This is a genomic window from uncultured Microbacterium sp. (genome assembly GCF_900078385.1).
In the GTDB taxonomy this organism is placed as follows: Bacteria; Actinomycetota; Actinomycetes; order Actinomycetales; family Microbacteriaceae; genus Microbacterium.
Genome location: NZ_FLQR01000001.1, coordinates 504,304 through 617,362, shown reverse-complemented (window position 1 = coordinate 617,362; position 113,059 = coordinate 504,304). Strand labels below are relative to the sequence as shown.

The 113,059-nt window shown below is 71.6% G+C and carries 109 protein-coding genes and 2 tRNA genes (2 of these 111 running past the window's edge); 29 read left to right on the top strand and 82 right to left on the bottom strand.

Translation table 11 applies throughout. The features are described from left to right. A protein-coding gene (locus QZL85_RS03020; protein WP_295573411.1) for a long-chain-fatty-acid--CoA ligase crosses the window boundary here: on the top strand, positions 1-574 show its 3' end. 1,127 nt of this gene lie to the left of the window's left edge; the window shows 574 of its 1,701 coding nt (coding positions 1,128-1,701); the start codon falls outside the window, past its left edge; the stop codon is at positions 572-574. Here the strand turns inward: QZL85_RS03020 and QZL85_RS03015 are convergent. The 4 genes from QZL85_RS03015 to QZL85_RS03000 are packed head-to-tail and all read right to left on the bottom strand — an operon-like array spanning position 552 to position 5,491. Further along, positions 552-806: a YciI family protein gene (locus QZL85_RS03015; RefSeq protein WP_295573942.1), complete on the bottom strand. Its 255-nt coding sequence runs from the start codon at positions 804-806 to the stop codon at positions 552-554. The genes QZL85_RS03020 and QZL85_RS03015 overlap by 23 nt on opposite strands. A gap of 51 nt (positions 807-857) precedes the next feature. Further along, on the bottom strand, positions 858-3,170 hold the full coding sequence (gene ligA / locus QZL85_RS03010) for an NAD-dependent DNA ligase LigA (protein WP_295573409.1): 2,313 nt from the start codon (positions 3,168-3,170) through the stop codon (positions 858-860). A 28-nt stretch (positions 3,171-3,198) separates the two neighbouring features. Next, positions 3,199-4,296 (bottom strand): tRNA 2-thiouridine(34) synthase MnmA, encoded by a 1,098-nt coding sequence (gene mnmA, locus QZL85_RS03005; RefSeq protein ID WP_295573407.1) that lies wholly within the window; start codon positions 4,294-4,296, stop codon positions 3,199-3,201. 10 nt (positions 4,297-4,306) lie between these two features. Then, positions 4,307-5,491, bottom strand: a complete 1,185-nt coding sequence (locus QZL85_RS03000) for a cysteine desulfurase family protein (RefSeq protein WP_295573405.1) — start codon at positions 5,489-5,491, stop codon at positions 4,307-4,309. A 52-nt stretch (positions 5,492-5,543) separates the two neighbouring features. On the opposite strand from QZL85_RS03000, the gene glgX reads away from it, so the two are divergent. The 3 genes from glgX (at position 5,544) to glgB (ending at position 11,928) form a co-directional block, all read left to right on the top strand. After that, a complete protein-coding gene (gene glgX, locus QZL85_RS02995; protein WP_295573403.1) occupies positions 5,544-7,631 on the top strand; it encodes a glycogen debranching protein GlgX in 2,088 nt (695 codons plus the stop codon). A gap of 173 nt (positions 7,632-7,804) precedes the next feature. After that, entirely contained in the window at positions 7,805-9,772 is a 1,968-nt protein-coding gene (locus tag QZL85_RS02990; RefSeq protein WP_295573940.1) for an alpha-1,4-glucan--maltose-1-phosphate maltosyltransferase, read from the top strand. Then, positions 9,769-11,928 (top strand): 1,4-alpha-glucan branching protein GlgB, encoded by a 2,160-nt coding sequence (gene glgB, locus QZL85_RS02985; RefSeq protein ID WP_295573401.1) that lies wholly within the window; start codon positions 9,769-9,771, stop codon positions 11,926-11,928. The genes QZL85_RS02990 and glgB overlap by 4 nt, the downstream gene beginning before the upstream one ends. A 9-nt stretch (positions 11,929-11,937) precedes the next feature. Here glgB and QZL85_RS02980 read toward each other — a convergent pair whose 3' ends face one another. Further along, complete coding sequence (locus QZL85_RS02980; protein ID WP_295573399.1) at positions 11,938-12,879, bottom strand: tetratricopeptide repeat protein; 942 nt, start codon at positions 12,877-12,879, stop codon at positions 11,938-11,940. After that, positions 12,876-14,657, bottom strand: coding sequence for a glycosyl transferase (locus QZL85_RS02975; RefSeq protein WP_295573397.1), 1,782 nt, complete (start codon positions 14,655-14,657; stop codon positions 12,876-12,878). The genes QZL85_RS02980 and QZL85_RS02975 overlap by 4 nt, the downstream gene beginning before the upstream one ends. Before the next feature lie 164 nt (positions 14,658-14,821). On the opposite strand from QZL85_RS02975, the gene QZL85_RS02970 reads away from it, so the two are divergent. After that, entirely contained in the window at positions 14,822-15,901 is a 1,080-nt protein-coding gene (locus QZL85_RS02970) for an AI-2E family transporter (protein WP_295573395.1), read from the top strand. Positions 15,902-15,915: 14 nt separating this feature from the next. Here QZL85_RS02970 and QZL85_RS02965 read toward each other — a convergent pair whose 3' ends face one another. The 9 genes from QZL85_RS02965 to rpsB all read right to left on the bottom strand — a co-directional run bounded on the left by QZL85_RS02965 (position 15,916) and on the right by rpsB (position 22,628). After that, the gene (locus QZL85_RS02965) at positions 15,916-16,638 is read right to left on the bottom strand and encodes an alpha/beta hydrolase (protein WP_295573392.1); all 723 of its coding nucleotides are present in this window, start codon (positions 16,636-16,638) and stop codon (positions 15,916-15,918) included. 1 nt (position 16,639) lies between these two features. After that, a complete protein-coding gene (locus QZL85_RS02960; RefSeq protein WP_295573390.1) occupies positions 16,640-16,921 on the bottom strand; it encodes a hypothetical protein in 282 nt (93 codons plus the stop codon). A 4-nt stretch (positions 16,922-16,925) separates the two neighbouring features. Next, on the bottom strand, positions 16,926-17,636 hold the full coding sequence (locus tag QZL85_RS02955; RefSeq protein ID WP_295573938.1) for a lytic transglycosylase domain-containing protein: 711 nt from the start codon (positions 17,634-17,636) through the stop codon (positions 16,926-16,928). A 76-nt stretch (positions 17,637-17,712) separates the two neighbouring features. Further along, the gene (locus QZL85_RS02950; RefSeq protein WP_295573388.1) at positions 17,713-18,288 is read right to left on the bottom strand and encodes a DivIVA domain-containing protein; all 576 of its coding nucleotides are present in this window, start codon (positions 18,286-18,288) and stop codon (positions 17,713-17,715) included. After that, a complete protein-coding gene (locus QZL85_RS02945; RefSeq protein WP_295573935.1) occupies positions 18,285-19,262 on the bottom strand; it encodes a phosphatidate cytidylyltransferase in 978 nt (325 codons plus the stop codon). Before QZL85_RS02945 ends, QZL85_RS02950 begins: the two co-directional genes overlap by 4 nt. A 45-nt stretch (positions 19,263-19,307) precedes the next feature. Beyond that, positions 19,308-19,862: a ribosome recycling factor gene (gene frr / locus QZL85_RS02940; protein WP_295573386.1), complete on the bottom strand. Its 555-nt coding sequence runs from the start codon at positions 19,860-19,862 to the stop codon at positions 19,308-19,310. A 55-nt stretch (positions 19,863-19,917) separates the two neighbouring features. Beyond that, positions 19,918-20,637 carry a UMP kinase gene (pyrH, locus tag QZL85_RS02935; protein ID WP_028495451.1) on the bottom strand — a complete coding sequence of 240 codons (720 nt, stop codon included), beginning with the start codon at positions 20,635-20,637 and terminating at the stop codon, positions 19,918-19,920. Positions 20,638-20,725: 88 nt separating this feature from the next. Further along, positions 20,726-21,553: a translation elongation factor Ts gene (tsf, locus tag QZL85_RS02930; RefSeq protein WP_295573384.1), complete on the bottom strand. Its 828-nt coding sequence runs from the start codon at positions 21,551-21,553 to the stop codon at positions 20,726-20,728. Between the two features lie 70 nt (positions 21,554-21,623). Beyond that, entirely contained in the window at positions 21,624-22,628 is a 1,005-nt protein-coding gene (gene rpsB / locus QZL85_RS02925; protein ID WP_295573381.1) for a 30S ribosomal protein S2, read from the bottom strand. Between the two features lie 320 nt (positions 22,629-22,948). Between rpsB and QZL85_RS02920 the strand changes: the two genes are divergently transcribed. Then, positions 22,949-23,488: a murein hydrolase activator EnvC gene (locus QZL85_RS02920; protein ID WP_295573378.1), complete on the top strand. Its 540-nt coding sequence runs from the start codon at positions 22,949-22,951 to the stop codon at positions 23,486-23,488. A gap of 12 nt (positions 23,489-23,500) precedes the next feature. On the opposite strand, the gene QZL85_RS02915 is transcribed toward QZL85_RS02920, so the two are convergent. From QZL85_RS02915 to QZL85_RS02875, 9 genes are all read right to left on the bottom strand, one after another. Continuing rightward, positions 23,501-24,409, bottom strand: coding sequence for a tyrosine recombinase XerC (locus QZL85_RS02915; protein ID WP_295573375.1), 909 nt, complete (start codon positions 24,407-24,409; stop codon positions 23,501-23,503). Between the two features lie 54 nt (positions 24,410-24,463). Beyond that, on the bottom strand, positions 24,464-25,654 hold the full coding sequence (gene dprA / locus QZL85_RS02910; RefSeq protein ID WP_295573372.1) for a DNA-processing protein DprA: 1,191 nt from the start codon (positions 25,652-25,654) through the stop codon (positions 24,464-24,466). Next, on the bottom strand, positions 25,651-27,183 hold the full coding sequence (locus tag QZL85_RS02905) for a YifB family Mg chelatase-like AAA ATPase (RefSeq protein ID WP_295573369.1): 1,533 nt from the start codon (positions 27,181-27,183) through the stop codon (positions 25,651-25,653). Before QZL85_RS02905 ends, dprA begins: the two co-directional genes overlap by 4 nt. After that, the gene (locus QZL85_RS02900; RefSeq protein WP_295573366.1) at positions 27,180-27,542 is read right to left on the bottom strand and encodes a YraN family protein; all 363 of its coding nucleotides are present in this window, start codon (positions 27,540-27,542) and stop codon (positions 27,180-27,182) included. The genes QZL85_RS02905 and QZL85_RS02900 overlap by 4 nt, the downstream gene beginning before the upstream one ends. Before the next feature lie 96 nt (positions 27,543-27,638). Beyond that, positions 27,639-27,959 carry a DUF2469 family protein gene (locus tag QZL85_RS02895; protein ID WP_028495443.1) on the bottom strand — a complete coding sequence of 107 codons (321 nt, stop codon included), beginning with the start codon at positions 27,957-27,959 and terminating at the stop codon, positions 27,639-27,641. A 71-nt stretch (positions 27,960-28,030) separates the two neighbouring features. Continuing rightward, entirely contained in the window at positions 28,031-28,690 is a 660-nt protein-coding gene (locus tag QZL85_RS02890; RefSeq protein WP_295573363.1) for a ribonuclease HII, read from the bottom strand. Next, positions 28,687-29,442, bottom strand: a complete 756-nt coding sequence (lepB, locus tag QZL85_RS02885) for a signal peptidase I (protein WP_295573361.1) — start codon at positions 29,440-29,442, stop codon at positions 28,687-28,689. The genes QZL85_RS02890 and lepB overlap by 4 nt, the downstream gene beginning before the upstream one ends. 158 nt (positions 29,443-29,600) lie before the next feature. Further along, a complete protein-coding gene (gene rplS / locus QZL85_RS02880) occupies positions 29,601-29,948 on the bottom strand; it encodes a 50S ribosomal protein L19 (protein ID WP_295573360.1) in 348 nt (115 codons plus the stop codon). Positions 29,949-30,111: 163 nt separating this feature from the next. Next, a complete protein-coding gene (locus QZL85_RS02875; RefSeq protein WP_295573358.1) occupies positions 30,112-30,606 on the bottom strand; it encodes an MFS transporter permease in 495 nt (164 codons plus the stop codon). A 52-nt stretch (positions 30,607-30,658) separates the two neighbouring features. Here QZL85_RS02875 and map point away from each other — a divergent pair, with 52 nt between their 5' ends. Next, entirely contained in the window at positions 30,659-31,441 is a 783-nt protein-coding gene (gene map, locus QZL85_RS02870; RefSeq protein WP_295573356.1) for a type I methionyl aminopeptidase, read from the top strand. On the opposite strand, the gene trmD is transcribed toward map, so the two are convergent. From trmD to rpsP, 4 genes are read right to left on the bottom strand one after another with little or no spacing between them, the layout of a single operon-like run. Then, positions 31,421-32,128 (bottom strand): tRNA (guanosine(37)-N1)-methyltransferase TrmD, encoded by a 708-nt coding sequence (trmD, locus tag QZL85_RS02865; RefSeq protein WP_295573354.1) that lies wholly within the window; start codon positions 32,126-32,128, stop codon positions 31,421-31,423. The two genes, map and trmD, sit on opposite strands and share 21 nt — an antisense overlap. Position 32,129: 1 nt before the next feature. Next, on the bottom strand, positions 32,130-32,729 hold the full coding sequence (gene rimM / locus QZL85_RS02860) for a ribosome maturation factor RimM (protein ID WP_295573352.1): 600 nt from the start codon (positions 32,727-32,729) through the stop codon (positions 32,130-32,132). 1 nt (position 32,730) lies between these two features. Next, entirely contained in the window at positions 32,731-32,961 is a 231-nt protein-coding gene (locus QZL85_RS02855; protein ID WP_295573350.1) for an RNA-binding protein, read from the bottom strand. A 4-nt stretch (positions 32,962-32,965) separates the two neighbouring features. Next, entirely contained in the window at positions 32,966-33,385 is a 420-nt protein-coding gene (gene rpsP, locus QZL85_RS02850) for a 30S ribosomal protein S16 (protein WP_295573348.1), read from the bottom strand. 184 nt (positions 33,386-33,569) lie between these two features. On the opposite strand from rpsP, the gene QZL85_RS02845 reads away from it, so the two are divergent. Beyond that, entirely contained in the window at positions 33,570-34,733 is a 1,164-nt protein-coding gene (locus QZL85_RS02845) for a glutamate--cysteine ligase (protein WP_295573345.1), read from the top strand. Positions 34,734-34,749: 16 nt separating this feature from the next. On the opposite strand, the gene ffh is transcribed toward QZL85_RS02845, so the two are convergent. Both ffh and QZL85_RS02835 read right to left on the bottom strand, forming a co-directional pair. Beyond that, complete coding sequence (gene ffh / locus QZL85_RS02840; RefSeq protein WP_295573342.1) at positions 34,750-36,297, bottom strand: signal recognition particle protein; 1,548 nt, start codon at positions 36,295-36,297, stop codon at positions 34,750-34,752. A 12-nt stretch (positions 36,298-36,309) separates the two neighbouring features. Next, a complete protein-coding gene (locus QZL85_RS02835) occupies positions 36,310-36,918 on the bottom strand; it encodes a TetR/AcrR family transcriptional regulator (protein WP_295573339.1) in 609 nt (202 codons plus the stop codon). A 77-nt stretch (positions 36,919-36,995) separates the two neighbouring features. Here QZL85_RS02835 and lipB point away from each other — a divergent pair, with 77 nt between their 5' ends. Both lipB and lipA read left to right on the top strand, forming a co-directional pair. Continuing rightward, positions 36,996-37,649: a lipoyl(octanoyl) transferase LipB gene (gene lipB, locus QZL85_RS02830; RefSeq protein WP_295573337.1), complete on the top strand. Its 654-nt coding sequence runs from the start codon at positions 36,996-36,998 to the stop codon at positions 37,647-37,649. Next, positions 37,646-38,677, top strand: a complete 1,032-nt coding sequence (gene lipA, locus QZL85_RS02825) for a lipoyl synthase (protein WP_295573335.1) — start codon at positions 37,646-37,648, stop codon at positions 38,675-38,677. The genes lipB and lipA overlap by 4 nt, the downstream gene beginning before the upstream one ends. A 16-nt stretch (positions 38,678-38,693) precedes the next feature. Here lipA and QZL85_RS02820 read toward each other — a convergent pair whose 3' ends face one another. Genes QZL85_RS02820 through smc form a run of 3 tightly spaced genes read right to left on the bottom strand, consistent with a single transcriptional unit; the run spans position 38,694 to position 43,655 of the window. Then, entirely contained in the window at positions 38,694-39,194 is a 501-nt protein-coding gene (locus QZL85_RS02820; RefSeq protein WP_295573333.1) for a DUF2004 domain-containing protein, read from the bottom strand. 59 nt (positions 39,195-39,253) lie between these two features. Next, complete coding sequence (gene ftsY, locus QZL85_RS02815; protein ID WP_295573331.1) at positions 39,254-40,126, bottom strand: signal recognition particle-docking protein FtsY; 873 nt, start codon at positions 40,124-40,126, stop codon at positions 39,254-39,256. A gap of 16 nt (positions 40,127-40,142) precedes the next feature. Then, a complete protein-coding gene (smc, locus tag QZL85_RS02810) occupies positions 40,143-43,655 on the bottom strand; it encodes a chromosome segregation protein SMC (RefSeq protein WP_295573329.1) in 3,513 nt (1,170 codons plus the stop codon). 391 nt (positions 43,656-44,046) lie between these two features. Here smc and QZL85_RS02805 point away from each other — a divergent pair, with 391 nt between their 5' ends. Genes QZL85_RS02805 through QZL85_RS02795 form a run of 3 tightly spaced genes read left to right on the top strand, consistent with a single transcriptional unit; the run spans position 44,047 to position 46,510 of the window. Continuing rightward, positions 44,047-44,301: a hypothetical protein gene (locus tag QZL85_RS02805; protein ID WP_295573327.1), complete on the top strand. Its 255-nt coding sequence runs from the start codon at positions 44,047-44,049 to the stop codon at positions 44,299-44,301. A 35-nt stretch (positions 44,302-44,336) separates the two neighbouring features. Next, positions 44,337-45,425 carry a GNAT family N-acetyltransferase gene (locus QZL85_RS02800; RefSeq protein ID WP_295573325.1) on the top strand — a complete coding sequence of 363 codons (1,089 nt, stop codon included), beginning with the start codon at positions 44,337-44,339 and terminating at the stop codon, positions 45,423-45,425. Next, positions 45,422-46,510: a GNAT family N-acetyltransferase gene (locus QZL85_RS02795; protein WP_295573323.1), complete on the top strand. Its 1,089-nt coding sequence runs from the start codon at positions 45,422-45,424 to the stop codon at positions 46,508-46,510. Before QZL85_RS02800 ends, QZL85_RS02795 begins: the two co-directional genes overlap by 4 nt. Here QZL85_RS02795 and mutM read toward each other — a convergent pair. From mutM to QZL85_RS02765, 6 genes are all read right to left on the bottom strand, one after another. Next, a complete protein-coding gene (mutM, locus tag QZL85_RS02790; RefSeq protein WP_295573321.1) occupies positions 46,503-47,408 on the bottom strand; it encodes a bifunctional DNA-formamidopyrimidine glycosylase/DNA-(apurinic or apyrimidinic site) lyase in 906 nt (301 codons plus the stop codon). The two genes, QZL85_RS02795 and mutM, sit on opposite strands and share 8 nt — an antisense overlap. Positions 47,409-47,420: 12 nt before the next feature. Beyond that, the gene (gene rnc, locus QZL85_RS02785) at positions 47,421-48,113 is read right to left on the bottom strand and encodes a ribonuclease III (RefSeq protein ID WP_295573319.1); all 693 of its coding nucleotides are present in this window, start codon (positions 48,111-48,113) and stop codon (positions 47,421-47,423) included. A 17-nt stretch (positions 48,114-48,130) separates the two neighbouring features. Then, entirely contained in the window at positions 48,131-48,340 is a 210-nt protein-coding gene (gene rpmF / locus QZL85_RS02780) for a 50S ribosomal protein L32 (protein WP_028495421.1), read from the bottom strand. Between the two features lie 2 nt (positions 48,341-48,342). Then, on the bottom strand, positions 48,343-48,891 hold the full coding sequence (locus tag QZL85_RS02775; RefSeq protein ID WP_295573317.1) for a DUF177 domain-containing protein: 549 nt from the start codon (positions 48,889-48,891) through the stop codon (positions 48,343-48,345). A 64-nt stretch (positions 48,892-48,955) separates the two neighbouring features. Then, on the bottom strand, positions 48,956-49,453 hold the full coding sequence (gene coaD, locus QZL85_RS02770; RefSeq protein ID WP_295573315.1) for a pantetheine-phosphate adenylyltransferase: 498 nt from the start codon (positions 49,451-49,453) through the stop codon (positions 48,956-48,958). A 26-nt stretch (positions 49,454-49,479) separates the two neighbouring features. Continuing rightward, entirely contained in the window at positions 49,480-51,645 is a 2,166-nt protein-coding gene (locus QZL85_RS02765) for an ATP-dependent DNA helicase RecG (RefSeq protein WP_295573313.1), read from the bottom strand. A gap of 59 nt (positions 51,646-51,704) precedes the next feature. On the opposite strand from QZL85_RS02765, the gene QZL85_RS02760 reads away from it, so the two are divergent. Next, complete coding sequence (locus tag QZL85_RS02760; protein WP_295573312.1) at positions 51,705-52,286, top strand: 1-acyl-sn-glycerol-3-phosphate acyltransferase; 582 nt, start codon at positions 51,705-51,707, stop codon at positions 52,284-52,286. A gap of 4 nt (positions 52,287-52,290) precedes the next feature. Beyond that, complete coding sequence (gene rsmD, locus QZL85_RS02755; RefSeq protein ID WP_295573311.1) at positions 52,291-52,851, top strand: 16S rRNA (guanine(966)-N(2))-methyltransferase RsmD; 561 nt, start codon at positions 52,291-52,293, stop codon at positions 52,849-52,851. A 129-nt stretch (positions 52,852-52,980) separates the two neighbouring features. On the opposite strand, the gene thiL is transcribed toward rsmD, so the two are convergent. Continuing rightward, a complete protein-coding gene (gene thiL / locus QZL85_RS02750) occupies positions 52,981-53,964 on the bottom strand; it encodes a thiamine-phosphate kinase (RefSeq protein WP_295573308.1) in 984 nt (327 codons plus the stop codon). A gap of 22 nt (positions 53,965-53,986) precedes the next feature. On the opposite strand from thiL, the gene QZL85_RS02745 reads away from it, so the two are divergent. Continuing rightward, complete coding sequence (locus QZL85_RS02745; protein WP_295573306.1) at positions 53,987-54,457, top strand: DUF3515 family protein; 471 nt, start codon at positions 53,987-53,989, stop codon at positions 54,455-54,457. Between the two features lie 24 nt (positions 54,458-54,481). Here QZL85_RS02745 and QZL85_RS02740 read toward each other — a convergent pair whose 3' ends face one another. The 6 genes from QZL85_RS02740 to leuC all read right to left on the bottom strand — a co-directional run bounded on the left by QZL85_RS02740 (position 54,482) and on the right by leuC (position 60,844). After that, positions 54,482-55,564 carry a D-alanine--D-alanine ligase family protein gene (locus QZL85_RS02740; RefSeq protein ID WP_295573305.1) on the bottom strand — a complete coding sequence of 361 codons (1,083 nt, stop codon included), beginning with the start codon at positions 55,562-55,564 and terminating at the stop codon, positions 54,482-54,484. Beyond that, entirely contained in the window at positions 55,470-56,576 is a 1,107-nt protein-coding gene (locus tag QZL85_RS02735; RefSeq protein WP_295573303.1) for an NAD(P)H-dependent glycerol-3-phosphate dehydrogenase, read from the bottom strand. The genes QZL85_RS02740 and QZL85_RS02735 overlap by 95 nt, the downstream gene beginning before the upstream one ends. Before the next feature lie 13 nt (positions 56,577-56,589). Next, a complete protein-coding gene (locus QZL85_RS02730) occupies positions 56,590-57,354 on the bottom strand; it encodes a 1-acyl-sn-glycerol-3-phosphate acyltransferase (protein ID WP_295573301.1) in 765 nt (254 codons plus the stop codon). Between the two features lie 3 nt (positions 57,355-57,357). Next, positions 57,358-58,731: a UDP-N-acetylglucosamine 1-carboxyvinyltransferase gene (gene murA / locus QZL85_RS02725; protein WP_295573299.1), complete on the bottom strand. Its 1,374-nt coding sequence runs from the start codon at positions 58,729-58,731 to the stop codon at positions 57,358-57,360. 69 nt (positions 58,732-58,800) lie between these two features. After that, positions 58,801-59,397 carry a 3-isopropylmalate dehydratase small subunit gene (gene leuD, locus QZL85_RS02720; RefSeq protein WP_295573296.1) on the bottom strand — a complete coding sequence of 199 codons (597 nt, stop codon included), beginning with the start codon at positions 59,395-59,397 and terminating at the stop codon, positions 58,801-58,803. Between the two features lies 1 nt (position 59,398). Next, positions 59,399-60,844: a 3-isopropylmalate dehydratase large subunit gene (gene leuC / locus QZL85_RS02715; RefSeq protein WP_295573293.1), complete on the bottom strand. Its 1,446-nt coding sequence runs from the start codon at positions 60,842-60,844 to the stop codon at positions 59,399-59,401. 237 nt (positions 60,845-61,081) lie between these two features. On the opposite strand from leuC, the gene QZL85_RS02710 reads away from it, so the two are divergent. Both QZL85_RS02710 and QZL85_RS02705 read left to right on the top strand, forming a co-directional pair. Continuing rightward, on the top strand, positions 61,082-62,398 hold the full coding sequence (locus QZL85_RS02710) for an O-acetylhomoserine aminocarboxypropyltransferase/cysteine synthase family protein (RefSeq protein WP_295573291.1): 1,317 nt from the start codon (positions 61,082-61,084) through the stop codon (positions 62,396-62,398). Then, the gene (locus QZL85_RS02705; RefSeq protein ID WP_295573288.1) at positions 62,395-63,708 is read left to right on the top strand and encodes an LLM class flavin-dependent oxidoreductase; all 1,314 of its coding nucleotides are present in this window, start codon (positions 62,395-62,397) and stop codon (positions 63,706-63,708) included. The genes QZL85_RS02710 and QZL85_RS02705 overlap by 4 nt, the downstream gene beginning before the upstream one ends. A 52-nt stretch (positions 63,709-63,760) precedes the next feature. On the opposite strand, the gene QZL85_RS02700 is transcribed toward QZL85_RS02705, so the two are convergent. The 5 genes from QZL85_RS02700 to QZL85_RS02680 form a co-directional block, all read right to left on the bottom strand. Further along, a complete protein-coding gene (locus QZL85_RS02700) occupies positions 63,761-64,675 on the bottom strand; it encodes an ABC transporter substrate-binding protein (RefSeq protein ID WP_295573285.1) in 915 nt (304 codons plus the stop codon). Positions 64,676-64,705: 30 nt separating this feature from the next. Beyond that, positions 64,706-65,425, bottom strand: a complete 720-nt coding sequence (locus QZL85_RS02695; RefSeq protein ID WP_295573283.1) for an ABC transporter permease — start codon at positions 65,423-65,425, stop codon at positions 64,706-64,708. Beyond that, complete coding sequence (locus QZL85_RS02690; RefSeq protein WP_295573280.1) at positions 65,422-66,111, bottom strand: ABC transporter permease; 690 nt, start codon at positions 66,109-66,111, stop codon at positions 65,422-65,424. Before QZL85_RS02690 ends, QZL85_RS02695 begins: the two co-directional genes overlap by 4 nt. Further along, positions 66,108-66,935: an ABC transporter ATP-binding protein gene (locus QZL85_RS02685; RefSeq protein WP_295573277.1), complete on the bottom strand. Its 828-nt coding sequence runs from the start codon at positions 66,933-66,935 to the stop codon at positions 66,108-66,110. Before QZL85_RS02685 ends, QZL85_RS02690 begins: the two co-directional genes overlap by 4 nt. Positions 66,936-67,041: 106 nt before the next feature. Continuing rightward, positions 67,042-68,118, bottom strand: coding sequence for a TerC family protein (locus QZL85_RS02680; protein ID WP_295573274.1), 1,077 nt, complete (start codon positions 68,116-68,118; stop codon positions 67,042-67,044). Positions 68,119-68,339: 221 nt separating this feature from the next. On the opposite strand from QZL85_RS02680, the gene QZL85_RS02675 reads away from it, so the two are divergent. Both QZL85_RS02675 and QZL85_RS02670 read left to right on the top strand, forming a co-directional pair. Then, positions 68,340-68,900, top strand: coding sequence for an RNA polymerase sigma factor (locus QZL85_RS02675; protein WP_295573932.1), 561 nt, complete (start codon positions 68,340-68,342; stop codon positions 68,898-68,900). Then, positions 68,897-70,003 carry a DUF4349 domain-containing protein gene (locus QZL85_RS02670; protein ID WP_295573271.1) on the top strand — a complete coding sequence of 369 codons (1,107 nt, stop codon included), beginning with the start codon at positions 68,897-68,899 and terminating at the stop codon, positions 70,001-70,003. Before QZL85_RS02675 ends, QZL85_RS02670 begins: the two co-directional genes overlap by 4 nt. Positions 70,004-70,056: 53 nt before the next feature. Here the strand turns inward: QZL85_RS02670 and QZL85_RS02665 are convergent. Beyond that, positions 70,057-70,132: transfer RNA gene (locus QZL85_RS02665), tRNA-Glu, on the bottom strand. 98 nt (positions 70,133-70,230) lie between these two features. Here QZL85_RS02665 and QZL85_RS02660 point away from each other — a divergent pair. After that, complete coding sequence (locus QZL85_RS02660; protein WP_295573269.1) at positions 70,231-70,869, top strand: MBL fold metallo-hydrolase; 639 nt, start codon at positions 70,231-70,233, stop codon at positions 70,867-70,869. Positions 70,870-70,944: 75 nt separating this feature from the next. Here QZL85_RS02660 and QZL85_RS02655 read toward each other — a convergent pair whose 3' ends face one another. The 4 genes from QZL85_RS02655 to QZL85_RS02640 all read right to left on the bottom strand — a co-directional run bounded on the left by QZL85_RS02655 (position 70,945) and on the right by QZL85_RS02640 (position 75,086). Further along, positions 70,945-71,217: an HPr family phosphocarrier protein gene (locus tag QZL85_RS02655; RefSeq protein WP_295573267.1), complete on the bottom strand. Its 273-nt coding sequence runs from the start codon at positions 71,215-71,217 to the stop codon at positions 70,945-70,947. Positions 71,218-71,234: 17 nt separating this feature from the next. Then, positions 71,235-73,295: a fructose-specific PTS transporter subunit EIIC gene (locus QZL85_RS02650; protein WP_295573264.1), complete on the bottom strand. Its 2,061-nt coding sequence runs from the start codon at positions 73,293-73,295 to the stop codon at positions 71,235-71,237. 64 nt (positions 73,296-73,359) lie between these two features. Further along, the gene (pfkB, locus tag QZL85_RS02645) at positions 73,360-74,310 is read right to left on the bottom strand and encodes a 1-phosphofructokinase (protein ID WP_295573261.1); all 951 of its coding nucleotides are present in this window, start codon (positions 74,308-74,310) and stop codon (positions 73,360-73,362) included. Beyond that, a complete protein-coding gene (locus QZL85_RS02640; protein ID WP_295573257.1) occupies positions 74,307-75,086 on the bottom strand; it encodes a DeoR/GlpR family DNA-binding transcription regulator in 780 nt (259 codons plus the stop codon). Before QZL85_RS02640 ends, pfkB begins: the two co-directional genes overlap by 4 nt. 373 nt (positions 75,087-75,459) lie before the next feature. On the opposite strand from QZL85_RS02640, the gene QZL85_RS02635 reads away from it, so the two are divergent. After that, positions 75,460-77,391 carry a hypothetical protein gene (locus tag QZL85_RS02635; RefSeq protein ID WP_295573253.1) on the top strand — a complete coding sequence of 644 codons (1,932 nt, stop codon included), beginning with the start codon at positions 75,460-75,462 and terminating at the stop codon, positions 77,389-77,391. A 66-nt stretch (positions 77,392-77,457) separates the two neighbouring features. On the opposite strand, the gene QZL85_RS02630 is transcribed toward QZL85_RS02635, so the two are convergent. Beyond that, positions 77,458-78,231: a hypothetical protein gene (locus tag QZL85_RS02630; RefSeq protein ID WP_295573250.1), complete on the bottom strand. Its 774-nt coding sequence runs from the start codon at positions 78,229-78,231 to the stop codon at positions 77,458-77,460. 141 nt (positions 78,232-78,372) lie between these two features. Between QZL85_RS02630 and QZL85_RS02625 the strand changes: the two genes are divergently transcribed. Together QZL85_RS02625 and QZL85_RS02620 are read left to right on the top strand one after the other, a co-directional pair. Next, positions 78,373-80,385 carry a DUF262 domain-containing protein gene (locus tag QZL85_RS02625; protein WP_295573247.1) on the top strand — a complete coding sequence of 671 codons (2,013 nt, stop codon included), beginning with the start codon at positions 78,373-78,375 and terminating at the stop codon, positions 80,383-80,385. Positions 80,386-80,465: 80 nt separating this feature from the next. After that, positions 80,466-81,512, top strand: coding sequence for an alcohol dehydrogenase catalytic domain-containing protein (locus QZL85_RS02620; protein ID WP_295573244.1), 1,047 nt, complete (start codon positions 80,466-80,468; stop codon positions 81,510-81,512). Positions 81,513-81,549: 37 nt separating this feature from the next. On the opposite strand, the gene QZL85_RS02615 is transcribed toward QZL85_RS02620, so the two are convergent. Next, positions 81,550-81,621: transfer RNA gene (locus QZL85_RS02615), tRNA-Gln, on the bottom strand. Between the two features lie 74 nt (positions 81,622-81,695). Beyond that, complete coding sequence (gene gltX / locus QZL85_RS02610) at positions 81,696-83,210, bottom strand: glutamate--tRNA ligase (protein WP_295573241.1); 1,515 nt, start codon at positions 83,208-83,210, stop codon at positions 81,696-81,698. 85 nt (positions 83,211-83,295) lie between these two features. Here gltX and QZL85_RS02605 point away from each other — a divergent pair, with 85 nt between their 5' ends. Beyond that, positions 83,296-84,573, top strand: a complete 1,278-nt coding sequence (locus QZL85_RS02605) for an HNH endonuclease signature motif containing protein (protein ID WP_295573238.1) — start codon at positions 83,296-83,298, stop codon at positions 84,571-84,573. 21 nt (positions 84,574-84,594) lie between these two features. Here QZL85_RS02605 and QZL85_RS02600 read toward each other — a convergent pair whose 3' ends face one another. From QZL85_RS02600 to QZL85_RS02580, 5 genes are read right to left on the bottom strand one after another with little or no spacing between them, the layout of a single operon-like run. Next, positions 84,595-85,827, bottom strand: coding sequence for an MFS transporter (locus QZL85_RS02600; RefSeq protein ID WP_295573235.1), 1,233 nt, complete (start codon positions 85,825-85,827; stop codon positions 84,595-84,597). Further along, positions 85,820-86,587, bottom strand: a complete 768-nt coding sequence (locus QZL85_RS02595; RefSeq protein ID WP_295573233.1) for a fumarylacetoacetate hydrolase family protein — start codon at positions 86,585-86,587, stop codon at positions 85,820-85,822. Before QZL85_RS02595 ends, QZL85_RS02600 begins: the two co-directional genes overlap by 8 nt. 3 nt (positions 86,588-86,590) lie before the next feature. After that, complete coding sequence (locus QZL85_RS02590; RefSeq protein WP_295573231.1) at positions 86,591-87,691, bottom strand: branched-chain amino acid aminotransferase; 1,101 nt, start codon at positions 87,689-87,691, stop codon at positions 86,591-86,593. 52 nt (positions 87,692-87,743) lie between these two features. Beyond that, positions 87,744-88,796: a 3-isopropylmalate dehydrogenase gene (locus QZL85_RS02585; RefSeq protein ID WP_295573228.1), complete on the bottom strand. Its 1,053-nt coding sequence runs from the start codon at positions 88,794-88,796 to the stop codon at positions 87,744-87,746. After that, positions 88,759-90,345: an MFS transporter gene (locus QZL85_RS02580; RefSeq protein WP_295573225.1), complete on the bottom strand. Its 1,587-nt coding sequence runs from the start codon at positions 90,343-90,345 to the stop codon at positions 88,759-88,761. Before QZL85_RS02580 ends, QZL85_RS02585 begins: the two co-directional genes overlap by 38 nt. A gap of 34 nt (positions 90,346-90,379) precedes the next feature. Here QZL85_RS02580 and QZL85_RS02575 point away from each other — a divergent pair, with 34 nt between their 5' ends. Then, positions 90,380-90,925 carry a TetR/AcrR family transcriptional regulator gene (locus tag QZL85_RS02575; RefSeq protein ID WP_295573222.1) on the top strand — a complete coding sequence of 182 codons (546 nt, stop codon included), beginning with the start codon at positions 90,380-90,382 and terminating at the stop codon, positions 90,923-90,925. A gap of 4 nt (positions 90,926-90,929) precedes the next feature. Here the strand turns inward: QZL85_RS02575 and serA are convergent, their stop codons facing one another. The 4 genes from serA to QZL85_RS02555 form a co-directional block, all read right to left on the bottom strand. Continuing rightward, entirely contained in the window at positions 90,930-92,534 is a 1,605-nt protein-coding gene (gene serA / locus QZL85_RS02570) for a phosphoglycerate dehydrogenase (RefSeq protein WP_295573219.1), read from the bottom strand. A gap of 127 nt (positions 92,535-92,661) precedes the next feature. Next, positions 92,662-93,006, bottom strand: a complete 345-nt coding sequence (locus QZL85_RS02565; protein ID WP_295573216.1) for a hypothetical protein — start codon at positions 93,004-93,006, stop codon at positions 92,662-92,664. Continuing rightward, positions 93,003-93,491, bottom strand: a complete 489-nt coding sequence (locus QZL85_RS02560; protein ID WP_295573213.1) for a DNA polymerase III subunit gamma/tau — start codon at positions 93,489-93,491, stop codon at positions 93,003-93,005. Before QZL85_RS02560 ends, QZL85_RS02565 begins: the two co-directional genes overlap by 4 nt. Positions 93,492-93,533: 42 nt before the next feature. Further along, positions 93,534-93,881, bottom strand: coding sequence for a hypothetical protein (locus QZL85_RS02555; protein ID WP_295573211.1), 348 nt, complete (start codon positions 93,879-93,881; stop codon positions 93,534-93,536). 156 nt (positions 93,882-94,037) lie between these two features. Here QZL85_RS02555 and QZL85_RS02550 point away from each other — a divergent pair, with 156 nt between their 5' ends. After that, positions 94,038-98,204, top strand: coding sequence for a BTAD domain-containing putative transcriptional regulator (locus QZL85_RS02550; protein ID WP_295573208.1), 4,167 nt, complete (start codon positions 94,038-94,040; stop codon positions 98,202-98,204). A 90-nt stretch (positions 98,205-98,294) separates the two neighbouring features. Here the strand turns inward: QZL85_RS02550 and ilvC are convergent, their stop codons facing one another. From ilvC to QZL85_RS02520, 6 genes are read right to left on the bottom strand one after another with little or no spacing between them, the layout of a single operon-like run. After that, on the bottom strand, positions 98,295-99,320 hold the full coding sequence (gene ilvC, locus QZL85_RS02545; RefSeq protein ID WP_295573205.1) for a ketol-acid reductoisomerase: 1,026 nt from the start codon (positions 99,318-99,320) through the stop codon (positions 98,295-98,297). A 35-nt stretch (positions 99,321-99,355) separates the two neighbouring features. Then, positions 99,356-99,865 (bottom strand): acetolactate synthase small subunit, encoded by a 510-nt coding sequence (gene ilvN, locus QZL85_RS02540; protein ID WP_295573202.1) that lies wholly within the window; start codon positions 99,863-99,865, stop codon positions 99,356-99,358. A gap of 3 nt (positions 99,866-99,868) precedes the next feature. Continuing rightward, positions 99,869-101,668, bottom strand: a complete 1,800-nt coding sequence (locus QZL85_RS02535; protein WP_295573199.1) for an acetolactate synthase large subunit — start codon at positions 101,666-101,668, stop codon at positions 99,869-99,871. A gap of 41 nt (positions 101,669-101,709) precedes the next feature. Then, a complete protein-coding gene (gene ilvD / locus QZL85_RS02530; protein ID WP_295573196.1) occupies positions 101,710-103,416 on the bottom strand; it encodes a dihydroxy-acid dehydratase in 1,707 nt (568 codons plus the stop codon). Positions 103,417-103,445: 29 nt separating this feature from the next. Then, on the bottom strand, positions 103,446-104,210 hold the full coding sequence (gene otsB / locus QZL85_RS02525) for a trehalose-phosphatase (RefSeq protein WP_295573193.1): 765 nt from the start codon (positions 104,208-104,210) through the stop codon (positions 103,446-103,448). After that, the gene (locus QZL85_RS02520; protein ID WP_295573189.1) at positions 104,207-105,628 is read right to left on the bottom strand and encodes a trehalose-6-phosphate synthase; all 1,422 of its coding nucleotides are present in this window, start codon (positions 105,626-105,628) and stop codon (positions 104,207-104,209) included. Before QZL85_RS02520 ends, otsB begins: the two co-directional genes overlap by 4 nt. Positions 105,629-105,702: 74 nt before the next feature. Here QZL85_RS02520 and QZL85_RS02515 point away from each other — a divergent pair, with 74 nt between their 5' ends. Beyond that, positions 105,703-105,957, top strand: coding sequence for a hypothetical protein (locus tag QZL85_RS02515; RefSeq protein WP_295573186.1), 255 nt, complete (start codon positions 105,703-105,705; stop codon positions 105,955-105,957). 19 nt (positions 105,958-105,976) lie between these two features. Here QZL85_RS02515 and QZL85_RS02510 read toward each other — a convergent pair whose 3' ends face one another. From QZL85_RS02510 to QZL85_RS02495, 4 genes are read right to left on the bottom strand one after another with little or no spacing between them, the layout of a single operon-like run. After that, positions 105,977-106,099: a hypothetical protein gene (locus tag QZL85_RS02510; RefSeq protein WP_295573183.1), complete on the bottom strand. Its 123-nt coding sequence runs from the start codon at positions 106,097-106,099 to the stop codon at positions 105,977-105,979. Between the two features lie 39 nt (positions 106,100-106,138). After that, entirely contained in the window at positions 106,139-107,323 is a 1,185-nt protein-coding gene (locus QZL85_RS02505; RefSeq protein ID WP_295573180.1) for an acetyl-CoA C-acetyltransferase, read from the bottom strand. Beyond that, positions 107,320-107,973: a CoA transferase subunit B gene (locus QZL85_RS02500; RefSeq protein WP_295573177.1), complete on the bottom strand. Its 654-nt coding sequence runs from the start codon at positions 107,971-107,973 to the stop codon at positions 107,320-107,322. Before QZL85_RS02500 ends, QZL85_RS02505 begins: the two co-directional genes overlap by 4 nt. Before the next feature lies 1 nt (position 107,974). After that, on the bottom strand, positions 107,975-108,775 hold the full coding sequence (locus QZL85_RS02495; RefSeq protein ID WP_295573174.1) for a CoA transferase subunit A: 801 nt from the start codon (positions 108,773-108,775) through the stop codon (positions 107,975-107,977). A 101-nt stretch (positions 108,776-108,876) separates the two neighbouring features. Between QZL85_RS02495 and QZL85_RS02490 the strand changes: the two genes are divergently transcribed. After that, positions 108,877-109,683: an IclR family transcriptional regulator gene (locus QZL85_RS02490; RefSeq protein ID WP_295573172.1), complete on the top strand. Its 807-nt coding sequence runs from the start codon at positions 108,877-108,879 to the stop codon at positions 109,681-109,683. Here QZL85_RS02490 and QZL85_RS02485 read toward each other — a convergent pair. The 4 genes in view from QZL85_RS02485 to QZL85_RS02470 are tightly spaced (at most 22 nt apart) and all read right to left on the bottom strand, a layout consistent with a single transcriptional unit that may run on beyond the window. After that, positions 109,667-110,560, bottom strand: a complete 894-nt coding sequence (locus tag QZL85_RS02485) for an alpha/beta hydrolase (protein ID WP_295573169.1) — start codon at positions 110,558-110,560, stop codon at positions 109,667-109,669. The two genes, QZL85_RS02490 and QZL85_RS02485, sit on opposite strands and share 17 nt — an antisense overlap. Continuing rightward, a complete protein-coding gene (locus QZL85_RS02480; protein WP_295573167.1) occupies positions 110,557-111,309 on the bottom strand; it encodes a 3-hydroxybutyrate dehydrogenase in 753 nt (250 codons plus the stop codon). Before QZL85_RS02480 ends, QZL85_RS02485 begins: the two co-directional genes overlap by 4 nt. Continuing rightward, positions 111,302-111,958: a TetR/AcrR family transcriptional regulator gene (locus tag QZL85_RS02475; protein WP_295573929.1), complete on the bottom strand. Its 657-nt coding sequence runs from the start codon at positions 111,956-111,958 to the stop codon at positions 111,302-111,304. The genes QZL85_RS02480 and QZL85_RS02475 overlap by 8 nt, the downstream gene beginning before the upstream one ends. A 22-nt stretch (positions 111,959-111,980) precedes the next feature. Then, positions 111,981-113,059: the 3' portion of a class I adenylate-forming enzyme family protein gene (locus QZL85_RS02470; RefSeq protein ID WP_295573926.1), read on the bottom strand. The gene runs 478 nt beyond the window's last position; 1,079 of the gene's 1,557 nt are visible here — the last part of the coding sequence; its start codon lies beyond the right edge, outside the window — the gene reads right to left on this strand; the stop codon is at positions 111,981-111,983.

The window sequence follows — 113,059 nt, the reverse complement described above, 5'->3', positions numbered from 1 at the left end:
CAACCGCGTCCCCGGCACCGTCGGCCTTCCGCTCCCCGGGACCGAGTGCCGGGTCGTCGATCCCGACGAGCCGACCCGCGATGTGGCTCCGGGGCAGCCCGGCGAGCTCGTCGTGCGCGGCCCGCAGGTGTTCGGCGGCTACTTCGGCAAGCCCGAGGAGACCGAGTCCGTCTTCGTCGACGGCTGGTTCCGCACCGGCGACATCGTCACGATCGACGAGCAGGGCTTCGTCCGGATCGTCGACCGCATCAAGGAGCTCGTCATCACGGGCGGGTTCAACGTGGCGCCGACCGAGGTGGAGCAGGTGCTCCGTCAGCACCCGCGGGTCGCGGATGCCGCCGTCGTGGGCCTTCCGAGCGCCGCGTCCGGCGAGGAGGTGGTCGCCGCGGTCGTGCTGGACGGCGCGGGCGACGTGGACGTCGAGTCGATCCGCGCCTTCGCGCGCGGCATCCTGACGCCCTACAAGGTCCCCCGCCGTATCTTCGTCGTCGACGAGCTGCCCGTCTCGCTCATCGGCAAGGTGCTGCGCCGCCAGGTGCGGGAGTCGCTGCTCACTCTGACGTCGGGGAGCTGACCGCGACGGCGAACGGGTGCAGCGTCGCCGCGAAGACGCCTGCCGCGACCGCCGGATCGGCGGCGGTGATCGCCTGGGCCGCGGCGCGGTCGTCCGCCCCGAAGATCACGATCCCGAACGTGTCCGCTTCTTCCTGGGTGCGCCCCGCGAAGACGGAGGGTGCCGGCGTCGCGCAGCGCGACGAGGTAGACGACGTGCGCGGAGACGATCCGCTCCTCCTACGGCGTCGGATCCGTCGGCATCTCCGGCCGGGTCGGCTGGATGCGGGAGAGCCACTGCACGCTCATGCCCCCGACTCGAGTGCGGCCGGTCCCTGCTCGACGAGGATCTTGAACTGCGCCGCGTCGATGATGCGGATGCCGAGCTCCTCCGCCTTGCCGAGCTTCGAGCCCGCGCCGGGGCCGGCCGCGACGAAGTCGGTCTTCTTCGAGACGCTCGAGGCGGCCTTGCCGCCGGCGGCGATGATCGCCTCCTGCGCGCCTTCGCGGCTGTAGCCCTCGAGGCTGCCGGTCGCGACGACCGTGACGCCGTCCAGCACGCCGCCCGCGGTGCTGAGCGCGCCGGGTCCGGGGTGGCCGGGGATCTCGAGGCGGGCACCCGCGGACTCCCAGCGGTCGACGATCTCGCGGTGCCAGTCGACGTCGAACCACTCGATGAGGGAGTCGGCGATGATGCCCCCCACGCCCTCGACGGCCGCGAGCTCGTCGCGGGATGCCGCGCGGATCGCGGCGAGCGAGCCGAACCACTGCGCGAGCGCGCGGGCGGCGACCGGGCCGACGTGCCGGATGCTGAGGGCGACGAGGAAGCGCCACAGGTCCTTGGTCTTCGCCTTCTCCAGCTCATCGAGGAGGGTGAGCGCCTGCGCGGACGGCTGCGGGCCGGTCAGCCCCGCCTTCTTCTCGGCCGGGCTGGGATTGCGGCGGAACGGCGCGCGCGTCTTGACGGTGCCGTCCTCGTCCTCCTTCGGCAGTCCGGTCTCCGCGTCGCGGACGACGACCTCGATGGGGACGAGCTCGTCGAGGGTCAGCTCGAAGAGGCCGGCCTCCGTCTCGAGCGGCGGCGACTCGGGGCGGGAGGGCTGGGTGAGTGCGGCCGCGGTGACCTCCCCGAGCGCCTCGATGTCGAGGCCGCCGCGCGAGCCGACGTGCTCGACGCGGCCGCGCACCTGCGCGGGACAGGCCCGCGTGTTGGGGCAGCGCAGGTCGATGTCGCCCTCCTTGGACGGCGCGAGCGGGAAGCCGCATTCCGGGCAGTCCGCCGGCATGACGAACGCGCGCTCCGTGCCGTCGCGGAGCTCGACGACCGGGCCGAGCACCTCCGGGATGACGTCGCCGGCCTTGCGCAGCACGACGGTGTCGCCGATGAGGACGCCCTTGGCCTTGACGACGTCCTGGTTGTGCAGGGTCGCCTGCCGCACGACGCTCCCGGCGACGCGTGCCGGGGCCATGACCGCGAAGGGCGTCGCCCGCCCGGTGCGCCCCACCGACACGACGATGTCGAGGAGCTTCGTGTTCACCTGCTCCGGCGGGTACTTGTAGGCGATCGCCCACCGGGGCGCCCGACTCGTCGCGCCGAGTTCGTCGTGCAGCGCGAGCTCGTCGACCTTGACGACGATGCCGTCGATCTCGTGCTCGACGTCGTGCCGGTGCGCGCCGTAGTGGGCCACGAAGGCGAGCACGCCGTCGACGTCGTCGGACGTCCGGAAGTAGGGACTCGTGGGGAGCCCCCACCCGGCGAGGAGGGCGTACACCTCGCTCTGCGAGGCGACCGGCGGGTCCTGCCACGCGCCGACGCCGTGCACGAACAGGCGCAGCGAGTCCACGCGCGCCTGCCCGGCTTCGAGCTCCAGCCCGCTCTTCTTGTCGAGCTGCTGACGGAGGCCCCCGCTCGCGGCGTTGCGGGGGTTCGCGAAGGCCGGGAACCGACGCGCCGCGCTGCGGGTGGCCTTCTCCTCGTCGGTGCCGCGCGCGAGGGCGTCGGCGAGCACGCGGTCGCGGAGCCGCGCCTGGAGGGCGTTGAGCTCGTCGAAGGCGGCGACGGGGATGAACACCTCGCCGCGGACCTCCACGAGCGGCGGGTGGCCCGAGCCGCTGAGGCGCTGCGGGATGCCGGTCACCCGCAGGGCGTTGATCGTGACGTCCTCGCCGACCCGCCCATCGCCGCGGGTGGCGGCGGAGGTCAGCACGCCGTCCTCGTACCGCAGGCTGATGGCGAGTCCGTCGATCTTCAACTCGGTCAGCCAGCGCACGGGCCGCCCCGCCGACGCCTGCGCCTTGAGGCACCAGTCGCGAAGCTCCTCCTCGCTGAAGACGTTGTCGAGGCTCAGCATCCGCTCGGCGTGCTCGACGGGAGCGAACATCGACGACTCCGCCGCCCCGACGGAGAGGGTGGGCGAATCCTGGCCCTGCAGCTCGGGATGGAAGCGCTCGATCTCCTCGAGCCGTCGCATCCACCCGTCGTAGGTCGCGTCGTCGACGATCTCGGCGTCACGGCCGTAGTAGTTCTCCCGCGCCTCGACGATGAGCGTGGTCAGCCGTTCGGCTTCCGTCCGCGCTTCCTCGAGTGTCGCGGTCGTGGGGTCAGCGGCATCCGTCACCCGGCAAGTGTATGGCGGGGTGCCGACATCACACCGGCGCGGGGACCGCCGAGGTCGTGGTGTCGATCGTGAACTGGCCGATGACGCGCGTGCCCTCGTAGAGGACGGCCGTCTGCCCCGGCGCGACCCCGTCGAAGGGGACGGCGGGCTCGACGGCGATGACGCCGTCCTCGATGCGCGCGTGCGCGTCGACGGGCTCCGCGTGGGCGCGGATCTGCACCTGGCACGCGAAGGATGCGGCCGCCGGCGCACCACCCGCCCAGGTGAATCGCTCCCCCGCGATCGCCGCGGTCGCGAGTGCCTCCTTCGGCCCGACGACGACCGTGTTGCTGACGGGTCGCACTTCGAGGACGAAGCGCGGCTTGCCGTCCGGCGCCGGGACCCCGAGGGAGAGTCCGCGGCGCTGCCCGACGGTGTAGGCGTGCGCACCCTCGTGCGCCCCGACGACGGCTCCGGCACGGTCGACGATGTCGCCCGTGGCCGTGCCGACCTTGTCCGCGAGCCACCCGCGCGTGTCGCCGTCCGGGATGAAGCAGATGTCGTGGCTGTCCGGCTTCTGCGCGACCGACAGCCCCCGCTCGGCGGCTTCGGCGCGGACGAGCGCCTTGGACGGCGTCGTCCCGAGCGGGAAGTAGGTGTGTGCGAGCTGCTCGGCCGTCAGGACGCCGAGGACGTAGGACTGGTCCTTCGCGGCATCGGACGCACGGTGCAGCTCGCGTCCTCCCGGTCCGTCGACGAGGAGGGCGTAGTGGCCGGTGCAGACGGCGTCGAAGCCGAGTTCGAGCGCGCGCTCCAGGAGCGCGGCGAACTTGATCTTCTCGTTGCACCGCATGCACGGGTTGGGCGTGCGCCCGGCGCGGTACTCCGCCACGAAATCGTCGATGACGTCGTCGCGGAAGCGCTCCGAGAAGTCCCACACGTAGAACGGGATGCCGAGGCGGTCGGCCGCCCGCCGAGCGTCCATGGCGTCCTCGATCGTGCAGCACCCGCGACTGCCCGTCCGCAGCGTCCCGCCGGCGCGGGAGAGCGCGAGGTGCACGCCCACGACGTCGTGCCCCGCCTCCACGGCTCGTGCGGCCGCGACGGCGGAATCGACGCCACCGCTCATCGCCGCCAGGATCCGCATGGGTTCCAGTCTACGAGCGGTCGGCTGAGCGGGCGCCGGATGCGACGGCCCGCGCATACGCATCGGGCAGCGCCGCGAGGAGCAGGTCGACCTCCGCCGCCGTCGAGGTGCGGCCGAGCGTGAGGCGGAGGACCGAGCGCGCGGCCCGCTCGTCGCGGCCGAGCGCCAGGACGACGTGCGAGGGCTCGGTGACCCCCGCCTGGCAGGCCGACCCGGTCGAGGCGGAGATGCCCTGCTGGTCGAGGAGGAACAGGAGCGTCTCCCCCGCCGCGCCGGGGAGATGGACGTGGACGTTGCCGGGAAGCCGCCGGTCGGGGTCGCCGAGCAGCTCGGCGTCCGGGATGGCCCGGCGGACACCGTCGATCAGGCGGGTGCGCAGGAGCGTCAGCCGCTCCGCCTCGGCCGCGCGTTCGCCGACGGAGGCCTCCAGTGCGGCGGCGAACGCCGCCGCACCGGCGACGTCCTGCGTCCCGGAGCGGAGGCCGCGCTGCTGCCCGCCGCCGTGGACGAGAGCGGTGAGGCGCGCGTGGCGGGAGACGACGAGAGCGCCGGTGCCGACGGGGGCGCCGACCTTGTGGCCGGAGACGCTCAGCGCGACGAGGCCGCTCGCCGCGGCGCCGGATCCCCGCCAGCGGCCGAACGCCACCTCGACGTGCCCCGCCGCTCCCACGGCATCCAGGTGCAGCGGCACCCCGGCCCCGGCCGCCGCGGCCGACAGCGCGGCGGCGTCGTTGACCGTGCCCACTTCGTTGTTGGCGACGAGCGCCGTCGCGAGCGCGGCACCGGGCAGCGCGGCCGTGAACGTCGCCGGCGCGATGGCGCCGCGCGCATCGAGCGGCACGGCGCGCACGACGGCGGACTGGGCGCCCTCCAGCCAGCGCACGGCGTCCCACGTGGCATGGTGCTCGCCGTCCGGGAGCACGACCGCGTCCGTCCCCGCGGCGCGGGACCACCACAGGCCCTTGAGTGCGAGGTTCACCGCCTCCGTGCCGCCGGAGGTGAGGACGACCTCGACGGGATCGCAGTCGAGCGCCGCGGCGATCCGTTCGCGGGAGTCCTCCAGCACACGTCGCGCCTCCTGGCCGGAGCCGTGCACCGACGACGCGTTGCCGGTGATCTCGGCGGCCGCCAGCCACGCTGCGCGCGCCTCGGGCCGCAGCGGTGTCGTGGCCGCATGATCGAGGTAGACGGTCATCGCTCTCCCCTCGGCGTCACGAACGGCCTGCCGCCTAACTACTGTAGAGCGCATGGCCAGCCCGCAGCCGAGCGCCCCCGTCCTCGGCGCCCCCGACTTCCTCTCCCCACGCTTCGACGATCTCGGCGTCACGGTGCGCGACGGTGTCGGCACGTTGCGCGTGTGGTCCGGGCACGCCGACGCCGTCGAACTCGTCCTGTTCGACGCCGTGGACCTCGACTGGATCACCGACACACTGCCGCTCACGGCGGTGGGCGGCGGGGTGTGGGAGGTCACGACCCCGGCGCTCCGGCCCGGCACCCGCTACGCGATCCGCGTCGGCGGTCCGGTCGGCGCCGGCAGCACGTTCAACCCTGCGTCGCTCCTCCTGGAGCCGTACGCGAAGGGACTCGCGTGGGGCGGCCTCGACGACTGGCGCGCCGTCGTCGTCGACACCTCGTTCGACTGGGGTTCCTCCCGCAAGCCCGCCGTGTCGATGGATCGGACGGTCATCTACGAGGCCCACGTGAAGGGTGTGAGCAAGCGGCATCCCGGGGTCCCGCCCGCACTGCACGGCACGTACGCGGGTCTCGCGCACCCCGCGATGATCGAGCATCTGCTCTCCCTCGGTGTGACGGCCGTCGAGCTGCTGCCCGTGCACGCGTTCAGCACCGAGCCGCGGCTGCTCAACCTCGGGCTGCTGAACTACTGGGGCTACAACACGCTCAACTTCTTCACGCCGCACATGGGCTACGCGACCGCGGAGAGCCGCGCGGGCGGACCGGACGCCGTGCTGCGCGAGTTCAAGGGGATGGTCAAGCTCCTGCACGAAGCCGGTCTCGAGGTCATCCTCGACGTGGTGTACAACCACACCTCGGAGCTCGAGATGGGCGGCCCGCGCACGAGCCTGCGGGGCATCGACAACCGCGCCTACTACCGCCAGCACGACGACGGCGCCTACATCGACGTGACCGGCTGCGGCAACTCGCTCAACACCGCGACGGATGCCGCCTCCCGCCTCGTGATGGACTCGCTGCGCTACTGGGCGAACGACCTGCAGGTCGACGGCTTCCGCTTCGATCTCGCCACGACCCTGGGGCGGGACGCCGACCACGTCTTCACGCCCGAGCACCCGCTGCTGCGGGCCATCGCCGAGAATCCCGCGCTCGCGGGGGTCAAGATGATCGCCGAGCCCTGGGATGTCGGGATGGGCGGCTGGCACACCGGGAACTTCGGCGCCGGATGGTCGGAGTGGAACGACCGGTACCGCGACCGCGTGCGGAACTTCTGGCTGAGCGACGTCGACTACGCCCGCCGCGCGTCGACGGCTCCGGTGGGCATCGGAGGCTTCGCGACGCGGCTCGCGGGGTCGGCGAACACGTTCAGCGCGGAACGGGGTCCGCTCGCGAGCGTGAACTTCGTGACGGCGCACGACGGCTTCACGCTGCGCGACCTCGTCTCCTACGACGTCAAGCACAACATGGGCAACGGCGAGCACAACCGCGACGGCGCCGACACGAACCGCTCGTTCAACCACGGCGCGGAGGGCCCGACCGACGATCCGGACATCCTCGCGACGCGGCGGAAGGCCATGCGGAACCTCCTCGGCACGCTCCTGCTCTCGGCGGGGGTCCCGATGATCACCGCCGGCGACGAGTTCGGCCGCACGCAGCGCGGAAACAACAACGCGTACTGCCACGACTCGGCCCTGACCTGGCTCCCCTGGGAGCACGCGCCGTGGCAGAAGGACCTGTTCGCCCACGTCCAGCGCCTGCTGCAGGTGCGCCGCGACAACCCGGCGCTGCGGCCCACGCGGTTCGCGCACGAGGAGCGCGACGTGCCGAGCGCATCCGTGATCGACTGGTACGACGAGCACGGCGAGACGATGTCGATCGAGCGGTGGACCAATCCCGCGCACCGCACACTGCAGTACGACGCGCGATCCACCCCTGAGCTCGAGGATCCCAACCGCGTCCTCCTCATCGTGCACGGCGACGAATGCCCCATGACGGTCACCCTCCCCCGTATCCCCGGGGTGAGCCGGTTCGTGCCGCTGTGGTCGAGCCTCGACGAGCGCCCTTCGGACGACGGCGACGCGCTCGAGCCCGGCGACCGGGTGCTGATGCCGAGCACGGCGATGCGGCTCTTCCGGGCCGAGTGACCCGCGGCTCGCCGTCGCGACTGTCTCCGCGGACGCAACGGCGGTAGGTTCGAGAGGTGGCCACGACGACGCGTTCCTCCGCTCCTGCTTCCGTGCGAAGCGACGGTCAGATCCCGCTGCGGCCCGCCGGCGCCGCAGCCCCGCCCGCGGACACACGCGCCGGGCGCATCCCGCTGAGCCTCGCCCGGCCGGGCGTGCCGGACGGGCTGTACCGCCCCAAGGCGGTCGCCGGCGAGGCGGTGCCCTTCGGCGTCACCGCGTTCCGCGAGGGCCACGACATCATCGGCGTCCACGTGCGGCTGTTCGCTCCCTCCGGCGCGGAGACGCTGCACCGCCTGGCGGCGCTGCACGACGGTTTCGACCGCTGGCGCACCCTCATCGCCCCGCTCGAGCAGGGCGTCTGGAGATTCCGCTTCGAGGCGTTCGGCGACGACTTCGCGACGTGGGAGCACGCCGCCGACCTGAAGATCGCGGCCGGGGTCGACGCCCCGCTCATGCGGGAGATGGGCGCGACGCTCTTCGACCGGGCGGCCGCGGAGATCGCGCGACCGGTCGCCGAGCGGCGGGCGCTGTCGACGGCGGCCGCGACGCTGCGGGACGCGTCCGTCGACGATACCGGCGCGCTCCTCGTCGTCCGCGACCCCACGATCGCGCGCTTCTTCGCCGAGCGTCCCGTGCAGTCCCTCGTGACGGTGGGCGAGGACCGCGAGCTCCTCGTGGAGCGCGAGCTGGCCGGCGTCGGCGCGTGGTACGAATTCTTCCCGCGCTCCGAGGGCGCCCGACGGCTGAAGGACGGCTCCATCCGCAGCGGCACGTTCCGCACCGCGGTCAAGCGCCTCCCCGCCGTCGCCGACATGGGGTTCGACGTCCTCTACCTGCCGCCCATCCACCCGATCGGCGAGCGGAACCGCAAGGGCCCCAACAACACGCTCACCGCCGGCCCCGGCGACCCGGGGTCGCCCTGGGCCATCGGCTCCGCGGCCGGCGGTCACGACACCGTCCACCCCGACCTCGGAACGCTCGCCGACTTCCGCGCGTTCGTCCGCGCCGCCCGCACGGAGGGACTCGAGGTCGCGCTCGACCTCGCCCTGCAGGCGGCGCCGGATCACCCGTGGGTCACGAGCCACCCGGAGTGGTTCACGACCCTGCCGGACGGCTCGATCGCCTACGCGGAGAACCCTCCGAAGAAGTACCAGGACATCTACCCGGTCAACTTCGACAACGACCCCGACGGCATCCGCGCCGAGGTGCTGCGGATCGTCCGGCACTGGATCGCGCAGGGCGTGAAGATCTTCCGCGTCGACAACCCGCACACCAAGCCCCTGCAGTTCTGGGAGTGGCTCATCCGGACCGTGAACGCGGAAGAGCCGGACGTCGTCTTCCTGGCCGAGGCGTTCACACGTCCCGCGCCCCTCCAGGGACTCGCGATGGCGGGCTTCCAGCAGAGCTACTCGTACTTCACATGGCGGAACACGAAGGCGGAGCTCGAGGAGTTCCTCGGCTGGATCTCGGACGAGACCGCCGACTTCATGCGGCCGAACCTCTTCGTCAACACCCCGGACATCCTCACGGAGTACCTCCAGTACGGCGGGCGGCCGGCCTACAAGACCCGCGCCGCGATCGCGGCGACCGGCGCCGGCTCCTACGGCGTGTACGCCGGGTACGAGCTGTTCGAGAACGTGGCGCGCCCGGGCTCCGAGGAGAACATCGACAACGAGAAGTACGAGTACAAGGTGCGCGACTGGGCCGCCGCGGAGGCCGCCGGCGACTCGCTCGCCCCCTACCTCCGGCGCCTGAACGAGATCCGCCGTGCGCACCCGGCCGTCCGTCAGCTGCGCGGCCTCAGCATCCACTGGAGCGACGACGACGCGATCCTCGTGTACGTCAAGCATCTGCCCGCGGCACTCTCGCCGACCGGTGAGTCCGACACGATCATCGTCGTCGCGAACGTCGACCCGCACTCGATGCGGCAGACCACGGTCCACATCGACTCGTCGCAGTTCGGCATCCCGCGGGGACACGATTACGACGTCGAGGACCTGATCACCGGGGCGCAGTGGACCTGGAACCAGGACAACTTCGTCCGGCTCGACGCGTTCGCCGAACCCGTCCACATCCTCCACGTCAAGGGGCACCGATGAATCGACCGTCCGACTCCGTCCTGGACACCGTGGCGGCGGGCGCGTACTTCGCCCCGCACGACATCCTGGGCCCGCACGAGGAGGGGTCCGGCTGGCTCATCCGGGCGCGCCGCCCGTTCGCGAAGACGGTCACGGCGGTGCTCGCCGACGCGACCTCCGTCGAGCTCGCGCACGTCCGCAGCGGCGTGTGGGAGGGCCGCACCGCCGCCCAGCCGCGCGCCTACGACCTCGTCGCCACCTACGACGGGGGCCCGGACCATCGCGCGGACGACCCGTACCGCCACCTGCCCACGCTGGGTGAGCTCGACATCCACCTCATCCGGGAGGGACGACACGAGCAGCTGTGGCAGGTGCTCGGCGCGCACGTGCAGCACTTCTCCGGGGTCGACGGGGTCTCCTTCGCCGTGTGGGCGCCCAACGCGCGCGCCGTGCGCGTGACGGGCGACTTCAACTCGTGGGACGGCGCCGGCCACGCGATGCGCTCGATGGGCGCGAGCGGCGTGTGGGAGCTGTTCGTCCCCGGCCTCGCCGCGGGCACGTCGTACAAGTACGAGCTCCTCACCGACAGCGGCGCATGGGTCCAGAAGGCCGATCCGATGGCGCAGTGGGCCGAAGTGCCCCCCGCGACCGCGTCGGTCGTGACGGAGAGCCACTACACGTGGGCCGACGACGAGTGGATGACGGCACGCGCGCAGCAGAGCCCGCTCGACAAGCCGATGTCCACGTACGAGGTGCACCTGGGTTCGTGGCGCCCGGGTCTCGGCTATCGCGACGCGGCGGATCCGCTCGTCCACTACGTCCTCGCGCAGGGCTTCACCCACGTCGAGTTCATGCCCCTCGCCGAGCACCCGTTCGGCGGGTCGTGGGGATACCAGGTCAGCGGCTACTACGCCCCGACGAGCCGCTTCGGCACGCCGGACGACCTCCGCTACCTCATCGATCGCCTGCACCAAGCCGGCATCGGCGTCATCATGGACTGGGTGCCGGGCCACTTCCCGAAGGACGAGTTCGCCCTCGCCCGCTTCGACGGACAGGCGCTCTACGAGCATGCCGACCCCCGGCGCGGCGAGCACCGCGACTGGGGCACGCTCATCTTCGACTACGGCCGCAGCGAGGTCCGCAACTTCCTCGTCGCCAACGCGCTGTACTGGCTCGAGGAGTTCCACGTCGACGGTCTGCGGGTGGATGCCGTGGCATCCATGCTGTACCTCGACTACTCGCGGGAAGCCGGCGAGTGGGAGCCGAACGTGCACGGCGGCCGGGAGAACCTCGAGGCGCTGGGCTTCCTGCAGGAGGTCAATGCGACGGCGTATAAGCGCTACCCCGGCATCGCGATGATCGCCGAGGAGTCCACGAGCTTCCCGGGGGTCACCGCCCCGACATCGCAGGGCGGCCTCGGATTCGGGTTCAAGTGGAACATGGGCTGGATGAACGACTCGCTCGTGTACATGAAGCGCGACCCCATGTACCGCTCGCATCACGAGGGCGAGCTGTCGTTCTCGTTCGTCTACGCCTTCACCGAGAACTTCGTCCTGCCGATCAGCCACGACGAGGTCGTGCACGGCAAGGGCACGCTGTTCACCCGGATGCCGGGTGACCACTGGCAGAAGCTCGCGAACATGCGCGCGTACCTCGCGTACATGTGGGGGCACCCGGGCAAGCAGCTGCTGTTCATGGGTCAGGAGTTCGGGCAGCTGTCGGAGTGGTCCGAGGGCCGCGGGCTCGACTGGTGGATCCTCGACCAGCCGCCGCACCGTCAGCTGCACGACTTCGTCGCCGCGCTGAACCGCGTCTACCGCGACAACGCGCCGCTGTGGGCCCGCGACAGCGACGGCGCCGCGTTCCAGCGGCTGGGCGAGCCCTCGTGGAACCCGAACGTCATCGCGTTCGCACGCCGCGACCACCACGGCAACACGGTGGCCGTGGTCTGCAACTTCTCCGGCGCCCCGATCCACGACTTCGCGCTCGACCTCCCCGAGGCCGGCGAATGGGCGGAGCTGCTGAACTCGGACGCGCAGATCTACGGCGGGTCCGGTGTCGGGAACCTCGGGGTCGTGCACGCGGACGGGTCCGGGCGCGCCCACATGGTCCTGCCGCCGCTGGGCGTCCTGTGGCTCGGCCACCGCACGCCGGAGGACCGCGGTGACGCGGTCTAAGGGCGCGGTCTAGAACAGCAGGCTGGAGAGCCGGCCCCGCGCGCGGATGACGCGCGGGTCGGCCGTGCCGACGAGCCCGAACAGATCGAGGAGCCGCTCGCGCACCGGCGCGCGCTCGTCGCCGGGGAGCGCCGCGAACAGATCGAGGAGGCGTGCGAAGGCGTCCTCCACGTGACCGCCGGCGAGGTCGAGGTCGGCCGCCGTGAACTGCGCCGGGATGTCGGTCGGCGCGGACGCGGCCGCATCGCGGGCCGCCTGCAGGTCGACGCCCTGGATGCGCTCGAGGAGACGCACCTGGCCGAGGCCGGCGCGGGCGTCCTCGTCGCGCGGGTTCTCCGCGAGCGCCCGCTCGTAGGCGCTCACGGCGCGTGCGTAGTCGCCGGCCTCGATGGCGTCGAACGCCTCGAGGTGCAGCGGGGGGAGCTGAGGCTCCTCCTCCTCCGCCGCCGTCTCGGGCGCCGTCTCGAGGGGCACGGTCCCGGTGACGCCGTGCTGCGCCGCGAGCTGCAGCAGCTGCGCGAACACCTCGCGCACCTGCTGCTCTGGGACGGCGCCGGTGAACAGCGGCACGGGCTGGCCGGCGACGAGGGCGACCACCATCGGGATCGACTGCGCGCGGAAGCCCTGCGCGAGCTGCGGGTTCGCATCCACGTCGACCTTTGCGAGGACGAGCCGGCCGCCGAGCTCGCCGACGACCTCCTCCAGGATGGGGCTCAGCTGCTTGCAGGGCCCGCACCACTCCGCCCACAGGTCCACGACCACCGGAACGGTGCGCGAGAGCTCGAGCACCTGGCCGAAGGTCTCGTCGGTCGCGTCGAAGACGAGCGACGGCGCGGAGCCGGTCGGCGCGGCGCCCGCGGGCGCATCGGCTGCGGGCTGTGCGGCCCGCGCTCGAAGGGTGGACAGGTCGACGGCGCCGCGGAGGACGGCACCCGGAGCGATGTCGCTCACTTCTTCACCACCTTGGCGGAGAGGATGTTGGACGAGTAGCCCAGGAACCGGATGCTCTCGCTGGAGCTCTGGGCCGGGACGAAGAAGAACAGCTGGTCGGCGAAGGTCGTCGTGAAGCCCGTGGCGGACTGCGTCACGCCGGCGAGGGTCTTCACGATCGGGTTCGAGTCCACCTTGATGACCGCGTCGTCGTTCGTCGGGGTGACCGTGTCGCTCTCGTTGATCGTGACGGCGACGATGGCGCCGCTGTCGAGCGTCGCGAGCGCGACCGGGGCCTGCTCCCCCGCGGTGGCCGCGAACGAGAGCTTCCCGGTCTTCTGCCCGGTCTTGTTGAACTGCTCGAGACGGTCGGCGCGGTCCTTCGCGACCTCCGCCCGGAAAGTATCGGTCGCCTCGTCGAAGAACGACGTGAACTCGCTGTCGTCGCCCTTGTTCAGGATGTCGGCATAGGCCGCGGCGACCTGGTCCGGCGGGAGGACGAGGAACGGGGAGTTCGGCTCGACGGCCGTCGCGCCGACGTAGGCGGGTGCGACGTTCATGCTGGTGTCGGCGGCGAGGTTGGCGATGTACGTGAGCTTGTAGTCCGCCCACGCGTCTTCCTGCGACATCGCCATGATGGTCGACTGCTTGTCCTGCGGGTCGTCGACGACCGCCATGAAGGTCCGCGGCCAGCCGTCGAACGCCTGCGGCAGCACGATCGACAGGGCGCCGCTCGGGATCGGGTCCAGCGCCGGCTGGTCGTCCAGCTTGGCGCGCAGCTTGTAGTTGGTCCGCCGCTCCGCGAGGGCGGGACCTGCGAGGCGCGTCGCGGCGGCATCGGCATCCTGGGCCTCGTCGGCCTTCGCGACCTGTTCGGCGATGCGGGTGACGATGCGCTGCGCCTGCGTCTCCGTCACGGCGGGCTGTCCCTGCCCGTCCGGGACGATGACGGTCTCGGAGGGTGTCGGCGTCGGCGTACCGCCGAGCTGCGGCCACGCATCGGCGGTGCAGCCGGTGAACAGCAGTGCGGAGACCGCGAGGGCGGGCACGAGCGCGAACGCGCGCTTGCCCGCCGAGAGCTGACGGCGCGTCGGCGTGGCGCTGATGACGCCCTTGTCGGCGCCCTCGACGGCGAGATCGATGGGCTCGGTCGGGGTCAGCGGGAGGCCCTTCCGGCGAGGACCGCGCGAGCGACGCGCGTGGCGGAGACCGAGGATGTACAGGACGATGCCGGCGGCCATGACGATGCAGCCCCCGACGATGAGCGGTCCGGCCCACGGCGTCGTGACGCCCGTCGGCCAGGTGAGGGTGAGGCGGGACGGCGCGGGCTGCACGCCGTCGGCCGCGACGAGCATGCTCATGTCCTCGGGCAGCTGCAGGGAGGTCACGAGGACGTCCTCCTGCTGGAACTCGTCGAGCCACAGGTCGGAGCCGGACGGAGTGAGCGCGGCCGGCTCCTCGCCCTCCGGCAGGGCCGGCGCGGCGACGAACGAGGTCGACAGCTCGCCGTCGTCGTCGAGCGTGACCCGCACGTGGTCGCTCGTCGCGAGCCACTGCGTCATGTCGTTCGTGCGGCCGTACGCCGCGAAGATCTCCCCGTCGCCGCGCGCGCGGAAGGTCTGCGCGCCGCGGTGGCTGTTCAGGACGCTGCCGTCGACGAGGATGTACGGCGCGGTCTCGTCGATCTCGATCGCCTGGCTCTCGGTCTCGGGGCCCTGGAACACGGTGCGCTGGGCGATGCCGGCACCGATCATCAGCGTGGCCAGCACGAACGCGGCCACAGCCCACACGAAACGCACGAAACGACACCTCTCTGCGTCCGCAGCGCGCGCCGCGGATGCACAATCGACGTTCCAGACTAGCGAATACCGGCTGAATGTCGCCCGGGAGCGGGCGAGGCGCCGCCTGTGCGCGCCGCGCCTGCGTATCCTGACTCCACAGAGACCCCCCGGAAAGAGGGCCCGTGAAGATCCAGCATCCGTTCCGCACCGCACTGATCGCGACGCTCGGCGTCGGTGTCGGCATCCTGCTCATCACGAGCATCACGACGCTGCAGACGGTGCTGCTGTACGTGGGAACGGCACTCTTCCTGTCGCTGGGCCTCGACCCGCTCGTGTCCTGGCTGGAGCGGCGGGGACTCCCCCGCTGGGCTGCCCTCCTCGTGACGTTCGTCGGGGTCCTCGCCGTCTTCGCGGGGATCATCCTCATGGTCGTGCCGATCATCGCGGGACAGATCACGCAGCTCGTCACGCAGATCCAGACGCTGGTCGAGGATGCGGTCGCGGGCACGTGGGATCCCGTGAACGCCGCGAAGGAGTGGCTGCACGACATCTTCCCCCTGCTGAACGTCGACCAGGTGTTTCAGTACGTCTCGGACTGGTACGCCTCCCTCGACATGGGTGAGATCGGCTCGTCCGTGGGCACCACCCTGCTCGGCATCGGCGGGGGCATCATCGCCGCATCGACCGGCGCGATCATCGTGCTGATCCTGACGATCTACTTCACGTCCTCCACGCCGTCGCTCAAGGCCGCCGTCTACCAGCTGGTCCCCGCCTCCAAGCGTGAGCGGTTCGTCGACCTGTCCGAGCAGATCACGGACTCCGTCGGCTACTACGTCATGGGGCAGGGTCTCCTCGGCATCATCAACGGCGTCCTGAGCGCGATCTTCCTCAGCATCATCGGCGCCCCCTTCCCCGCCGTCCTCGCCGTCATCGCGTTCTTCTTCTCGCTCATCCCGCTCGTCGGCACGCTGACGGGCTCGGCGATCATCGTCCTGACCTGCCTCATCCCCGGGCTCGGATCGCCGCTCACGGCGCTCGTGGCGCTCATCTGGTACGTGATCTACATGCAGGTGGAGGCATACCTGCTGTCTCCGCGCATCATGAACCGCGCCGTCTCGGTTCCGGGAGCGGTCGTCGTGATCGCGGCCCTCGCCGGCGGATCGCTGCTGGGCCTGCTGGGCGCACTGATCGCGATCCCGGTGGCCGCCGCCATCCTCATCATCTACCGACAGGTCATCATCCCGCGGCAGAACGAGCTCTGATCAGCGCGCTCTGATCACTCGGCGGGCGCGCCGTGCCACTGGGTCGGCAGCGGCAGCGCGTCCGGGTTCACGGCCGCGACGATCTCGGTCAGCACACGCCGGGTCTGCGTCTCCCCGACCCACAGGTGCTTGCCGCCGTCCACCGCGATGACGGTGGCGTGGCCGATGGGAGCGAAGCGCCGCCGCGCCTCGTCCGGACGCAGATAGTCGTCGAACTCGGGCACCACGACGATGACGCTCCGCGGGGTGCCCTCCCACGCCGCGATGTCCTCGTCGGTGGCGCGGTGCAGCGGCGGCGAGAGCAGGATGATGCCCTCCACGTCGTGGTCGCGGCCGTACTTCAGGGCGAGCTCGGTGCCGAACGACCACCCCACGAGCCAGGGACGGGGCAGTCCGCGCTCCCGCACGAAGTCCATCGCCGCCGCGACGTCGAACGCCTCGGCGCGCCCGCCGTCGAACGCGCCGTCGCTCGTGCCGCGCGGCGAGCTCGTGCCGCGCGTGTTGAAGCGGAGCACGGCGAGGTCGGCGAGGGCGGGCAGGCGTCCCGCGGCCTTGCGCAGCACGTGGGAGTCCATGAAGCCGCCTGCCGTCGGCAGCGGATGCAGCGTCACGAGCGTCGCGACCGGTTCGGCGGTCGCGGGCAGCGCGAGCTCGCCGACGAGCGTCAGCCCGTCGAGCGTCTCGAGTTCGATGTCCTCGCGCCGCGCGGGCAGGAGGACGGGTCCGCGGATCTCCATGTCAGCTGATCCTCCAGCATGCCGTGTGCCAGTGTCGACGTGCCGCGAGGTCCGCGGCATCGCCCAGCACGCCGTCGGCGCGCCAGATGACGAGGTGCGCCGTGCCGGGCACGACGTCGCGCCCGCACCCGGGGCACGTATAGGTCTTCTGCGCCTGCGCGGCCGACACGGGCTGCACGGTCCACGTGGTGCCGCGGCGGGTCTCCGTGCGCTTCCAGCCGCTCAGGAGACGTTCGAGGGAGTCGTCGGCCGGCTGCGGCCGGCGACGGTTCGACCGCGGCATGCGCTCAGTACCAGCCCACGCTCTGCGAGTGGTCCCACGCGCCGCAGGGAGTGCCGTACCGGCCCTTGATGTAGCCGAGGCCCCACGAGATCTGCGTCGCGGGGTTGGTCTCCCAGTCCGCTCCGGCGGATGCCATCTTCGTGCCGGGGAGCGCCTGCGGGATGCCGTACGCGCCGCTGGAGGCGTTGTAGGCGTTCACCCGCCAGCCGGATTCCTTCTTCCACAGCGCGACGAGACACGCGAACTGGTCGTCGCCCCAGCCCCGCGCGGTGACCATCTCGTACGCGATCGCCTGTGCGCTGCCGGGATCCGGCGAGACGAACGGCGGGGACCAGGTCGATGCCGACGACCCGCTGCGCGTCTCCGCCTCCGCCGTGGGCGTCGGCGTGGGCGTCGGCTTCGGCTTCGGCTTGACGTAGACCGTGTAGGTCACGCCGGCCCGGTCGAGCGTCGCGCCCGTCGCGGCGTCGGCGACGTACGCCTGCGCGTCTTCGATGGAGCTCGCATACAGCGACACGGGATCCAGCTCGCTGGCCTCCGCCTGCGACACCGTCGCGCCGATCGGACCGATGTACGCCGCGACGAATCCAGCGACCGCGAGGGCCGCGAACACGGCCAGCACGCCCCGCCGGCGTGACCATCGGGCGCGTGCGGGCGCGGTGCGGGCGACGGGGCTCGCCGACGCCGCCACCTCTCGGGGTGACGCGGGGATCAGCTCGCCTTCGGAAGTCACAGTGCCGCGAGTCTACCGGCTGGCCGCGAGTCGTGTCATCCGGGGGTGGCCGAGGGTGTCAGCCGACGGCCAGCATGACCTCGACGACGGCGTCCAGGACGGCGTCGACCTGGTCTTCGCGGTAGCCGCGACGCTGCATGCGGAAGGCCACGCTGCGCACCTGGTCGACCGTGACGTGCTCGCCCGATTCGAGATAGCCGGCGATCTTGTCGGCCACGACGTCGACCTCGTCGATGCGGTAGCCGTAGGCCATCAGCCCCACACGCTCGAAGCGGTGACCGCGCGGACGAGTGAGACGGTCGAGGATCTCCTGTCCGAGGCGGCGGGAGCGGCCCACCCACCCGCGCGCACCGGCCCGCGAGAGCGCGTGCTCGCGCTCCCGGGCGGCGAACGCGTCTTCCAGGCGTCCGAGCGCCGCATCCACCGCGGCGATCTGATAGCCGTGCGCGACGAGAGGGAAGCCCACCTGGCGGATGTCGGCAGACCCGATGTGCGCGTCGTCCCCGTCCTCGAACGCGGCGCGCGCGGCGGCGAGGAACTCGTCGACCGCGGCGATGTCATAGCCCTTGAACCGGCCGGTCGCGAGCGGGAAGGGGGTCGACGCGGTCGTCTCCGTCGAGGGCTCGCCGGTCATGCGCCCACCAGCGGGAAGAAGAGGAAGTACATCGCGAGCGCCGTGATCGTCGACGGCAGGATCGAGTCGAGCCGGTCGAGGACTCCCCCGTGCCCGGGCAGCCAGGAGCTCATGTCCTTGATGCCGAGGTCGCGCTTGATCATCGACTCGCCGAGGTCTCCGACGGTCGCGGAGCCCAGGACGACGATGCCGAAGACGATCCCGACCCAGAACGGGACCTGCAGGAGGAACATCCCCATCAGCACCGCGGCGACGACGGCGGCGAGGGCCGCTCCCGCAAAGCCCTCCCACGTCTTCTTGGGGCTGATGAGCGGCGCCATCGGATGCCTGCCGAAGGCCAGCCCGCTCGCGTACGCGCCGGTATCGGCGGCCACGACCGTCGCGATCATCGTGAGGACCCACAGCTCGCCCTGCTCCTGTCGCAGCAGGACGAGGCACAGGCTCCCGAGGAACGGCACGTAGAGCGGCAGGAAGCCCGCCACGAGCGCGTCCGAGACGACCTGGCCGTAACGGCGGCCGTCACGCGCCGCCATCTGGGCCATGAGGCGCCAGACGACGGCCACCGCGACGGCGGTGAAGGTGATGACCCAGTGGGTCCAGTGGCCGACGAAGAAGCCGGCCAGCAGGATGACGGTGCCGGCCAGCAGCTGCACGACGAGGTCGACGCGCCTGCCGGCGGCCTGCAGGGCGCGGGTGAACTCGAACAGGCCGAGGAGGCACACCGGGATCGCGAAGAAGAGGAAGATCCACTTCACGAACAGCAGCGCGCCGAGGACGGCGGCGCCGATCGCGACGCCGATGAGGGTCGCGAGAAGCAGATTGCGGCCGGTCCGCTCGTTGATCCGCTCGTTGGCGTGCTCGAAGTCGGTCCGCGCCTTCTCGATCTGCAGCTCGAACTCCGACCGCGCGGCGCGGACATGCTGCTGGAAGGATGCCGGATCCACGGCGCGACGCGCGGCTCGCGTCGTCGGCATCCGTTCGTCCGGCGCCGGGTCGCCGGAGGGCTCGGTCATGGGAGCTCAGACCTCGAGGAGTTCGGCTTCTTTGCGCTTGAGAGCGTCGTCGATGGCGTCGACGCGGGCGCGCGTGAGCGCGTCGAGCTCCTTCTCCGCGCGGACGAGGTCGTCCTCGCCGACGTCGCTCTTGAGCGCGTCGAGGTCGTCCTTGCTCTTGCGGCGGATGCCGCGCAGGTGCACCTTCGCGTCCTCGCCCTTGGACCGGACGAGCTTGACGTACTCCTTGCGGCGCTCCTGTGTGAGCTCGGGGAGCGTGACGCGGACGAGGTTGCCGTCGTTCGTCGGGTTCGCACCGAGGTTCGGCGTGTCGCGGATGGCCTGCTCGATCGCCTTGAGCGCGGACTTGTCGTACGGCGTCACGATGATCGTGCGGGCCTCGGGGTTGTTCAGCGAGGCGAGCTGCGCGAGCGGGGTGGGCGAGCCGTAGTAGTCCACGAGGATCTTCTGGAACATCTGCGGGTTGGCGCGGCCCGTGCGGACGGTGGCGAAGTCCTCCTTCGCCGCCTCCACGGCACGGTCCATGCGCGCGGTCGTGTCGGCCAGGATGTCGGCGATCACGGTCACTCCATTCGTCGGTACGTCAGGTCGAGTCTAGTGCGGCGGGCCCTTCGGCTCAGACGGTGACGAGCGTGCCGATCCGCTCGCCGAGCAGCGCGCGGGTGACGTTGCCGGCCGGCTCCATCCCGAACACGCGCATGTCGATGCCGTTGTCCATGCAGAGGCTGAACGCCGTCGAGTCGACGACCTTGAGTCCCCGCTGCAGCGCGTCGCGGTAGGTGATCTCGTCGATGCGGCTGGCGGTGGCATCCGTCTTCGGATCGGCCGTGTAGACCCCGTCGACGCCGTTCTTGGCGACGAGGACCTCATCGGCGCCGATCTCGAGTGCGCGCTGGGCGGCGACGGTGTCGGTCGAGAAGTAGGGCAGGCCGGCACCGGCGCCGAAGATGACGACGCGGCCCTTCTCCATGTGCCGTTCGGCACGACGCGGGATGTACGGCTCGGCGACCTGGGTCATCGCGATGGCGGACTGCACGCGCGTGGCGGCACCGGCCTGCTCGAGGAAGTCCTGCAGGGCGAGCGCGTTCATGACGGTGCCGAGCATGCCCATGTAGTCGGCGCGCCCGCGGTCCATGCCGCGCTGGCTGAGCTCGGCGCCGCGGAAGAAGTTGCCGCCGCCGACGACGATGGAGATCTCCACGCGGTCAACGGCCGCCGCGATCTCGCGCGCGATCTGACCGACCACGTCCGGGTTCACTCCGAGCTGGCCACCCCCGAACGCCTCGCCGGACAGTTTCAGGAGGACGCGTCGGCGTCCGGTGTTCTCATCGATCACGGGGTGGGTCCTCTCGTCGCGTGTGCAGACTATCGAATGGCGGGCACGGGAAAGGGCCCGCATCCGAGGATGCGGGCCCTTTCCATGACTACGCGCCGACCTTGAAGCGGGCGAAGCCGGTGACGGTGATGCCGGCGTCCTGCGCGACCTTGGCGACGGACAGCTTGTTGTCCTTCGCGTAATCCTGATCGAGCAGGGCGACCTGCTTGAAGAACGCGTTGACGCGCCCCTCGACGATCTTCGGCAGGGCGGCCTCGGGCTTGCCCTCGTTGCGGGAGATCTCGGTGACGATCTCGCGCTCCTTGTCCACGTCGGCCTCGGGGACCTCGTTGCGGGACAGGTAGGAGGGGTTCGCGAAGGAGATGTGCTGCGCGATGGAGCGAGCCGTGTCGGCATCCTCGCCCGAGTAGGCGACGACGACGCCGACCTGCGGGGGGAGGTCCTTGCTCGTCTTGTGCAGGTACACCTGGAAGGCGTCGCCGGTGAGCGTCCGGACGCGCCGCAGCTCGACCTTCTCGCCGATGATGGCGGCCTCGTCGGAGATGAGCTGCTCGACGGTCTGGCCGTTCGCGTCGGCGGCGAGGGCGGCCTCGGCCGAGTCTGCGCCGGCAGCGGCAGCCGCGGCGAGCACCTTGTCGGCGAGGGCGATGAAGCGGTCGTTCTTGGCGACGAAGTCGGTCTCGCACGCGAGCTCGATCATGGTGACGGCGCCGTCGGTCTCGGCCGCGGCGACGAGGCCTTCGCTCGTGGAGCGGTCGGCGCGCTTGGCGTTGCCCTTCGCGCCCTTCAGGCGCAGGATCTCGACGGCCTTCTCGAGGTCGCCGTCGGCCTCCTCGAGCGCCTTCTTGGTGTCGACCATGCCCGTGCCGAGCTGCTCGCGCAGCGCCTTGATGTCGGCGATGGTGAAGTTTGCCATGGGTGGTGGCTCCTTGGTTCTGTGGTGTGGGGAGCCCCGGCGGGCGGATTGCGCCCGCCGGGGCGACGACTTACTTGGCGGCGGGGGCCTCGTCGGCGGCGTCCTCGGCCGGAGCCTCGGTCGCGGCGTCCTCGGCCGGAGCCTCCTCGGCGGGCGCCTCGTCGGCAGCGGCGTCCTCGGCCGGAGCCTCCTCGGCGGGCGCCTCGTCGGCGGCGGCGTCCTCGGCGGGCGCTTCCTCGGCGGGAGCCTCGTCGGCAGCAGGAGCCTCGGCGGCGACCTCATCGGCGACCGGAGCCTCCGCGGCGGCGTCGGCCGGAGCGGACTCGAGGAGCTCGCGCTCCCAGTCGGCCAGCGGCTCGGCGTCGGCGGCCTCGTCGGTGGGCTGGTGACGCTGGATGAGACCCTCGGCGGCGGCGTCGGCGATGATGCGGGTGAGCAGGCCCACCGAGCGGATCGCGTCGTCGTTGCCGGGGATCGGGTACTGGAACTCGTCCGGGTCGGCGTTCGTGTCGAGGATGCCGATCACGGGGATGCCGAGCTTCTTGGCCTCGTCGATGGCGAGGTGCTCGCGCTTGGCGTCGACGACCCACATGGCCGACGGCGTCTTCTGGAGGTTGCGGATGCCGCCGAGCGACTTGTGCAGCTTGTCCAGCTCGCGCTTCTTGAGCAGCAGCTCCTTCTTCGTGAAGCCGCTCTCGGCGGGGTTCTCGAAGTCGAGCTCCTCGAGCTCCTTCATGCGGGCGAGGCGCTTGCTGACCGTGGCGAAGTTGGTGAGGAGGCCACCGAGCCAGCGCTGGTTGACGTAGGGCTGGCCGACGCGGGTCGCCTGCTCGGCGATGACTTCCTGGGCCTGCTTCTTCGTGCCGACGAAGAGGATGGTGCCGCCGTGGGCGACCGTCTCCTTGACGTACTCGTACGCCTGGTCGATGTAGGCGAGCGACTGCTGCAGGTCGATGATGTGAATGCCGGAGCGCTCCGTGAGGATGAAGCGCTTGACCTTCGGGTTCCACCGGCGGGTCTGGTGCCCGAAATGGACGCCGCTGTCGAGCAGCTGGCGAATGGTGACGACGGCCATGGCCGTTCTCCTGTTCCGGCGCGCGGGGCGCCCTGTTTCGGTTGTTCTCGCCGGACCGGAAGGTCGGCGGGCCTGGTGCCCGGCGCACACCCACTCTTCCGCCGGAGCGGTGTGAGACCTGGGGTGTGGGATGCCACGCTGCAGCGGTCCTCGCGGATCGCCGCCGGCGCTGTGGGCACGCGGAGTCACCCCGACAAGCGAGGTGCGTCTTTCAGTGTATCAGCCACGCCGGTTCCTGCCCCGCAGGGACGGGGCCCCGATCGTCCACCGATCGGGCGATCGACCGCTGTCAGGATGGATGGACGGAGCAGGCTCCCGACATGATGCTCTCGGGACGCTGGGTGGCGGCCGGGCTGGCGGCCGTGATGACCCTCGCAGCCGGCACGGTCCCGCCTGCGCGCGGCGCGGCGGACGGAGTGCCGCAGACCGTCGACGCGGTCGACCGTGCGGCACTGAGCGGCTGGCGCTGGCCGCTGGACTCCTTCCGCATCGCGCGGCCGTTCTCCGCTCCGGCGCACCAGTACGGGCCCGGGCATCGCGGGATCGACCTGCAGCCGGTCGGCGATGAGGTCGTCCGCTCCCCTGCCGCGGGGGTCGTGGCCTTCGCCGGCCCGGTCGCCGGACGCGGAGTCGTCACGATCGACCACGGCGCAGGTCTCGTCACGACGCTCGAGCCCGTCGGAGCGATGCCGGTGCCGGGGACGCGTGTCGCGGCGGGCGACCCGGTCGGCTCGCTCTCGCTCGGCGGGCACAGCGTCCACGGAACGCTGCACTTCGGGGTGCGGGAGCACGGCGCGTACATCAACCCGCTGCTCCTGCTCGGTCACCTCCCGCGGGCGATCCTGCTCCCGTGCTGCTGAGGAGACCCGCGGCTACGCGCGCGGGTGGGCGAGACGGTAGGAGGCGGTGAGCTTCTCGGCCGAGACGTGCGTGTAGATCTGCGTCGTCCCGAGGCTCGCGTGGCCGAGCAGCTCCTGCACGGCACGGAGATCGGCTCCGCCGTCGATGAGGTGGGTCGCCGCGGAGTGACGCAGAGCGTGCGGGCCCACCGCACCCGCGCCGACGGCCGGCCCGACCGTCCGGGCGACGATGTCGTACACGGCGCGCGGGCCGATCCGCCCACCGCGGGCACCGAGGAAGAGCGCCGGGTGGGGGACGGCTCCGGCGCCGCGCGCCAGCAGCGTCGGCCGACCGCGGACGAGGTACGCGTCGAGGGCGCGTCCGGCGGGCGCTCCGAACGGGACGATGCGCTCCTTCGAGCCCTTGCCGAGGACGCGGACCGTCCGGCGGTCGTGATCGACGGCGTCGGGGTCGAGGCCGCACAGCTCCGACACGCGGAGCGCCGCACCGTAGAGCAGCTCCAGGATCGCGGCGTCCCGCAGTGCGAGGGGGTCGCCCTCATCCGCGGCGGTGCCCGCCTCGTCGAGCAGCGTCGACATGGCGCCCGCGGTCGCGATGTGCGGGAGGGTGCGCCCGCGCTTGGGTGCGACGAGACGCAGACTCGGGTCGGCATCGCGCAGCCCGGATTCGACGGACCAGTCGAAGAATCCTCGGGCCGACGCCGTGCGGCGGGCGATCGTCGCGCGGGCGTCGCCGCGCTTGGTCGCCGTCCACAGCCACTCGCGGAGGGTCTCCAGGTCGACGTCGGCGACGTCGAGGTCACCGCAGGATCGGGCGAGATCGGTCAGGTCTGCGCGGTAGGCGCGCACCGTCGCGGGCGAGAGGCGCCGCACGTCCGCCAGATGGGCGGCGTAGGCCCGGATGGCGTCGGAGATGCGCATGGCTCCAGCATGCCCCGCCCTCCCGGCGCGCGGGCCGCGACCCTCCGGGGCCGCTCAGCACCGCCGCCACCCGTCGATCCCGCGCGCTGCCCTCCCCTCCAGCTCGAGGAGACCCAGCAGCGCGGCGGCGTCGCCGGCCGAGAGGCCCGCGCGCCGTGCGACCTCCTCGCCGGCGCGCGGGGCGCGGACGCTCAGGGCGTCGAGCACCCGGGTTCGCTCGTCGGTGCGGCCGCCGCCGTCGGTCGCCGCCGCGACGGGCAGGCCCAGCAGCTCGCGCACGTCATCGGCGTTCGTGATGCAGAGCGCGTCGGCCTCGCGCAGCAGCCGGTGACAGCCCGCCGACGCCGCACTCGTGATCGGGCCGGGCACCGCACCCAGTGGACGACCGAGCGCGGCGGCATGGTGCGCGGTGTTGAGCGAGCCGCTCCGCCACCCCGCCTCCACGACCACCGTCGCGTCAGCGGCGGCGGCGATGAGTCTGTTCCGTGCGAGGAACCGCCACTTCGTCGGCGTGGAGCCGCACGGGACCTCGGATGCGACGACGCCCGTCCGGGCGATCCGGTCGAGCATCTCGCTGTGCCCGGCCGGGTAGGGACGGTCGACGCCGCCGGCGAGGAGCGCGAGCGTCATCCCCTCCACGCGCAGGGCGGCGCGATGCGCGCAGCCATCCACCCCGTACGCCGCCCCCGACACGACCGTCGTCCCCGTCGCGGCGAGCTCGGCGGCGAGCTCCATGGCGACATGTTCGCCGTACGCCGTCGCCGCGCGCGCCCCCACGAGCGCGACGGCCGATCCTTGGGTGAGCGGGCGGTCGGGTGCGCCGAGGGTCCACAGCCCGACCGGCGCGTGGGGTCCGAGATCATCCAACCCCGCCGGCCACTGCGGGTCGGCGGGCGTGAGCAGAGCCGCCCCGGCGCGCCGCGCCGCGTCGAAGGCCTCCCCGAGGTCACCGGCCCGGGGCCGCCACCGGTCGCGCGCCTTCTGCAGGGCATCGGGGGCGATGCCGGCTTCGGCGGCCCGCTCCTCTCCCCCGTCCGGCGAGAGCGCGATGGCGAGGGCTCCGACGGCGCCCCAGCGGTCCCGCAGAGCCCCGGCGACACCGTCGCCCGGCTCGGTGAGCGCCGACCAGAGCCCGCGTGCGTACCGGTCGCGCACGGCGTCGTCATCGTGATCGGTGCCGCGCGCGCCGGGACTCCCCCGCAGCGCCTCGCGCGCCGCCGCGGCCGACACCTCCGGGACCGTCATGCGCGTGTTCCCCGCTTCAGGTACAGCGCACGACCGATGTCGGGCACCTCGAGCCGGCCCCGGCCCGCGAGGTCGGCGACCGACCACGCGACGCGCAGCACACGGTCGAAGCCGCGCAGGGTGAGCGACCCCCGATGCAGTGCGGCATCCAGCGGCCGGCGGATGATCGGCTCGGGTGCGAGCGGACCGGCGCGCAGCCACGAACCGGAGACCTCGGCGTTCGTCCGCCACGGGGTCTCGCGCAGCCGGTGCGCCGCCCGGGCTCGCGCCTCCGCGACACGCCCCCGCGCGGACGCCGTCGTCTCCGTGCCGCTCCCGGCGCCGGTGATCTGCGCGAGCGAGACGCGCTGCATGGCCAACTCGATGTCGATGCGGTCCAGCAGCGGCCCGGACAGGCGCGCGAGATAGCGCCGGATGGCCATCGGCGGGCAGACGCACGTGCCGCCGGGCACGCCGTACACCCCGCACGGGCACGGGTTCGTCGCGAGGACGAGCTGGAACCGCGCGGGGAACGCGGCGCGGAAGCCGGCGCGGTGGATCTCGATCCGGCCGGCCTCGAGCGGCTGACGCAGCGCGTCCAGCGCGTGCCCGCTGTACTCCCCCGCCTCGTCGAGGAAGAGGACCCCGCCGCTGGCCCTCGCAATCGCGCCCGGGCGGACGACGCGACTCCCGCCGCCCACGAGCGCTGCCACGCTCGCGCTGTGATGCGGGGCCTCGAACGGGGGCGTCCGTCGCAGGCCCGTCACCGGAAGGCCCGCGAGCGAGCGGATGGACGCGACCTGGAGCGCGGCCCCGTCGTCGAGATCGGGCAGGATGCCGGGGAGGCGCCGCGCCAGCATCGTCTTTCCGGCGCCGGGCGGGCCGCTCATCAGGAGATGGTGGCCGCCCGCCGCGGCCACCACCAGCGCGTCCACGGCGTCGCGCTGGCCGATCACCTCGGCGAGCTCGGGCGGATCGGCGTCCAGGTCCGGGGCGCCGACCGGGACCGGGACGGGCTGCTCCTCGACGTCCGCGACGTCGAGTCCATGCCAGCGCGCGACGTCGCGCAGGCTCACGGCGCCGAACACCTCGACACCGTCGACCAGCTCCGCCTCCGGGCGGCAGGCGTGCGGGACGACGACCCGGCGGAACCCGGCCCGTGCGGCGGCGAGGACGGCGGGCAGGATGCCGGGCACGGGTCGGAGCCGCCCGTCCAGGCCCAGCTCCCCCAGGTGCACGGCACCGGCGAGCGAGTCGCGGTCCATCGCGTGCTCGGTGGCGAGGGCCGCGAGGGCGATGGCGAGGTCGAGCGCCGTGCCCTGCTTCGGCAGGCTCGCGGGTGACAGGTTCACCGTCAGGCGGCGACGCGGCAGGGCGAGGTCGCTGTTCGCGCACGCGTTGTGGACGCGCTGATGCGCTTCGGAGATGGCCTTGTCGGCGAGACCGATGATCGCGAACCCGGGGGTCTGGTTCGACAGGTCGGCCTCGACCTCCACGAGGTCTCCGACGAGGCCGGTGAGCGCGACGGACCAGGTCCGCCCGAGGCTCATGCGAGGTCCTCGATGTGCTCGAGGACCGCCGTGGCGGGGTCCTCCCCCGTGATGGCGATGACGTCCAGGCGCAGCCGTCTCCCGCGCGCGGCTGCGGGATGCGCGGCGATCCACGCGCAGGAGAGCCGCCACAGCCGTGCCCGCTTGCGCGCGTCGACGGCCTCGAACGGATGCCCGAACCACTCGGTGCGCCGCGTCTTCACCTCGACGACCACGAGGTCGGTCGACGATGCCGCGACGATGTCGATCTCCCCCGCGGGGCAGCGCCAGTTGCGGTCGAGGATCTCGTAGCCGCCGCGCCGGAGATGCCCCGCGGCGCGGTCCTCACCGGCTTGGCCGCGCTCGTCCTTCAATGCCATGAGGGCATCGTGGCGAGCGGGTCACCCCGTCAGCGCAGCCGACCGCCGATCGGTGGACGGTGCCGGAGCCGCGGCATCCTGTGCAGGAGGCGCCGCTCAGTCGAGCGAGAGCTCCTCGGGAAGCTGGAAGTCGCGGCGCTGCAGCTCCTCGACGTTGACGTCCTTGAACGTCAGCACGCGCACGGACTTCACGAACCGGTCGGCCCGGTAGATGTCCCACACCCACACGTCCTGCATCGAGATCTCGAAGTAGAAGTCGTGCTCGGTGTCGCGGCGGACGACGTTGACCTCGTTGGCGAGATAGAACCGTCGCTCGGTCTCGATCACGTACTGGAACTGCGACACGACATCCCGGTACTCCTTGTAGAGCGCCAGTTCGAGTTCGCGGTCGTAGTCCTCGAATACTTCGTCGTCCATGGTGCTTCCATCCTAGGGTCGCGCGAGGTCCAGGTCACCGCCGGGCCACCGCGCAGGCGTCGGCGGCGGCGTCAGAACAGCGTGGGCGCGTCCGCGATGGCCCACGACGCGCGATGGTGGTCGCTGAGACCGTGCGAGCGGATCGCCTCGCGGTGCTCGAGACTCGCGTACCCCTTGTTGCGCGCCCACTGGTAGACCGGGACGTCGTCGTGCAGGCGCGTCATGAGCGCGTCGCGCGCGACCTTCGCGATGACGGATGCCGCCGCTGCCGACGCGCAGTCGCGGTCGGCCTTGACGATCGGCGTGATGCGCAGGCCCGCACCGCCGGCCGGGGTGATGTAGTCGTGGTTGCCGTCGAGGATCACGATCGCGTCCTCCGGGACGACGCCGTAGGCGCGGAGGTCGGCGATCGCGCGGAGGGCAGCCAGTCCGAGCGCGCGGATGATCCCGACATCGTCGATCTCGGCGGCGCTGGCCCACCCCACGGAGGAGGCGCTCACCCAGCCCGCGGCGCGCTCGGCGACCGCGGCGCGATGATGCTCCGCGACGAGCTTCGAGTCGCGGAGGCCCTCCGGGATGCGACGGCGGGCACCGCTCGCGTCGACGACTGCGGCCCCCACGGCGACGGGTCCCGCGAGAGCGCCGCGGCCGACCTCGTCGCACGCGATGACGAGGGCATGCTCCTTCAGCAGGCGTCGCTCGACGGTGAGCTTCGGGGTCGCGACCGTCATGGCGTCCGGGTCTCCGGGACGCCGGCGAAGACGTCGTGGTGCGAGTCGATGAAGCCGAACCGGGAGAACGGCCACGTCAGCAGGAACGCGCGGCCCACGACGTTGTCGACCGGCACGAAGCCGCGCGAGGGCTGATCGACGTTGTAGCGCGAGTCGCGGGAGTGGTCGCGGTTGTCCCCGAGGACCCAGAGCGAGCCGTCCGGCACCGTCACGTCGAACGGCACCTCGTCCGGCGCACTCTGACCCTCCGCGAGGTTCAGATACTCCGACTCGTCGACAGGGACGCCGTTGATCTCGATCTGGCCGATCGCGTTGCAGCACACGACGTGGTCGCCGGCGACGCCGATGATCCGCTTGATCAGATGGTCCTTGCTGTCCGGCGCGGAGATGCCCACGAGGGCGAGCACCCAGTCGACGGCCTCCACCGCGAAGGAGCGGTCGGGGTCGAGAGTCTGCGGCAGCCAACCGCCGGGGTCGCGGAAGACGACGACGTCGCCGCGGTCGTAGCCGCCGAACCGCGGCGTGAGCTCGTCCACGAGGATCCGGTCGTCGATCTGCAGCGTCTGCTCCATCGAGCTGGACGGGATGAAGAACGAGCGGACCAGGAAGGTCTTGACGAGGAAGGAGACCACGACGGCGATCAGGACGATCACCAGCACGTCCCGGACGAGGAGCCAGAGTCGGCGCGGCCGACGAGGGGATGCGGAGTCACCCGCGGCATCTGCGGCGGGGGCCGTCGTCTCCGAAGTCATTCCCGTCCTTCACACATCCGCCGGTCGTCCCGGGACCGCCCTACAAGGGTCGCACATCCGCGCCCCCGTGCGCGCCGCCGCGCGCGGGCCACGGACAGCGCGATGCCCCGGGACCGACGAACGGTCCCGGGGCATCGGGCGGTGAATCGCGACGCGTCTCAGCGGTCGCGCTTCTCCTTGATCTTGGCCTTCTTGCCGCGGAGGTTGCGGAGGTAGTACAGCTTCGCGCGACGCACGTCGCCGCGGGTGACGACCTCGATGTGGTCGATCACCGGGCTGTGCACCGGGAAGGTGCGCTCCACGCCGACCTGGAAGCTGATCTTGCGGACCGTGAAGGTCTCGCGCACGCCGTCGCCGGAGCGGCCGATGACGACGCCCTGGAAGATCTGGACGCGCGAGCGGTTGCCTTCGGTGATGTTGACGTGAACCTTCACGTTGTCGCCCGGGTTGAAGACCGGGATGTCGGTGCGCAGGGATGCTGCGTCGACGGAGTCGAGGATCTGCATGATCGTCACTTCCTGCGACCGCCACAGGTCGATCGCGAGAGTTAGAGAAAAGGATGGAGTGCGCCCTAGGCAGCCGAATCCGGCGCCGTGCTCCCCTGAGGCAGAACCTGTTCAGGGCACAAACATCCATTCTGCCATGGATGCCGGTGCGCGCCAAACCGGCTCAGGCGTCGCCGGGGCTCCGCTTCTCGCTCACGATGATGACCTCCTGGGGCCGCTGCGGCGTCTTCGTCGCGGGCGGCGGGATGTAGACGGCGCCGTCGGTCGCGCGCCGGAGCACGGCACTCGGCTTCGCCTCGCGGAAGAGCTGCCACAGCATGAGCCAGACGAGCCCGATGAAGACGACGACGGCGGCCGTCAGCAGCGGCCAGAAGGCGGCCGGGGAGAAGAACCCCACGGCGATCGTGAGCAGGTGCCAGAGCGCGAACCCGCCCACATCCCACCAGGACAGCGCGCGGGTGTGGCGGACGGTCCCCCGTGCGCGGGCGAGCAGGGTCAGCAGGAGCTGGCCGACGAGGACCGACGGGATGGCGATGACGATCACCCAGAGCAGTGCCCAGCCGCTCGCACTGAACGCGATCCAGCCGATCAGGAGCCACAGCGGCAGGACGAGCGCCGCCGGCAGGAGCCACTGGTAGAACGCGCGTCTCAGCCACATGGCTTCGATGCTACGCCGGTCCGTCACAATGGTTCCTGAGGAAAGGATCAAGATGATCGAGTTGCGCACGCCTGCCGAGATCGAGGCGATGCGGCCCGCCGGCCGTTTCGTGGCCGAGGTCCTCGCGACCCTTCGCGAGGAGACCACGGTCGGCACGAACCTCCTGGCGATCGACCGGCGCGCGCACGAGCTGATCCGCCGGGCGGGGGCGGAGTCGTGCTACATCGACTACCACCCCTCGTTCGGCGCGAGCCCGTTCGGGAAGGTCATCTGCACGTCCATCAACGATGCCGTGCTCCACGGGCTCCCGCATGACTACACGCTCCGCGACGGCGACCTGGTCTCGCTGGACTTCGCGGTCGCCGTGGACGGCTGGGTGGCCGACTCCGCCGTCTCGTTCGTCGTGGGGACGCCGCGCGACGAGGACCTCGCGATCATCGACACCGCCGAGCGGGCCCTCGTCGCCGCGATCGATGCGGCGGTCGTCGGGAACCGCATCGGCGACATCTCGCACGCGATCGCGGGCGTCGCCCACGCCGACGGGTACGCCATCAACACCGACTTCGGCGGGCACGGCGTGGGCCGGGAGATGCACGGCGACCCGCACGTGGCCAACGACGGCAAGCCGGGCCGCGGCTATCCGCTGCGCGCCGGTCTCGTGCTCGCGCTGGAGCCGTGGTTCCTGCAGACCACCGACGAGCTCGTGACCGACCCGGACGGGTGGACGCTGCGCAGCGTCGACGGCTCGCGCGGCGCGCACGCCGAGCACACCGTCGCGATCACCGACGCGGGGCCGATCGTCCTGACGGACCGGTCATTCCTCGGCGTCGACTGAGTCCGGCAGCAGGTCGGGCCGCCGTTCGCGGGTGCGCTGCACCTGCTGCTCGCGGCGCCACCGTGCGACGTTGCCGTGGTGGCCGCTGAGCAGGACGTCGGGGACGTCCCGCCCGCGCCATGAGGCGGGCTTGGTGTAGGACGGGTACTCCAGCAGACCGTCCTCGTGCGATTCCTCCACGAGACTGTCCGGATTGCCGACCACCCCGGGGATGAGTCGGCCGACGGCCTCGATCATCGCCATGGCAGCCACCTCCCCGCCGTTGAGGACGTAGTCGCCGAGGCTGATGAGGCGCACCTCGCCGAGTGCCCGGGCGTAGTCGAAGACGCGCTCGTCGATCCCCTCGTAGCGGCCGCATCCGAACACGAGGTGCGGCGAGCCCGCGAGCTCGCGGGCGGTGGCCTGCGTGAAGGGCTCGCCGGCCGGTGAGGGGAAGATGAAGACGGGACGGGATGCGGCGTCCGCGGCGATGGCGTCCAGCGCCTCGCCCCAGGGCTCGGGCTTCATGACCATGCCGGCGCCGCCGCCGTAGGGGGTGTCGTCGACGCTGCGGTGGCGGTCGTGCGCGTGATCGCGCAGATCATGGACGCGGACGTCGAGGATGCCGCTGCCGCGGGCCTTGCCGAGGAGGGACACCTCGAGGACGTCGAAGAACGCCGGGAAGATCGTGACGACGTCGATGCGCACGTCAGTCCTCGTCGGCCGGGTCCTCGGCGGGGGCGACCTCGTCGTCATCCGGCAGCTCTTCGAAGAGCCCGGCCGGCGGCGTCACGGTGACGCGGCCTGCGACGAGATCCACCTCGGGGACGATCGCCTTCACGAACGGCACGAGGATCTCGCCGCCCTGGCCCGTCGGGGAGACGATGAGCATGTCCTGCGCGGGCAGGTGGTCCACGCGCGCGACGCGCCCGACGACCGCGCCGTCGCGCACGACCTCGAGGCCGACGAGCTGGTGGTCGTACCAGGCGTCCTCCTCGGTGGGCGCGGACGCGTCGTCCTGATCGATCCAGAGGATCGCGCGGACGATCGATTCGGCGCCCTCGCGGTCGTCGATGTCGTCGAAGAAGACGACGGGGTGGGAGTTCATCCAGCGGAACTCGCGGACCTTGACGGTCTTCCCGTGCCAGGGCGAGGATTCCGGCACCTGGAGGGTGAACTCGGCGCCCGGGACGAAGCGTCCGTCCGGGTCGTCGGTGTACAACTCGAGCTTGAGGGCGCCCTTGAGCCCGTGCGCCTTGACAAGACGGCCGACACGCAGCTGCGTGCGGGCCGGCTTCGCAGCGGCCATCTCAGTCGTCCGCGACGTCGACGCGGACGCGCTTCCCGTCGGCGAGTGCGGACACGAGCGTCCGCAGCGCCTTGGCCGTGCGTCCGCCGCGCCCGATCACACGCCCCCGGTCATCGGGGTGCACGCGCACCTCGAGGACGTCGCCTCGCGGCGACGAGGAGGAGTTGATGGTGACATCGTCGGGGTGATCGACGATCCCCTTGACGATGTGCTCGAGCGCGGCGGCCAGCAACGGCTTACTCTGCGTCGGCCTCGGCGGCGGGCGCCTCGGCGTCGGAGGTGGACTCGGCGGGAGCCTCGGCCTTCTTGACCTGGGGCTTGAGCACCGACTTCTTGGCGGCGTCCACCTGGAAGGCGGCCTTCGGCTCGGCGGTCTTCACCGTCGAGACGGGGTTCTCGTCGCCCTTGAAGGTGCCCCAGTCGCCCGTGAGCTTGAGGAGCGCCGCGACCTGCTCGGTCGGCTGCGCGCCGACGGAGAGCCAGTACTGCGCACGCGCGGAGTCGACCTCGATGAACGAGGGCTCCTCGGTCGGGTGGTACTTGCCGATCTCCTCGATGACGCGACCGTCGCGCTTGGTGCGCGAGTCGGCGACGACGATGCGGTAGTACGGCGCACGGATCTTGCCGAGGCGCTTGAGACGGATCTTGACAGCCACAATTCTCCTGAATGTGTAAGAGGTGATGAACGTCGCCTGGAGCGTGGGGTGCACACCCGGCGGGAGCTCTGGGTGGACGCGCCCCGCCGGATTAGAGGGTCGAGCGGGTGGTCCAAAGATCCATTTTGCCAGATCCGGACGGATGCCGCGAACCGGCGGTGGCGCGTCGTGTCAGACTGAGCGGATGACGGTGCCGTTTGCGACATCCGCCCGCTCCACGGTCGGGCTCGAATGGGAGATCATGCTCGCCGACGGGGCGACGGGCGACCTCGCTCCGCGGGCACCCGACGTGATCGCGCAGGTCGCGGAGCCGACCGAGCTGGAGCGGTACACCGTGACCGGCGAGCTGCTGACCAACACCATCGAGGTGACCAGCGGCATCGGCGACACCGTGGCCGCTGCCGTGGACGACATCGCCGACGCGATCGCCACGGTGCGCACCGTCACCGACCCGATGGGACTGGAGCTGCTGTGCGCCGGCAGCCACCCGTTCGCGCAGTGGTACGACCAGCAGGTCACCGACAAGACCCGCTACCACAAGCTCATCGAGCGCACGCAGTGGTGGGGCCGCAACATGATGATCTGGGGCATCCACGTGCACGTGGGCGTCGAGGACGTCAACAAGGTCTTCCCGATCATCAACGCGCTGGCGGTGTACCTCCCGCACCTGCAGGCCCTCTCGGCATCCAGCCCGTTCTGGGCCGGCGATCGCACGGGCTACGCGTCCAACCGCGCGCTCGTCTTCCAGCAGCTGCCCACCGCGGGGCTTCCGTGGCCGCTGACCGACTGGAGCCAGTACGAGGGCTATCTCGAGGACATGGTGCGCACCGGCGTCATCGACGACGCGACCGAGGTCCGCTGGGACATCCGTCCGGCGCCGCGCTGGGGCACGATCGAGGTGCGCGCGTGCGACGGCATGTCGACGCTCCCCGAGCTCGCCGCCGTCGCCTCGCTCGTGCAGGTGCTCGTCGAGCACTTCTCGCGGGAGCTCGACGCAGGGCGCGAGCTCCCGACGATCCAGCCCTGGTTCATCCGCGAGAACAAGTGGCGGGCGGCTCGCTACGGGCTCGACGCCCGCCTGATCGTCGACCACGACGGCGCGCAGCGCCTCGTCACCGACCACCTGCGCGAGACCATGGAACGGCTCATGCCCGTCGCCGAGGAGCTGCACTGCGCGCGCGAGTTCGCCGGGCTCGGCGCGATCGTCGAGCAGGGCGCGAGCTACGCGCGCCAGCTGCGCGTCGCCGAGGCGGCCGACGGCGATCTCCGGCAGGTCGTCCAGCACCTCATCCGCGAGTTCCGGGCCGGGCCGACGCTGCGCGACCACCTGGCGACCCTGCACGGCTGAGTCCGGGGCGGCGCGCTCAGCCCTTGCCGAAGAGCTTCTGGATCTCGGCGAGGTCCGCCTCGGTCGGCTGCGGGGCGCCGCCGCCCAGCCCGAAGCCCGACCCGGTCGCGGGCGCCGCGGCGATGCCGGCGTTCTCCGCCGCGCGCTTGGCGGGGTTGCCCGAGCGTGAACCGGAGCGGCTCTTGGCCTGCTTCCCGCGCTTGCTGGACGCACCGGGCTTGCCGCCCATGGGTCCCATGCCGGGGATGTTGGGGACACCGCCGCGCGCGACGGTCTTCATCATCTTCGCGGCCTGCTCGAAGCGGTTGACGAGCGCGTTGACGTCGGTGACGGTCATGCCGGAGCCGCGGGCGATGCGCATGCGACGCGACCCGTTGAGGACCTTGGGGTTGCGGCGCTCCCCCGGCGTCATCGAGCGGATGATGGCCTCGGTGCGGTCGATCTCGCGCTCGTCGAAGTCCTCGAGCTGCTGCTTCATCTGACCCATGCCCGGCAGCATGCCGAGCATCTTCTTCATCGAGCCCATCTTGCGCATCTGCTGCAGCTGCCCGAGGAAGTCCTCGAGGGTGAACTGCTCGGTCGCGAGCTTCTCGGCGACCTTGAGGGCCTCCTCCTCGTCGAACGCGGCCTGCGCCTGCTCGATGAGGGTGAGGATGTCGCCGAGGTCGAGGATGCGGCTCGCCATGCGGTCGGGGTGGAACGCCTCGAGGTCGTCCAGGCCCTCCCCCGTGGAGGCGAAGATGATCGGGCGTCCGGTCAGGGAGGTGACCGACAGCGCCGCGCCGCCCTTGGAGTCGCCGTCGAGCTTGGAGAGCACGACGCCGGTGAAGTCGACGCCGTCCTGGAACGCCTTGGCCGTGTTGACGGCATCCTGGCCGCTCATCGCGTCGATGACGAAGAGGACCTCGTCGGGGTCGGTGGCCGTCCGGATGTCGGCGGCCTGCTTCATGAGCTCCGCGTCGACGCCGAGGCGGCCGGCGGTGTCGATGATGACGACGTCGTGCTGCTGGCGGCGAGCGGTCTCGACGCCGTCACGGGCGACCCGCACCGGGTCGCCGGTGCCGTTGCCCGGTTCGGGCGCGTAGACCGCGGCGCCGGCCTGCTGGGCAACGACCTGCAGCTGGTTGACGGCGTTCGGGCGCTGGAGGTCGGCGGCCACGAGGAGCGGCGTGTGACCGTCCTTCTGCAGCATCCGCGCGAGCTTTCCCGCGAAGGTGGTCTTTCCGGAGCCCTGGAGGCCCGCGAGCATGATGACGGTCGGCGGGTTCTTCGCGAACTGCAGCCGGCGCTGCTGGCCGCCCAGGATCGCGACGAGCTCCTCGTTGACGATCTGCACGACCTGCTGGGCGGGGTTCAGTGCGCGGTTGACCTCATCGCCGAGCGCCCGCTCGCGCACCTTGGCCGTGAACTCCTTGACGACGGTGAGCGCCACATCGGCGTCCAGGAGCGCGCGCCGGATCTCGCGGACGGTGCCGTCCACGTCCGCGGGCGTGAGCTGCCCCTTCTTGCGGAGGTTGCGGAAGGTCTCGGTGAGCCGGTCGGAGAGGGTGCCGAAAGTCGCCATGATCCCCCGATTCTAGCCTCGACGGCGGACCGGCCTCGCCGCGTGCGCGGCATCCGGGAGGGTGGGGGCCGCCGCCGCGAGCGCCGTGTCGAGGAGCTCGGGGAGCGCCGTCCGACCCGGCCCGGCGCTCGCCCACTGCGCGACAGCCGCCCAGACGGCGCCGGCGTGCGCGGAACCGGCGACGGCGGCCGCCAGTCGCGGCGTCCCCGCCCGCTCGAGCCGGTCGGCGACGACGGCCGCGATGCGCGCGTGGCGGAGCGCCGCCTCGCGCCGGAGCTCCTCGGCCAGTCCCATCGCCTCGGCATTCGCGACGGCGAGGGCGAGGCTGTCCGCCGCGACGGTCGCGCCGAGCTCGGCCAGGGCGGCCCGGACGTCCGCGGACGCCTCCGGCCCGCTCGCCGCACGCAGCCGCAGCTCGAGCTTCGCGATGCGCTCGTCGAGCCCGCCCCACAGGATGTCGGCCTTCGAGGCGAAGTAGTTGAAGAAGCTGGAACGGCTGACACCCGCCCGCGTCGTGATCTCCGTGACGGTCGTGGCGGCGTACCCCTGCTCGAGGAACAGCTCGCACGCGGCGTCGGCGAGCGTGTCGCGCGAGGAGGCCCGTGGTCGTCCGCTGGTCACGCGCTCATCGTAGCGAAGGGGTTATTGTTGGACGCGGTGCATCAATCCGTGCACGCCGCGATCCGTGGAGGAGCGTCATGCTCGATGTCCAGGCGGTCGGCCTCGCGCCCGACCTCGTCCCCTACCTCGACGGCTGGGCGCTCCAGCGGGAGGTGCACGCCGGCGTGGTGGCGCGGGAGCGGCCCGACACTCTGCTGCTCATGGAGCACGAGAGCGTCTACACGGCGGGCGCCCGCACCGCGCGGCACGAACGACCGACCGACGGCACACCGGTCGTCGATGTCGACCGCGGCGGCAAGATCACATGGCACGGTCCCGGTCAGCTCGTCGGCTATCCGATCGTGCGTCTGCCCGAGCCGGTCGACGTCGTCGCGCACGTCAGGCTGCTCGAAGAGATCCTGATCGGCGTCCTCCGCGGGTACGGCGTGACGGGGCACCGGGTAGAGGGGCGCAGCGGTGTGTGGGTCCGTCGCCCGCAGTCCGAGGACAAGGTCGCCGCGATCGGCGTCCGCGTCCAGCGGGGCGTGACGATGCACGGCTTCGCGCTGAACTGCGACAACTCCCTCGCCGCCTTCTCCCGGATCGTGCCGTGCGGCATCGCGGATGCCGGTGTCACGACGCTGAGCGAGGCCGCCGGCGTCCACCTCTCCCCCGCCGACGTCGTGGACGCCGTGGCATCCGCCTTCGTCGCCGCCTCGGCAGCCGTCTCGGCGGCGGAGGTGGCCGCGTGAGCGCGTGCGGCACCGGAGCAGGCACCCCCGCCGCGGCGGCGCCGGGCGGGCGGAAGCTCCTCCGCCTCGAGGTCCGCAACGCCGAGACGCCCATCGAGCGCAAGCCGGAGTGGATCAAGACGAAGGCGAAGCTCGGGCCCGAGTACCATGCGCTGCACTCGCTCGTGAAGGAGGAGGGGCTCCACACGGTCTGCCAGGAGGCGGGCTGCCCCAACATCTACGAGTGCTGGGAGGACCGCGAGGCCACGTTCCTGATCGGCGGCTCGCAGTGCACGCGGCGCTGCGACTTCTGCCAGATCGACACCGGCAAGCCCACCGACTACGACACCGACGAGCCCCGTCGCGTGGCGGAGAGCGTCCAGCGGATGCGGCTGCGCTACGCGACGGTGACCGGCGTCGCCCGCGACGACCTGCCGGACGGCGGCGCCTGGCTGCACGCCGAGACGGTGCGGCGCATCCATGCCGACAACCCCGGCACCGGTGTGGAGATCCTCGCGACGGACTTCAACGGCGACCCGGCGCTGCTGGACGAGGTCTTCGCCGCGCGCCCCGAGGTCTTCGCGCACAACGTCGAAACCGTCCCGCGCATCTTCAAGCGCATCCGCCCCGCGTTCCGGTACGACCGGTCGCTGGGCGTGCTCACACGCGCCCGCGACGCCGGCCTCATCACCAAGTCCAACCTGATCCTCGGGATGGGCGAGGAGCCCGAGGAGGTGGTGCAGGCGCTGCGGGACCTCCACGACGCCGGCACCGACATCATCACGATCACGCAGTACCTGCGTCCCTCGCCCCGGCACCTGCCGGTGGCGCGCTGGGTGAAGCCCGACGAGTTCGTGGCCTTCAAGGAGGAGGCCGAGGGGATCGGCTTCCTCGGCGTCCTGGCCGGACCCCTCGTGCGGTCCTCCTATCGCGCGGGCCGGCTCTGGGCGCAGTCGATGGTCTCGAAGGGGCGCGAGATCCCCGACGACCTGGCGCACCTCGCGGCCGACATCGCCCGCGGCGACACGACGTTCGCCCAGGCGGTCTGAGCTCCGTCGGCGCGGCTCAGTCGGCGCTCGTGACCGACTGGACGGCGCCGTCGGAGGTGAGGTTCACGAGCAGCACCTCGTCGGTCGCGTCCGGGTCGAGCGCGTACTCGAGGACGGCGAAGGGGTCCGAGCCCCCGTGTTCGTCGGCGAGGATCGTCATGCTCACGAGCTGCAGCGACCGGATGATGTCCACGTGCACGTCGCCGGAGATGTCGACGAGGACGTCCTCGATGCTCTCACCGAGCTGCGCCTGCTGCTGGAGGATGTACTCGATGACCTCGCTGGTGCGATCGTCGAGCTCGTCGACCATGGCGTTGCGCGCCTGCATGTCGATGTCCTCGATGGAGGAGATCATGGCGGCCGCGACGTCGAGCGCGGCCGCGGAGACGTCGTCCTGGTCGGGCGCGGTCAAGTCGACGGTGACCCTCTGGTCGCCGAGGTCAACGCTCTCGGACCAGAAGATCGAACCGTCGGGCCCGGACTCGAGGAGTCCGAAGTAGTCGTGCTCGATCGCCATACGCCCATGAAACCAGCCTCGGGACCCCGGCGCGACCCCGGCCACGCCGATTCGCCGGATCAGTCGACGAGTGCCGCGGCGAAGACGTGCGGAGTGAAGCCGGTGAGGTCGCCGATCCCCTCGCCCTGGCCCAGCAGTTTGACCGGGATTCCGGTCCGCTCCTGCACGGCGAGCACGAAACCGCCTCGCGCGGACCCGTCGAGCTTCGTCAGCACGAGGCCCGTGACGCCGGCGTGCTGGAGGAACGCCTCCGCCTGCATGACGCCGTTCTGACCGGTCGTGGCATCCAGCACCAGCAGCACCTCGCTGATGGGCGCCTGCTTCTCGATGACGCGACGGATCTTGGTGAGCTCGTCCATCAGCCCGCCCTTGGTGTGCAGCCGTCCGGCGGTGTCGACGAGGACGATCTCGGTACCCGTCCGCTTGGCGTACTCGATGGTCTGGAAGGCGACGGATGCCGGATCCTGGCCCTCCTGCTGCGGGCGGACGATCGCCGCTCCCCCGCGCTCGGCCCACGTCGCGAGCTGGTCAACGGCCGCGGCGCGGAACGTGTCGGCCGCGCCGACGACGACGGAGCGGCCGAAGCGCTGCAGGTACTTCGCGAACTTGCCGATCGTGGTCGTCTTCCCGACGCCGTTGACGCCGACGACGAGGACGACGGCGGGCCGCTCGGTGAGGCGCAGCGTCGTGTCGAACTTCGCGAAGTGCTCCTCGAGCGTCTCCTTCAGCATCCGCTGCAGGTCGCGCGGATCGGTCGTCCGGAAGCGCTCGACCTTCGCCTGCAGTTCGTCGACGAGGCGCTCGGTGATGTCCGGCCCGAAGTCGGCCGTCAGCAGCGCGGTCTCGAGGTCCTCCCACGTCGTCTCGTCGATCGTGGGTTTGACGAACATGCCGCGCAGCGCGCGGCCGAGCGACCAGGAGTTCTCCGCCATGACTCCAGCCTACGGTTCAGACGGCTTCGCGCTCGCGCACGCGCTGGCCGACGACGGCCGAGACGCCGTCCTGCCGCATCGAGACGCCGTAGAGCGCGTCGGCGATCTCCATCGTGCGCTTCTGGTGCGTGATGACGATGAGCTGGCTCGATTCGCGGAGCTGCTCGAAGACCCCGAGGAGTCGGCCGAGGTTCGCGTCGTCGAGGGCGGCTTCCACCTCGTCGAGGATGTAGAAGGGGCTCGGCCGCGCCTTGAAGATGGCGGTCAGCAGCGCGACGGCGGCGAGCGACCGCTCTCCGCCGGAGAGGAGCGACAGCCGCTCGATCTTCTTGCCGACGGGGCGCACCGCGACCTCGATGCCGGTCGTGAGCGGCTCATCCGGGTTCGTGAGCGAGATGCTGCCGGCCCCACCCGGGAAGAGGATCGGGAACACCTCGCCGAACGCGGCCCTCGTGTCCTCGAACGCCGCCAGGAAGATCGTCTGCATCCGCTCGTCGAGCTCGTCGATGATGGTGAGCAGGTCCGTGCGGGTCTGCGTCAGGTCGGCCAGCTGCTCGGTGAGGAACGCATGCCGCTGTTCGAGGGCGGCGAACTCCTCGAGCGCGAGCGGGTTGACGCGACCGAGCTGCCCCAGCTTCCGGTCGGCCTCGGCGAGGCGCTTGCGCTGGCGGTCGCGGTCGTAGGCGACGGGTTCACCGTCGTCGCTATCGGCGGGAACATCCTGATCCGGGCCATATTCCGAAATCAGAATGTTTTCGTCGAGGCTGAGCTCGGACGCGATGCGCTCGAGCAGGCTCGTGACGTGCAGACGCTTCTCGTGCATCTGGAGCTCGAGGCCGTGCACGCTCTCGGTGAGGCGGCTGAGACGCTCCCGGACCGTCGCGTCCTGCGCCCGCAGCTGCGCGAGCTCGGCGGTCACCGCGGTGCGGGACTGCTCGGCGAGGGCGAGTTCGACGCGCGCCTGCGTCACCGACCGGTCCACCGATTCCAGGAGGGGCGGCAGCTGATCGGCGACCTCGGCAGCGAGTTCGCGCTGCGCGCGGCGGATGACGGCGCGGCGGGCGGCTTCCTCGGCGGCGGCGCGCTCGCGCTCCCGCTGCCGCTCGAGCTGGGCGACGCGCGCCTCGCCGGCGCGGACGCGCTCTTTGAGCGTCTCGACGTCGAGTCGTGCGCGCATCTCGGCGTCGCGGGCGCCTTCGAGAGCGGCGAGCAGCTCGTCGCGCGAGGACGCGTCGAGGATCGGGCGCGGGGCGTCCTGGGCCTTGGCGAGAGCCGCATCGGCGGCACGTGCGGAGGCCTCCGCATCGGCGACGGCGGCCTGCGCCTGGCGGACGCCGGCATCCAGTCGCTCGCATTCGGCGAGGGCGGCCTCGTGGCGGACGGTCGCCCGGTTGACCTGCTCGGTGTGCGCCGCGAGCGCGGCGTCGTGCGCGCGGAGGCTCTGCAGCGCCTCGCGGGTGCGGCGGCGCGCGTCGTCCCACGCCGACTGTCCGTCGGACAGCGCCTCCCGGAGGGAGTCGGCGACGACGGCGATCTCACTGAGTCGGTCGGCGGCGGCGTCGCGCTCCGCGGCGAGCTCGAGACGCGAGCGCCCGGCTCCGGATCCCGCGCGGATCGTGTACTCCGTGACGAGCTCGCCCGCGCGTGTGACGATCGTGACCGGACCGCCGGTCTCGCGCTCGGCCAGCGCGCGCCCCGCCGCGTGCGCGGCGTCGAGGTCCTCGACGATCGCGACGTGCGCGAGGACGCCGAGGACGCCCTCCGGGGCGGTCACGACGTCGCGAGCCGAGACGACGCCGTCCCGTCCGGACAGCACCGGGGACAGGGCTGCGGCATCCGCGATCGCGATGTCGACGGACCCGAAGTCGGCGCCCTGTGCGGCGCGCGCCAGCTCGAGCGCGGCCTCGACGTCGTCGACCAGCACCCCCTCGGCGAGGGGTCCGAGGACGGCCGCGATCGCGGCTTCGTAGCCGGGGGTCACCTTGACGGCGTCGCCGACGAGTCCCCGGATGCCGCGGCCGCCCTGCGCGATGAGCGACGCGGCGGCGTTGCGGACATCGAGGGCGCGACCGAGGGCGGCGGTCTGCGCCGTGAGCGACTCGACTTCGCGCTCTGCGGCGTGCAGCCGCTCGCGGAGGCCGCTCACCCGCGCCTCGGCCTCGGTGGCCTCGCGCTGGGAGCGCTCGTAGGCGGCGGCGTGCTCGGCGGACGACCCCTCCGGCACGAGGTCGGGGTCGACGCCCGCGAGGGCGTCGGCGGCTTCGTCGCGGCGCTGGAGCGCGGCATCCAGCGCGCGCTGCTGGCGCTCCACGGCGGCGCGGACGGCGTCCAGGCGCGAGGCGGCGGCTTCCGCCGTGCCCCGCAGCGCCGTCAGGCGCATGTCGTGCTCGGAGACGAGCGCGCTCTGCGCGGCGATGTCCACGTCGAGCGCGTCCAGTTCGGCGCGCGCGCGGATCACGTCACGCGATCCCGCCGCGGCGGCGTCCTGCGCTGCGCCCAGCCCGCTCGCGATCTCGTCGATCTCGGCGCGCGCGTCGTCGATCGTGGCCTGGCCGACGGTGGCGACCTCGAGAGCGAGCTGTCCGTCGTCCTCGAGCAGCGCGAGGCGCTGGCCGGCGAGGGAGTGCAGGCTGCGCAGGCGCTCCTGCACCTGCTCGAGGGAGAACGCGACGGCGCGTGCCTTGTCGACGAGCTCGGACCGCTGCTGGGCCTCGAGCGCCTCGACGCGCACCTTCAGCTGCTCAGCCTCGTCCTGCAGGACCAGGCGCTCCCCGTGCCGCTCCTGCTCGTTGCGGGCGTGGTCTGCCAGCTGGGTGCGCAGCGAGACGAGATCATCCGCGTAGAGGCGCGCTTTCGCGTCGCGGACGACGGCCGCGATCGTCGCGGCCTCCCGCGCGATCTCCGCCTGCTTGCCGAGGGGCTTCAGCTGGCGGCGGAGCTCCCCCGCCAGGTCGCTCAGCCGCGTGAGGTTCGCCTCCATGGCGTCGAGCTTGCGGAGCGTCTTCTCCTTGCGGCGGCGGTGCTTGAGGATGCCGGCAGCCTCCTCGATGAAGCCGCGACGTTCCTCCGGCGATGCCTGCAGGACGGTGTCCAGGCGCCCCTGTCCGACGATGACGTGCATCTCGCGCCCGAGACCCGAGTCGCTCAGCAGCTCCTGCACGTCCAGGAGACGGCACGTGTCGCCGTTGATCGCGTACTCGCTCGCGCCGTTGCGGAAGAGCGTCCGACTGATCGTCACTTCGCTGTACTCGATCGGCAGCGCGCCGTCGCTGTTGTCGATCGTGAGCTGCACCTCGGCGCGGCCGAGCGGACCGCGCGTCGCGGTGCCGGCGAAGATGACGTCCTCCATCTTGCCGCCACGGAGGGTCTTCGCGCCCTGCTCGCCCATGACCCAGGCGAGCGCGTCGACGACGTTGGACTTCCCCGAACCGTTGGGTCCGACGATGCACGTGACGCCCGGCTCGAGGGCGAACGTGGTCGGCTGCGCGAACGACTTGAAGCCCTTGAGCGTCAGGCTCTTCAGGTGCATCCGGCCAGCCTCCCGACGTGAGTGTCCGGTCCACCGTAGCCCACCGTGCACCGTCCCCTCTTGACGCGGAGGGCGAGTCGGGTCTATCGTCACAGATCGCGTCTGAAGTCGAGAAAGGAGGTCCCCGAAATGATGACAGTCACCGCCACCACCGGAGCATTCGCTCCGGCCCGCGTCCGTCCGGGGACCCGCTCCTTCGGCGCCTTCCAGAGCCTGAGCGCTCGCACCGTCGCCTGACGCCTGCACAGGAGGACTCCGTCCTCTTCAGGCCCCCGGCGGCTGTGGATCAGGCGCAGTCCTGATCGACGCTCGGCCATCCGCCTTCGTGCTGCGGCACGATCTCCGCCGCTTTCGCGGCATCCCTTCACACCCACTCGGAAAGCGAACAACCATGAGTACTCTTCTCGCGCCGCAGCGCCCGTCGGGCATCCCCGATCCGCTGCAGCTTCCGGGCCGTGCCCCGCGCACGTCCCTCCCCGACCGCATCGCGATGCGGATCGCCCTGGCCCTGCTCCTGTGGAGCACGCGGCCGACCGACACCCGGGACCGCGCCGTCGGCGCGCAGGCGCACCAGCTCCTGCACGACCGCCGGATCCGCGAACGCGAGTGGGCGCGCAGGCGCCTCCTCCTCCCGACCAGCCGATGACCGGCCGCGCCGGCATCCTGAACAAGGGACATGACATGAAGACAGCAACGACGACGGGCGTCGAGTTCCGGCGCCTCACCGTCCCCGCCGCGATCGGCGACGCGGACGACGCCGACTTCGTCGAGATGGTGCGCGTGCGCAATGCCGTCTACGCCGAGATCAACGGCAACGCGGACGACGACCTCACCGCTCAGGAGCTCCTGCCCCACTACGAGCCGGACCCGCACGAGATCCGGCTCATGTGGCTCGCCGTGGCCGACGGACAGATCGTCGGCCGCGTCGGGGTCGACATCCCGCTCGAGGAGGGGTCGAAGAACGCCTACTGGCTCGTCGAACTGCAGCGCTCGCACCGCGGGCGCGGCATCGGCGCGGCGGGGTACGCGCTCGTCGAGGAGGCGGCACGGGAGCACGGCCGGTCCGTGCTGCAGTCCTGGGCGACGCACCCCGACGCTCCGGGTCCGCGGCTGGCCGCGCCGACGGGCTTCGGGGAGATCCCGGAGGACGACGTCGCGCGGTTCTACCTGCGCAACGGCTACCGGCTCGAGCAGATCGAGCGCAAGAGCCAGCTCGACCTCGTGACCTCCGCCTCGACGGTGCAGCGGCTGCTCGCCGAGGCGGAGGCGAAGTCGACGGACTACCGCGTGCTCCAGTGGAGCCCGCCGACGCCGGAGGAGTACATCGACGGCTTCGCGTGGACGAAGTCGCGGATGTCGACGGATGCCCCGTCGGCCGGGCTCGAGTTCGACGAGGAGACCTGGGACGCCGAGCGCGTGCGGCTGCACGAGCAGCGCTACATCGACGGTGGGCGCACCGTGCTCGTCACGGTCGCGCAGCACATCGCGTCCGGCACGATCGTCGCCTTCAACGAACTCGCCATCGGGCCGGACCGCACGCTCCCGACGAGCCAGGAGGACACCCTGGTGCTCAAGGAGCACCGCGGCCACAAGCTCGGTCAGCTCGTGAAGTGCGCGGGCCTCGCGACGTGGCACGCCGAGATCGCGCCGGACTCCCCGAAGGTGATCACCTACAACGCGGAGGAGAACCGACCGATGCTGGACATCAACGAGGCCATCGGCTTCGTTCCGGTGTCGTACAACGGGGCATGGAAGAAGGTCCTTCCGTGACCGTCCTGCGGACCGGCCGCCCGTCCGTCGTCCCCGTCGTGGTGCCTCAGCGCCTCGACGGGGACGACGGTCGGGAGTTCCTCGCGATGGCCGACATCTTCAACACCGCCCTGCACCACGACCTGGGCCTGGACCACCTGCGCTGGGACGCCGCCGAGATGCTGCCGGCCTGGCAGGATCAGACCGATCGGGTGCAGGCCGGTTTCCTCGCCTGGCAGGACGAGGTTCCGGTCGGCGCCCTGCAGCTGACCGCCCCACGGGAGGACGGCGCCACCGAACTGGAGTTCGACCTGCTCGCACTGCCGGACGCGCGCGACGGCGCCGTCGAGGACGCGCTGCTGGCGCGCGTCCTCGACGAGGCCGAGGGCCTCGGACGAACGCATGTGCAGACCTACACGCTGCACCGCGCGGATGCCGCCGGCGAGCGGATGCCCTCCCCCACGGGATTCGGCTCCGTGCCGGTCGACCGGTATTCGCGCTTCTACCGGGACCACGGCTTCACGCTGCAGCAGGTCGAGCGCAACAGCATCCTGGATCTGACGGCGCCGCTGGACCGTGTCGGCGAGCTGCTCACGGCGGCGGAGGCGGCGGCCGGGCCGGAATACCGCCTCCTCACCTGGACGTCGCCGACGCCGGCGCGCTGGCGGGACGAGTTCGCGCACGTCATCTCCCGCATGTCGACGGATGCCCCGTTCGCGGGACTGACCGTGACGGAGGAGACGTGGGATGCCGAGCGGGTCACCCGCCGCGACGAGCGGCTCGGCGCCGGAGGCGTCCTGGTCTCGGTCGCCGTCATCGAGCACCTCCCGACGGGGCGCCTGGTCGCCTACAACGAGCTCACGATCGGGGCCGACCGGACGCGCCCGACGAACCAGTGGGGCACGCTCGTCCTCCGCGAGCACCGCGGGCACCGGCTCGGCACGCTCGTCAAGTGCGCGAACATCCTGCGCTGGCGGGAGCTCGTGCCGCAGTCGCCGATGATCACGACGTTCAACGCCGAAGAGAACCGGCCCATGCTGGACGTGAACGAAGCGCTCGGCTTCACGCCGCTCACCGTCGCGGGCGCCTGGCAGCGGGTCAGCTGACCGCGCGGGGGCGCCGCTGGCAGTGGGCGCAGTAGTGGCTCGAGCGGTTCATGAAGCCGACCCGCACGATCGGGTGCCCGCACCGCGGGCACGGCTGCCCCGTGCGTCCGTACGCGTTCAGCGAGTGCGCGAAGTAGCCCGCCTGTCCGTTGACGTTGACGTATTGGGCGTCGAAGCTCGTGCCGCCCTCCGCGAGGGCCTTCTCCAGGACGCTCCGCACTTCGGCCAGGAGCCGGCGCAGCGCCCGCGTCGACATGTCCGCCGCGGGCGTCTCCGGGTGGATGCGGGCGGCCCACAGCGCCTCGTCCGCGTAGATGTTGCCGATGCCGCTCGCAACGGTCTGGTCGAGGAGGATGCGCTTGATCGCCGACCGCTTCCGCCGCGCCGCGACGACGAAGGCCGCGTCGACGAAGGCCGGATCCAGCGGATCCCGTGCGATGTGCGCGACCTGGGTGGGGACGACGGCCTCGTCGGTGCCCCATCCGCCCGCCGCACCGTCCGCCGTCGGGACGAGGGCGTCGAGCGCGAGCGAGCCGAACGTGCGCTGGTCGGCGAAGACGACGGCGAGATCGCCGTGGTCCGGATGCGCGATGTCGAGGCGGACGCGCTCGTGGCGCTCCGGCGGGCTGCCCGGGGCGCGCAGCAGCAGCTGACCGCTCATCCCGAGGTGGGCGACGACCGCTTCGCCGGCGCCGTGGACCGGCATCCACAGGAACTTGCCGCGGCGGGCGGCGGTGCGGAGGACGCGACCGGTGAGGGCGCGCTCGAAATCGGCGCCGTCGCCGGCGTGCCGCGTGAGCGCCCGTTCGTCGAGGACCGCGACGCCGAGCACCGTCGCACCGGACACGGCGGGCGCGAGGCCGGCGCGGACGACCTCGACCTCGGGCAGTTCGGGCACCGGCGGCGCCCCTCAGGCTCGGGCGGACAGCTCGCGCCAGACGGCGAGGGCGGCGGCCATCTCGGCCTGCTTCTTGCTGCTGCCGCGGCCGTCGCGGAGGACGTCGCCGACCGCGACGGTGGCGGTGAAGACGCGGTGGTGGTCGGGCCCCGCGGCCACGACGGCGTACTGCGGCGGCGCGAGGTTCATGCGCGCGGCGAGCTCCTGCAGGCTGGTCTTCGGGTCCATCGCGGCGCCGTAGCGCTCCGGATCCGCCATGAGCGGCGCGACGAGGCGCAGGACGAGGGTCGTGGCGGCATCCGGACCCGCCGACAGGAACGTCGCGCCGATGACGGCTTCCATCGTGTCGGCGAGGATCGAGTCCTTGTCGCGACCGCCGGTCTGATCCTCACCGCGACCGAGGCGCAGGTGCGCTCCCAGCCCGATGCCGCGCGCGACCTCCGCGAGCGCGACGGTCGAGACGACGCTCGCGCGGCGCTTGGCCAGCGCCCCTTCCTCCAGGCTCGGGTGCCGGGTGTACAGGTGCACCGTCACGGCCTGGCCGAGGATGGAGTCCCCGAGGAACTCGAGGCGCTCGTTGTGCGCGATCCCGCCGTTCTCGTAGGCGAAAGAGCGATGCGTGAGCGCAAGCGACAGAAGCTCGGGGTCGATGTCGACCCCGAGCTTGTCGGTGAGCACCTGGTGCTCGAGCGAGACGTCAGTCACGGCGCGGGCCGCGAGGATCAGACGTCGGCGACCTTGCGGCCCTTGTACTCGAGGAACAGCTCCGTGCCCTGCGAGTCGGTGACGACCTTGGCCTGGTGCGGGCGGCTGTAGACGACCTTGCCGTTCTCCACGGTGGTGGTCAGCGTGATGGGCGCCGCCTTCCACTGCGCGCGGCGCGAACGAGTGTTGGAGCGGGAGACCTTCCGCTTCGGGGGGTTACCTGCCATGGCTAGCTCTTCTCTGTGTCGTCGGCGGCGGGGCGCGCTGCCTCGTCGTCGTGGTCTGGGGTGAGGGCCTTCAGCGTGGCCCAACGCGGGTCGATCGGAGTTTCCGGCTCGGCATCCGGCGCCAGCTTCACACCCGTGGCCGGATCGAGGCCGGGGCAATCCGGCTGGCACACCGGCTGGAAAGGAAGCGACAGGACGATCGCATCCCTGACCGGAGTTTCAAGATCCACGTGGTCGTCTTGAACCTCGAAGTCAGTCGCTTCCGATCCAGGATACCCGAAGAGCTCCTGAATCTCGACTTCGACAGGCTGGGTGATGTCGGTGAGGCAGCGGCCGCACACGCCCGAGTACTCCGTCGCGATGTCCGCCGTGACGAGGATCCCCTCGTGGACGGACTCCAGCCGCACGGCGATCTCGATGGGCTCGCCCTGCGGGACGGAGACCAGGCCCTCGCCCCATTTGGCGGGCGCGGCGACCTCGAGGTCATGCTCGCGCATCTCGCCCGCACGGTGCGAGATGTCGCGCACCGACAGGACGAACGGACCGTTCATATGCTTTCTGACCACGGTCGTCAATGCTAGTCGGCGCAGAGCCCACCGGGGTCCGGCGCGCAGGTCAGAGGCCGCGGGACCCGGTGTCGAGGAACCGCGCGACGGGTCCCGGGACGAACGGCGACACGTCGCCCCCGAGCGCCGCGACCTGGCGGACGAGGCTGCTGGAGACGAGGGCGTGCGCCGGGTCCGGCAGGAGGAACACCGTCTCGATCTGCGCGAGGTGCCGGTTGACGATCGCCATGGGGGTCTCGTAGGCGACGTCCACCTGCGAGCGGATGCCCTTCACGAGCACGCCAGCGTCGACGTCGGTCGCGTAGTCGACCAGGAGCCCCATGCTCCACGAGGCGACGATGACGTTGCCGTCGACGTTCTCCTCGGCGATGGACTGCTCCAGCAGGCTCAACCGCTGCGCGATCGGCAGCATCGCCTCCTTGCCGGGGTTGTGCACGACGAGGACGTGCAGCTCGTCGTACAGCGCCGCGGCGCGGCGGATGACGTCGATGTGACCCAGCGTCGGCGGATCGAACGATCCCGGGACGACGGCGATCCGGTTGTTCATGTCGTCGAGCCTATCGGCCGGGCGCGTCAGTTCTTGGCCAGCGCCGCGCGCTCCTGCTGGCCGACGCGGCGCCCGATCGCCGCGGCGAGGCCGGCGTGCCGCTGGAGGGCGGGATCCTCGTCGAGGACCTGTTCCGCGGCCGCGCGCGCCATCGCGATGAGGTCGGCGTCGGCGACCACCCGGAGCAGGCGCAGCGACGAGCGGGCGCCCGACTGCGCGTCGCCCAGGACATCGCCCTCACCACGGAGCTCGAGGTCGACCTCGGCGAGCTCGAAGCCGTCGGTGGTCGCCGCGACGGCCTCGACCCGCGCGCGCGCCGGTGTGCCCTGGGGCGCCTCCGTCACGAGGAGGCAGAGACCGGGGATCTCGCCACGACCCACCCGGCCGCGCAGCTGATGCAGCTGCGAGACCCCGAACCGATCGGCTTCGAGGATCACCATCGTCGAGGCGTTGGGCACATCGACGCCGACCTCCACGACAGTCGTGGCGACGAGCACGTCGATCTCGCCGCGGCCGAACGCCTGCATCACGGCGTCCTTCTGGTCGGAGGGCATCTTGCCGTGCAGGATCTCCACCCGGATGCCGTCGTAGGCCGCGTGCCCCGCGAGCATCTCGTGCACCTGCACGACGCCCCACCGCGTGCGCTCCTGCTCCCCCTCGAGCGTCGGCGGCTCGGCGCCGTCGTCCTTCGCGTCCTTCGCGAGGGCCTCGGAGTCGATGGCGGCGCACACGACGAACGCCTGGCGTCCCGCCGCGACCTCCTCGGCGACGCGGTCCCACACCCGCGCGAACCAGCCGGGCTTCTCGTCCAGCGGCGCCACGAAACTGGAGATGCCGGCGCGCCCCGCCGGCAGGGTGCGGATCGTGGAGACGTCGAGGTCGCCGAACACGGTCATGGCGACGGTGCGCGGGATCGGCGTCGCGGTCAGCACGAGGACGTGGGGCGAGGTGCCCTTCGCGCGCAGGGTCTCCCGCTGCTCGACCCCGAAGCGGTGCTGCTCGTCGACGACGACGAGGCCGAGGTCGGCGAAGGTCGTCGATTCGCTCAGCAGCGCGTGCGTGCCGACGATGATCCGGGCCTGGCCGGCGGCCGCGCGCAGCGCCGCCTTCCGCCGGTCGGCGGCGGGCAGCTGGCCCGTGAGGAGCGTCGGCATGAGCTCCGGCGCGAGCTGGGGGCCCAGCATCCGCGCGATCGAGCGGACATGCTGACCGGCGAGGACCTCGGTGGGCGCGATGAGGGCGGACTGACCGCCGGACTGGGCGACCTGGAGCATCGCGCGCAGTGCGACGAGGGTCTTCCCGGAGCCGACCTCGCCCTGCACGAGCCGGTTCATGGGCCACGCGCCCTCCAGGTCCGCCGCGATCCGGTCGCCCACCGCCACCTGGTCGGGGGTGCGCTCGAAGGGCAGCGCGGCGTCGAACCGCGTGAGGAGGTCGCCGGCCGCGCGGGATGTCGCCGAGAGCGCGCGCACGAACTGGCGCTGCTGCAGGAGCGCGGCCTGCAGCACGAACGCCTCGTGCATCCGCAGCGTCTCGCGCGCCTGCTCGATCTGGTCGGGGAGCTCCGGCGCGTGGATCCGCACGAGCGCCGTCCGCGCATCCAGCAGCCCGAGCCGCTCGCGGAGATCGTCGGGAAGCGGATCGGGGACCTCGCCGAGGACGGCGAGCACGATCTCCACGACCTTCGCGACCTGCCAGCTCGTGACGGTGCTCGTCGCGGGGTAGATCGGGATGGGGAGGTTCTGCTTGGCCTCGGCGCTCGTGCGCGCCTGCTCCTCGTCGTCGAACATCTCGTAGTCGGGATGGGCGAACTGCTTCTGCCCCTTGAAGTCGCCGACCTTGCCGGAGAAGATCCCCTGCCTCCCGACCGCCAGCTCGGTCTGCCGCCAGGCCTGGTTGAAGAAGGTGAGGCTGACGGTGCCGTGCCCGTCGCTGATGACGACCTCGAGCAGCGTCCCCTTGCGGGCGCGCATGGGACGGACGGAGACCGAGCGCACCTCGGCGACGATCGTCACCTGCTCCCCCACCGGCAGCGATGCGATGGGGGTCAGCTCGCCGCGTCGGGCGTACCGGCGCGGATAGTGGTCGAGCAGGTCTCCGACCGTCGACATCCCGAACGCGCGCGACAGCGCCGACGCCGTCTTGCCCCCGACCACCCCGTCGAGACGGGACTCGAGGCTCACGGACGGCATGCCACGAGTCTAGGAGTCGTCGGGGACGGTCGCTCGGCCCGCCCGCGTACTGTGTGAGCATGATCCGCCGCGCCGTCGCCCGCCTCTATTGGTCCGTCAGCCGCTGGCGGCTGCGGACGGAGCCGGCCCCGCACCGGCCGACGCTGCTCATCGGCGCTCCGCACACCTCGAATTGGGACTTCGTCCTCATGCTGGCGATCGCCTGGCGCCTGCAGATCCCGATCCGCTGGCTCGGGAAGGATTCGCTCTTCCGCGGCTGGCGCGGACCGCTCATGCGCCGCCTCGGCGGCATCCCCGTCGACCGCGCCGATGCGTCCCGTGTCGTGACGGAGGTGGTCGGCCGCGTGCGCGACGGCGAGGTCTTCGGTCTCGTGGTGACACCGGACGGCACCCGTGGCGGGAACGCGTTCTGGAAGTCGGGCTTCTACCGGATCGCGCGCGAGGCGGGCATGCCGGTGACCCTGGGCTACGTGGATCGGACGACCATGACGACGGGCCTCGGCCCGACGTTCGAGCTCACCGGCGACGTCTCCGCCGACATGGACCGCATCCGCGCCTTCTACTCAGACAAGGCGGGCCTGCGCCCGCACCTGCGCACCGAGCCGCGGCTGCGCGACGAGAGCGCCGCGCCGTTATCGTGAAGGTGTGACGAGGATCATCGCGGGACGCGCCGGATCGCTCACCCTCGTGGTGCCGGATGCCGGAACCCGGCCGACGAGCGACCGGGTCCGCGAGTCGCTGTTCGGCTCGCTCGACGCCGCCGACCGGCTGCGCGGCGCCGCCGTGCTGGATCTGTACGCCGGGTCCGGCGCCCTCGCACTGGAGGCGCTGAGCCGCGGCGCGGCATCCGCCGATCTCGTGGAGAAGTCGCCGCGCGCCGCCGCCGTCGCGGAGCGCAACGTGCGCGCCGTCGCGAAGGCCGTGCCGCAGGCGCGCGCCCGGGTGCACCGGATGACCGCCGACGCGTTCCTGCACGCCGCGCGGACGGCGTACGACCTCGTCTTCCTGGACCCGCCGTACGAGGGCGTCGACGACGCGGCCGTCGCCGCGACCCTCGCGCTCCTGGTGCCGCGCCTGGCGGAGGGCGCCACCGTGGTCATCGAGCGCGCTGCGCGCTCTCCCGAGCCCGCGCTCCCCGAGGGTCTGACGCTCGAGCGCTCGAAGCGGTACGGCGACACCGCGCTCTGGTGGGCGACGACCGCCTGAGGCTCCCTGTCCTCGGCTCAAACCCCCGAGAAACCGGATCGAGCATGAGAAACCGGCTCGCGCGTGGTTTCTCGTGCCGGATGTGGTTTCTCGCGGCCGCGAGCGGATGCGCCCCGGCCCCGCCGCCGGTCAGCCGCGGTGCGCGTCCCAGTCCTGGTACGGGTCCCAGCCGCCGCGGCCGGTGGGCGCGGCCCCGTCGACGGTCACGGGATGCGCACCGCTCCCCCGCACGGCGCCGATCCGGCGGAACCCGTCCGGCAGCGCCGTCGCCGCGGGGAACGTCGCGAGCAGCGCGTGGTCCTCGCCGCCGGACAGCGCGAGCAGGTCGCCCGGGTCATCCAGCGCGAGCGTCACACCCGATGCCTCCGCCATGCGCGTCGCGTCCAGCACGAGGCCGTCCGAGACGTCCATGAGCGCCGTCGCGCCGGCCTCGGCCGCCACCGCTCCGAGCCCGATGGGCGGTGACGGCCGCAGCTGCGCAGCCAGTGCCCCGCGCTCGTCCGCCGAGAGCATCGCGTCAACGACGGGAACCGGCTCTCCGGCGGCATCCCGGAAGCGGTCGAACAGGATGCCGAGTCCCCGGGCCGCCTGCCCGAGCACGCCGGCGACCGCCACGACGTCACCGGCACGCGCTCCCGATCGGAGGACCGGCGCGCGACCCTCCAGCACGCCGACGGCGGTCACGGCGATCGTCAGGGTGTCCGACACCGTGAGGTCGCCCCCCTCGACGGCGCAGCCGGGCGCGAGGTCGTCGCAGGCCTCGCGAAGGCCGGCCGCGAGGTCTTCGAGGAACCGCAGCCGCGTCACCTCGGGAGCCGCGAGCGCGACGAACAGCGCGGTCGGACGCGCCCCCATCGCGGCGATGTCGGCGAGGTTCACGGCGGCCGCCTTGAAGCCGAGGTCACGGCCGCTCGACCATGCGAGCCGGAAGTCGGGGCCGTGCACGAGCGTGTCGGTCGTGACGACGACCCGTCCGTCCGGCGCCGCGAGCACGGCGGCGTCGTCCCCCGGCCCGACGAGGGCCTGCGACGAGCCGCGGAGCGCGCCGAGGATCCGCGCCAGCACCTCGCGCTCGCTCGATCCGCCGACCGTCGCCTCGTCATCCCCGGACATGCCTCCACGCTAGCCTGGAGTGGTGCCCCGCCCGCGTCCCGCCGTCGCCCTGCTGGCCGTGCTGGCGGCACTGACGCTCGCGGGCTGCTCCGCGACGGTGTCCATGCAGCCGGCGGACCAGGCGAACGACCCGCTCTGCGCAGAGGTCATGGTGCGCCTCCCGGGCGCACTGGACGCTCAGCCGCGCCGCTGGACCGACGCGCAGTCGACGGCGGCCTGGGGCGACCCCTCCGCCGTCCTCCTGTCGTGCGGGGTCGAGTCGCCCGGACCCACCGAGGCGCAGTGCATCACGGTCGCCGGCGTCGACTGGATCGTCGACGACGCGGCGGCACCCCGCTACCGCATCACGAGCTACGGCCGGACGCCGGCCGTCGAGGTGCTCACCGACAACGAGCTCGTCTCGCCGACGACCGTTCTGGACGGTCTCGGCACGGCGGTGCAGCAACTGCCGCGCGAGCGGCAGTGCACCTCGACGTCGTCCGTGCTCCCCTGACGCCGGCACGCCGGCATCCGCGGATCAGGCGGCGCGCGCGATCTCGATGAGCTCCGTGATGAGCTCGGGGTAGGTCATCCCGGACGCGATCCAGCACTTCGGGAACATCGAGATCGGGGTGAAACCGGGCATCGTGTTGAGCTCGTTCACGAAGAAGTCGGTGCCGGTGTAGAAGAAGTCCACGCGCGCGAGTCCCTCGCCGCCGATCGCCTCGAACGCGCGGGCGGCGATCCGCTGCATCTCGGCGAGTTCGCCGTCGCGCAGGTCCGCGGGGCACGTGAGCGCGACGCCCGGAACGTCGAGGTACTTCGCCTCGAAGTCGTAGAACTCCCGGCCGTCCAGGACGATCTCCCCCGCGACGCTCACACGCGGGAGTCCGCCGTCGCGGGACGCCAGGACGCCGCACTCGATCTCCCGTCCGACGACCGCCTGCTCGACGAGCACGGTCCCGTCCTCCGCGAACGCGGTGTCCAGCGCCGCGTCGAGCTCGCCGAGGTCCGACACCTTCGACACCCCGACGCTCGAGCCCGCACGGGCGGGCTTGACGAAGAGCGGCAGGTCGAGGGCGCGGATGCGGCGCAGCCACAGCTCGCGGTCGCGCGCGAGATCGCGCCGCGTGACCGTCACCCAGGGCACGACCGGCACGCCGGCGGCCTTCAGGACGCTCTTGGTGGTGTGCTTGTCCATCCCGATGGCCGACATGAGCAGGCCCGCTCCGACGTAGGGCAGGTCGAGGAGCTCCAGGAAGCCCTGGATCGTCCCGTCCTCGCCGAACCGGCCGTGCAGGATCGGGAAGACGACGTCGACCTCGCCGAGCGACCGCTCGCCGTCGGCGTCGCGGACGCGCAGCTCGCGCGAGGACGCGGAGTCCGGCCAGATGATGCGCGTGCCGTTGTCGCGGACCTCGGGCAGGTGCGCGGGATCGAGCGAGAACTTGTCCGGCTCGTCGTCCTCGAGGACGTAGGCGCCCTCGCGGGTGATCCCGATCGGGATGACGCGGTAGCGCTCGCGGTCAATCGCGCGGAGCACTCCCCCGGCCGTTGCGGAGCTGATCGAATGCTCGCTGGAGCGACCTCCAAAGAGCACCGCCACTGCCGCCTTGTCCATTCTGCGTCCTCTCGCCCTTGGGCTGGTCATCGTCCGTTGTCAGGTGGGGCGCGATGTCGCGCGGGTTCATCGTGCCGTCCAGGACCATCTTGACCTGCTCGACGATCGGCATGTGCACGCCGGCATCCCGGGCGAGCTGCAGGATGGGCGCGACCGAGGCGAGCCCCTCCGCGGTCTGGTTCATCTGCTTGACGACGTCCTGGAAGCTGTACCCCTGGCCGAGGAGACGTCCCGCCGTGTTGTTGCGGCTGAGCGGCGACTGGCACGTGGCGATGAGGTCGCCGAGGCCGGCGAGGCCCTGCAGCGTCTCGGGCTGCGCGCCCTGCGCGACGGCGAAGTCGGTCATCTCGACGAGACCGCGCGTGATGATCGATGCCTTCGTGTTCTCGCCGTAGCCGACGCCGTCGACGATGCCGATCGCGACGGCGATGAGGTTCTTGAGGACTCCGCCGAACTCCGTGCCGATGACGTCGGTGTTCACGAACGTGCGGAAGTAGGCGTTCCGGGCGCGCCGGGCGACCGCCTCGGCGGTCTCCTGGCTCGTCGAGGAGATGACGGCGGCGGTCGGCTGCTCGCGCGCGATCTCGAGGGCGAGGTTCGGCCCCGAGGCCACCGCGATGCGGGAGGGATCGCAGTGCAGCTCCTGCTCGATGACCTGGCTCATCCGCAGGCCCGAGCGCTGCTCGACGCCCTTCATGAGCGACACGATCGGGGCGTCGGTGTTCGAGACGAGCGGTCGCACCGCCTTGAGGTTCTGGCGAAGCGCCTGGCTGGAGATCGCGAGGTAGACCTGCGTCGCGCCCTCGAGGGCGTCGGAGAGGTGCGGGGTCGCGGTCATCGACCGGGGCAGGTTCACGCCCGGGAGGTACTCGGTGTTGCGCTTTCCCTCGTTGATCTCCTGGGCGAGCTCGGCCCGGCGCGCCCACATCACGACCTGCGCGCCGCCGTCGGCGAGCACCTTGCCGAACGTGGTCCCCCAGCTGCCGGCGCCGATGACGGCGACGCGGGGCATGGCGGCATCCTGCCTACGACTCAAGGCGACCCGTCTCCTTCTGCCCGTGCTCGGACGGGTTCCAGCGCTGCGCGGGGGGCGTCAGGCCGCGGAGTTCGCCGAGGAGACGGGAGATGTCGGCCATGACGACGTCCGTCGCGGCGACGAGGTTCGTGGGCGTCGTCGTCGCGCGATACGCGTCGAGGTCGACGGGCGGACCCAGCCGCACCTGGACGCGCTTGCGGAGCGGCCAGAGGCTGAGCTTCCCGTAGCGCGGCAGGATCCGCTCGACACCCCACATCGCGACGGGGATGACGGGGATGCCGCCTTCGAGCGCGAGGCGCACCGCGCCGGTCTTGCCGCGCATGGGCCAGAGGTCGGGGTCGCGGGTGAGGGAGCCCTCCGGGTACACGATGACGCCGCGGCCCTTCTCGACCAGTGACGCGGCCTGCACGATCGTCTGGCGCGCCCCGGCTGCGGAGGACGCCCGCGCGACCGGCACCATGCCCATCGAGGTCAGGAGCGGGCCGAGCACCGGCACCCGGAACAGGCTCTCCTTCGCCATGAAGCGCGGAGCACGCCCCAGCCGCCACGTCGCGACGGCGATGATCACCGGGTCGAACTCGCTGTAGTGGTTCGGGGCGAGGACGTAGGGGCCCTCCTGGGGAAGGTGCTCGCCGCCGGTGATCTCGATCTTCGCGATCAGACCGACCGCCGGGACCACGATGGCCGCGGCCGGCCAGTACACACTGGGCGTGGATTTCTCGGCGGATGCCCGCCGCCGTGGGGTGCGCGGCACGGACTATCCGATGACGTCGAAGTCGGCGCCGACGGCGGCGAGCTTGTCGAGGAACTTCTCGTAGCCGCGCCGGATGATGCCGATGTTGCGGACGGTCGACTGCCCCTCCGCCGCGAGCGCGGCGATGACGTAGCTGTACCCGCCGCGGAGGTCCGGGACGACGACGTCGGCGCCGTGCAGTGGCGTCGCACCCTTGATGACGGCGGCCTGCTCGAGGGCGCGGCGCGGGACCCGACGGTCCGAGCTCGCGATGCCCTCGGGGTGCACGACGATGTCGGCGCCCATCTGGACGAGCGCCCGGGTGAAGCCGAGCCGGTTCTCGTACACGGTCTCGTGCACGATGGACTCGCCCTCGGCCTGGGTCAGTGCGACGATGAGCGGCTGCTGCCAGTCGGTCATGAAGCCGGGGTGCACGTCGGTCTCGACGACGACGGGCCGCAGGGCCCCGCCGCGGCGGAAGCGGATGCCGTCCTCGGCGATGTCGAAGTCGCCGCCGGCCTTGCGGAACACGTTGAGGAAGGTGAGCATCTCCTGCTGCTTCGCTCCGCCGACGAAGATGTCGCCGTCGGTCGCGAGGGCGGCGCACGCCCAGGAGGCGGCCTCGTTGCGGTCGAAGATGCAGCGGTGGTCGTACCCGCGGAGCGAGTCCACGCCCTCGATGAAGATGACGCGGTTGGGCTCGTAGGAGATGATCGCGCCCATCTTCTGCAGCACCGCGATGAGGTCCATGATCTCGGGCTCGATCGCGGCGTTGCGCAGCTCGGTGGTGCCCTTCGCGCGCACCGCCGTCAGGAGCACCTGCTCCGTCGCGCCGACACTCGGGTAGGGCAGCTCGATGTCCGCACCGCGCAGGCCACCGGGAGCGGAGAGGCGGATGCCGCTCGGGAGCTTCTCCACGATCGCGCCGAACGCGCGCAGCGCGTCGAGGTGGAAGTCGATGGGGCGGTCGCCGATCCGGCAGCCGCCGAGATCGGGGATGAAGGCCTGGCCGAGCAGGTGCAGGAGCGGTCCGCAGAAGAGGATCGGGATGCGGGACGCACCCGCGTGGGCGTCGATCTCCTCCATGTGCGCCGACACGGCGCCGCGCGGGTCGAGCCGCAGCACGCCCTCGCCGTCGTCCTCGACGGTCACGCCGTGCACCTCGAGGAGCGAGCGCACCACCTGCACGTCGCTGATGTCCGGGACGTCGCGGAGGACGCTGACGTCCTCCCCGAGGAGCGCCGCCACCATCGCCTTCGTGGCGAGGTTCTTCGCCCCCTTGACGTCGACACGACCGGTGAGCGGTCGGCCGCCCCGGATCGAGAGGACCTCTCCGAGCAGTTCGCCCTCCCCGTCTCCGGGGTTCGGCGTCGCCGACGCACTCAGCAGTGTGTTCATCCGGTGGACCTCACTTGTCGTTCGAGGGAACTCGGCCGCGTCCGCAGGATGTGGGACGGGCTGTTCGGGCTACGGGACGGGTATCGTCCGCGGCCGCCACGCCTCACGGCGCGCCTCGAACTGCGAGATCTTCTCTTCGTTCCGCAGTGTGAGCCCGATGTCGTCGAGTCCCTCGAGGAGCCGCCACCTAGTGTAATCGTCGATCTCGAAAGCGACTCGGAGATCGCCGATAACGGCGGTGCGCGCCTCAAGGTCGACCGTCATGTCCGTGCCCGGGTGGGCGTCGATGGCAGCCCAGATCGCCTCCAGGTCGGCATCCGTGACGACGCCCGTGACGAGCCCCTGCTTGCCCGCGTTTCCGCGGAAGATGTCGGCGAACCGCGGGCTCAGGACGACCCGGAACCCGTAGTCGCGGAGCGCCCAGACGGCGTGCTCGCGGCTCGAGCCGGTGCCGAAATCCTGTCCCGCGACCAGGATCGACGCGCCGGCGTAGGCGGGCTGGTTGAGGATGAATTCGGGGTCCTGCCGCCAGGTGGCGAAGAGGGCGTCCTCGAAGCCGGTCTTGGTGACCCGCTTGAGGTAGACGGCCGGGATGATCTGGTCGGTGTCGACGGCCGAGCGCTGAAGCGGCAGGGCGACACCGGTGTGCGTCGTGAACTTCTCCATGTCAGGCCTCCGCCCCGGTCAGAACGGGCAGGTCGCTGGGACTCGCGAGCCGGCCGAGGACGGCCGTGGCCGCGGCGACGAGGGGGGAGACCAGGTGCGTGCGACCGCCCTTGCCCTGCCGTCCCTCGAAGTTGCGGTTGCTCGTGGACGCGCAGCGCTCCCCCGGCGCGAGCTGGTCGGGGTTCATGCCGAGGCACATCGAGCACCCGGCGAAGCGCCACTCGGCCCCGAAGTCGGTGAACACCTTGTCCAGGCCCTCGGCCTCGGCCTCCAGGCGCACCCGCGCCGAGCCGGGGACCACCATGACCCGCACGCTGTCCGCCTTCGAGCGCCCGCGGATGATCGAGGCGAACTGCCGGAGGTCCTCGATCCGGCTGTTGGTGCAGGAGCCCATGAACACGGCGTCGACTGGGACCTCCTTCAGCGGGGTGCCCGCCACGAGGTCCATGTACTCCAGCGCGCGCTGCGCGGCGACGCGCTCGTTCGGGTCGGCGAAGTCCTCCGGCGTCGGCACGACGCCGGAGAGCGACACGCCCTGGCCGGGGTTCGTGCCCCAGGTCACGAAGGGCTCCAGCTCGTCGGCGTCGAGGTAGACCTCCGCGTCGTAGGCCGCGCCCTCGTCCGAGGGGAGCGTCCGCCAGTACGCGACGGCGTCGTCCCAGTCCTGTCCGGCCGGCGCGTGCGGCCGGCCCTGGAGGTAGGCGAACGTGGTCTCGTCGGGGGCGACCATGCCGGCGCGGGCGCCGGCCTCGATCGACATGTTGCAGATCGTCATCCGGCCCTCCATCGAGAGCGCGCGGATCGCGGAGCCGCGGAACTCCAGGACGTAGCCCTGGCCGCCGTTCGTGCCGATCTTCGCGATGACGGCGAGGATGACATCCTTCGCCGAGACACCCGGCTTGAGCGTCCCCTCCACCGTGATCGCCATGGTCTTGAAGGGCTTCAGCGGCAGCGTCTGGGTCGCGAGCACGTGCTCGACCTCGCTCGTGCCGATGCCGAAGGCCATGGCGCCGAAGGCGCCGTGCGTCGAGGTGTGCGAGTCGCCGCAGACGACCGTGATGCCCGGCATGGTCAGACCCAGCTGGGGCCCGACGACGTGGACGATGCCCTGCTCCTTGTCGCCGAGGGAGTGCAGGCGCATCCCGAACTCGGCGGCGTTGCGGCGCAGCGTCTCGATCTGGGTCCGGCTCGTGAGATCGGCGATCGGCTTGTCGATGTCGAGCGTCGGGGTGTTGTGGTCCTCGGTCGCGATCGTGAGGTCGAGGCGCCGGACGGGCCGTCCTTCGGCGCGCAGGCCGTCGAAGGCCTGCGGGCTCGTCACCTCGTGCACGAGGTGCAGGTCGATGTAGATGAGGTCGGGCTCGCCGCCCTCGCCCTTGACGACGAGGTGGTCGTCCCAGACCTTCTCGGCGAGGGTGCGGGGACGATCGGGAATCGCAGTGCTCATGGTGTCTCGTTCTCCAGAAAGGGGATCACGCCCGCGACGGACTCCGCGACGAGGACGGGCTCAGAACGAGGTCTCGTCGCGGCCGCTAAGAAGGAGGCGAGCGATCCGCACGCGGCCAGAATACCACCGTGCCGCGCGCCGCCCGCCCGCCGCGGGGCGTAACACCGCGTCGCAATCCCCGGCGCCGGACACTCCGGCGTGGGACGCTGAGCACGGGAAGCGCGACAGGAGGACGCCGTGGGAGCGGGAACGGACGCCGGGTTCACGACGCGGCAGGTGCACATCGGGTCGGATGCCGTCGCGGCGACGCCGCGCGCCCTGCCCATCCACCTGACGGCCGGCTTCACCTTCGACTCGTTCGACGACGCGGCCGCGCACTTCGGGGTCGGCGACGGCTTCGGCTACACGCGCACCGGCAACCCGACCGTGGATGCCGTCGAGCGCAAGCTCGCCTCGCTCGAGGGCGGCGCGGAGGCGCTGCTGCTGGCGAGCGGCCAGGCCGCGATCACGGTCGCGCTCCTCGGCCTCGTCGCGGCGGGCGAGCACATCGTCAGCTCGACGCACATCTACGAGGGCACCCGCGGTCTGCTGCTCGACAACTTCGCCCGACTCGGCATCGCCGTGGACTTCGTGGACGACATCGCCGACCCGGACGCGTGGCGACGCGCCATCCGCCCCTCGACGCGGGTCCTCCTCGCGGAGTCGATCGCGAACGCCCGCAACGACGTCCTCGACATCGCGGCGGTCGCGGCGGTCGGGGACGAGCACGGCATCCCCCTCGTCGTGGACAACACCTTCGCGACCCCGTACCTCGTGCGGCCGCTCGAGCACGGCGCCGCCGTCGTCGTGCACTCGGCGAGCAAATTCCTCGCCGGGCAGGGCGCGGTGCTCGGCGGAGTCATCGTCGACGAGGGCCGCTTCGACGCCGCCCGCGCGGCGGGACGGTTCCCGCATCTGACGGCGACCGCCGCCGGCCCGAGCCTGTGGGAGCGGCACGGCGGACGGGCGCGCATCGCCTATTTGCGGGAGAGCGTCGCACCCCGCTTCGGTCCGACGCCGTCGCCCCTGAACGCGTTCCTGATCGGCCAGGGCGTCGAGACGCTGAGCCTGCGGGTGCAGCGCCAGAGCGAGAACGCGCTCGCGGTCGCCCGGTGGCTGGAGGGTCGTCCCGAGGTCGCCCGCGTGGACCACGCGGGCCTGGAGTCCCACCCGACGCACGCCACCGCGCAGCGCTACCTGCGGGGCGGCTTCGGCTCGGTGTTCACGGTCACGCTCCGGGGCGGACTCGCGGCCGCGCGGTCCGTCGTCGACGGCCTCCGGGTCATCACCCACATGACGCACCTGGGCGATGTGCGCTCCCTCGTGCTGCACCCCGCGTCCACGAGCCACACCCACCGCACGGCGGCGCAGCAGCGCGCCCACGGCGTGGAGCCGGGGACGCTCCGGCTGTCGATCGGCATCGAGGACGTCGGGGATCTCATCGCCGACCTCGGCCGCGCGCTCGACGAGGTCGCCGCGGCCACGGCGGACAGCGCCGACCGGGTGGTCGCGTGAGCCGGCTCCAGCACTTCGGGTGGTTCCTCGCGCGCGGCTTCGGCCCGCACGGGTGGGGGCACCCGTACCTGGACTGGAACTACCGGTGGACCGAGCCCGCGCTCTACCAGGATGCCGTCCGCGCCCTCGAGCAGGCCGGCTTCGACCTCCTCATCATCGAGGACGCGCCCTCGCTCGGCTCCCCGACGACCATCGACCTGCGCGTCCGGCAGGCGTTCGGCGGTCCCAAGCTCGACCCGCTGCTCCTCGCGCCCTACCTGTTCGCCGCGACGCAGCACCTCGGGGTCGCGCCCACCGTGAACCCCGCGGCGTACCTGCCCTACACGGCGGCGCGCCAGTTCGCGACGCTCCAGCACCTGAGCGGGAACCGGCTGGGCCTGAACGTCGTCACCGACACCGGGAGCGCGCGCCACTTCGGCGCCGCACCGCCGCTCGGCCACGATGCCGCCTACGACCGCGCCGAGGAGTGGCTCGGCGGCATCCGGGATCTCTGGCGCAGCTGGCCCGATGACGCGCTCCTGGCCGACCCGGTGCGGGGCCGCTACGCGGACGGCACGCGGCTGGATGCCGTCCCGCACCGCGGCGAGCACTTCGCGTTCGACGGGCCGCTGAACTTCGTGCCGTTCACGGACGGCGAGCCGGTCATCGTCTCCCCCGGCGGCTCGGGACGCGGGCTCGGCTTCGCGGGCCACAACTCCGACATCCAGCTGGCGCTCGCGCCGCTGGACGAGCAGAGCATCCGGGGCTACCGCGGGAAGATCCACGACGCCGCGCGCGCGGCGGGTCGCCGCCCCGAGGACGTCACGATCCTCTTCGCGATCCAGCCCGTCCTTACCTCATCGCCCGAGGAGGCCGACCGGCTCGTGGCCGCCTCGGCGCATCCCGATGAGGCGACGCTGCTCCAGATCGCCGAGCGGCAGTCCAGCGACCTGGAGACCGATCTCACGGCGCTGAGCCTGGACGCACCGCTCGACCTCGCCGTGTTCGGCGAGCACGTGTCGCACGGCAGCATCCGCCGCCTCGTCGGCGCGCACGGCCCGGACGCGACGCTCCGCCAGATCCTCACGGCGCACGCCCGCCTCGGGCGCCTCCGCGACGGCTCCGGCTTCGTCGGCACGGCCGGCGAGCTCGCCGACCGCATCGAGGAGCTCGGCACGTGGGGCAACGACGGCGTGCTGCTGTGGGGCGATCTGCACCCCGTCACGGTGCACCGGATGCTGGACGAGCTCGTGCCCATCCTGCGCCGACGCGGCATCCTGCGCGCGGAGTACTCCGGCGGCGGGCTCCGCGCGAACCTGCGCTCGTTCTGACGGGAGACGCCGCAGGGGCCGGTCCGCGGACCGACCCCTGCGACGCGGCGGATCAGGCCAGGTCGTTCTCCGCGAGCCACGCGGTCGCGATGTCCTCCGCCGACTTCTGCTCGTCCTGCGACTGCACGTTGAGCGAGACCAGGCCCTCCGGCGTGAGAGCGGCGCTGACGGCGTTGATGACGTCGGCGATCTCCTCGGCGATGTCCGCGTTCACGAGCGGCACGACGTTGGACGCCAGGAACAGGGCCTCCGGGTCTTCGAGGACCCGCAGCTTCTGCGTCTGGATGCGCGGGTCGGCCGTGTAGACGTTCGCCACGTTGACGGTGTCCGCGACGAGCTCCTCGACGGTCGTGTCACCGGTCGCCTCGAACGCGACGTCGACGCCGTACGTCGACTTCAGGCCGTCCGGCCCGTACGGGCGCTCCGCGAGCTCGGCGGGGCCGCCGAGCGTGAGCGGCGTGGAGACGTTCGCGAGGTCGGCGATCGTGGTGAGGTCGTTCTCCTCGGCGAAGGCCTCGGTCACGGTGTACGAGTCCTGGTCGCTCGCGGTGGACTGCTCGAGGACGGTGAGGCCCTCGGGCAGGGCGTCGGCGAGGGCCGTGTAGACGTCCTCGGGGCTCCGCGCCTCGGTCTCCGCGTCGTAGAACTGCAGCAGGTTGCCGCTGTACTCGGGGAAGAGGTCGACCTCGCCGCTCTCCAGCGACGGCAGGTAGGCGTCGCGCTGACCGATGTTGAAGGTGCGCTCGACCTCGAAGCCGGCGCCCTCGAGCGCCTGCGCGTAGATCTCGGCGATGATCTCGTTGGAGTAGTAGGCCTGCGAGCCGACCACGATCGTGTCGGTCTCGCCGCCGGCCGGCGTGGACTCCTCGGCGAGCGGGTCGCTCGTCCCGCAGCCGGCGAGAGCCAGCGATGCGGTCAGGGCGAAGGTCGCGATGCCGAGCACGCGCTTCTTCCGTGCTGTGAACATGTGCGTTTCTCTCTTTCGGTGGTGATGGGGTCAGGCCGGCGCCGAACGGCGCCGGGTGGTCTTCGGAACGGAGTGGCGATCGGATGCCGCGCGCACGCCGCGCGGGACGGCGAGCCGCTGCGCGAGCGCGAACAGACCGTCGACGGCGAGGGCCAGCGTGGCCACGAGCAGCGCACCGCCGAGGACCATGTCGAAGCGGCGGAGCGGGATGCCGGTGATGATGTACTGCCCGAGGCCGCCGACGTTCAGGTACGCCGCGATCGTCACGGTCGCGATGACCTGCAGCGTCGCCGCCCGGATCCCGCCGACGAGGAGGGGAAGACCCAGCGGGACCTCGATGCGCCAGAGCACCTGCCACTCGGTCATGCCCACGGCACGCCCCGCGTCGACCGTCGTGCGGTCGATGGCCTCGAACCCCGTGTAGGCGCCGGCGAGGAGCGAAGGGATCGCGAGGAGGACGAAGGTGATGACGGCGGCCTCGGGCTTGTGCAGGACGCCCAGGAGCAGGACGAGGAGGATCATGAGCCCGAACGAGGGGATCGCCCGCGCCGCGCCGGAGACGGCGACGGCGGCGTCGCGCCCGCGACCCGTGTGTCCGACGAGCCAGCCGATCGGGATGGCGATCGCGGCGGCGATCAGCACGGAGACGAGCGTCAGCAGCAGGTGCTGGCCGAGCGCCTCCGGAATGGACGCGGTGCGGGACCGGTCGCCGTTCAGCAGCCACTCGACGGCGTCGATGATGAGGTTCACGCCGGGGCCTCCACGGGGACGACGGCGCGGCTCGACGCGGCGCGGGCCGTGGACGCGCGGCGCGTCCACGGCAGGAGGACGCGGCCGGCCAGCACGAGCGCCAGGTCGACCAGCAGGGCGATGAGCCCCACCGCGACGAGGCCCGCGAGCACTTCCGGGATGATGCGGCGCTGCAGTCCGTTCGTGAACAGGTAGCCGAGGTTCGTGACGCCGATCAGGATGCCGACGGTCGCGAGGGCGATCGTGCTGGCGGCGGTCACACGCAGTCCCGCCAGGATGACGGGGCCGGACAGCGGCAGGTCGACGGCCCAGAAGCGCCGCACGGGTCCGTAGCCCACGGCGGTCGCCGCGAGACGCACGTCGGGATCGACCGAGGCCAGACCTTCCGCCACGGACCTCGTCAGCAGCGCGACGGCGTAGATCGTCAGCGCGGTGATGAGGTTCGCCTCGCTGAGGGCGCTGATGCCGAAGATCACCGGCAGGATCGGCAGGAGCGCGAGGGACGGGATCGTGTACAGGAGCCCCGTGACACTGAGGATCGCGCCACGGGCCGCACGGTAGCGCCATGCCAGCCACCCGAGCGGCAGCGAGAGCACCAGCCCCAGGACGAGCGGCGGGACGCTCTGGCGGACGTGCACGATCGACAGCTGCAGGATGAGGTCGAGGTTGTCGAGGACCCAGCTCACGACGGGGCATCCCCCCGGACGAGCGCGCCCTGCGTGCGCCCCAGCCCGTCGACGACGACGGTGCCGTTCGCCGTCTCCTTCAGCCGCAGCGCCCGCTTGCCGCGCTCGGAGCCGATGAAGTCGGCGACGAAGGCACTCGCGGGCGCCTCGATGATCTCGCTCGGACTGCCGACCTGCGCGATCGTGGCGCCCTTCTCGAGGATCACGACCTGGTCGCCGAGGAGGAACGCCTCATCGATGTCGTGCGTCACGAAGACGACGGTCTTGTCGAGCTCGCGCTGCAGACGGATGACCTCCTGCTGCAGCTCGGCGCGGACGATCGGGTCGACGGCGCCGAACGGCTCGTCCATCAGCAGGATGTTGGGGTCGGACGCGAGACCGCGGGCGACCCCCACGCGCTGCTGCTGGCCGCCGGAGAGCTGGCTCGGGTAGCGGTTCGCGAGCGATCGATCCAGGCCCACGACGTCGAGGAGCTCGAGCGCGCGCTCGCGCGCGGCACGACGCGGCGTGCCCTGCAGCAGCGGCACGGTCGCGACGTTGTCGACCACCGAGACGTGCGGCAGCAGGCCGCTGTTCTGCATGACGTACCCGATGCTGCGCCGCAGGCGCACGGCATCCTGCCCCTGGATGGGATCGCCGTCGATGAGGATCGTCCCGGACGTGGGCTCCACCATCCGGTTGATCATGCGCAGCAGGGTGGTCTTGCCGCATCCCGAGGAGCCGACGAAGACGGTGGTCTTGTGGGCCGGGAGCACGAGGCTGAACGCGTCGACTGCCAGCGTGCCGTCGGGATACTGCTTGGTCACGTCGCGGAACTCGATCACGGGCGCACCTCCTGCAGCAACTCAAGCACAGGCGGGCGACACCCGGCGCGGGGGTGTAATCCGGCGACACCGTCCGGTAAAGTCCCGGCAGCCGGTGCCGGCGACCTCAGTCGCGCTGGTCCGCGTGGGGCTGCTCCACGACGGCGGGCGTGCCCTTCTCCTCCGCGACGGCGGTCGCCGCGGCGACAGGCGTGCCGGACTCGTCCCGCCGGCTGTCGCGCGCCGACGCGATGAGGCTCGCCACGGTCGCGACGACCATCGAGACGATGATCACTCCGAGCGACATCCACGTGGAGATGTCGGGGACCCACTCGATGTGCTCGCCGCCGTTGATGAACGGGACCTCGTTCTCGTGCATGGCGTGGAAGATGAGCTTCACGCCGATGAACGCGAGGATGAAGGCGATCCCGTAGTGCAGGTACCGCAGGCGGTCGAGGAGGCCGCCCAGGAGGAAGTACAGCTGGCGCAGGCCCATGAGGGCGAAGATGTTGGCCGTGAAGACGATGAAGGCGTTCTGCGTGATGCCGAAGATCGCCGGGATCGAGTCGAGCGCGAACAGCAGGTCCGTCACCCCGATCGCGGCGAAGACGATGATCATCGGCGTGAACATCCTCTTCCCGTCCACGACCGTGCGGACCTTCGAGCCGTCGTACGTCTCGCTGATGTCGACCGTGCGACGGAGGAGCCGCACGATGAACGTCTCCTGCTTGACGTCCTCGTCGTGGTCGCCGCCGGGGAAGGCCTGCTTCCACGCGGTCCAGATGAGGAAGGCGCCGAACAGGTAGAAGATCGGCAGGAAGTTCTCGATGATCGCGGCGCCCAGCAGGATGAAGATGCCGCGGAGGACGAGCGCGATGATGATGCCGACCATCAGCACCTTCTGCTGATACCGGCGCGGCACCGAGAACTGGGACATGATCAGCACGAACACGAACAGGTTGTCGATCGAGAGGCTGTACTCGGTCAGCCAGCCGGCGACGAACTGCCCCGCGTACTCGCCGCCCGCGAACCACCACATCAGACCCGCGAAGACGAGCGCCAGAGCGACGTAGAAGAGGACCCACAGGGTCGATTCCTTGTTGGACGGGATGTGCGGTCGCTTTATGACCAGCAGCAGGTCGGCGACGAGGATGATGAGGAGGACGGCCATGGAGCCGATCTCGAACCAGACAGGGAGGTCCATACGGGCCTTTCAGGAGGGGTGACGGAACGTCGAAAGTCTCTCCCCCGCACGTGGTGCGGCGCGCGCCCGGGGTCTCAGCGACGGGACCCGTGATGACGGACGCGCGAGGACGGGATACTCCCTCTCGCGTGTTCCAGGATACAGGGAGCCCTGCGGTGCCCGCGCCGTGAGACGCTGTGGCCGTGGACGACACTCCTGGGGTGAGAGACGATGAGGACACGATGACCGAGCCGGCCGTGCGCACCGACGCCGCGCTCGTCGCTGCGGCGGCGAGCGGGAGCGACGAGGCGTTCCGCGCGCTGTACCGGGCGTACGTGCGCCCGGTGTACTGGCTCGCGTACGGCATCCTCGGCAACACCGTGGATGCGGAGGACGTCGCACAGGAGACGTTCCTCGCGGCGTGGCGGAAACTGCCCGGGATGGAGCTGGCGGGGGAATCGCTTCTCCCCTGGCTCGCGACGATCTGCCGGTTCCAGTGCGCGAACCGCATCCGGCGCCTCAAGCGCGACCGCATCCACACGGCGGCCGCTGCCGACGAGACCCTGCCGGCGACGGTGGACGTCGAGGAGCAGGTCATCACGGCGGCGCTCGCGGAGCGCATCCTCGCGGAGGTGTCGACGCTCAGTCCGCTGGACCAGCAGATCTTCCGGCTGTGCGCGACGGAGGGCTATGCCTACCAGGCAGCCGCGGAGCAGCTCGGCGTGTCGCACGGGGTCGTCCGCAATCGTCTCTCCCGCATCCGCACCCAGGTGCGGACTGCCATCGGAACGGAGGGGACATGAACGTCGAAGATGTGACACTGCCCGAGCTCGCCGACGACCGCGTCGACGAGATGGAAGAGGCGCTGTTCGCCGCGATCGCGGCCGAGCGCGCCGCCCGGACGGCGGCGCACGTCGACGAGGACAGGAAGCGGCGCGCGCGCCGCGGCCGCTGGTGGATCGGCGGCGCCGCCGCGGCGGCCGTCGTGATCGCGGCCGCCGTCGTCGGGCCGCAGCTGGGCGGGCTCATGGGGGTCGGCGCGGCGAGCACTGCGGACGAAGCCGGTGCCCCCGAGGTGTGGACCGACGGCAGCGTGGGCGAGGAGTCCGGCGGTGATTCCGGAGGTGATGCCGGATCCGCCACCGAACCGGGCGCCCTGGCTCCGGATGCGGACCTGGCGCGCGAGATCATCGCGACGGCGTCCGCGTCGGTGCAGGTCGACGACGTCGCTGCGGCGGCGCGGGAGATCGGCGATGCCGCGGAGCGGGCCGGCGGCTACGTCGAGACGCTCAGCCTCGCAGGCGAGGGTCAGGCCGCGCCCGACGTCATCGGGGACGGCGGCGACGTCTGGACCTCCCCGTCGGGCACGTGGATCACCGTGCGGGTGCCGGCCGACGAGCTGACCGCCCAGACCCGCGCGCTCGCCGACGTCGGCGACGTCATGGCGTCCCAGCTCGAGAAGCGCGACGTCACGACGGAGGCGGTCGACCTGCGCGCGCGGATCGACGCACTCAAGGCCTCGGTGACGCGGCTCACCGACCTCATGGCCGAGGCGAGCTCGACCGCCGACCTGCTCGCCGCCGAGAGCGCGCTCGCGCAGCGCCAGGCGGAGCTGGAGTCCTACCAGCAGCAGCTCGCGTCGATCGATGACCAGGTGGCCATGTCGACCCTCACGGTGACGCTGTACGAGCCGCAGGAGGTCGTGAAAGCCGATCCCGCCGGCTTCGGCGACGGCCTGGCGGCCGGCTGGAGCGGGCTCGTCGCGACGGTCAACGGGATCGTCATCGGGCTGGGCTTCCTGCTCCCCTGGATCGTCGTCCTCGCCGTCCTCGGGCTCATCGTCTGGGCCGTCCGGTCGGCGCGTCGCCGGCGGCGGGCTGCGGTGGCGCCGGACCCGGAGGCCTGAGCGGACCCCGTCGGGAATGCCGAAAGCCCGGTCCTCGGACCGGGCTTTCGTGTTGGTGACCCCAGCGGGATTCGAACCCGCGTTACCGCCGTGAGAGGGCGGCGTACTAGGCCGCTATACGATGGGGCCGTTTCACGCAACCGTTCGATTATGCCATGCCTCTCGCGGCTCGGCCAAATCGAGGCCGGAGCTTGCTCGAACGCCCCCGGCACGCGTTGACTGGGCTCATGCGCGTCACCAAGCACGAACATGCCTGCCTCCGTCTCGAGCGCGAGGGCAAGACCCTCATCGTCGACCCCGGGTCCTTCACGCTCCCCCTCGCGGAGCTGCAGGACCTGATCGGGATCGTCCTCACGCACGAGCACCCCGACCACTGGACGTCCGAGCATCTGGATCGCCTCCTGAAGGCCGCGCCGGGAACCCCCATCTACGGTCCGGCGGGTGTCGCGGCGGCCGCGGCGGGCTTCGACATCATCACCGTCTCCCCCGGGGAGACGGTCGAGCTCGAGCCGTTCACACTCGAGTTCTTCGGCGGGCAGCACGCCGTCATCCACGAGACGATCCCCGTCGTCGACAACGTGGGCGTGCTGGTGAACGACGAGTTCTACTACCCCGGCGACTCCTACACCGTTCTGGACGGGAAGGACGTGCGGCTGCTCGCGGCGCCCGTCGGCGCCCCGTGGCTCAAGATCGGCGAGGCCATGGACTTCGTCCTCGCGGTGGCCCCGCGCCGCTCGTTCGGCACCCACGACATGACGCTGTCGCAGATCGGCCGCGAGATGGGCCGGCAGCGTCTCCGGTGGGCGACCGAGCAGGGCGGCGGGGAGTTCCTCGCGCTCGACCCCGGCGAATCGGTCGACCTCTGACCGTCCGCACGTGAGACGACGGATGCCGCGGGCCCCGAAGGGCTCGCGGCATCCGTCGTTCGTGCGTGGCGCGGTTCAGGCCTCGGCGTCGTGGTCGACCTCGAGGAAGGCCGCGAGCGTGTCGAGCGCCGACTCGGCGCCGTCGCCCTCCGCCTTGAGCGTCACCACGGTGCCCTGCGTGGCGCCCAGGCCCATGAGGCTCAGGATGCTGCCCGCGTTGAGGTCCGCTCCGCCGGGGACGGCGATGGTGACCGGGACACCGGTCTCCTGCACCTTCTGGACGAAGAGCTTCGCCGGGCGGGCGTGCAGGCCCGAGCTGCTCGCGATGGTGGCGGTACGTTCTGCCATGTCGTTCTCCTGTTCGGTTATGCCGCGACCGGGGCGACGACGGCTGCCTCGGCCTGGATGGGGTTCCTGTGGCCGACGAACTTCTTGAGCACGACGATCAGGACCGCTGAGACGACCGTACCCGCCACGAGCGCGACCAGGAAACCCCACACCGGGGCGATGGCGAACAGCACGAAGATGCCGCCGTGCGGGGCGAAGCTCGTGACGCCGAACCACATGCTGAGTGCGCCGGTGACAGCACCGCCGACCATCGAGGCCGGGATGACGCGCAGCGGGTCGGCCGCGGCGAACGGGATGGCGCCCTCGCTGATGAAGGCGGCGCCCAGCAGCCACGCGGCCTTGCCGTTCTCCCGCTCGACGGGGGTGAACAGCGGACGCGCCATCACCGTCGAGGCGAGGGCCAGGGCGAGCGGCGGCACCATGCCGGCGCACATGACGGCCGCCATGATGAGGTACGGCGCCACGTTGCTGTCCGATCCGGCCGCGAGCCCCGTGGTCGCGAAGACGTAGGCGACCTTGTTGACGGGGCCGCCGAGGTCGAAGCACATCATGAGACCGAGGATGACGCCGACGCCGATGACGCCCGCGCCGCTCTGGGTGAGCGCCGTGAGGCCGTCCGTGAGCCAGGTCATGAGGGTCGCGATCGGGCGGCCGAGGAAGAGGATCATGAGACCCGACGCCACGATGGATCCGACGAGCGGGATGATCACGACCGGCATGAGTCCGCGGAGCCAGCGCGGCACCGAGAGGCTTCCGAGCCACCACGCGACGACGCCCGCGAGCAGGCCGCCGATGATGCCGCCGATGAACCCGGCGTTCATGGTCACGGCGACGGCACCGGCGACGAAGCCCGGTGCGATGCCGGGCCGGTCGGCGATCGCGAAGGCGATGTAGCCGGCGAGGGCCGCGACGAGGAAGCCCATCGACGTGACGCCGATCACGAACGCGACCGAGCCGAGATACTGGCCGAGGGGGCCGAGGTCGGACGTGATGTCCTCGGTCGGCAGGTTCCACAGCGAGTTGGCGATGATGACCTTCGCCGCGTTGTCCGTGACGCGGTACCCGCCCAGGAGGAACCCGAGGGCGATGAGCAGGCCGCCGCCGGCGACGAAGGGGATCATGTAGCTGACGCCGGTGAGGAGGATCCGCTGGATCCGGGTCCCCCAGGACAGCTGGGCGGACGAGGTCGTGCTCGTCCCCGTCGTCGCGGCGCCGGCGCTCACCCGGGCGGCGGACGGGTTGCCCGCGGCCGCGACGGCTTCCGCGATGAGCTGGCGCGGCTGCTCGATGCCCCGCTTGACACCCGAGCGCACGACCGGCTTGCCGGCGAAGCGACCGAGTTCGCGGACGTCGACGTCGGTCGCGAAGATGACGGCATCCGCGTCGTCGATGACCTGCTGCGGCAGCGCCTGGTAGCCGCTGGAGCCCTGCGGCTCGACGGCGAGGTCCACGCCCGCCGCGACGCCCGCGGCGGTCAGTGCGTCGGCGGCCATGAAGGTGTGCGCGATGCCGGTGGCGCAGGAGGTGACCGCGACGATGCGGGCCGGGCGGCCGTCGATCGTCGAGCCGTCCGGGACGGTCGCGGCGGCGGGCGTCGGCGGCGCCGCAACGGGGGCGGGCGCCGGCGCATCCGAGATGGCATCGCGGACGATCGCGACGACCTCGTCCGCGGTGGTCGCGGCGCGCAGCCCGGCGAGGAAGTCCTCCCGCATGAGGCTGCGGGCGAGCTTGGACAGGACGGCGAGGTGCTCCTCGGCGGCCGTGTCGGGAGCGGCGATGAGGAAGACGAGGTCGGCGGGGCCGTCCGGCGCGCCGAACGCCACGGCCGGCTTCAGCCGGGCGAACGCGAGGCTCGCCTGGGTGACCGCGGCGCTCTTGGCGTGCGGGATGGCGATGCCGCCGGGGAGCCCGGTCTCGTCCTTCTGCTCCCGCGCCCACGCGTCGTCGGCGAGGGCGGCGCCGTCGGTGGCGCGCCCCTCTGCGGCGACGCGTGCCGCGAGGGCGCCGATGACGGCGCGCTTGTCGTCGCCGAGCGACTCGTCGAGGCTGACGAGTGCCGGCGTGATGGTCTCTGCCACGGTGACCTCCAGTGGTCGTTGTCGTTTGTCGAGATGGATGGGGATGTGCTCGCGCGGTCGCGCGTCAGGGGGTGAGCGTCCGCACCGGCACGTCACCGGCGGGGAGATCGTCGGGAGTGGGCGCCTGCGTGCCCGGGAGGGCGGCCGCGGCGGAGCCGTACCGGATGCCGGAGCGGACGCACTCCTCGGGTCCGGCGCCGGCGACGTGGGCGAGAAGGAAGCCGGCGAGCGAGCTGTCCCCCGCGCCGACGGTGCTGCGGACGCGGGTCGGCGGCGGGGTGCCGTGCCAGGCGCCGGTGGCGTCGACCAGCACGGCGCCTTCGCCGCCGAGGGTCACGAATGCCGCGGCGACCTTGCCCGGCACGATCGCGCGGGCGAGGGCGTGCACGGCGTCGGCCAGCGGGACGGACGCGTCCAGTCGTCCCCCGGTGAGCTCGACGAGCTCGTCGTCGTTGGGCTTGATGAGGTCGGGCGCACCATCGGCGACCACGGCGCGCAGCGCCGCACCCGACGTATCCACCGCGATGCGCGGAGCGCGTTCGCCCCCGCGCGCCCGCACCGCACGGATGACGGTGACATAGAAGTCGTCCGGGAGTCCGGGCGGCAGGGAGCCGGCGAGCACGACCCACTGAGCGCCCTCTGCGGCACGGGCGACCGCCGCGACGAGCCGGTCCGCGTCGTCGGCGGAGAGCACGGCGCCCGGCAGGTTGAGCTTTGTCGTCTCCCCCGCCGGGTCGGTGATCGTCACGTTGGCGCGCGTCGCGCCTGCCGCGGCGACCGGAAGCACCGGGATGCCGGTGTGGCGGAGGGCGGCGGCGAAGGGGTCGTCGGCATCCAGGGGCAGCACGGCGAGGGTCTCCACGGCCGCGGCGTGCACGACGCGGGCGACGTTGATCCCCTTGCCGCCCGCGTCCTCGCGAGCCGACAGCGCGGCCTGCACGGCTCCGGGCTGCAACGGCTCGGCCAGGGTGATCGTGCGGTCGAGGGAGGGATTGGCGGTGAGCGTGACGATCATGCGAGCCACACCTCCGTCCCGGCCTCGTCCAGTGCCGCCGCGAGTGCCGCGGACGGCGGCGCGTCGGTGACGAGGACGTCGATCTCGTCCAGGCCGGCGAAGGAGACGAGGAGGTCGGCATCCAGCTTGTCGGCGTCGGCGACGAGGATGACCCGCCGCGCGGAGGCGACCACGGCGCGCTTGACCGCAGCCTCGTCGGGGTCGGGGGTGCTCACCCCGAAGTCCGCGGAGACGCCGTTGGCTCCGATGAACGCGATGTCCGGCCGGAGGTGCTCGATGGCCGCGACGGTCTGTGCGCCGACCGCGGCCGCGGTCAGGCCGCGGACGCGTCCGCCGATGGCCGTCAGGTTCACTCCCCCCGCGCCCGCAAGCAGGTGCCCGATCGTCATGGCGTGCGTGACGACTTCGAGCGGCAGCTCGGGGTGCCGATCGGCGAGGAGCCGGGCGACCGCGGCCGTGGTCGTGCCGGCGTCGAGGTAGACCGAGACGGTCGCGCCGGGCACGAGCGCATCGAGGGCACGTCGGGCGATGGCCTCCTTCGCGGCGCTGCGGCGCTCGGAGCGCTCCGCGAGCGACGGTTCGACGGTGCTGGTGCGCAGCGGGACGACGGCACCGCCGTGGACGCGCTGGAGGACGCCGCGGTGCTCGAGCAGACCGAGGTCGCGGCGGACGGTCTCCGTCGTGACGCCGAACCGCTCGGCGAGGTCGACGACCGCGACGCGTCCCTCCGTGTCGATGAGCTGCTCGATGAGCTGCTGTCGCTCCATTGCGTACAAGGTGACCTCCCGATCGGCAACAGAGTACAACAGAGATCAACACAGACGCAATGTTGTTTTGCATGGATTCCTCGCGGGGTCGGTATCCGCCGACGCCGCCCGCGATCGCGCCCCTGCGGCCGCGTTTGTGGAATGCCTACAAGGCACGGAGGTTCACCTCGATTGAGACTGAGTGTCGCCGCCAGAGCGATGCGGGCAATACTCGGGAATCGTCCGGCGCCTGTTAGCTTCGGGGAACTTCCGCGACACAGCCGTCGCGGGCGGTCCGTTCGCGGAGCGTCGGGACGGCGATCCATTCCCCGATCACGTGTCCACCGGCGCCAGCCGGAGTGCCCGCCACGCCTGCGTTCAGGCGCGAAACAACGGAGTCTCAATGACGAGTACCGACACGCACGCCCACGGGTTGGGCATGCGCATCACGGTCATCACCCTCAGCGTGCTGCTGGCGGCGATGACGATCCTCTACTTCCTGACGGCGGCGAAGCTCACCGCCGGCGCCGCCGAGCTCGACTCGGGCGCCGCGCGTGCTCAGGCCGGCGCATCGGACGTCGCCGACGGCGCGCAGCGCCTGGCCGCGGGAGCTTCCGAGCTCTCCGCCGGCGCCGGCCAGGTGAAGGACGGTGCGACGACGGCCTCCGAGGGCGCGACGAAGCTCGCCGACGGTGCCGCATCGGCCGCTGCGGGTGCCACCGCGCTGTCGGCGGGTTCCCAGACGCTCGCGACGGGCGCCGGCACCCTCGCCGACGGCACGGTCGCGAACCGCGACGGCGCGGTGCGCCTCCACGCCGGTGCGACGAAGGCGTCCGGCGGCGCGGGCCTGATCGCCGCGGGCGCGGGACGCCTGTCCACGGGCATCGACACGGCCAAGGCGGGCATCGACCGCCTCGACGCGGGCGCCGGCACGCTCGCCGCCGGCATGACGACCGCCTCCGACGGTGGCGCACTGCTCGCGACGGGTCTCGGCGGTGCCGCTGACGGCGCCTCGCAGCTCACCGCGGGCGTCGGCACCCTCTCCGCAGGCGCCGCACGCCTCTCCACCGGCGTCGCCACCGCATCGGCGGGTGCCGGCAGCCTCTCCGCCGGCCTCGCCTCCGCGGCATCCGGTGCCGCCCAGCTCGCCGGCGGAATCGCCGGTGCGGCGACCGGCGCCCAGAGCGTGAAGTCCGGCGCCGTGCAGCTCGACTCCGGCGCCGCGACGGCCCTCGCCGGTGCCACGCAGGCGGCTGCCGGCGCCGCGCCGGTGGCCGCCGGCGCCGCCGACGTCGCAGCGAACCTCGGCTCGCTCCGCGACTCGATCGCCGGCCTGGCCACGACGCTGTCCGCCGACCCCGCCAACGCCACGGTCGTCGCGTACCTCCAGGGGTTCGCGACCGCCGCCGGGAACATCAAGGCCGGCGCTGACTCCGTGAGCGGCGGGGCCGCCGCCGTCCGGGACGGTGTCGTGGGCCTCCGCGACGGCCTGACGACGCTGTCGGCCGGCGCTGGATCGCTGCGCACCGGTGCGGAGGGCCTCTCGACGGGTCTCGACACGCTCGCCACGAAGTCGGGCGAACTGTCGACGGGTGTCGGGACGCTGTCGGCCGGTGCGTCGAGCCTCGCGACCGGCCTTGCGACCGCGCGGGACGGTGCCGGCGAGATCGCGGGCGGCCTGTCCACCGTGGCGGCCAAGAGCGGCGAGCTCGCGACCGGCCTCCAGACGGCGAAGACGAAGTCCGCCGAACTGTCGGCGGGCCTCGGCAAGCTGAAGACCGGCGCGTCGGAGGTCTCCGGCGGTCTGTCCACGCTCCGCTCGAAGTCGGGCCAGCTCACCGCGGGCGGCGCGACGCTCGCCGGCAAGACGGGTGAGCTCGCGAGCGGCCTCGCCGAGCTGAACGCCGGCACGCAGCGACTCAACGACGGGTCGCTCCGCCTCATGGCCGGCGCGCAGAACCTCGCCACCGGCGCCGGGACGCTCGCCTCCGGGGCGACCTCGCTCGCCGACGGCACGGGCGCTCTCGCGGAGGGCGCCGGCAGCCTCGCCACGGGCCTCGGGGCACTGTCCACCGGCAGCACGACGCTCGCCGACGGCACGACGCAGCTCGCGGACGGCGCTGGCACGCTCGCCGACGGCTCGACCCAGCTCAGCGACGGGAACACCCAGATCGCGGACGGCACGGGCCAGCTGGCAGCCGGGACGTCGGGCCTCCTCCCGACCCTCCTGCCGTGGCTGTTCGGGGTCGCCATCGCGGGGCTCATCGCGCTCGCGCTGTGGGTCGGCCACCGCATCAGCCACCGCAACCGCGTGCGCGGGCTCGTCACGGCCTGACGCCGCAGACGACAGAAGGTCCCGGCCGATCGGCCGGGACCTTCTGCGCGTCAGGCGGACTGCGGCTCAGGCCTCGCTCATCGCGATGACCTCCGCCTGGCCGCGCGCGGCGAGGGCCGCCGCACGGGCGGCGATGCGGCGGGCCTGCTCGGCCTGTCCGGCATCCAGCGTCTCCTGGTCGACGGGGTAGCTCTCCACCTTGTTCACGCCGTTGTACTTCTCGATGTACGCGTCCAGCTCGGGGCCGGAGGTCCACGACGTGATGAGGCAGTAGCGGGGCTCGTCGCCGTCGTGCGTGGCGGCGTGCCAGAGGCGCTGCGTGTCGACGATGAGCTGCGCGCCGGCGGGGAGCGCGATGCGGGTCTCCTCGCTCGGGTCGGTGCGGTTCTCGCGCAGGACGAAGTAGCTGGTCTTGTCGTCGGTGAGGTTGAAGAAGCCGCGCACGACCCAGCCGGTGCCGTCCGGGTTCAGGCGGTTGTTGTCGTCCTGGTGCAGGTTGTAGAGGCAGTCGGCGTACGTGTTCGGCTGCAGCTCGATGATGCGGCAGCGACCGACGTTGGCGCCGGGCTCCTGCGCACGCTCGGTGAGGGTGGGCGCCTTCTCCGTCTGCTCCGGGATCCAGACGCCGTCCTTGTCGGTGCGCGGGGGCTTGTGGTTCCAGAAGCCGTTGCACTCGATCTCGCCCTTGGCGGATGCGAGCGGCGCGAAGCGCGTGTCGCCGGAGGACTTCCAGTCGACGTACTCGATGTCGAGCCACTCCTTGGGGTCGATCTCCTTGTTGTAGCGGTCGAGGACGACGTAGCCCGTCTCTTCCAGCGCCGCAGACTTGATGTAACCCATGATCTGAATCATGCCCTTTCGTAGAGGACCAGCACGTTTTTACAGGTCCAACTGCGGGCAAGCCTACCGAGGCGTCCTGCGAGGGTTCTGGAGCGCGGCGACTAAACTCGACCTGGCCCTGTGAGGAGCGATTCGGAGCACATGAGCACCGCCACGAATGTCGAAGCGACCGCCGTCAACACGATCGGCTGGCTCTCGGCATCCGACACCACGATCGTGGTCCCGGTGTACCAGCGCCAGTACCGGTGGGACATCGGCGGGTGCGAGCAGCTGCTCGGCGACATCCGCGCCGTCGCCGCAGCCGATGCCGGGGAGACCCACTTCCTCGGCTCGATCCTGTCGACGGCCAGCACGTCGCACGATGACGACGCCCACCTCGTCCTCATCGACGGGCAGCAGCGGATCACGACCCTCATGCTTCTCGTCGCGGCGCTGCATCACACGCTGCGCGGCCACGACCCGGCGACGGCCGCCGAGCTCGAACGGGTCCTCGTGCGCACCGACGACGCGACACGCACGAAGCTCCGCCCGCACCGCGCATGGGCCGACGTGTTCGAGAGCGTGGTGCTGGGAGACCGCTCCCCCGCCGACGACGAGCGCGAATCGCGGTTCGACGACAACTACGCGTTCTTCCGCAGTCAGATCCGCCCGGACGAGGCCGCGCACATCTGGCGCGGGCTGCAGCGTCTCGAGCACGTGTCGATCACGCTCGGCGCGGAGGCCAACGCCCAGCAGATCTTCGAGAGCCTCAACTCGACGGGCGAGCCGCTGCGCGATCACGAACTGATCCACAACTACGTCCTGATGGGGCTCTCGCATGCCGAGCAGAGCGAGATCGAGGAGCAGTTCTGGCTGCCGATCGAGCGGAACACCGGCCAGCAGATCGGGAGCTTCTGGCGCCACTACCTCGTGATGCTGACCGGTCGCGAGGTGACGGTCACCGGTGAACGCGGCGTCTACGACGCGTTCCGACACGAGTTCCCGCGCCTGGACGTCGAGACGCTCCGCGAGCGGGCGACGCAGTGGCGCGAGTTCTCCGAGATCTACCGGCTGCTGCTGGAACCCGCTGCGGCACCGGATGCCGAGGTCGGTCGCCAGTTCGGCTACCTCAACACGTTCGGTCGCGGCATGTACCCGCTCGTCATGCGGCTGTACCGCGATCACCGCCACGGGGCGCTGGGCGTCGATGAGCTGATCGGGGCGCTCGAGCATCTGCAGTCGCTCCTCCTCCGCCGGAAGATCGTCGGGATCTCCACCGACCGTCTCGTGGCGCGGCTCTGCCGGGCGATGGATGACGGGCGCGATGCGCTCGTCCGCGCGATCGCACGCATCACCCCGTCCGACGAGCGGGTGCGCGTCGGTCTCAAGTACGGCGATCTGCCGCACGCCCCCTATGTCCTCGGACGCCTGTCCGGGGTCGACGAGGTCGAGGGCCTCGACGTCGAGCACGTGTTCCCACTCGCCCCGTCGGATGACTGGAGCGGCGACGGCGCACGGCGCTGGGCCGACTACACCGACGACGAGCAGAACAGCCACCGCGCGCTCGCGCAGACGCTCGGCAATCTGGCGCTGCTCGAGGAAGACCTCGCCGATCGAGCACTGGACTCCTCGTTCGCCGCGAAGCGCGCGCTGTACGCACGGAGCCGCGTCGTGCCGACGCGCGAGCTCGCCGAGACGCCGGCATGGGGCACGGCGGCGATCGCCGCGCGGACCGAGCACCTGACCGACCTCTTCGTCCGCGTCTGGGAGCGCCCGGCGGTCGTGAGCATCGACGACGACAACCTGACGCCGGTCCTGGACGCCAAGCGCCGGCGCGGCTGGCCGCGCGGATGGCAGCGGGAGTTCGACTACGTCGAATACCGCGGCGAGCACTGGGAGGTCAAGGACGTCAGGTACCTCTTCAACCGGATCTTCAAGCGGCTCTGGGCCGACTCGCGGCAGAGCGTCGTCGACTTCAGCGCGCGCCGCGGCGGCCCGGTCTACCCCGCGATGGCCTGGAACGGCCAGTGGGACGAACTGGCCGAGGGGCAGTACCTCTACATGGGCTGGGACTCGAAGTACATGCTCACGGCGGTGCAGGGTGTCCTCGACGAGGCCGGCTGGGCGTCGGAGGTCTTCGTGAAGTACTCCTACATCGGCGACGCGATGCGCTGACGCGGGAGGACCTTGGCCCCCTCGCCGTCACGGCACGGCGCGGAGACTGATGGCGAACACCATCAGACCGAGGGGGAATCATGCACGCCGCCGTCGCAACCGCATTCGACAAGCCGCTCACCATCGAGGACCGGCCGATTCCGGACCCGGGGCCCGGACAGGTGCTCGTGCGCGTGGAGGCCTGCGGTCTCTGCCACACCGACATCCACGCGGTCCGCGGGGACTGGCCGGTGAAGCCGCCGCTTCCCCTCGTGCCGGGCCACGAGGGCGTGGGCATCGTCGAACGACTCGGCGACGGGGTGACGTCCCGCACCGTCGGCCAGCGGGTCGCCCTGCCCTGGCTGGGGCACGCATGCGGCGAATGCCGCTACTGCGTCGACGGCCGCGAGAACCTCTGCGAGAAGCAGTACAACACCGGCTACGCCGTCGACGGGTCGTATGCCGAGTACGTGCTCGCCGACGCACGGTTCGCCGTCCCGGTGCCCGCGGCAGTCTCCGCACTGGATGCCGCGCCGTTGACCTGCGCGGGCGTCACGACGTACGCGGCCGTCAAGGGCGCCCGGGTGGTGCCCGGCGAGCGGGTCGCCGTCTTCGGGATCGGCGGGCTCGGGCACCTGGCCGTGCAGTACGCACGCCTCGTGGGCGGAATCGTCATCGCGATCGACGTCACGGAAGACAAGCTCCGCCTGGCACGCGAACTCGGCGCCGATCACGTCGTCAACGCGGCGGAGGCGGACCCCGTCGCGGAGATCCAGCGCCTCGGCGGCGCCGACGTGGCGATCGTGCTCGCGGTCGACCCCGCCGTGTTCTCCCAGGCCTTCGCCGCGCTGAACCGCGGGGGCCGCATGATCCTCGTGTCCCTGCCGGCCGACGGATCGCTCACGGTCCCGATCTTCGACACCGTGCTGAAGGGCATCTCGATCATCGGGTCGATCGTGGGGACGCGCCAGGATCTCATCGAGGTCTTCGACCTCCACGCGGCGGGGCGGACGACGGTGATCGCGGTCCCCCGCGCGCTGTCCACCGTCAACGACGCGATGGCGGCCGTGCTCGACGGCACCGTGCCGGCGCGCCTGGTGTTCACGTTGGAGGAGCCGCTCCCGGTGACGCCGCATCCGGCGTCCTGAAACGAGGAAACCCCCGCCTGAGCGGGGGTTTTCCTTGCTGGGGTACCTGGACTCGAACCAAGAACAAAGGTACCAGAAACCTCCGTGTTGCCAATTACACCATACCCCAAGGTGGTCCGGCCGAAGCCGTTCCGAAGGTCAAGCTTAGCCCACTCCGCGGGCCCCGCCAAACCGAGCGACGTGTCAGCCGAGGTGCGCGACGAGCGCGCGGAGGCGCCGCACCGACTCCGGCTTTCCGAGCAGCTCCATGGACTCGAAGAGCGGCGGTGACACCCGGCGACCGCTCACCGCGACGCGCAGCGGGCCGTACGCGACGCGGGGCTTCAGCGCGAGTCCGTCGATCAGGGCGGCCGAGAGGACGTCCTGGACGGACGCGGCGTCGAACGCCTCACCGGGCACCGATTCGAGCGCGTCGACGGATGCCGTCAGCACCTCCCCCGCGTTGGCGGGAAGGCCCTTCAGCGCGTCCTCCTCGTAAACGACCTCGTCGCGGAACAGGAAGCCGAGGAGTCCGGGAGCATCGCCGAGGAGCTGCATCCGCTCCTGCACGAGCGGGGCCGCGGCATCCAGGATCTCCTGCTGCACGGCCGTGGGCGGCTCGCTCACGAGGCCTGCGGCGGCGAGGTAGGGGACGAGGCGCGCCGCGAAGTCGGTCGGCTCCAGCATCCGGACATGGTCGCCGTTGATCGACTCGGCCTTCTTCTGGTCGAAGCGGGCCGGGTTCGGGTTCACGTTCACGATGTCGAACGCGTCGATCAGCTCCTGACGCGAGAACACGTCGCGGTCGGCGGCGATCGACCAGCCGAGGAGCGACAGGTAGTTCAGGAGTCCCTCGTGGATGAAGCCCTTGTCCCGCTGCAGGAAGAGGTCCGCCTTGGGGTCGCGCTTGGAGAGCTTCTTGTTGCCCTCCTCGCCGAGGACGAGGGGCATGTGCGCGAAGCGCGGCACGTACGCCGTGACGCCCGCGTCGATGAGCGCGCCGTACAGCGCGAGCTGGCGTGCCGTCGACGGCATGAGGTCTTCGCCGCGCAGGACGTGGGTGATGCCCATGAGCGCGTCGTCCACCGGGTTCACGAAGGTGTAGAGCGGGATGCCTCCCGCGCGGACGACGACGAAGTCGGGGAAGGACCCGGCCGGGAAGGTCACCTCGCCGCGGATCAGGTCGATGTAGGTGAGGTCGTGGTCAGGAACGCGCAGACGCCACGCGGGCTCACGGCCCTCGGCCCGGAAGGCCGCCCTCTGCTCCTCGGTGAGCGTGCGGTCGTGGTTGTCGTAGCCGAGCTGCTTCGCCCTGCCGTTGGCCTCGTTGCGGGCGTCGATCTCCTCGGCCGTCGAGTACGACTCGTACACGGCACCGGTCGCGATGAGCTTGTCGAGCACGCCGCGATAGATGTCGTGGCGCTGCGACTGGCGGTAAGGGGCGTGCGGACCGCCCTTCTCCACGCCCTCGTCCCAGTCGATCTCGAGCCAGGTCAGCGCGTCCAGGAGCTGACGGTAGCTCTCCTCGCTGTCCCGCGCGGCGTCGGTGTCCTCGATGCGGAAGACCATCTTTCCGCCGTTGTGGCGCGCGTACGCCCAGTTGAAGAGCGCGGTGCGGACCATTCCCACGTGCGGCAGTCCCGTCGGCGACGGGCAGAAGCGCACGCGGACATCGGAGCCGGAGGCGGTCGTGGTGCGGGGATCGGGTGCAGAAGACATCCGCCCCAGTCTAGTTCGCGCGGGGGCGGCGGCTTGGCGGGCCGGGACCGGTACCGATGTCGGAACCCCCTGGCACAGTGGAGGCATGGACGCACTCGCGGAGACCCCGGCACACCGGGCGCTCGCGGGCGTGCTGAACGACCTCCTCGCCGATCAGATGGAGGTCAACCGTCGCGCAGCGCTGCGCGCCGACGGCATCCGGGACGCGATCGACTACGCCCTCGGCCACCCGTATGTGTACACCCCGCTCGAGGGCGCCGCCGGCGCGCACGCGGCGGAACTCGCCGTCATGCTCGACATCTCACTGCGCCTGCAGCTCTCCGAGAACCGCATCCGGTCGGATGCCGCCGTCGCCCGCAGCGCCCGACAGCACCTCGCCCGCCTGTGGCGGCGCGCTCGCGAAGGCTTCGCACCGTTCGCTCTCGTCGAGGCCACGACCGACGCGATCGTGCGTCTCCTTCCCGGCCAGGACGCGGGTGCCGAGGCCCGCCGCCTCGCCGCGGAGGCCGTCGCGCTCGTCGACGAGGCCACGAGCGAGTGGGTGCTGACACTGCCCCCCGCCGCGTTCCGTCGGCGCCTCCGCATCCTGCTCGACCGTCTCGACCCGCGCGACGCGAGCACACGTCACCGGGACGCCTTCGCCGAACGGCGGGTCGTCGTCGAGGAGGACCAGGACGGCATGTCGTGGTTCGCGGTGCTGATGACGACGGCCGACGCCCTCGCCGCCCGGCGCCGGCTGACCGCGACCGCCAAGCACGTGCAGAAGACCGAACGCGGCGGACGCGACCGCGATCAGCTCCGCGCCGATCTCGCCTCCGCCTGGCTGCGCGGAGTGGGCACGCCGACCGCCGTCCAGACGAAGGTCTTCGTCACCGTCCCGATCGGCGTCATGGAGGGCAGAACAGCAGACGAGCACGGTCGCTGCACGATGTGCGGAGGATCCGGCTTCGCGGAGCAGGCCCGCGTCGTCGGCGGCGACACGATCGACCCGTTGACGGCGTCGCAGCTCTTCCTCGACGCGACGAGCTTCCGCCGCGTCATCCACGACCCCGCACGCGGCGTGATCGTCGATCTGGACCGGCGTCGCCGTCGTCCGACGACGGCGCAGCGGGAGTGGCTCGTCCTCCAGCACGGCACCTGCAGCCGCGACGGCTGCACGCGCCTCGCCCTCGACGCCGACATCGACCACATCACCGAGTGGAGCCGCGGCGGGACGACCGACCTCCGCTCGTTGCGGCCGCTCTGCCCCGCCGACCATGCGCGCCGACATTCCACCGCGATGCGCTTCCGATCCCGGCCGAATGGCACGGTGCAGGTGCTGACGCCCACCGGCTTCACGAGCGACGAGCCGCCGCCGTTCTGACGCGTGGCGTCCGACGCCCGGTCAGCGCCGCGCGTACGGGGACAGCACCGTCACGACGACGACGATGACGAGCGCCACGAGGGCGAGTCCTCCGTAGCCGATCCACCCGAGCACGACTCCGGCGAGCACCGATCCGACGGCGGCGGACAGGGTCATGATCGTGTCGCTGCGGCCCTGACGCCGGGGGCGCACGGCCGTGAGCGTGCTCTCGGTGAGCAGCGCCGCACCGCTGACGGTCGCCGCGCTCCACCCGAGACCCAGCAGGAACAGGGCGATGAGGACCGCGACCTGCGAGCGCGGCGCGAGGGCGGCGGTCAGCAGCGACGCCGCGAGGATCCCCTGGCCGAGGAGGATCGTCGGCAACCGCCCCCACCGGTCGGCGAGGATGCCGAAGACCGGCGACAGTCCGTACATCCCGAAGACGTGCAGCGCGATCGTGACGCCCACGATCGTCGTGACGTGTGCGGGATCGAGGTGGGCGAGGTGCACGGGGGTCATCGCCATGACCGAGGCCATCACGACGTGCGAACCGGCGACGGCGAAGATCGCATACCTCGCCGCGAGCGGGCGGTCGGTCTCGACGATGTGCTCGCGGCGGGCCTCGCCGCTGCGGGCGAGCCGCTGCGCCGTGAGGAGCGGGTCGGGGCGCAGCGCCGTGATGTACAGCGCGAACGCGGCGATCTGGGCGACGAGCGAGAACGCGTACGAGCCCGTGAGCGGCGGCATCCCGATCGCCTGCCCGAGCGCCTCCCCCGGCGTCAGCATGAGCGGTCCGACGACGCCGCCCACCGTGGTGGCCCAGACGACGGTGCCGAGGTCCCGGCCGCGGCGGTCGGAGGCCGCGAGGTCGGTTGCGGCGAATCGCGACTGCAGGTTTCCGGCGTTGCCGGCGCCGATGAGGATCACGCCGACCAGCAGCAGCGGGAACGACCGCACCGCGGCCGCCGTGATGACGGTCGCGATGCCGACGAGGGCGAGCAGATTGCCGAGGGTCAGCGCGACGCGACGACCTCGGGCGGCCGCGAGGCGCGCGAGCGGGATGGCGCACAGCGCGGCGCCGAGGGTGACCGACGCGGTCGCGAGACCGGACAGCGAGTCCTGCCCCGACAGGTCGGCCGCCAGCAGCGCGCCCAGCGAGACGGTCGCGCCGAAGGCGATCCCGCCGAGCACCTGTCCGGCCGCGAGGACCCTGACGGTGCGTCGCTGCAGCCCTGCCACAGCCTCCGGCGTCGTGACGGCGCGGTCCTCAGGCATTGCGCACGGTGTTGCGCAGCACTCCGAGTCCCGTGATCTCCACCTCGACGACGTCTCCGGCCTGGAAAGGGCCGATGCCGGCCGGCGTGCCGGTCAGGATGACGTCGCCGGGCAGCAGTGTGAAGGCCGCCGACGCGTACGCGATGATGTCGGGCACCGAGTGGACCATGTCGCTGATCGGCCCGTCCTGGCGCACCTCGCCGTTCACGCGCGTCACCACCCGCGCACCGCCGCCGAGATCGAAGTCGGTCTCGATGGCAGGACCCAGCGGGCAGAACGTGTCGAACCCCTTCGCACGAGACCATTGGCCGTCACTGCGCTGCAGATCGCGAGCCGTGACATCGTTGCCGATCGTGTAGCCGAGGACGTAGTCGAGCGCATTGTCGGCCGACACGTTCTTCGCGATCCGGCCGATGACAACGGCGAGTTCGCCCTCGAAGTCGGTGCGCTCGGACTGGGCGGGGCGGACGATCGCATCGTTGGGTCCGATGACCGCCGTGTTGGGCTTGAGGAAGAGCATCGGCTCGGCCGGCGCCTCCCCGCCCATCTCGGCGGCGTGGTCACGGTAGTTCTTGCCCACGCAGACGATCTTCGACCGCGGGATCACCGGAGCGAGCAGGGTGACCTCGGAGAGCGGCACGCGCTCCCCGGTGGTCTCGAAGCCGGTGAACATCGGGTCGCCGGAGAGCACGACGAGGTCGGTCTCGTCGACGATGCCGAACCGGATGGCGTCGTGGTGGCTGAAACGGGCGATCCGCACGGGTCAGCCGTCCAGCCGGACGAGCCAGCCGTGGGTGTCCTCGGCGCGACCGTACTGGATGTCGGTGAGCTGCTGGCGCAGCTCGAGCGCGAGCGTCCCGGTGGGCTGCACGTCCTCGAAGCCGGCGGCCTTGAGCGACCCGATGGGCGTCACGACGGCGGCGGTGCCGCACGCGAAGACCTCGACGATGTCGCCGGAGGCCACACCCTCGCGCCACTCGTCGAGCGAGACGGCGCGGCGCTCGACCGCGTGCCCGCGGTCCTCGGCGAGCTGCAGGATCGAATCGCGCGTGACGCCTTCGAGGATCGACGGGGAGTGCGGGGTCACGAGCGTCCCGTCCTTGCGGACGAACACGACGTTCATGCCGCCGAGTTCCTCGACGTTGCGGTCCTGATCGAGGAAGACGACCTGGTCGCAGCCGTTGTCGTACGCCTCGGCCTGGGGAAGCAGGCTCGCGGCGTAGTTGCCGCCGGTCTTCGCGGCACCCGTGCCGCCCTTGCCGGCGCGCGCGTAGTCCTCGCTGAGCCAGATGGTGACCGGCTGGACACCGCCCTTGAAGTAGGCGCCGGCGGGGCTCGCGATGACGTAGTAGGCGACCTTCGCGGCGGGGCGGACGCCGAGGAAGGCCTCCTTGGCGAACATGAACGGCCGCAGGTACAGGCTCTGGTCCTCACCGGAGGGCACCCACGCGCCATCGACGGCGACGAGCTCGCGGAGCGACTGCAGGAAGTACTCGACCGGCAGCTCGGGCAGGGCGAGGCGGCGCGCGGAGCGCTGCAGCCGGCGCGCGTTCTGGTCCGGGCGGAAGGTGTGGATCGATCCGTCCGCGTGGCGGTACGCCTTGATCCCCTCGAAGATCTCCTGCCCGTAGTGCAGGACGGCCGCCGCGGGGTCGAGCGAGATCGGGCCGTACGGCTGCACACGCGGACGGTGCCAGCCGCCGCGGGTGGACCAGCAGATGTCGACCATGTGGTCGGTGAAGTTCGTGCCGAAGCCGGGGCTCCGCAGGATCTCCTCGCGCTGGGCCGCCGACTTCGCGGCGAGGTTCTTGGTGACGGCGAACTCGAGCGGGGCGAGGTCGGTCTCGGAATCGATGAGGGTCATGTCAGTCCTGTTCCACGCGCTCCGTCGACGAGGGACGACGGGCGCATCCAGATTACGCCTGAACGCGCGCCGCGATCGCGTCGCCGACCTGCGCGGTCGTGCGGGCGGTGCCGCCGCGGCCCGCGATGTCCTCCTCGACCGCGCGGGTGACGCGCTGGGCCTCCGCCCCGAGCCCGAGGTGATCGAGCAGCAGGGCGACGGAGAGGATCGCGGCCGTGGGATCGGCCTTCTGTCGGCCCGCGATGTCCGGCGCCGATCCGTGCACGGGCTCGAACATCGAGGGGAACGCGCCGTCGGGGTTGATGTTCCCCGAAGCGGCGAGACCGATGCCTCCGGTGACGGCGCCGGCCAAGTCGGTGAGGATGTCGCCGAAGAGGTTGTCGGTGACGATCACGTCGAAGCGGCCCGGGTTCGTGACCAGGAAGATCGTCGCCGCATCGACGTGCAGGTAGTCTACGGCGACGTCGGGGTGCTCGGATGCCACCGCATCCACGATGCGCTTCCACATCCCCCCGGCGTGCACGAGCACGTTCGTCTTGTGCACGAGCGTCAGCTTCTTTCGGCGCCGCTCGGCCTGCGCGAAGGCATACCGGACGACCCGCTCGATGCCGTACGCCGTGTTGACGGACGTCTCGTTGGCGACCTCGTGGGGCGTGCCGGTGCGGATCGACCCGCCGTTGCCGACGTAAGGGCCCTCGGTTCCTTCCCGGACGACGAGGAAGTCGATCTCACCGGGCTCGGCGAGCGGCCCGGGCGCACCCGGGTAGAGCTTCGATGGTCGCAGGTTCACGTAGTGGTCCAGCTCGAAGCGGAGCCTCAGCAGCAGGCCGCGCTCGATGTTCGCGTCCTTCAGCCGCGGGTCGCCGGGCTGGCCTCCGACGGCGCCGAGGAGGATGGCATCCTGGCCCTTGATCGCCGCGAGGTCCCCGTCGGTCAGAGTATCGCCCGTCTCCAGATACCGGGCGGCGCCCAGCGCATAGCGCGTCTTCTCGAAGGCGACATCCGTTCCCACGGTCGCGGCGTCGAGCACCTTCTCGGCCTCGGCGACGACCTCCGGACCGATGCCGTCACCCGGAATGAGTGCCAGTTTGATGACGCGCGACATTGCTCTCCTCGCTCGGGGTGGGGGTCCCTCCCAGCGTACTGGCCGCGATGACCCCGGCCACGACGACGAGGCCCGCCCCGATGAGCGCCGTGACGCCCACGCCGGCGTCGAACGCATGCGCCGCGGCGTCGCGCAGCGCGTCGCCCAGCGCGCCGCCGACACCGTCCGCGGCGGCCATCGCGCCCGCGAGCGTCTCGCGCGCGGCGGCGGCGGCCGTGGCGGGCAGACCCTCGGGCAGCACGAGGCCGGAGCGGTAGAGCGCGGTGAGGATGCCGCCGAGGACGGTCGTGCCGAGCACGGCGCCGAGCTCGTACGCCGTCTCCGACACGGCGCTCGCAGCCCCCGCCTTCGCCGGCGGTGCACTCGCGAGGATGAGCTCGTTGGAGACCGTCTCGGCGGCGCCGATCCCGAGACCGAGGAGCACGAACGCGACGACGAGGAGTCCGAGCGAGGCCTCGGTGGTCGAGATCGCGACGAGGAGGTAGCCGGCGACGGAGAACAGCATCGCGGCCGGCACGACGATCCGGGCGTCGACGCGACGGGCGATCGGCACGATCACGAGCCCCGCGACGATCATCGCGAGCATGCCCGGGACGAGCGCGAGCCCGGCATCCAGCGGCGACATGCCGAGCACGAGCTGCAGGTGCTGCGCGACGAAGAAGAGGAATCCCACGAGTGCGACGATGCTCAGCAGGTTGACCAGGAGCGCGCCGGTGAAGGTCCCCCGGCCGAACAGCCGCATGTCGAGCATCGGCGACGCCGACGTGAGCTGGCGCCGCACGAACACGACGCCGAAGCCGAGACCCGCCACGACCAGCACGAGCGGGAGCACGCCCGGGCCGTGCACCGCGACCTCCTTGATGGCGTACACGATCGGGATCATGGTCAGCATCGACAGCGCGATGCTGAGCGGGTCGATGCGGCCCGGGTGCGGATCGCGGCTCTCCGGCACGAGGAGCGGCGCGAGGATCAGCAGCGGGACGAGGACCGGCACCGACATGAGGAAGACCGATCCCCACGAGAAGTGCTCGAGGAGGATGCCGCCGACGATGGGGCCGAGCGCGGAGCCGGCGGAGAACATCGAGGCCCACACCGCGATCGCGAAGCGGCGCTGATCGCGGTCCGTGAAGATGCTGCGCAGGAGGGAGAGCGTGGACGGCATGAGCATGGCGCCGAACACGCCCATCCCGGCCCGCGCGGCGATGAGGAGGGTCGCGGTCGGCGCGAACGCGGCGAGCACCGAGACGGCGGCGAAGCCGGTCGCACCGATCAGCAGCATCCGCCGCCGCCCGAAGCGGTCGCCGAGGGTCCCCATCGTGACGAGGAGACCGGCGAGCACGAGCGGATACGCGTCGATGATCCACAGCTGCTGGGCGCTGGATGGCTCGAGGTCCAGCGCGATGTCGGGCAGGGCGAAGCTCAGCACCGTGTTGTCGACCGAGACGAGCAGCACCGGCAGCATCAGCACGACGAGCGCCGCCCACCCCCGCCATCCCACGCGGGATCCACGGCTGTCGGCGAGGGCGATCTCTTCTGTCAGTGTCATCATGTTTCTATACCGTCCAGCCGGTATAGTATCAGGTATGAGCCGACCTGCACGAGCCCGCGACAGCGTCCTCGAGGCGTATGAGCGCCTCCTCATCGAGGAGGGCCCGCGCGGCGCCACGATGGAGGCCACGGCCGCGGCCGCCGGCGTCTCCAAGGGCGGCCTCCTCTACCACTTCGCGTCGAAGGAGGCCCTCGAGAAAGGACTCCTGGAGCGCATGGAGGCCCTGGCGGCGCTCGACCTCGAGGAGATGTCGGCCGCGCCGGAGGGTCTCATCGCCGCGTTCCTGCGGACGTCGGTGATGGACGGCTCCCCCATCGACCGCGCGCTCATCGCCGGCTCGAAGCTCGCCCAGACCGCAAGCCCGCTCGCGACCGAGGCGCTCCGCCGCGTCCGCGAGCTGTGGGCCGGCGCACTGCGTCCGCACGCGCGCGACGAGACGGCCGTCCAGCTCGTGCTGCTCGTCTGCGACGGCCTCTACTTCAACAATGCGCTCGGCACGGGCGCCGTCCCAGGGCCGATCCCGGAGGGCGCCGAGATGGACGCGCTCATCGCGCTCGTCGAGCGCGCCGCGAGCGCGTGACGCCTCACGCCTCGGTGATCTCGATCTGACGGAACAGGTCCGCCTGGATCGCCGAGCGCACCTCGTCGAGGAGGTCGTCGGAGACCGGCGAGTCGACCGTGAGGACCGACAGCGCCTGGGCACCGGCCGCGCGGCGCGCGATCTGCATGCCCGCGATGTTGATGCCGGCCTCACCGAACTTCTGGCCGTAGACCGCGACGATGCCGGGACGGTCGGTGTAGAGCATCACGATGTGGTGCTTCTCGATCGGCAGCTCGAGCGCGTAGCCGTTGATGCCGACGAGCTTCTCGATCTGCTTCGTCCCGGTGAGCGTGCCCGAGACCGAGAGCTGCGAGCCGTCGGAGAGCGCGCCGCGCAGCGTGATGACGTTGCGGTACTCGTCGGATTGGTCGTCGACGAGGAGGCGCGCCTCGATGCCGCGCTGCTCGGCGAGGAGCGGCGCGTTGACGTAGGAGACCGTCTCGCTCACGACGTTCGTGAACACGCCCTTGAGCGCCGCGAGCTTGAGGACCTTGACGTCGTAGTTGCTCAGCTCGCCGTGCACCTCGACGTCGAGGCTCGTGACCGGGCTGTGCGCGAGGGCCGAGAAGATCTGGCCGAGCTTCTCCACGAGCGGGATGCCGGGACGCACGTACGGGTCGATGATGCCGCCCGCCACGTTGACGGCGTCGGGGACGAGCTCGCCGCCGAGCGCGAGGCGCACGGACTTGGCGACCGAGACGCCGGCCTTCTCCTGCGCCTCGTCGGTCGACGCGCCGAGGTGCGGCGTGACGACGACGTTGGGGAGGTCCAGCAGCGCGTGCGCGGTGTCGTCCTGCTTGGGCGGCTCGCTCGTGAAGACGTCGAGACCGGCACCGGCGATCTCGCCGGTGAGGAGCGCTTCGCGCAGCGCCACCTCGTCGATGAGTCCGCCGCGGGCGACATTGACGATGTAGGCGCTCGGCTTCATGAGCCGGAACTGCTCGGTGGAGATCATCCCGGTGGTCTCGGGGGTCTTGGGCATGTGGATGGTGATGAAATCGCTCTGCTGCAGGAGATCGTCGAGCGTGACGAGCTGCGCCCCGAGCTGCTGGGCACGCGCGCTCGTGACGTACGGGTCGTACGCGATGACGTTCATGCCGAAAGCCTGCAGTCGGGCGGCGATGAGGGCCCCGATGCGGCCGAGGCCCACGATGCCGAGCGTCTTCTCGAACAGCTCGGTGCCGGTGTACGCGCTGCGCTTCCACTGGCCGGCGGCCAGCGACGCGTGCGCGGCAGGCACACGACGGGCGAGGCTCAGGATGTGGCCGATCGTCAGCTCGGCTGCCGAGATGATGTTGGAGGTCGGGGCGTTGACGACCATGACGCCGGCGGTCGTGGCGGCCTTGATGTCGACGTTGTCGAGACCGACGCCGGCACGGGCGATGACCTTGAGCGCGGGGGCTGCGGCGATCGCCTCGGCATCCATCTTCGTGGCGGAGCGGATCAGGACCGCGTGCGCCTCGGCGAGGGCGGGGAGGAGCGCCGCGCGGTCGGCCCCGTCCACGTTGCGGATCTCGAAGTCTGGACCGAGCGCGTCGATCGTGGCGGGAGAGAGTTCTTCGGCGATGAGGACGACAGGCTTGGACACGGTGGCAGACCTTCGGAGCTTCGCGAGTGCGACGGCGGGGTGGGATGCCGCGCCGCACGGCGTCGGGGCGAGGCAGGACAAGCCTAGCGGTCGCGCGCAGGCCGCCCGGACGGTGTGACGCCCGCGGTCAGCCGCCGACGAGCGAGGTGCCGCTGGAGAGCGCGTAGGAGATGATGTTCAGCCAGAACACGGCGGTGAGACCGAGCCCTGCGAGCAGCAGCGCGGCGAACTGCGCCGGCTGGCGACGCAGCCCGAGGGCGAGGGCGGCGCCGAAGACGACGATCGGGAACAGCACCGCGAACAGCAGGACCGCCCACCCCAGGCCGTTCAGGCCGCGCGGGCCCGTCGCCATGTCGATGAGGAACGCGACGGCGTTCCACACGGCGTACGCGTAGAAGAGGCCGAACACGCCGGCGATCGTGGCGGCGAGCCACGTCGGCATGCTCGTCCGGGATGCGGTCGTCTCGGTCACTGTCCCACCGCCCCGATCATGATGAAGGGCCAGGGGATGAGGAGCACGGCTCCCCCGATGAGCCACACGATGCGCACCCACGCCGCCGAGCGGCGCGTCAGCCACAGGGTCACGCCGAACCACAGCGCCGGCGCGAGCACCGCGAGCCAGAACGCCGGGACGTAGGCGGCGGGCGAGACGATCAGCATGGGCGCGACGGTGTCCAGGCGCAGGGCGCCGATGATCCAGCCGATCGTGTACAGCAGGTAGACGCCGCCGAGGATGCCGAAGGTGATGAGCATCGCGTTGCCGAGCGGCGCGGGTGCGCCGGCCGGAGTGACGGTGCCGTCCGCCTCGATGCGACCCACCTCCGCGCTGCCACGGCCGACGGCCTGGTATCCGCCGGGCAGCGCGGGGCGCTCCTCGGCGGGGCTCGAGCCCACGTCGAGCGTCGGGTCGTCGTCGCCCTGCCAGCTGAGGGCGTCGTCGTCGCGTCCGGTGCTCACGCGTTCAGCGTAGTGCGCCGAGGGCGCTGATCTTCGGCGGGGTCACTCGGCGGGCTGGATGCAGGTGAGGTGCCAGCCGCCGGCCGGGTGCTCGACCACGCGGTGCTGCACGCAGTTCGGGCTGGGGAGATGTCCTACCGCCTCCTCGCGCGCGATGGCCTCCGCGATCCGGTCGGCCGGTCGACCGCCGAAGCGAGCGGCCAGCTCTGCAGCGCGGTCGAGGGCCGGGTCGGGGCGCCGATCGACCGTGTCGGCCGTGTCGACGGTGCCTGCAGGGCTCACGCCCGAGGCGGGGCTCTGGCAGCCGGCGAGCCCGAGGGCGGCGGTGGCCGCCAGGACGAGTGCGACCATGGTGCGCGATGTGCGGCGGCCGACGGGAATGGTGTTCATGTGCGCGTCTCCTTGTTCGCCCCGGTCTGTCTGAGCGGGTGGTGATATCCACGCTGTCCCCCGGCCATATCCGGGTCGGCATCCGCCGATATCCAGGCGATATCCGCCCCCGCGGCACCCGTTGACCCGAGCAGCGCACCGCGCGACACTTCGGACATGGTCGTGAAGGTGCTGGGGCCCCTCGACACGGGTACCGAGCCGCTGAGTCCGCGGGAGAGGACGCTCCTCTCCGCACTCGTGGTGCGCGCCGGGAACACGGTCCATCCCGCCGAGCTCGCCGACGCATGGTGGGGCGAGAGCCCGCCGCGCACGTGGGAGCAGCAGGTGCGCAACTCCGTCGCGCGCATCCGCTCGCGCTTGGGCAAGCAGAGCATCGAGACCGTCGGCGTCGAGTACCGGCTCGCCATCGACCCCGATGCGATCGACGCGGTGCGCTTCGAACGGCTGGTCTCGGCGGCCCGCGGCCATCGACTGCGCGGCGAGCACGACCGGGCGGTGGACGCGTACGGCCGCGCGCTCGGCTTCTGGCGCGGGGCACCGCTGCAGGACGTCGCGGACTGGGAGCCCGGCGTCGTCGAGGCGCTGCGGCTGATCGAGATCCGGGCGAGCGCCGAAGAGGAGCTGCTCGACGCCCGGCTCGCCACCGGCGAGCATCGCGCGCTCATCCCCGACGCGGAGCGACTCCTCCGTGAGGAGCCGCTCCGCGAGGACCGCTGGTCGATCCTCGCTCTCGCGAACTACCGCGCCGACCGGCAGGGGGAAGCCCTCGCGCTGCTGCGGTCCGCGCGCGAGCGCCTGGCCGACGAACTCGGCATCGAGCCGGGTCCCCGGCTCGCGAGTCTCGAGCTCGCGATCCTCCGGCGGGATCCGGAGCTCGATGCCCCCGCACACGCGCCGGCCGCCGACGAACGATGCCCCTATCCGGGACTCCAGGCCTTCGGCCCCGAGGACACCGAGTTCTTCTTCGGCCGTGAGACCGACGCCGACAACGTCCTCGAGCGCATCCTGCCAGGCTCGATCGTCACGATCGCGGGCGCGTCCGGCACCGGCAAATCCTCGCTCCTGCTCGCCGGGGTCCTCCCGCGCCTCCGGCAGCGGGGGCGCACGGTCGAGCTCATCCGACCCGGTGGGGGCGTGCTCACGACCGTCCGGCGCGCGGTCGAGCGATGCGAGGTGCTCGCGATCGACCAGGCGGAGGAGATCGACAGCGCCTCACCGCAGGACGTCGCGGAGTTCGGCGTCCTCGCCCGCACGTTCCTCGACGGCGGCGGCGCCATCGTCGTCACCGTCCGATCCGACGCCCTGGACGCGATCCGCGCGCTCCCCGCGGTCGGCGACGACATCGGTCGCGGGGTCTATCTGCTGGGCCCGCTGTCCGACGCCGCGTATCGCAGCGCCGTGGAGGCGCCCGCGCAGGCCGCCGGACTCCGTGTCGAGCCCGGACTCGTCGAGCTCGCCGTGCGCGACGCGGGCGACCGCGCCTCGACCCTCCCCCACCTCTCGCACGCGATGCAGGAAACCTGGAACCGGCGTGAGGGGTCGACCCTCACGGTCGAGGGCTACCGGCTCGCCGGCGGCATCCCCGGCGCCATCGCCCAGTCCGCGGAGGAGGCGTTCCGGGCGCTGAGCCCCGCGGACCAAGAGGTCTGCCGCTCGCTCATGATGCGGCTGCTGGACCGCGGAACCGACGGCACGACGCTGCGACGACGTGTCCCCGCCGCGCCGCTGCTGGCCGACCCGGCGCGACGGCGGGTGCTCGAGAAGCTCACCGGGGCGAGGCTCGTCGCCGTGGACGGCGACACGGCGACCGTGGCCCACGAGGCCGTGGCGACGGCGTGGCCACGGCTGGACGCCTGGCTGGAGGAGGATGCGGAGGGCGCGCGGACGCTCCGCGCCGTCGAGTCGGCAGCCGCGTCGTGGGCGGTCGCCGGCCGACCGGACGACGACCTGCTGCGTGGCGCGCGGCTGCACAGCGCGCTCGACTGGCGCGACGCCGCGCACCCCGACCTCACCGGGCTCGAGGACGACCTGCTCACGGCATCCGTCGAGCACGAGCAGCGCGAGCTGCGTGCACTGCGGGAGCATGCGGCGCGGGAGACGCGACGCCGCCGCATCCTCGGCGCCGCTCTCACCGGTGCCGGGCTGCTCCTGGTCGCCGCCCTCGTCGCGGGAGGCATCGCCGTCGTCCGCGGGCAGGAGTCGGAGGCCTCCGCCGAGAACGCGCGGATCGAGGCGACGGTCGCGACCTCGCTCGCGCTGCGTGCGAACGACCGCGAGGCCGCTGCGCTGCTCGCGGCGGAAGCGTTCCGGCGCTGGCCCGACGACGCTCGCGTGCGCTCGGCGCTGCTCGGCACGATCACCTCGGCGGCGGGCCTCCTGGGGGTCCACCGGACGCCGGACGCCGACCAGCACGGCGTGGCGGCGATTCCGGGGACGGGCACCGCGCTGCGCGTGCACGACAGCGCGGCGGGCCCGACCATCGACATCGTCGACGTCGCGACCGGCGAGGTCGTGCGAGGGCTCGATGTCGACCTGCCGACGGTGGACCGCTGGCGATCGAACTACCGCGATGTCGTTGTCAGCCGCGACGGAAGCACGGGCATCGTCCAGACGGGCGTGCTGGCGGACCCGTCCGACCGCGGTTCGTGCTGCTGGAACCACCTGAGCTTCATCGACCTGGCCTCGGGGAGCGAGCTCGTGGACAGCGTGCTCATGAAGAACCGCACGAGCATCGCGATCGACCCCGGCGAGGACGGTGCCGTCGCTTATCTGGTCCACCCCATCACCGGGGACGTGATCGCCGTCGACGCACGATCCGGCGACGTGCGGTCCTCGAGCCCGGCGGCGTTCGGCGACTTCACCGGAGAGCCGGGGATCTACAACGGCATCGCAGTGCTCGACGAGGAGCGCGTCGCGGCCGGGACGAATACCGATATCCGCATCTACGACCGCCGCACCCTCGATCTCCTCCGGGTCATCCCGCTCCCGCTGGACGCCGCCGCCAATGTGCTCGTTCCCGACGGACGCGGCCGGCTGTTCTCGTTCGGCGCGGAGGGCGCCGCCGGCGTCGATGTCGCGAGCGGTGAGGTGCTGTGGACGAGGCCCATGCGGTCCTCGGAGGCGTGCCGTTTCGCGCTCCTGCTGCCAGACGGCAACCCGTTCTGCTCGGCGACGGGCACGGCGACAGCGCTCGACCGTGACTCGGGTTACCCCGTCGACGCGGCGCTGTCGACGCAGCTCGCCGAGGCGCTTCGAGTCACCCTCCTGGACGAGCGGACGGTCCTGCTCAGCGCCGATCGGAGCACGCTCTGGCTGCGCTGGCGCACCGACGGCAGCGGGGTCGGTGCCGAGACCATCGCGCGCGGGCTCCACGCTCTGAGCCCACCGTCCGCGGACGGTCGTGTGATCCTCACCATGGCTGTCGACGGCGGGCCCATGCAGGTCTGGGACCTCGCCGACAAAGCCTCGACCGGCGTCCAGGCCGATGGGCTGACCCTGCTCTCCGAGGAGGTGGTGGAGCAGTACACCGAGGGCGAGGGGTTCTCGCTGCTGAACCTCACGACCGGGCGGACGTATCCGTACCGCGTCCCCGCTCTCCCGGATGACTTCGCCCTGCTGGACGGAGGGTGGAGCAGGCTCGCCTTCGTGGTCTTCGACAGTCAGGTCGTCGCGTTCGATCCGGCGACCGGAGAACCGGAGGGCGCACCACTTCGCATGGACGGCGCCAACTTCGATTTCGTGGGCTCGGTGAGCGCGTCGCGCGACGAGACGCTCGTCGCCGTCAACTGGTTCGATGAGGCGGTGGGCGACACCGAGACCGCCGTGTTCCGTCTCGCCGACGGCGAACTCCTCGTGCGCGGACTGCCGCAGCGCGATCGCACCCTCATCACCGGGGACGACCAGATCATCGCGGTCGCGAACGAGACGGCGCAGCGGGTCGACATCGACACGCTTCGGCCCACGTCGACGCTCCCGCGTGCCGAGGGGGCCAGCCAGGCCCTGACGGAGAGCCTCGACGGGCGGACCCTGCTCAACGTCGGATTCGACAACCGCCTCCGGCTGTACGACCTCACGCTCGACATCGCACTCGGCGACGCCATCCGTGGTGACGCGGACGCCGACTATCCGGGCGGCTTCCTCTCCCCCGACGGAGAGACCCTGTACACCAACACGCCCGGCGGCATCCTCGCGTGGGAGCTTCGCCCCGCGGCCCAGGCGCGCGCCGCGTGCGCGCTCGCCGGGCGGGAGCTCAGCACCGAGGAATGGAGCACGTATTTCCCGGACGAGGCGAAGGTCGACACCTGCGCCGCACTCGTGGACTGAGCCCCGCACACGCCGAAGGCCCGATCCTCGGTCAGGATCGGGCCTCCGTGGCTCGTTTCAAGCCGTCCTCGGCGGGTGGCCGAGAGTCACTCAGCGCGCGGCGCTGCCCTCGACGTAGTCGCTGTCCTGCTGCTTCCACGCGAAGAGGGCGCGCAGGTCCTTGCCGACGGACTCGATCGGGTGGGCGGCGGCCTTCGCGCGCAGCTCCTGGAACTCCGGTGCGCCGGCGTCCTGGTCGGCGATGAAGCGCTCGGCGAACGCGCCGGAGCGGATGTCGGCGAGGACGCTCTGCATGTTCTCCTTGACGCGCGCGTCGATGACGCGCGGGCCGGAGACGTAGTCGCCGTACTCGGCCGTGTCGGAGACCGACCAGCGCTGCTTGGCGATGCCGCCCTCCCACATGAGGTCCACGATGAGCTTGAGCTCGTGCAGGACCTCGAAGTAGGCGATCTGCGGCTGGTAGCCCGCCTCGGTCAGCGTCTCGAAGCCGTACTGGACGAGCTGCGAGACACCGCCGCAGAGGACGGCCTGCTCACCGAACAGGTCGGTCTCGGTCTCCTCGGTGAAGGTCGTCTTGATGACGCCCGCGCGGGTGCCGCCGATGGCCTTCGCGTACGCCTTCGCGACGTCCCACGCCTGACCGGACGCGTCCTTCTCGACGGCGATGATGTCGGGGATGCCGCGGCCGGCGACGAACTCCCGGCGCACCGTGTGGCCGGGGGCCTTCGGGGCGACGAGGATGACGTCGACGCCGTCGGGAGCCTCGATGTAGCCGAAGCGGATGTTGAATCCGTGCGCGAAGGCCAGGGTCTTGCCGGGCGTCAGCTTGTCCTTGATGGACTCGTTGAAGATGCCGCGCTGGTGCTGGTCGGGCGCGAGGATCATGATGAGGTCGGCCCACTCGGCGGCGTCGGCGACCGACTTCACCTCGAAGCCGTCCTCCTCCGCCTTGGCGGCGGACTTCGAGCCGTCCTTGAGCGCGATGACGACCTCGACGCCCGAGTCGCGCAGGTTCTGCGCGTGCGCGTGACCCTGCGAGCCGTAGCCGACGATGGCCACCTTCTTGCCCTGGATGAGCGAGAGGTCGGCGTCGGAGTCGTAGAAGATCTCAGCCATGGTGTGTGTTTCTCCTTGGTAGGGGTTCGAAAGGTTCAGCCGCGCAGGACGCGCTCGGTGATGGACTTGCCGCCGCGGCCGATGGCGACCATGCCGGACTGGGCGAGCTCCTTGATGCCGAAGGGCTCGAGCGCTCGAAGCAGCGCCTCGACCTTGCCGCGGTCACCGGTCACCTCGACGACGAGGGCGTCGGTGGCGTAGTCCACGACCGAGGCGCGGAACAGGTTCACGACCTCGATGACGTTGGAGCGGGACTGGTTGTCGGCGCGCACCTTCACGAGCATGTGCTCGCGCTGCACGGACGCCGACGGCTCGAGCTCGACGATCTTGATGACGTTGATGAGCTTGTTCAGCTGCTTCGTCACCTGCTCGAGCGGGAGCTCGTCGACGTCGACGACGACGGTGATGCGGGAGAGCCCCGGCACCTCCGTCACGCCCACCGCGAGCGAGTCGATGTTGAAGCCGCGGCGGGCGAACAGCCCCGCGACGCGGGTCAGCAGACCGGGCTTGTCCTCCACGAGAAGGCTCAGGACATGCTTGCTCATCGCTCAGGCCTCCTCGTCGAACGCGGGCGAGTGCTCCCGCGCGTACTGGACGTAGCTGTTGCTGACGCCCTGCGGCACCATCGGCCACACCATGGCATCCGCGCTCACGACGAAGTCGATGACGACCGGCCGGTCGTTCGTCTCCAGCGCCGTCCGGATCGCGGCATCCACGTCCCCTTCCTTCTCGACGCGCAGCGCGAGGCAGCCGTAGGCCTCGGCGAGCTTGACGAAGTCGGGAATGCGGACGGTGTCGTGACCCGTGTTGAGGTCGGTGTTGGAGTAGCGGCCGTCGTAGAACAGCGTCTGCCACTGCCGGACCATGCCCAGCGACGAGTTGTTGATGATCGCGACCTTGATCGGGATCTGGTTGATGACGCAGGTGGCGAGCTCCTGGTTCGTCATCTGGAAGCACCCGTCGCCGTCGATCGCCCAGACGACGCGGTCGGGCTCGGCCACCTTGGCGCCCATCGCGGCGGGCACCGAGTAGCCCATCGTGCCGGCGCCCCCGGAGTTGAGCCACGCGTTGGGGCGCTCGTACTTGATGAACTGCGCCGCCCACATCTGGTGCTGCCCGACGCCGGCGGCGTAGATGCCCTCCGGTCCGGTCAGCTCGCCGATCCGCTGGATGACGTACTGCGGCGACATGAGGCCGTCGCTGGGCTGGCTGTAGCCGAGCGGGAACTCGTCACGGAGCCCGTCGAGGTAGGACCACCATTCCGCGATGTCGGGCTTCGCTGTCCCCGTCGCGCCGGAGAACGCGGCGTCGAGGTCGACGAGGACCTCTCGGAGGTCTCCCACGATCGGGACGTCGGCCGTGCGGATCTTGGAGATCTCCGCGGGGTCGATGTCGACGTGCACGACCTGGGCATCGGGGGCGAACAGGGCCGCCTTGCCGGTGACCCGATCGTCGAACCGCGCGCCGAGCGCGATGAGGAGGTCGGCCTCCTGCAGCGCGAGGACGGCGGGGACCGTGCCGTGCATGCCGGGCATGCCGAGGTGCTGCGGGTGCGAGTCGGGGAAGGCGCCGCGCGCCATGAGCGTCGTCACGACCGGGGCACCGGTCGACTCCGCGAGGCGCAGCAGCTCCGCCGACGCGCCGGAGCGGATGACGCCGCCGCCGACGTACAGGACGGGCTTCTTCGCGGCGGCCAGGAGCGTCGCCGCCGCCTGGATCTGCTTGCCGTGGGCCTTCACGACCGGCCGGTAGCCCGGGAGGTCGATCTTCGGGGGCCAGATGAAGGGCACCTGGGCCTGCTGCGCGTCCTTCGTGACGTCCACGAGCACGGGGCCGGGGCGACCCGTCGAGGCGATCTCGAACGCCGCGGCGATCGCGCCGGGGATCTCCGAGGCATCCTTCACGAGGAACGAGTGCTTCGTGATCGGCATCGTGATGCCGACGATGTCGGCCTCCTGGAAGGCGTCGGTGCCCATGAGGGTCGAGAACACCTGGCCGGTGATGCAGACGATCGGCATGGAGTCCATGTACGCGTCCGCGATCGCGGTGACGAGGTTCGTCGCGCCGGGGCCGGACGTCGCGATCGCGACGCCCGTCCGCCCGGATGCTGCGGCGTAGCCCTCGGCGGCGTGTCCGGCGCCCTGCTCGTGCCGGACGAGGATGTGCCGCAGCTCCGTGGAATCCATGAGCGGGTCGTAGACCGGCAGGATCGCGCCGCCCGGGAGCCCGAACACGTCGGTCACCCCGAGGAGCTCGAGCGAGCGGACGACGGCCTGGGCCCCGGTGAGGATGGGCGCGGACGAACTGCGTGCGGGCGGCCGGGGCACGGCCGCAGTGTCGGATGACATGGGTGTGGGACCTCGTGATCGATGGGCGAGTGTGGGAAGGCCTAGCCGGTGGTCGCGCCCTCCGCAGCGGAGCGCACGAGCTTCGAGTATTTGGCCAAGACGCCACGGGTATAGCGCGGGGGAAGGGGCTCCCAGCCGGAGCGGCGGGAGCTCAGCTCTGCGTCGTCGACGAGTAGGTCGAGAGTGCGAGCCGCGATATCGACCCGTATCAGATCACCATCGCGCACGAAGGCGATGGGACCTGCGTCCACCGCTTCGGGTGCTATGTGGCCGATGCACAGTCCGGTTGTGCCGCCTGAGAATCGACCGTCCGTCAACAGTAGTACATCTTTTCCGAGCCCCGCGCCCTTGATGGCGGCGGTGATGGCGAGCATCTCGCGCATGCCGGGGCCGCCCTTCGGGCCCTCGTAGCGGATGACGACGACGCTCCCGGCCTCGATCTCCCCCGCGGCGAGGGCGTCGATCGCACCGCGTTCGCGCTCGAAGACGCGCGCGGGGCCCTCGAAGACGGCGGCGTCGAAGCCGGCGGTCTTCACCACCGCGCCCTCGGGGGCGAGCGAGCCGTGCAGGACGGTGATGCCGCCGGTCGCGTGGATCGGGTTATCGAAGGTGTGGATGACCGTGCCGTCGATGGGGTCCGGGTTCAGGTCGGCGAGGTTCTCGGCGAGCGTCTTGCCGGTGACGGTGAGCGCGTCACCGTGCAGGAGACCCTCGTCGAGCATGGCCTTCATGATGACGGGGATGCCGCCGTGCCGGTCGACGTCGTTCATGACGTACTTCCCGAACGGCTTCATGTCCGCCACGTGCGGGACCTTGTCGCCGATGCGGTTGAAGTCGTGCAGGCTCAGCTCGACCTCGGCCTCCCGGGCGATCGCGAGGAGGTGCAGCACGACGTTCGTCGAACCGCCGAGCGCCATCGCGAGGGCGATCGCGTTCTCGAACGCCTCCTTCGTGAGGATGTCGCGGGTCGTGATCCCCTGGCGCAGCAGATTCACGACGGCCTCGCCGGAGCGGTGCGCGAAGTAGTCGCGGCGGCGGTCGGCGGACGGCGGCGCGGCGGAACCGGGGAGGCTCAGTCCGAGCGCCTCGGCGACCGAGGCCATCGTGTTGGCCGTGTACATGCCGCCGCAGGCGCCCTCGCCCGGGGCGATCGCGCACTCGATGCGCTTGAGGTCGGCTTCGCTCATCTTGCCGGCCAGGCACGCGCCGACCGCCTCGAACGAGTCGATGATCGTGACGTCCTTCTCCGTGCCGTCGGAGAGCTTCACCCAGCCCGGCGCGATGGAGCCGGCGTAGAGGAAGACGCTGGAGAGGTCCAGGCGCGCGGACGCCATCAGCATGCCGGGGATCGACTTGTCGCATCCGGCGAGCAGGACGCTGCCGTCGAGGCGCTCGGCCATCATGACGGTCTCGACGGAGTCGGCGATGACCTCGCGGCTCACGAGTGAGAAGTGCATGCCCTCATGGCCCATCGAGATGCCGTCGGAGACGGAGATGGTGCCGAACTGCAGCGGGTATCCGCCGCCGGCGTGCACACCCTCCTTGGCCCCCTGCGCGAGGCGGTCCAGGCTCAGGTTGCAGGGAGTGATCTCGTTCCAGCTCGAGGCGATGCCGATCTGGGGCTTCTCCCAGTCCTCATCCCCCATGCCGACCGCGCGCAGCATGCCGCGGGACGTGGTGGCCTCGATGCCGTCGGTGACGACGCGACTGCGGGGCTTGATGTCGATGGATTCGTCGGGTGCGGACATTCTCGAAGTCTATTCCCGCGCGCGGCCGCTCATCGCGCTCCGCGGAGCTCCGCGAGCCGCGTCAGCGCGGCGGCCAGGGCGGCGGCATCCGGAACCCGCTGCCGTGCCGCGGTCTCGCCCGCGCCGACCCGGATTCCGAGGTCCTGCGGCTCCAGCGCGGCCAGCGCGTCCTCGTCGGTGACGTCGTCGCCGGCGAACAGGACGGCGGTCGCCCCCACGCGGTCCCGGAGCGCCCGGACGGCCGAGTCCTTCCCCTCCTGCCGCGAGGCGAACTCGAGGATGTCCTGCCCGACGCGACGACGCCACGTGGGCGCCTCCTCCGCGACGAGCGCGTCGATCGCCGTGGTGGCGGCCACGGCATCCGCGTCGGCGGCCAGGCGCGTGTGCAGCCCGAAGCCGAAGATCTTCGGTTCGATCCACGCGCCCTCGAGGGGCTCGACGATGCCCTCCGCGCGGTGGGTGAGCGCGTCGCGGAGAGTCGTGTCCTCCGGGGCCGAGTCGTCGCCCGGGTCGTCCGGGTGCCAGAACTCCGCGCCATGCGAGCCCGCGAGATGGATGCGCGAGTCGGCGCTGTGCTCGGAGATCTCCTCGAGGTGCGCGAGCGTCCGCCCCGACACGAGTGCCACCGCGGTCTCCGGAAGCGCCGCCAGGCGGTCCAGCGCCGTCCGCGCCTCCGGGAGCATGCGGGAGCGCATCGGCTCGTCCTGCAGCGGCGCGAGCGTCCCGTCGAAGTCGAGCGCCACGAGGAGGGTGGCCGTCCGCGCGAGCGCGGCCAGGTCGGCGTCGAGCGTCATGCGCGGGCCTGCCGCGCGGCATCCAGCGCCGCGAGGAAGTCGCGCGACCAGTCGTCGACGGTGTGCTCGGCCACCCGCTTGCGCAGCGCCCGCATGCGCCGGCCCTGCTCGGCCGGCGTCATCTCGATCGCGCGGACGATCTCGTCCTTGAGCGCGTCGATGTCGTGCGGGTTGATGCGGAGGGCGCTGCCGAGCTCGTCGGCGGCGCCGGCGAACTCGCTGAGGACGAGGACGCCGCGGTTGTCGATCCGGCTGGCGACGTATTCCTTCGCGACGAGGTTCATGCCGTCGCGGAGGGCGGTGACGAGCATGACGTCGGCGACGAGATAGAGGGCGACCATCTCCTCCCGCGGGAAGGACTGGTGCAGGTACCGGATGGCGGTGTGCCCCACGGTGTCGACGGAGCCGTTGATGCGCCCGACGGCGAGCTCCACCTCGTCGCGCAGCTGCATGTAGGCGTCGACGCGCTCCCGGCTGGGGCTCGCGACCTGGATGAGCGTGACGTCCTCCACCTCGAGGCGGCCGTCGTCCAGCAGCTCGCCGAAGGCCTTCAGCCGGTGCCCGATGCCCTTCGTGTAGTCGAGGCGGTCGACGCCCAGCAGGACCTTCTTCGGGTTGCCGAGGCTCTCCCGGATCTCCGCGGCGCGCGCCTGGACGGCGGGACTGTGTGCGAGCTGGACGTAGTCGTCGACGTCGATGGAGATGGGGAACGCCTTCGCGAGCGCGAGCCGCTCTCCCCCGCCGGCCCGCGGGACGGTGATGCCGGTGGCCTTCGTGTCGTAGCGCAGCTGACGCCGCACCGACCGCGCGAAGTTGCTCGCATCCGCGACGCGCTGGAACCCGATGACGTCGGCGCCGAGCAGCCCCTCGAGCACCTGGCGCCGCCAGGGCAGCTGCGAGTAGAGGCCGTATGCCGGGAACGGGATGTGGTGGAAGTAGCCGATCACGAGGTCGGGCCGCAGCTCCCGGAGGAGCTTCGGGACGAGCTGCAGCTGGTAGTCGTGCACCCAGACCGTCCCGCCGTCGGCCGCAGCGGTCGCGGCCGCCTCGGCGAAGCGGCGGTTGACCCGCACGTACGCCTGCCACCACTCCCGGCGGTACCGGGGCGGCGAGATGACGTCGTGGTAGAGCGGCCAGATGGTGTCGTTGGAGAAACCCTCGTAATACAGCTCGACGTCCTCGGCGCTGAGGGTCACGGGGACGAGCTGCATCCCGTCCGTCTCGAACGGCTCGAGCTCGACGCCGGGCTGCCCGGGCCAGCCCACCCACGCGCCGTCCGTCCTGCGCATGAACGGAGCGAGCGCCGTCACGAGTCCGCCGGGCGACCGCCGCCACGGCTCGTCGGGGTCGTCCGTGCGATCGACGGGGAGGCGATTGGAGACGACGACGAAATCGGACACGGCAGCGTGGTCGGTCACGATGATCCTCTCGGTGCGAACGTCCAGGCTAACAAGCCGCGCGTCGCGCGCATCCGCCGGGTAGCGTGGAGCGCATGCGCAAGTACCTCTTCGGAACCGGGATCATCTCCGCCGTCACGGGCGGCCTCGCGCTGCTGCGCGGCGTCCGCGGCAACGAGCCGTTCACCTGGCGCATCGCCCTCGCCTGGCTCAGCTGGGGCATCACGCTGGCCCTGGCGGTCGGGGCGATCGTCGACGCGCGGCGCGCCTCGCGCGGCACGCTCATCGCGCAGGACTCGCCGGTCGCCGGCGACGAGCAGAAGCTCCTCAAGCGCCGCCTCCAGCGCTGACGCCGGGGCGCGGCGCGACTCAGTCGCGCGCGCAGGCGCAGCGCTCGGCGGGCCCGACGCCCGCGAGTGCCTGCTCGATGTGCTCGCCGCAGCCGGCCCAGGTGGTCTTGCCGCAGCTCTCACACGAGACGGGTCGGCACATGGAAGCTCCTCGAGGATCGTCGACGCTCGGGGCGAGCGTTCACCGACTCAGGATAAGCGCTTCTCCCTGACCGCCGCCTCCGCACAGGCCCACCGCGGCGGTGCCCGTGCCGCGCCGCACGAGTTCGTGCACGGCGTGGACGACGAGCCGGCAGCCGGACGCGCCGATCGGGTGCCCGATCGCGATGCCGCCCCCGTGAATGTTGACGACGTCCTCGGACAGACCCAGCTCCGCCTGCGATCGGGCGACGACGGCGCCGAAGGCCTCGTTGATCTCCACGAGGTCCAGGTCACCCGCCGTGAGGCCGCCCCTGCGCAGCGCCTTCTCGATCGCGCGGGCGGGCTGCGCGTGCAGCGAGTTGTCGGGGCCGGCGACCTGGCCCGACGCTCCGACGACGGCGAGGACGGTCCAGCCCTGCGCATCGGCGTGCGCGCGGCTCGTGACGATCACGGCGGCGGCGCCGTCGGAGATCTGCGACGAGTTGCCCGCCGTGATCGACCCGTCCGCGCTGAACGCGGGGCGGAGACCGGCGAGCGTCTCCTCGGTGGTCCCTGGACGGACGCCCTCGTCCGCTGTCACGCGGATCGGCTCGCCCTTGCGCTGCGGCACCTCGACGGGCACGATCTCCGCGTCGAAGACCCCGGCGTCCGCGGCGGCGGCGGCGCGCTGGTGCGAGAGTGCCGCGACCCGGTCCTGCCCGGCGCGCGTCACCTCGTAGGAGGCGTTCAGCCGCTCCGTGGAGGCGCCCATGCTCTCCTTGTCGTACGCGTCGGTGAGACCGTCGAAGGCCATGTGGTCCAGCACCTCGACCGAGCCGTACGTCCAGCCGTCGCGCGAGCCCATGAGCAGATGCGGCGCGCGCGTCATCGACTCCATGCCGCCCGCGACGACGACGGTCGCGTCGCCCGTCTGGATCATGCGCTTCGCGTCGATGATGGCCGTGAGACCCGACAGGCACACCTTGTTGACCGAGGATGCCGGCACGTCCCAGCCGATCCCGCCGGCGATCGCGGCCTGGCGCGCGGGGTTCTGGCCGGAGCCCGCCGGGAGCACCTGGCCCATGATCACGGCGTCCACCGCGTCGGCGGGGATGCCGCCCTGCGCGAGCGCTCCGGCGATCGCGAAGCCGCCGAGCTGCGGAGCCGTGAAAGAGGCGAGCTGGCCCTTGAGTCGGCCCTGCGCGGTGCGCGCGGCGGCCACGATGACGACGTCGTCGGTGTTCATGCGTCCACCCTAAGCTCGTCCGGCACGCGCAGCTCGGGCTCGGTGGCGGCGACGACCTCGTCGACCGTGACACCGGGCGCCGTCTCGACGAGCACGAGCCCGTCGGGCGTCACATCGATGACCGCGAGGTCGGTGATGATGCGATCGACGACGCCGCGGCCGGTGAGGGGCAGCGAGCATTGGCGGACGATCTTGGGCGAGCCGTCCTTCGCGGTGTGCTCCATCAGGACGATGACCTGCGCGGCGCCGTGCACGAGGTCCATGGCCCCGCCCGGGCCCTTGACCATCTTCCCGGGGATCATCCAGTTCGCGAGGTCCCCCGAGGCGGAGACCTGCATCGCGCCGAGGATCGCGGCGTCGATCTTGCCGCCGCGGATCATCCCGAAGCTCGTCGCGGAGTCGAAGTACGCCGCGCCCGGGAGGACCGTGACGGTCTCCTTGCCCGCGTTGATGAGGTCGGGGTCCACGGCGTCCTCGGTCGGGTACGGTCCGACGCCGAGGATCCCGTTCTCGGACTGCAGGACGACCGTGACGCCGTCCGGCACGTGGTTCGGCACGAGCGTCGGGAGGCCGATGCCCAGATTGACGTACGAGCCGTCGGAGAGCTCGGCCGCGGCGCGCGCAGCCATCTCGGTGCGGGACAGCGCCATGTCAGGCTCCTTCGGGGATGTCGCGGCTGAGCGCCTGGGCGACGGAGACCGTGCGGCGCTCGATCCGCTTCTCGATGTCCGTGCCGACCTCGACGATGCGATGGACGTAGATGCCGGGCAGGTGGATGCGGTCGGGGTCCAGCTCGCCCGGCTGGAACAGCTCCTCCACCTGCACGATGCAGATGCGGCCGCCCATCGCGGCGAGCGGATTGAAGTTGCGCGCGGCCTTGTTGAAGATGAGGTTGCCGTGCGTGTCGCCGGCGGCGGCGTGCACGAGCGCGAAGTCCGTGACGATGGCCTCCTCCAGCACGTAGTCGCCCGCGCGGCCGTTGAGCTCGAAGCTGCGGACGTCCTTGACGGGCGAGGCCACGGCGATCCCGCCCTCGCCGTCGTACTTGCGCGGGAGACCACCCTCGGCGACCTGGGTGCCGACACCGGTCTGCGTGTAGAAGGCCGCGATGCCCGAACCGCCGGCGCGCAGCTTCTCGGCGAGCGTGCCCTGCGGGGTGAGCTCGAGCTCGAGCTCGCCGCTGAGGAACTGCCTCTCGAACTCCTTGTTCTCCCCCACGTACGACGACGTCATCTTGCGGATGCGCTTCGCGTTCAGCAGCACCCCGAGTCCCCAGTCGTCGACTCCGCAGTTGTTGGAGACGATCGACAGGTCGGTCGTCCCCTGCGCGAGGAGCGCCTCGATGAGGGCGATGGGATTGCCGGAGAGCCCGAAGCCGCCGACGGCCAGCGATGCCCCATCCGGGATGTCGGCGACGGCCTCTGCCGCCGACGCGAACGTCTTGTCGATCACACTGCACTCCCTCGTGTCGTCCCCCCCAGCATCGCCCCGCACCGCGGGAACGCCAAGGGGAGGTTTGCCATGTGGGAAGGCGACGGCTTAGTGTCCATCATGTGGACACCGCGACGACGACCGTGCCGGGCGCGCAGGCGATCGCCCGCGCCGCCTCGCTTCTCCGCCTCGTGACCGCCGGCGGCGAGGCCGGACGCGGCGTGCAGGAGCTCGCGCGCGACGCCGGCCTCTCGCGGTCCACGGCCCACCGACTGCTCTCGGCGCTGCGCGCGGAGGGGCTCGTCGATCAGGACGAGCGGACGTCGCGCTGGATGCCCGGACCCGAGCTGTTCCTCATGGGCTCGGTCGCCGCGGCCCGCTATGACGTGACCCACCTCGCAGGCGACATCGTGCGTTCGCTCGCCGTGAAGACCGAGGAGAGCGCGTTCCTCTCGGTCCGGCGAGGCGATGAGACCGTGTGCCTCCTCCGCGAGGAGGGCTCCTTCCCCATCCGCTCGTTCGTGCTGAGCGAAGGCGTGCGCTTCCCGCTCGGTGTCGCGTCGGCGGGGCTCGCCATCCTCGCGTTCCTGCCCGAGGCGGAGGGTGAGGCATACCTGGCCCGGCATGCCGAGCTCGCCACGACCTGGGGGGCTTCCCACGATGCGGACGTCCTGCGCGGGCGTCTCGCGGAGACGCGCGACCGCGGCTACGCCGTGAACCCGGGCCTCATCGTGGAGGGCAGCTGGGGCATCGGCGCGGCCGTGTTCGACCAGTCCGGGAGCCCCGCGTGGGCGCTGAGCCTCACGGGCGTGGGGTTCAGGTTCGGACCCGACCGCCTGCCGCTCCTCGGCCGCACACTGCTCGCCCACGCACACCAGCTGACGACGCGGATCGCATCGGCGCGGCGCGGCGTCAGCCGAGCGCGCTGAGCTCCTCCCGCACGGCTGTCGCCACGCGTCCGGCGCCGGGCTCGGACATGACGACGGTGTAGTGGTTGAGGCCCTCCCAGCGCTCGTGCCGGACGGCGGGGTAGGTCCCCAGCAGGCGGGCGAGGTGATCGGGCGCGTAGAGGCCGGGCTCCTCGTTCCGCAGCCCCCGCGGCACGGTGACCAGGCGCGTCGGGTGAGCGAGCGCGCCGAGGGCATCGGTGACGGTCGACCCGGTGTTGAGATCGACGGTGTCCTCGAGCGTGGTCCGGTAGCTCGTCGCGGGGCGCAGCCGCGCGCCGTCCGGCACGAGGTCGTACGCCAGGTAGGCCTCCAGCTCCGCCGTCCAGTCCGCCGCAAACGCCGGATGCGCGCGCCACAGGGCGAGGTAGGCGTCGAGGTCGGGGAAGCGCATCGACAGGCGCTCCGCGGTCGGGCCGAGGATCGCGGCGACGAGCTGGTCGCCGGAGAGCCCCGGCGGCGTCGACAGCGGCAGCCCGCCGTCGACGAGCAGGAGTCGGGAGAGGAGGTGCGGATGCCGGTGCGCGAACGCGACCGCCACGAAGCCTCCCATCGAGTGCCCGACGACGAGCCCGGCCGGGATGTCCAGGTGCGCGACCACCGCGGCGAGGTCGTCCGCGTGCGCGGCCATCCCCGCCGGACCGGTGAGCTCGTTGCTCCGCCCGCGGCCGCGCAGGTCGGGCGCGACGATACGCACGCCCGGCAGCGCGTCGGCGACGAGCTGCCACGCGAGATGCGAGGCCGTGACACCGTGCACCGCGACCACGGTCGGGGCGTCGGGGGTGTCGTCCCCCCAGATCCCCACCCGCAGGTCGCCGCCGCGGACGGGCACATCGACCGTGCGATACGACGCGGTCATCGCGCCGTCCACCCGCCGTCCAGTGTGTAGCTTGCGCCGGTGACCATGCCGGCACGGTCGGACGCCAGCCATCCCGCCAGCGAGGCGACCTCGTCGGCCTCGACGAGGCGCTTCACGGCCGTCTCGGTGAGCATGATCTTCTCCACGACCTCGTCCTCGTCGATGCCGTGCAGCCTCGCCTGGTCGGCGATCTGCTTCTCCACGAGGGGCGTCCGCACGTAGGCGGGATTGATGCAGTTGCTCGTGACACCGTGCGGCCCTCCTTCGAGCGCCGTCACCTTCGAGAGCCCCTCCAGAGCGTGCTTGGCCGACACGTACGCCGACTTGTAGGCGCTCGCACGCAGGCCGTGCACGCTCGAGATGTTGATGATGCGCCCCCAGGACCGCTCGTACATCCTCGGCAGCACCGCCCGGATCAGCAGGAACGGGGACTCGACCATGAGGCGATGCATGAAGCGGAACCGCTCCGGGTCGAACTCGTGGATCGGCGCGACGGTCTGGACGCCGGCGTTGTTGACGAGGATGTCGACGTCGAGGTCGAGCCGCTCCTGGGCCGCGGTGTCGGACAGGTCCACGACCCACGACTCCCCCGCGACGGCGGCGGCCGCCGCCGCGGCGGCCTCGGCGTTGAAGTCGGCGACGATCACGTGTGCCCCGCGCGCGGCGAACTCGTGCGCGCAGGCGAGCCCGATGCCGCTGCCCGCACCCGTGATGAGGGCACGCCGGCCCGCGAGATCCTGCTCAGTCATCCGCTTCTCCCTTGCTCGTCCGCGTCGCCAGCGCGTTGTCGATGAACCGCATCATGTGGTCGATCACCTCGGCCGGCATCGCCACCGGCGGCTTGCCGTCGGCATCCCGCTCCCAGAGCAGGAACCGCATGCCGATGAGCTCGCCCGCGCCCATGAGCGCCCAGGCCGTGACCTCGGGATCGAGCCGGTCGTCGACGTCACCGCCGTCCTGTGCGGCGCGCAGGCCCGCCTCATACCCCTCGACGATGCGCGTGTAATGCAGGCGCAGGGTCTCCGGTGAGACGAACTCGGCCTCCCGCACGACGCGGTACAGGGCCGGGTGCGCGGCGGTGAAGCGGAAGAAGCCCTCGAAACCCGCACGCTCGGCCTCGATGCGGTTCGCGGCGCCCGCCATGGCCTCGGCCATCGAGTGGCGGACGCGCCGGTTGAGGTCGACGACGAGCTCCTCGAAGATCTGCTGCTTGCCGTCGAAGTAGAGGTAGAACGTGCCGAGTCCGATGCCGGCGCGCTCGGTGATCTTGACGATCGACGCCTCATGGTAGCCGACGGCCGCGAAGACGACCTCCGCCGCCTCCAGGAGCTTGCGGCGCGTCGCCTCCCCGCGCTTCGTGAGGGGCTTGCCCGTCGTCGCCGACAGTGTGGCCGGCATCTGATCGAGGGTCTCGACGTCGTCAGCGGCGCTCATGGGCGTCCTCCTCGATCAGTGCGGCGGCGCTCTCGCGCAGCGCCGCGCGGGCGATCTTCTCGATGGTCGAGCGGGGCAGCTCGTCGAGGAACCCGATGCGCACGGGGACCTTGAATCCCGCCAGCTCGGCTCGCGCATGCGCGAGCACCTCGTCCTCGCCGAGCGCGGCACCGGGGCGGCGCACGACGAACGCGACGCCGCGCTCGCCCCAGACCGGATCGGGAACGCCCACGACGGCGGCGTCGACGATCGCCGGATGCAGCCGCAGGGCGCGCTCGACCTCGGCGGGCGCGACGTTCTCACCGCCGGAGATGTAGATGTCCTTCAGCCGGTCCACGATCGTGAAGACACCGTCCGCATCGCGGCGGACGATGTCGCCGGTGCGGAGCCACTCCCCATGCCGGGCGCGCGCCGTCGCCGCGTCGTCGTGGAGGTAGCCGCGGAAGACGCTCGGGCCCCGCACCCACAGCTCCCCCGTCGCCGCTCCCTCCAGGGGCAGCAGAGTCGCGGGGTCGACGACGCAGACGTCGACGTGCGGGTAGGGGCGGCCGACGGCGCCGGGATGACGCAGCGCCTCCGCGGCCGGGAGGACGAGGACGTTGGGCGCGGCCTCGGTGAGTCCGTAGCCCTGGGTGAGCGGCACGCCGGCCCGCGCCCACGCGGCGGCGAGGTCGGGGGGCATCGTCGCCCCACCGACGAGCGCGATGCGGAGGCGCTGCAGGGCGGCGGGGCCGAACCGCGGATCGTCGGCGAGCTGACGGTACTGCGTGGGAACGCCCATCATGGCCGTCACCCCGCGCTCGACGATGAGCTGCAGGACGCGGGTCGGCTGGAACGAGCGCTCGAGCACGACCGTCGCCCCGACCCACCAGGCGAGGAGCGGCTGCACGTTCCATGCCGCGACGTGGAACTGCGGCAGCATCGCGAGCACGACGTCGTCGGCGGTGAGCTGCATGGCTCCGGCGAGGGCGAGATTGTTCCAGAAGCAGTTCGCGTGCGAGAGCACGACGCCCTTGGGGGCGGCCTCGCTGCCCGACGTGTAGACGACGAGCAGGGCATCGTCGT

Bases quoted from the DNA above. Each gene is read 5' to 3' on its own strand.
- mnmA (WP_295573407.1), bottom strand. From the start codon at position 4,296: ATGCGGATCCTGGCGGCGATGAGCGGTGGCGTCGATTCCGCCGTCGCG.
- QZL85_RS03000 (WP_295573405.1), bottom strand. From the start codon at position 5,491: ATGACCGTCTACCTCGATCATGCGGCCACGACACCGCTGCGGCCCGAG.
- glgX (WP_295573403.1), top strand. From the start codon at position 5,544: ATGGCCAGCCCGCAGCCGAGCGCCCCCGTCCTCGGCGCCCCCGACTTC.
- glgB (WP_295573401.1), top strand. From the start codon at position 9,769: ATGAATCGACCGTCCGACTCCGTCCTGGACACCGTGGCGGCGGGCGCG.
- QZL85_RS02965 (WP_295573392.1), bottom strand. From the start codon at position 16,638: ATGGAGATCCGCGGACCCGTCCTCCTGCCCGCGCGGCGCGAGGACATC.
- QZL85_RS02960 (WP_295573390.1), bottom strand. From the start codon at position 16,921: ATGCCGCGGTCGAACCGTCGCCGGCCGCAGCCGGCCGACGACTCCCTC.
- QZL85_RS02950 (WP_295573388.1), bottom strand. From the start codon at position 18,288: ATGACCGGCGAGCCCTCGACGGAGACGACCGCGTCGACCCCCTTCCCG.
- QZL85_RS02945 (WP_295573935.1), bottom strand. From the start codon at position 19,262: ATGCCGACGACGCGAGCCGCGCGTCGCGCCGTGGATCCGGCATCCTTC.
- tsf (WP_295573384.1), bottom strand. From the start codon at position 21,553: ATGGCAAACTTCACCATCGCCGACATCAAGGCGCTGCGCGAGCAGCTC.
- rpsB (WP_295573381.1), bottom strand. From the start codon at position 22,628: ATGGCCGTCGTCACCATTCGCCAGCTGCTCGACAGCGGCGTCCATTTC.
- QZL85_RS02920 (WP_295573378.1), top strand. From the start codon at position 22,949: ATGATGCTCTCGGGACGCTGGGTGGCGGCCGGGCTGGCGGCCGTGATG.
- QZL85_RS02915 (WP_295573375.1), bottom strand. From the start codon at position 24,409: ATGCGCATCTCCGACGCCATCCGGGCCTACGCCGCCCATCTGGCGGAC.
- dprA (WP_295573372.1), bottom strand. From the start codon at position 25,654: ATGACGGTCCCGGAGGTGTCGGCCGCGGCGGCGCGCGAGGCGCTGCGG.
- QZL85_RS02905 (WP_295573369.1), bottom strand. From the start codon at position 27,183: ATGAGCCTCGGGCGGACCTGGTCCGTCGCGCTCACCGGCCTCGTCGGA.
- QZL85_RS02900 (WP_295573366.1), bottom strand. From the start codon at position 27,542: ATGGCATTGAAGGACGAGCGCGGCCAAGCCGGTGAGGACCGCGCCGCG.
- QZL85_RS02895 (WP_028495443.1), bottom strand. From the start codon at position 27,959: ATGGACGACGAAGTATTCGAGGACTACGACCGCGAACTCGAACTGGCG.
- QZL85_RS02890 (WP_295573363.1), bottom strand. From the start codon at position 28,690: ATGACGGTCGCGACCCCGAAGCTCACCGTCGAGCGACGCCTGCTGAAG.
- lepB (WP_295573361.1), bottom strand. From the start codon at position 29,442: ATGACTTCGGAGACGACGGCCCCCGCCGCAGATGCCGCGGGTGACTCC.
- rplS (WP_295573360.1), bottom strand. From the start codon at position 29,948: ATGCAGATCCTCGACTCCGTCGACGCAGCATCCCTGCGCACCGACATC.
- QZL85_RS02875 (WP_295573358.1), bottom strand. From the start codon at position 30,606: ATGTGGCTGAGACGCGCGTTCTACCAGTGGCTCCTGCCGGCGGCGCTC.
- map (WP_295573356.1), top strand. From the start codon at position 30,659: ATGATCGAGTTGCGCACGCCTGCCGAGATCGAGGCGATGCGGCCCGCC.
- rimM (WP_295573352.1), bottom strand. From the start codon at position 32,729: ATGGCCGCTGCGAAGCCGGCCCGCACGCAGCTGCGTGTCGGCCGTCTT.
- QZL85_RS02845 (WP_295573345.1), top strand. From the start codon at position 33,570: ATGACGGTGCCGTTTGCGACATCCGCCCGCTCCACGGTCGGGCTCGAA.
- ffh (WP_295573342.1), bottom strand. From the start codon at position 36,297: ATGGCGACTTTCGGCACCCTCTCCGACCGGCTCACCGAGACCTTCCGC.
- lipB (WP_295573337.1), top strand. From the start codon at position 36,996: ATGCTCGATGTCCAGGCGGTCGGCCTCGCGCCCGACCTCGTCCCCTAC.
- QZL85_RS02820 (WP_295573333.1), bottom strand. From the start codon at position 39,194: ATGGCGATCGAGCACGACTACTTCGGACTCCTCGAGTCCGGGCCCGAC.
- ftsY (WP_295573331.1), bottom strand. From the start codon at position 40,126: ATGGCGGAGAACTCCTGGTCGCTCGGCCGCGCGCTGCGCGGCATGTTC.
- smc (WP_295573329.1), bottom strand. From the start codon at position 43,655: ATGCACCTGAAGAGCCTGACGCTCAAGGGCTTCAAGTCGTTCGCGCAG.
- QZL85_RS02805 (WP_295573327.1), top strand. From the start codon at position 44,047: ATGAGTACTCTTCTCGCGCCGCAGCGCCCGTCGGGCATCCCCGATCCG.
- QZL85_RS02800 (WP_295573325.1), top strand. From the start codon at position 44,337: ATGAAGACAGCAACGACGACGGGCGTCGAGTTCCGGCGCCTCACCGTC.
- rpmF (WP_028495421.1), bottom strand. From the start codon at position 48,340: ATGGCAGGTAACCCCCCGAAGCGGAAGGTCTCCCGCTCCAACACTCGT.
- QZL85_RS02775 (WP_295573317.1), bottom strand. From the start codon at position 48,891: ATGAACGGTCCGTTCGTCCTGTCGGTGCGCGACATCTCGCACCGTGCG.
- coaD (WP_295573315.1), bottom strand. From the start codon at position 49,453: ATGAACAACCGGATCGCCGTCGTCCCGGGATCGTTCGATCCGCCGACG.
- QZL85_RS02765 (WP_295573313.1), bottom strand. From the start codon at position 51,645: ATGCCGTCCGTGAGCCTCGAGTCCCGTCTCGACGGGGTGGTCGGGGGC.
- QZL85_RS02760 (WP_295573312.1), top strand. From the start codon at position 51,705: ATGATCCGCCGCGCCGTCGCCCGCCTCTATTGGTCCGTCAGCCGCTGG.
- thiL (WP_295573308.1), bottom strand. From the start codon at position 53,964: ATGTCCGGGGATGACGAGGCGACGGTCGGCGGATCGAGCGAGCGCGAG.
- QZL85_RS02740 (WP_295573305.1), bottom strand. From the start codon at position 55,564: ATGGACAAGGCGGCAGTGGCGGTGCTCTTTGGAGGTCGCTCCAGCGAG.
- QZL85_RS02735 (WP_295573303.1), bottom strand. From the start codon at position 56,576: ATGCCCCGCGTCGCCGTCATCGGCGCCGGCAGCTGGGGGACCACGTTC.
- murA (WP_295573299.1), bottom strand. From the start codon at position 58,731: ATGAACACACTGCTGAGTGCGTCGGCGACGCCGAACCCCGGAGACGGG.
- leuD (WP_295573296.1), bottom strand. From the start codon at position 59,397: ATGGAGAAGTTCACGACGCACACCGGTGTCGCCCTGCCGCTTCAGCGC.
- leuC (WP_295573293.1), bottom strand. From the start codon at position 60,844: ATGAGCACTGCGATTCCCGATCGTCCCCGCACCCTCGCCGAGAAGGTC.
- QZL85_RS02700 (WP_295573285.1), bottom strand. From the start codon at position 64,675: ATGTTCACAGCACGGAAGAAGCGCGTGCTCGGCATCGCGACCTTCGCC.
- QZL85_RS02680 (WP_295573274.1), bottom strand. From the start codon at position 68,118: ATGGACCTCCCTGTCTGGTTCGAGATCGGCTCCATGGCCGTCCTCCTC.
- QZL85_RS02675 (WP_295573932.1), top strand. From the start codon at position 68,340: ATGACCGAGCCGGCCGTGCGCACCGACGCCGCGCTCGTCGCTGCGGCG.
- QZL85_RS02670 (WP_295573271.1), top strand. From the start codon at position 68,897: ATGAACGTCGAAGATGTGACACTGCCCGAGCTCGCCGACGACCGCGTC.
- QZL85_RS02660 (WP_295573269.1), top strand. From the start codon at position 70,231: ATGCGCGTCACCAAGCACGAACATGCCTGCCTCCGTCTCGAGCGCGAG.
- QZL85_RS02655 (WP_295573267.1), bottom strand. From the start codon at position 71,217: ATGGCAGAACGTACCGCCACCATCGCGAGCAGCTCGGGCCTGCACGCC.
- pfkB (WP_295573261.1), bottom strand. From the start codon at position 74,310: ATGATCGTCACGCTCACCGCCAATCCCTCCCTCGACCGCACGATCACC.
- QZL85_RS02635 (WP_295573253.1), top strand. From the start codon at position 75,460: ATGACGAGTACCGACACGCACGCCCACGGGTTGGGCATGCGCATCACG.
- QZL85_RS02630 (WP_295573250.1), bottom strand. From the start codon at position 78,231: ATGGGTTACATCAAGTCTGCGGCGCTGGAAGAGACGGGCTACGTCGTC.
- QZL85_RS02625 (WP_295573247.1), top strand. From the start codon at position 78,373: ATGAGCACCGCCACGAATGTCGAAGCGACCGCCGTCAACACGATCGGC.
- QZL85_RS02620 (WP_295573244.1), top strand. From the start codon at position 80,466: ATGCACGCCGCCGTCGCAACCGCATTCGACAAGCCGCTCACCATCGAG.
- gltX (WP_295573241.1), bottom strand. From the start codon at position 83,210: ATGTCTTCTGCACCCGATCCCCGCACCACGACCGCCTCCGGCTCCGAT.
- QZL85_RS02605 (WP_295573238.1), top strand. From the start codon at position 83,296: ATGGACGCACTCGCGGAGACCCCGGCACACCGGGCGCTCGCGGGCGTG.
- QZL85_RS02600 (WP_295573235.1), bottom strand. From the start codon at position 85,827: ATGCCTGAGGACCGCGCCGTCACGACGCCGGAGGCTGTGGCAGGGCTG.
- QZL85_RS02590 (WP_295573231.1), bottom strand. From the start codon at position 87,691: ATGACCCTCATCGATTCCGAGACCGACCTCGCCCCGCTCGAGTTCGCC.
- QZL85_RS02585 (WP_295573228.1), bottom strand. From the start codon at position 88,796: ATGTCGCGCGTCATCAAACTGGCACTCATTCCGGGTGACGGCATCGGT.
- QZL85_RS02580 (WP_295573225.1), bottom strand. From the start codon at position 90,345: ATGATGACACTGACAGAAGAGATCGCCCTCGCCGACAGCCGTGGATCC.
- QZL85_RS02575 (WP_295573222.1), top strand. From the start codon at position 90,380: ATGAGCCGACCTGCACGAGCCCGCGACAGCGTCCTCGAGGCGTATGAG.
- QZL85_RS02555 (WP_295573211.1), bottom strand. From the start codon at position 93,881: ATGAACACCATTCCCGTCGGCCGCCGCACATCGCGCACCATGGTCGCA.
- QZL85_RS02550 (WP_295573208.1), top strand. From the start codon at position 94,038: ATGGTCGTGAAGGTGCTGGGGCCCCTCGACACGGGTACCGAGCCGCTG.
- ilvC (WP_295573205.1), bottom strand. From the start codon at position 99,320: ATGGCTGAGATCTTCTACGACTCCGACGCCGACCTCTCGCTCATCCAG.
- ilvN (WP_295573202.1), bottom strand. From the start codon at position 99,865: ATGAGCAAGCATGTCCTGAGCCTTCTCGTGGAGGACAAGCCCGGTCTG.
- QZL85_RS02535 (WP_295573199.1), bottom strand. From the start codon at position 101,668: ATGTCATCCGACACTGCGGCCGTGCCCCGGCCGCCCGCACGCAGTTCG.
- ilvD (WP_295573196.1), bottom strand. From the start codon at position 103,416: ATGTCCGCACCCGACGAATCCATCGACATCAAGCCCCGCAGTCGCGTC.
- otsB (WP_295573193.1), bottom strand. From the start codon at position 104,210: ATGACGCTCGACGCCGACCTGGCCGCGCTCGCGCGGACGGCCACCCTC.
- QZL85_RS02515 (WP_295573186.1), top strand. From the start codon at position 105,703: ATGCGCAAGTACCTCTTCGGAACCGGGATCATCTCCGCCGTCACGGGC.
- QZL85_RS02510 (WP_295573183.1), bottom strand. From the start codon at position 106,099: ATGTGCCGACCCGTCTCGTGTGAGAGCTGCGGCAAGACCACCTGGGCC.
- QZL85_RS02505 (WP_295573180.1), bottom strand. From the start codon at position 107,323: ATGAACACCGACGACGTCGTCATCGTGGCCGCCGCGCGCACCGCGCAG.
- QZL85_RS02500 (WP_295573177.1), bottom strand. From the start codon at position 107,973: ATGGCGCTGTCCCGCACCGAGATGGCTGCGCGCGCCGCGGCCGAGCTC.
- QZL85_RS02485 (WP_295573169.1), bottom strand. From the start codon at position 110,560: ATGACCGCGTCGTATCGCACGGTCGATGTGCCCGTCCGCGGCGGCGAC.
- QZL85_RS02480 (WP_295573167.1), bottom strand. From the start codon at position 111,309: ATGACTGAGCAGGATCTCGCGGGCCGGCGTGCCCTCATCACGGGTGCG.
- QZL85_RS02475 (WP_295573929.1), bottom strand. From the start codon at position 111,958: ATGCCGGCCACACTGTCGGCGACGACGGGCAAGCCCCTCACGAAGCGC.